The sequence below is a fragment of the Flavobacterium sp. genome, from assembly GCF_035195345.1.
Classification (GTDB): Bacteria; Bacteroidota; Bacteroidia; order Flavobacteriales; family Flavobacteriaceae; genus Flavobacterium.
In genome coordinates this window covers 1,783,455-1,898,797 of record NZ_CP136574.1, presented here as the reverse complement: position 1 = coordinate 1,898,797, position 115,343 = coordinate 1,783,455, and the positions used below count along the sequence as shown (strand labels likewise).

The following is a 115,343-nucleotide window of genomic DNA, read 5'->3' as shown; positions in this document are numbered from 1 at the left end:
ACCACATATTGATGCTAGAACAATGGAAATTCACCATTCTAAGCACCATAATGCTTACGTTACGAATCTAAACGCAGCAATCGCTGGAACAGATTTAGAAGGAAAATCTATCGAAGATTTGATGAAAAATATAGACATGAACAATATGGCAGTTCGTAACAATGGTGGTGGACATTATAATCACACTATGTTCTGGGAAATCATGTCGCCAAATGGTGGTGGTTTACCAACAGGTGAATTAGCTACTGCTATTGACGTTGCATTTGGTTCATTTGACGCTTTTAAAGCAGAATTTTCAAAAGCGGGTGCTACACGTTTTGGTTCAGGATGGGCTTGGTTATGTGTGAAAGACGGAAAATTAGAAGTTTGTTCTACTCCAAACCAAGACAACCCAATAATGCCAGGTGTTGCTTGTGGCGGACAACCAATTTTAGGAATGGATGTATGGGAACATGCTTACTATTTACATTATCAAAACAGACGTCCTGATTATATGGAAGCATTTTTTAATGTAATTAACTGGACAGAAGTAGCAAAACGCTTTGCTGCAGCAAAATAATTAAAAAACAGTTTAATAAAAAAGCCGAAGAGTATGGCGACTCTTCGGCTTTTTCTATTTTCCCAAATTTATTAAAATTAAAAAGGCAAACTAATTAACCTTTTTTAACTTAAATACACCATAAAATTAAACCTACTAAATTTTTGGTAATGCTAATGTATAACGACCTATCAAAAAATTGCAAAAAAATTGATGAAGTACATAAAAATTCGATGAAAGTCGTTATTTGTGTTGTTTTAACTAAAAATCAATAAATTTAAAACAAAAAAAGGGTGAAATTTCTTTCACCCTTTTTGCCCCAAATCTACCATAAAACTTAACCTACTAATTTTTTGGTAATACTAAAGTATTATAAAAAAAATTTACATTATAAAATAATTGTTGAAGTACATAAAAACCCGATGAAAGTCGTTTTGAGATGACTTTTAGTAAAAATTTGAAATAAAAAAAGGCGAAATTTCTTTCACCCTTTTTGCCCCAAATTTACCATAAAACTTAACCTACTAATTTTTTGGTAACACTAAAGTAAAGCTACATTATTTAAAACCACAATAAAATTGTTGAACAACCCAAATTATCGATAAAATGCACTTTTTCAGAACAATACAGTTTATTTTATGCAATTTTTAAAAAGGTTTTAATATGTTTTATTAAAACTTAACCTACTAATATTTACATATAGAATTTTGTAATTCTTTAAAAAATTGCCATATGGAATAAAAACCGATGAAATACTTATTTTTAATAAGCACGAGCATCTTTCCCTTCGTAAAAATTCATAAAAGCACGGTTTACAACTCGATTTCCACCATTTGTTGGATAATCTCCTGTAAAATACCAATCGCCTAAATTCTTCGGACAAGCAATGTGTAAATCAGCTACCGTTTGATAGATAATTTTTACTTCAGCCTTAGTATTGTCTGGTGTTAGCATTTCAGCGATTTTATCTGAAATCTCTTGATCCGTGAATGGTGCATAAATTTCTTTTACAAAATTCACTACATCAGCATCGATAAAATCTTCTTGTGCCTTTGATTTTTGATATACTTCCTCTACTATATGGTATAAATTGCGTTCTTTTAGCAACTCTAAAGCTGCTCTAAAAGCTACTAATCCTTCTAGTTTTGCCATGTCAATCCCGTAACAATCTGGATAACGAATTTGCGGTGCTGATGAAACCACTACAATTTTCTTAGGATTTAAACGATCCATCATTTTAATGATACTTTGTTTCAAAGTGGTTCCTCTTACAATACTATCGTCAATAATTACTAAATTATCTGTAGGTTTTACCACACCATAAGTCACATCATAAACGTGTGCTACCAAATCATCTCTACTGCTGTCTTCAGTAATAAAAGTTCTTAATTTGGCATCTTTTATCGCGATTTTCTCCGTTCTAATTTTAACCGAAAGCAATTCTTTCAACATATCTTCCGTCAACGTATCCTTTTGTTCAATAATTGCTTTTGCTTTTCGGTGATTTAAGAAGTCTTGAGCAGCTTCTGACATACCATAAAAAGAAGTTTCTGCCGTATTTGGAATAAAAGAGAAAACCGTGTTATCGATATCGTTATCGATGGCTTTTAAAACACTTGGAAAGATTAATTTTCCTAATTCTTTACGCTCTGTATAGATTTCGGCATCACTTCCACGAGAAAAATAAATTCGCTCAAACGAACATGCTTTTTTGATTAAAGGTGTTCTTACTTCCTGAACGGTAACATTTCCGTTTTTCTTGATAATAATAGCACTTCCCGGATCTAATTCTTGTACTTTTTCGAAAGGCACATTGAACACTGTTTGAATCACTGGACGTTCTGAAGCTACTACTACAATTTCATCATCTTCATAGAAATACGCAGGACGAATTCCAGCAGGATCACGCAATACAAACGAATCACCATGACCAAAAAGCCCAGCCATTGCATAACCTCCGTCAAAATTACGAGAAGCACGTTCTAAAATGCGTTGTACATTTAAACGTTCTCCGATAATTGGAGAAGCTTCTTGTTTGGAATATCCTTCTACTTTACATTGTTTGTATAATTCGGTAACCTCATCATCTAAAAAATGTCCGATTTTCTCCATTACAGTAACAGTATCGGCCATTTGTTTTGGATGTTGTCCTAAATCAATTAAGTTTTGGAATAACTCTTTTACATTAGTCATATTGAAATTTCCCGCCACAATTAAATTACGGTGCATCCAATTGTTTTGACGTAAAAACGGGTGAACACTTTCGATGCTGTTTTTACCGAAAGTTCCATAACGAACGTGACCTAAAAACACTTCTCCAATGTAAGGAATATTTTGTTTTTGAAGTGACACATTGTTTTGATATTCTGGATGTTCTTCTAAATCGCGACTAATTCTGTCGTTAATTTGAGCAAAGATATCCTTAATAGGTTGCGGGTCGTTTGAACGAATACGACTGATGTATCTTTCTCCTGGATTTACATCTAATTTAATACTTGCTAATCCAGCTCCATCTTGACCTCGGTTGTGTTGCTTTTCCATTAGTAAATACATTTTTTGTACTCCATAAAAAGCGGTTCCGTATTTTTGTTTATAGAATTCTAACGGTTTTTTTAATCTTAGTAATGCAATTCCACATTCGTGTTGTATAGCGTCACTCATAAGTTGTTGTGTTGTTGTAGGTTGTTGTAATTCTTATTTATTTTCAAACAAAAAATGCCCCGAAATTTCGAGGCACGTTTTTATTCTTCTAATTCTACTTCAAATTGCGTTAAAGCTTTGAATTGTTTCAAACGCGCATTAACTTCTTTTTTATCAAGGCCAACCAATCTTTCTGTTCCAAATTTTTCTACACAGAATGAAGCTAAGTTTGAACCATGAATGATTCCGTTTTTCATGTTGTTAAACGAAATGTTTTCAGATTGCGCAATATATCCTGCGAAACCTCCTGCGAATGTATCACCAGCACCTGTTGGATCAAATACTTCTTCTAATGGTAATGCTGGAGCAAAGAATACGTCTTTGTTGTGGAACAATAATGCACCGTGTTCTCCTTTTTTGATTACCACATATTTTGGTCCCATTGTATGGATTTTAGCTGCTGCTTTTACCAAAGAATATTCGCCTGATAACTGACGTGCTTCTTCATCGTTGATTGTGATTACATCAACACGTTTAATCACGTCTAATAATTCTGGCAAGGCACAATCCATCCAAAAGTTCATGGTATCTAAAACAATTAATTTTGGTTGTTCAGTCATTTGGTTTAAAACGCCTGATTGTACGATTGGGTGTAAGTTTCCTAATAAAACCACCTCCGAATTTTTATACGCTTGAGGCACCACTGGGTTAAAATCGGCCAACACATTTAATTCGGTCACTAAAGTGTCGCGCGAATTTAAATCGTTGTGGTATTTTCCACTCCAGAAGAAGGTTTTTCCGCCTTTTACAATTTCGATCCCTTCTATATTTACTCCTTTATTTTCTAATAAATCTAAATATTCTTTTGGAAAATCTTCTCCTACTACAGAAACTATGGCTGCATCAACATTGAAAAATGAAGATGATAAACCTATGTAAGTTGCTGCTCCGCCTAAAATTTTATTTGTTTTTCCGAAAGGTGTTTCAATAGCATCAAAAGCTACTGTCCCTACTATTAATAGTTTGTTCATTAAATTGAATTTGAAATAAGGCGCAAAGATAAGTTTTTGTTTAGAAGTTTAAAAGTTTATGTTCCGAAACTTCGGGATAAAAGTTTAAAAGGTTTTGAACGTTAGAGTTTTGTATACATTTATGATTAAAAACCTTATTCATAAAATAATTTTATGATCATCATAATTTAATACTTTCTAATTTTTTAACAATTTTAACTACTAAAGAATATTTTTGAGAAATTTTAATAAATAAAAAATTAAAAAACTTATGAAAAAAATTAAATTATTTATGCTTTTTGGACTGTTTACAGTTTCTGTCAGTGCGCAAGACTATGTTGATATTTTTAAATTGTCTTTAAATAATGCAACATTAGGAAATTTAGACAATGACTACGAAACGAGTGTAAACAATCTAAATATGGAAGTTTACTATCCCAAAAAATTATCTGAAAAAACAGTATTATTAACTGGTTTTACAGTTGAAAACACCAGGTTAAATTTTTCAGAAGGTGCTGAAAGAACTAGTTTAACAATGACACGCTTGAACTTAGGAATGAAATATCAACATTCCGAAAAATGGTCGGGAACGTATGTATTTCTTCCAAAAATTGCCTCAGATTTTGATAACATTGGGTCAAATGATTTTCAATTTGGTGGATTAGCAGTTTTAGATTATCAGTACAATGAAACTTCAAAAGTTAAATTTGGATTATATGCTTCGTCAGAAAACCATGGCTCTACTATTACCCCATTAATTGGTATTTGGCATCGTTCTAAAGACAGTAAGTTTTATATCAATGCAACTTTACCAATTCGTATGGACGCTAACTATTCTTTGTCAGATAAATTTAGTGTAGGTGCAGATTTACTTACTTCTATAAAATCATATGATTTAGACGGTATTAATTCGGATTTATATACTCAAGAAGAATCGATTCGTTTTGCGCTTTATGCTGCTTTAGGATTAATGGATAATTCGATTATTTTAAGAGGAAAAGTGGGATTTGACACTACAGATTATGGCGTTTACAATAGTAATGAAAAGGTAGGTGCACAAGTTTTAACTTTCCCACTGAGTACCGATAAAAGAAATCGACTAAACTCGGAATTTGATTCTTCATTATACGTTGGATTTGATGCGATTTACCGATTTGATTTAACAAAAGAAACTAAATAATAGAAGGAGCTTTTCAGCTCCTTTTTTATTACAACAACTTCCCTTCTTCTCGCTCATAAAATTCATCAATGGATAATTTTTCTTGTTGCGATGCCATAACGGCTAATGCATCGCAGCGTTCGTTTTGTTGATGACTGTTATGCCCTTTCACCCATTGAAAATCAACTTGATGTTGGCGATATATTTTTAAGAATCGTAGCCATAAATCAGGATTTTTCTTAGCTTTGAAGTTGATTTTTTCCCACTGAAATACCCAGCGCTTTTCTACCGAATCCACCACATACTTCGAATCAGAAACAACTAGTACTTTAGTTTTTGGGGTTTTAAGTTTTTCTAACCCTACAATTACCGCTAATAATTCCATTCTATTATTAGTAGACAATCGAAAACCTTCGTAAAATTCTTTTTTATAGTGTGTTCCTACCATTTCCATCACCACGCCATAGCCAGCCGGACCAGGATTTCCCTTGGCAGCGCCGTCTGTGTATATGTGGACTTCGTGTGACATAGTTGCGAGTTGAAAGTTATGAGTTACGAGTTAATATACCTGCGATAACTTCTGGAAAATACTGATGTTCCAATTCATGGATTTTATGTGCAATTTCTTCAGCGATATTGCAATCTTCTATATTTACTGATTTTTGAAAAATAAATTCACCTTCATCATAGTGTTCATTTACATAATGAATGGTGATTCCTGTTTCTTTTTCTTTATTTTTCAGAACCGCTTGATGTACATTCATTCCGTACATGCCTTTTCCTCCATATTTTGGCAATAAAGCAGGATGAATATTAATTACTTTTGGATACACTTTTAATATTGACTCTGGAAATTTTAATAGAAATCCAGCTAAAACAATTAAATCGGGTTGAAATTGATGCAATTGCTCTAACACAAAACCATCATTTAATTGTGTCTTAGAAAAAACCACAGAAGGGATGTTATGATTTTTTGCTCTTTCTAATACTTTAGCATCCGCCTTGTTAGAAAAAATAGCAACTACAACTCCTTCATTATTATTTTTAAAATACCTGATTATTTCTTCGGCATTTGAACCGTTTCCGGAAGCAAAAAGCACAATATTTTTCATTTTATTTAGATTTCTTAGCACAAAAAAAAGAATAATAATTGGTAAAAAATAAAAAAAAGAGGCCTTTGTGAATTATTTTTTTTAAATTCGTGGTCATATTTAGTAACAAAAAGGTTGTTTTAAAATAAAGTTTTTTATTTTTGCCAACAAATTAAATTAAAAATTAAAAGATTATGTCAGACATTGCATCAAGAGTAAAAGCGATTATCGTAGACAAATTAGGTGTTGACGAAAACGAAGTTGTAACAGAAGCTAGCTTCACTAACGATTTAGGGGCTGATTCATTAGACACTGTTGAGCTTATTATGGAGTTCGAGAAAGAATTTGATATTCAAATTCCAGACGACCAAGCTGAAAACATTGCTACTGTAGGTCAAGCTATTTCTTACATCGAAGAAGCTAAAAAATAATAAATAAAACGCCCGCGTGCATTTATTTGCATGCGGGTTTTTATTATTTTAAAAAAATTAGACTATTTTTGATTGAATTTCAATCACAATATATTGAAATACCCTTGTCTCTTTACTATAATAAATTAAAGAAAACACGGGTATTATTTGTTTAAACGATTTTTAAAAATAAGAATATGCAATTAAAGCGTGTTGTTGTAACTGGCCTTGGAGCATTGACCCCAATTGGTAATTCCATTCAAGAATATTGGGGTGGATTAATTAATGGAAAAAGCGGTGCTGCACCCATAACGTATTACGATACTGAAAAACATAAAACCAAATTTGCGTGTGAAGTAAAAAACTTCAACATCGAAGATTATATGGATCGTAAGGAATCGCGCCGATTGGATAAATTTGCTCAATATGCTATTGCAGCTAGTGACGAAGCGATTAAAGACGCTGGAATTACGCCAGAGAATGTAAACAAACATAGAGTAGGTGTAATTTGGGGTGCTGGTATTGGAGGTTTAGAAACTTTCCAAGATGAAGTCATGTATTATGCAAAAGGAGATGGAACACCAAAGTTCAATCCTTTCTTTATTCCTAAAATGATTGCCGATATTGCTCCAGCTCATATTTCTATGAGAAATGGCTATATGGGTCCAAATTATACTACCGTTTCTGCTTGTGCTTCTTCTGCCAATGCCTTAATTGATGCATTTAACTACATCCGTTTAGGAATGTGTGATGTAATTATTTCAGGTGGTTCTGAAGCAGCTGTAACTATTGCAGGAATGGGTGGATTTAATTCTATGCACGCCTTATCAACTAGAAATGATAGCCCAGAAACAGCTTCAAGACCTTTTGATGCTACTCGTGATGGTTTTGTTTTAGGGGAAGGTGCTGGTGCTTTAGTTTTAGAAGAATACGAACATGCTAAAGCGCGTGGTGCTAAGATTTATTGTGAAGTTGGTGGTGGTGGAATGTCTTCTGATGCATACCATTTAACAGCTCCACATCCAGAAGGAATTGGCGTTATTGCTGTTATGGAAAACACGCTACGTGATGCTGGAATGACTCCTGATCAAGTAGACCACATTAATACGCACGGAACTTCTACACCTCTTGGCGATGTTGCTGAATTAAAAGCTATAAGTCATGTTTTTGGTGATCATGCTAAAAACATTAATATTAACTCTACAAAATCAATGACAGGACACTTACTTGGTGCTGCTGGTGCTATCGAAGCAATTGCTTCTATTTTAGCTATGCAACACAGTATTGTTCCTCCAACGATTAACCATACAGTAGTTGACGAAAACATTAATCCTGAATTAAATTTAACTTTAAATAAAGCGCAAAAACGCGAAATTAAAGTAGCAATGAGTAATACCTTCGGTTTTGGAGGTCACAATGCTTGTGTATTATTTAAAAAATTGGAAAACTAACTACATGCGTCGATTATTTAATAAAATAATAAAAAACTCCCGTTCTCCAGAAGACGGGATTTTTTTTGAAAAAATTACCAAAATACTAGGTTTCGAACCTAAAGAATTAAGATATTACAAAAAAGCATTTACACACCGTTCTACCAATAAAGTAGACGAAAAAGGAAATCCGTTCAATTATGAACGCTTAGAATTTTTAGGTGACGCAATGTTGGGTAGTGTAATTGCAGCACATTTATACAATGAAGTACCATCGGGAGACGAAGGTTATTTAACAAAAATGCGCTCTAAAATTGTTAGTAGAGAACACCTAAACGAATTAGGCCGCGATTTTAATTTGGTGAGCTTTGTAGAAAGCAAAGTCAATTCGAGTCAATTTGGCGAAAATATTCATGGTAATTTATTTGAGGCCTTTATTGGTGCAATTTATTTAGATAGAGGTTTTGAATTTTGCGAAAAATTTATTCGTACAAAAATCATTAAACAATATGTTGATATTGCTAAATTAGAAGGTAAAGTTATCAGCTATAAAAGTTTAATTATTGAATGGTGTCAGAAAGAAAAAATTTCATTCTTTTTTGATTTTGTAGAAGATAATGGAATCGAAGGGCAAAAATATTTTGGGATAAAACTACTTATTGACCAAAAAATTGTTGCGCGTGCTCGAGCTACATCAAAGAAAAAAGCAGAAGAAAAAGCATCTCAAAGAGCTTATTTTGCTTTACAAGAAAAAATTTCAAAAAAATAACCCAGTACTAAAACGTTTTCGTTACTAAATTAACGTTAAGAACTTAAAAACGGGTGTTTTTTAATCGATTTTAGTCTTATATTTACAACTTAAATGAGGGTAATGGCAATCCATAAAATTCAAATAACCGATTTTATTTCAGATGATTATGAATTAATTGCCATCCATTCATCTTTAGAGGATTACAAATTGGCTTATTCCCTAAATGTGGTTTTAAGCATTCAATTGAGTAAAAACCTTTCTTATGTGGAAATTGCTATTCCTGAAGGAAAAAGTGCTTTTAGTAACTACATATTTGATGATAAAAAAAACGATATTGTTTGGACCTTAATCGAAAATAAAGCTACGATTATCAATTCTAACAAACAAACAAGTTCTTTATTTGAACAAATTGACATTACCGTTTTTTTACTACCTGAATTTAAAAAAGCCGATTACCTTTTAAAAATTGAAAATATTGATTATGGATTTGAATCGGAATCTATCATTGAAAAAATTCAAGAAATTAAAAATGTAACTACAGCTTACACCATTGATATAACAAACTTAAAATCTAAAAATAATTTAATTTTTTAATTAAGATGCCAACAAACAAAAAAACTAAAATTGTTGCTACACTAGGTCCAGCCTGTAGTACAAAAGAAGTGATTAAAAACATGATAGATGCAGGAGTGAATGTTTTTAGAATTAACTTTTCTCACGCTGATTATACTGATGTTTCAGAACGAATCAAAATCATTAGAGAATTAAATGATGAATATGGTTACACAACTTCAATTTTAGGAGATTTACAAGGTCCTAAATTACGTGTAGGCGTTATGAAAGAGGATGTAGTAGTAAGCAAAGGTGATAAAATAACTTTCACAACAGCTGAAGATATTTTAGGAACTGCCTCTCGTGTTTATATGAATTATAAAGAATTTCCAAAAGATGTAAATCCTGGGGAAAGAATTTTACTTGACGACGGAAAGTTAATTTTTGAAGTTACAAAAACAGACAAAAACACAGAAGTTGAAGCTGTAGTGGTTCAAGGTGGTCCTTTGAAATCTAAAAAAGGAGTTAACTTACCAAATACAAAAGTATCATTACCAGCTTTAACAGAAAAGGATATTCGCGATGCTAAGTTTGCTATTGAAAATAAAGTAGATTGGATTGCATTATCTTTTGTTAGAACACCACAAGATTTAGAAGATTTACAAGATTTGATAACTGAACATTCAGAACATAAAATTCCAATTATTGCTAAAATTGAAAAACCGGAAGCGGTTGAAAATATCGATAAAATTGTAGCTTTTTGTGATGGATTAATGGTTGCTCGTGGCGATTTAGGTGTGGAAGTTCCTGCGGAAGAAGTTCCGTTGATTCAGAAAAAATTGATTCATAGAGCTAAAACGGCTCGTATTCCTGTAATTGTGGCAACACAAATGATGGAAACCATGATAACTTCATTAACTCCTACAAGAGCAGAAGTAAATGACGTTGCAAACTCTGTAATGGACGGAGCAGATGCAGTAATGTTATCTGGAGAAACATCAGTAGGGAATTATCCAGTAGAGGTAATTGAAACCATGACTCGTATTATTGAAAGTGTTGAAGATTCGCCACTTATTAAAGTGCCAATTTCGCAACCACAAATAAAAAACCAACGTTTTATTACTAAATCAATTTGTTATCATGCTTCTTTAATGGCCGATTCCATTAATGCAAAAGCGATTACAACTTTAACTAATTCAGGTTATACGGCATTTCAAATTTCAGCATGGCGACCAAAATCACATATTTTAGTATTTACTTCTAACCATAGAATTTTAACACAATTGAATCTTTTATGGGGAGTAAGAGCTTACTTCTACGATAAATTAGTAAGTACAGATGATACTATTGATGACATCAACACCATTTGTAAAGAAAGAAAATATGTAAAAAAAGGTGATATGGTAGTAAACCTAGCAGCAATGCCAATTGTAGCTAAAGGAATGGTGAACACCATGCGAGTTTCAGAAATAGAATAACAGAATTTTAATACTAAAAAATGAGTGCTAAATTACTTTAGCACTCGTTTTTGTTTTATTTAAGTTCTGGTTAGTGTTTTTAATTAATTTTAAGCAGCTATTTTTTCAAACGCAATAAAATTTGTCACTTCTCCTTTGTTATTGAAAATTGGAAAGCCTTTAATGTGACATTTGTATAACGAACCATCTTTGCAATAATTGATTACGTTTTTCTCAAACGGTACTTTGTTTAAAATGGCTTGTCTAATTTCATTACTAACTTGTAAATCTGTTTTAGCCCCTTGAAACATTTTTGGCGAGTTTCCAATCACTTCATTTGCTTCATAGCCGTTCATTTTGTGTATGTTTTTACTAGCGAAAACAATTTTTAACTGCGCATCGGTAACCACAATAACGGTTTCATCTTGAAGACTTTCTTTATAATCCCACACCGTATTCCATTGATTTTTGTTAGCAATTTGATGTAACGATCGCACATCATGAAGCACTACATTGGTTTGCAACAAATACTGAGAAAAAATATCCCAAGATACTAGCGGCATTGCTTTCATAGCAACTTTTTCATACTGTTTTGCAAACGCAGCATCATACACTTTGAACTCCATATCCGATGTTATTTTTGTCAAAACTAAAAAGAAAAATGAATCAACAAGTTAGAAAACACAACTTTAACGCTTGTTTAAGTAACTAAAACTCAAACTTCAATTGCACCGAAACACTTTTTTGAGGCAATACAATATTCGTTTTTTCTTCATTGTTTAAGTTGTGGATGGAAATTCCTAGCAATCGCACAGAGTTTCTTAACCGCTCTTGGTAAAGTAAATCTTTGGCTACGTCTACAATAATGTGTTTGTCGTTTACAAAATACGGTAAGGTTTTGCTTCGGGTTTGTAACGTGAAGTCGGAGTATTTTATTTTTAAAGTAATGGTTTTTCCTGAGATTTTGCTTTTTTGTAGGCGTTTTTCTAATTCATTAGCGATACTTTTCAAACGTTCTTCCATGAAAATTTCGGAAGATAAATTCTCGTTGAAAGTGCGCTCAGCTCCTACCGATTTAATTTTTCGGTTGGGTTTTACTGAACTGTTGTGAATACCTCGCACAATTTGAAAATAATGAAACCCGCTGTTTCCAAAATGTTTTTCCAAGTATTCCATAGGCTTTTGTTTTAAATCGAACCCAGTAAAAATGCCCAATTGATACATTTTTTCGGCCGTGACTTTACCTACACCATAGAATTTTTTTATGTCTAATTTTTCTAAAAACACTTCTACCTCATCTGGATTTACCGTTTTTTGTCCGTTAGGTTTGTTGTAATCTGAAGCAATTTTTGCTACAAATTTATTGACGGAAATTCCTGCCGAAGCCGTAAGACCAACTTCATCAAAAATGCGTTTTCTGATTTCTTGAGCAATTAATGTGGCACTTGGATTGCCTTTTTTATTCTCAGTAACATCTAAATAGGCTTCATCAAGCGATAACGGTTCAACTAAATCAGTATAATCGAGGAAAATCTTTCTAATTTGTTTAGAAATTTCTTTATATCGATCAAATCGGGGTGGTACAAAAATTAAATCAGGGCATAATTTTTTAGCTTGAATACCGCTAATAGCACTTCGTACTCCAAATTTTCTAGCTTCGTAACTTGCTGCACTAACAACGCCTCTAATTTCACTTCCGCCTACCGCCAATGGTTTTCCTTTCAACTCAGGATTATCCATTTGCTCTACCGATGCATAAAACGCATCCATATCCACATGAATTATTTTGCGGTAATGCTCACTCATAAACTATTCGGTAGGAAAAAAGAAACTCAACGGTTTTCTAAAAAAATGTTGTTTTATGGAAGTGATTATAGGTCTTAATTCAGTTAATGGAATATTTCGCGAACGAAATGCCAATCCAAGCGACAAGCTAAAACTAACTAAAAAATTCACGAAACCAATAATTCCTATCCCTAAAATGCCCCAAAACAACATGACATTATTCACCATATAATCAGCTCCATATACTGCTAATGCAAGATTTCCACTGGCAAAAGTAATGTGCCGTATGTCTAAATTTAATCCTAAAAATAACCCGATTGAAGCCGTGCTTCCAAGGAAAATTCCAAACCAAAAATTAGAAACAATCCCTGCCCAATAATGTTCATACCATTTTGAAATTTTATCAGCCTTAGCTTTTCCAAAGTTTAACTTTAACAACGGATGTTCTTGAATTCGGTAATACACATTAAAATGTTTATCGCGGTTCGCAATACTTCCTGAAATAATTCCCGATAAAAACAAGAAAAAACCAGCTATAGCGGCATGAAAAATCGCTAAAGAATGCACTGGGCTTAAATCAGTAACTAATTTTTCCCATTTGGTTTCGGCAATGTTGTAGTTGAAACCCAAATCGATTAACCAAATTCCCAATAGCGCCACTGGAAAAGCCATCAGCACATTTCCTACAAACGCAATAAACTGGGAACGAAACAAACGAGCAAATAAAACAGCAAAACTGTTGTGTTTTTCTCCATCTCCATTGGCTTGTTTTTTTAAACCGTCTTCTAAAGCGCTAATTAAAGCTGCCGCCGTCATGGCAGGTTGTTTGGTTGCTAAAGTAAAACCTAAAATATAAATTGCAATGAAACCAAACGAATAATTCATACTGTAAAAAAAGGCATGACCAAAATCTGAAGTTTCTAATTTTGACAATAATAATTTTATGATACACAAAATCCCAACAATTAAACCACCACCAATTGCCGCATATAACATTTTGAAATATTCGGTTTTCGATTCAGTAATGTAATGTTCGCCTGTTTTTGCGGTGTGCTGTGTAATTTCGTATGACAACAATTGCGTGCTTTCGGCAAACAATTTTCTAACGTTGGTTTTTAAACAGTTGTATTTAACTAACTTAATGGCTAATTCTATTGACTTTGATTTCTTTTCTTCGGGTTTATCGATTACTAAAAGTGGTAATAAAACGCCAATACGGTACAAGTGCTGTTTTATACTGAGTAAGTTTTGGTTCACGCGTAACGAAATACCGAATTTAGAGGAGTTTTGAAAGGCTTTCTCAACAAAATCATTACATTGACCATACAGTATAAGTAATTGCTTAAAATTTATATCTAATGATGTAGTATAAAATTCAGATTCTTTACTTCTAATAGTATGTTCAATGGCGTATAATTCCTTTTCAAAAGCCGCAAACGGACTTTCTAAACCAGAATATTCGGGAACCATTTTCATTACATCTGTTTCCAATGCTTTTCCACTTGTTCGTTGTGCTAACAAATTAATAGCTTGCATTACTTCATACATTGGGGAACTAGCATCAACCGATTCATAAATGGTTTCAAATTGAAACAAATCGAAAAGTGTTTCTAACTCTACTTTCGGAATTTTATTAATCCAAACAGGATCAGAATCTGCATAAAAAATCTGATTTAAAACGTATTGTAAAGTGTCTTTTGGCGCTTGATATGGTAGGATTTTGGCAAACAATCGCTTTTTAACTTCGTAAAAGAAATCGATGTCTTGTAAAATTCCTGCATCGGTTAAAATGGCATCGAAGTTTTTATTTTCCAAAACGTTTTTTAAATACGCTACAAAGTTTTCTCTTTCTGTTGCATTATTCGTAAAGAACTCTATTATAGGAAAAACACTGAATTTTTCAAGTTTTTTTGGACTTTTCGGACGAATAACATTGACCAATTGAACCAATACATCAATATCGTTCTCTTCGTTTTTCCAAAGTTGCAATTCATTAAAATACTTTTTAATGATGACATCGGGTGTGGTATTCGTTTTTCTTCGTAGCATATTTCTTAATTTGCTCTAATATGTGTAAAGATACAAATTGAAAGGATTTTTTCGTAATTTAGATGCCTAAATAAAAAATGAATTTTGGTAGAAATAGAACGCAAATACCTCGTTACCAATTGCGATTTCATCACGGAAAGCAATGAAAACTTTAGAATTGTTCAAGGTTATTTGAATTCAAATCCAGAGAGAACGGTTCGAGTTAGAATTAAAGGAGACAAAGGATTTTTAACCATAAAAGGATTAGGAAACGAATCAGGCATGACGCGTTTTGAATGGGAAAAAGAAATTTCAATTACCGAAGCAGAAGCGTTGTTACAATTATGCGAACATGGCGTAATTGATAAAACCAGGCATCATGTATTTTATGAAAACCATCTATTTGAAGTGGATGTTTTTTATGGTGAAAACGAAGGTTTAATCGTAGCTGAAATTGAACTAAAATCGGAAAACGAAACTTTTTTTAAACCTAATTGGCTGGGAAATGAAGTTACTTCTGACGAACGGTATTACAATTCGTTTTTAAGCAATCATCCGTTTAAATCTTGGAAATAAGTTATTCTACAATTTCTAAACTTACGCGTAATGGAGAGCGACCATTGTTATGAGAAATGTCTAAAAAAGGTCTTTTAGCCATATCAACTTCTCTTTTTCGAGTATGAGGTCCTCTGTCGTTTATAGTTACAACAACACTTTTTTTATTGGCTAAATTGGTCACTTTTACTTTAGTGCCAAATTTTAGTGTTTTATGAGCTGCGGTATATTTTTTATTACTAAAAACTTGCCCACTTGCTGTTCTCCTTCCGTTTAATTTATCGGAATAATGAGAAGCTTCTACATTTTTCTTGTATAATTTGGTTTTAAGATTAGCCAAAGAGTCGGTAACTTTTAGAGAATCCGATTTTTTTATCGAATCTAAAATACGAAGCGAATCTTTTTTCTTAACCGTATCATATAAAGAAGCTTTTCTAACAAATCCTGGTTTGGATTCATTAGAAAAGCCTACTAATATTGTAATAAGCAACACAAACGCTACAATTATGATGTTTTTCTTCATTCTATTTTGTTTTTGTTATACCTATTACGAATGAGTTATAAATACTAATTGAACCAGTTAGCCCAAGGAAGTCTTGATAAGATTAATAATAAACCTAAAGTATAGAAAACGGCAATCTTTTTGAACTTACCATTGTTACTTTCTTCTTTTTTATGTTTCGACCAACCTATTGTAATAAGAGCCAAAGCTATAATATTAATCAATGGATGTTCTAACGAAGTTAATCGCATAGCCGCATCTTTCATGTTTCCTAATTGGTCAGCACCAAGAGGAGAAACAAAATACAAAATCAAACCAATTAACAATTGAATATGACAAATAATCAGGGTAAATAAAGACAAACGTAAATCTTTGTCTTTAAATATTTTTTTAGAAGTTAATCCAAAAATGGCATTGAATGAAGCCAGCAACAATAATCCCAAAGCTGCATAAGCTAAAATAGAGTGAACATTTTTAATAGTTTCGTACATACCTAAATATTTTATTGTGAGTTACAAATATAAGAAATTAAAAAACCTCTCACTCAAAAAAATGAGTAAGAGGTTTTATAAAACTATTTTTTAAAATAAATTAGAAGTTATAACGGATTGAGAAATTCCAAGTTCTTCCTAAACCAAAGAAACCTTGGTTACCATCTGCAATTCCTTTATATACTCTACCAGCAGATTGATATGTAGGACCAGAAGTTCCACTAATAAATGCATCAGTTTTAATATTTGACGTTAATTCAGATAAATAAACCTCATCAAAAACATTGTTCATATTAAATCTAAAGTTAACAGAATTTTGTTTGTCTTTTCCAACTAACATTTTATAAGAAATTCCAGCATCTACTAAATCATAGCTAGGTAATTCTAAATTATCTTTAGCAACTACATTTGCATACAAATTATCATAATTTCTCCAATCTGCATCAATTGAAAAACGTTCAAAAATTTCATATTTAGCACCTAATCCCCATGTAGTTTGAGCAGCATCACCTACTTTTCCTCCATCTAAATCTGCTTCTGTTTCAACTAATAAATTAAGATTTTCGTCAAATTTTCTACTAATTGCTTTTCCTTCATATTCCCAATTTCCAAAAGATGCAAAACCTTTAATATCTAATTTATCAACAGGTTTTACTACAAAATCTAATTCAATACCAGAATGAACTTGTTTTACACCTTGATTAGATGTAAAAATTACATCTCCAGCTAAAACTGGTGTTGAACCAATAACGGCATTAGCAGCTTGAACATTAGATGTTGTAACAACTCTGTCTTCCCAAGTAGTTCTGTATCCATTTAAACTAGCAGTAAATATTTTAGATTTAAATGTATAACCTGCTTCTAAACCTAATACTTTTTCGTTTTCAGTCAATGGATTAACTTGATTTGTAAAGTTTAAATAAATGTTATCGTGATATGGCTGACGAGAGTAATACCCTGCATTTGCATATACTGAATGATTTTCAGTTATCATATAACCACCACCTGCTTTTACATTAAATCCAATATTAGATACTTTTTCTGAATCTTGATATGCGTCTTGATAATCGTAATAGTCAAATCTTTGGTGTGTTTGATTAGAAACAGCTCCTTGGAAGAATGCAGATAAGTTTTCATTAGAATATTCTAATTGACCAAAAACTCCTCCATAAGATATAGTTTCGCTGTAATCATAATCAATTTTTTGGTCATCAGAAGCAGTATTAAAAAATGCATGCCAAGGATTGATATTATAGGATTGATTTACTGTATTTGTTGCACTTGGTAAAGTATTTGGATTAGGAATAACATGATTGTTATCTCTTAAAAATCTACTTTCTGTCCATCCGTTTAATCCCATAAAATTTGAAATTTGACGGTAGTGATCACCATTATAAGTTCTTAAATCTAAACCAAAATTTAAATTCAAATTTTTGTTTAATTCTTTTTTCAAGTTAGATACTACACCATACCAAGCATGGTTATTCATAGATGCTCTAATTGCATAATTAGAACCCGAACCAATACCATCCGCATCGGCTAAATTATTTGCGTATATCTGATCAAAATTGATGTATGTGCTTTGAGAACTTCCCGTGTAAGGATTAATTTCTGAGATACTTCTTCTTCCACCACCATAATTACCAGTTCCACCACCACGACCCCATGATGCATATAATACTGTTGATAATGAAGTCGTACTATTAATATTGAAATCCCAGTTTAAATTAGCTACTGGTTTGTGGTAGAAATTAGTTCTCTCCGAAATATATTGTCCGTTCAAATAACCGAAATTGTTATTATATTTTCTACCAAAACCTAAATAATCAGAAATTCTTTTAGTAAAGTTTTGGTCATGTGATTGAGGTGCTCCTGTAATTAAGAAGTTGAAATTGTGTTTGTCGTTTGGCTTATACCCAAAAGAAATGAAATAGTTTTGACCTTCACCTCTGGTTCCTTGGTTGTAACCATCACCTTGCCAATGTGAAAGCATTACACTTGCACCAAAACCATTTTTCATCATTCCAGTATTATAAGTTGCAGTTGATTTAAAATAATCACTATTTGCAACACCCATAGAAACATTACCACCTTCACTTTTTTCAGTAGCTTTCGTAACAAAGTTAACAGTTCCTCCAACGGAAGAAATTGCTAATTTTGAAGAACCTAATCCTCTTTGAATTTGAATAAAATTAGCGATATCTGACATACCCGACCAATTAGACCAATACATCTTTCCGTCTTCCATACCATTAATTGGTTGCCCGTTTAATAAGAAAGCCGTATTATCTTGTTGAAAACCACGAACTGTAATTCTTGAATCACCGTATCCTCCAGATTGACCTGCAACATAAACTGAAGGTGTGTTAACCATTGCTTGTGTAACATCCGCAGTACCCACTTTTGCTTGAATTTCAGCAGCTTTAATTGTAGAAACTGCAATAGGAGTTTTACGTTCTTTGGCAACGTCGATAATACCTTTACCTATTACAACTACTTCTTCTAACTGGCCTGCATCTGGCGTTACTACAATGCTTCCTACATTCACCGAATTACCAGTAATTGTAAAAGAAACCGATTTTGTTTCAAATCCTAAATAAGAAATTACGATAACTCCAGATTTTTCTGAAGTTGAAATTTCAAATTTTCCATCAAAATCTGTAGCTGTTCCTGTTTTTGTGCCCTTAATAGTCACACTTGCTCCGGCTAATGGCTGATTGAACTCACCATCAACAACCGTTCCAGTAACTTTTGATTGAGAAAATACTGTTAGGGTTGATAAAAACATAAACCCAATTAGTAATGCATTTTTAAAAATTTTCATTTGCTGTGTTTTTTAAAATATTTTTTGCAAATTTCTTACAAGAATTTATTTTTAATGTTAAGATAATGTTAACAAACAAATTCAATCTATTAAAAAACAATCACATAACTTTTTAACGTTTTTTTTTGTTTTTTATCGACAAAAATGTTGTTGAAAAAGAAAATCCTCAACTTTTCAATCGAGGATTTTTATCTTTTGTAGATAATTTTATTTATTTCAGATAATTTTTCAATAAAAATGAAGTAGAACTATCATGTGTTTTCACTTCTTTTGACAATATTTCATCTAATATTGAGTTTGCTAATTGCTTACCGAGTTCAACACCCCATTGATCATAACTAAAAATGTTCCAAATAATTCCTTGAACAAAAATTTTGTGTTCATACATTGCCACCAATGCACCTAAAGTTTCTGGAGTTAATTTATTGATAAGAATGGTATTGGTTGGTTTATTTCCTGTAAACACTTTAAATGGCAATAGAAAATCAGCTTTTTCCCCTGAAATTCCTTGCTTTTCGAATTCTGCTTTTACTTGTGCTTCGGTTTTACCCATTAATAAGGCTTCGGTTTGAGCGAAAAAATTCGACATTAATTTATCGTGATGGTCTTTGTTTCCGTATAACGAATTTTTAAACCCGATAAAATCGGTTGGTATTAATTTTGTTCCTTGATGAATTAATTGAAAAAAAGCATGTTGGGAATTGGTTCCTGGTTCGCCCCAAATAATTGTTCCCGTTTGGTAATTTACAGATTTTCCATCTCTTCCAATACTTTTTCCGTTGCTTTCCATAATACCTTGTTGTAAGTAGGGTGCTAACTTTTGTAAATATTGCGTGTAAGGAATTAAAGCTTCACTTTCAGCTCCAAAAAAGTTATTGTACCAAATGCTCAATAAAGCTAAAATAACAGGAATATTTTTGTCAAATGACTCGTTTTTGAAATGTTCATCCATTTCATTGGCGCCTTTCAACAACTTATCAAAGTTATCAAATCCTACAGCTAAACTAACGGATAAACCTACAGCACTCCATAACGAAAAACGACCTCCAACCCAATCCCACATTGGAAAAACGTTGTCTGGATTAATTCCAAACTCAGTCACTTTTTGCAGGTTAGTTGAAACCGCCACAAAATGTTTGGCTACATCTTCTTGAGTTGCTGATTGTAAAAACCAACTTCTTATAGTTTCCGCATTTGATAAGGTTTCTTGCGTTGTGAAGGTTTTAGAAACTACTACAAATAAAGTGGTTTCTGGATTTAATTTTTTGATGATTTCATTTACATGATCGCCATCTACGTTTGAAACAAAGTGAACGTTTAAATGATTTTTATAAAATTGTAAAGCCTCAACAATCATCGCTGGACCTAAATCTGAACCACCAATACCAATGTTTACAATATCTGTAAATGATTTTCCAGTAAAACCTTTTTTATTCCCAGAAATAACTTCGTTAGAAAAGTTTTTAATTTTATTTTTTACCGAATATATTTCAGGCATCACGTTAACTCCATCAACCATTACCTTAGCTGATTCTTTAGCGCGTAAAGCTGTATGTAAAACTGCTCTATTTTCGGTTTGATTAATTATATCACCTTCAAAATAGCTTGCAATGGCTTGTTTTAATTGAACTTCATTTGCTAATTGTAGTAACAAATCTAGTGTTTCTTGATTGGCAATGTTTTTAGAATAATCCACTAAAAAATCATTCCATTGGATGTGAAATTTTGATGCTCTTTCAGAATCAGAAGCAAACAAATCTTTCATAGATGTTTGATTCATTTTTTCAAAATGATCTTGAATTTTTTGCCAAGTAGCTGTTTGAGAAGGATTTATTTTTGGTAATGCCATTATTCTTTAAATTTTATTGCGGTTATACTATCTAATTCTTTTTTCAAAGGAGCTATATGTGCTAAATATTTTTGCTTGTGTGAATTGCTCATGGGTTCAGCATTTGGTAATTTTAAACGCAATGGGTCTACTTGCACACCATTTTTCCAAAAACGATAACAAACATGGGGGCCTGTTGCCAAACCCGTACTTCCAACTTTTCCAATAACTTGACCTTGTGAAACACGTTGCCCGTTTCTTACTGAAATTTTAGACATGTGAAGATATTGGGTAGCATACGTTGAACTATGGCGAACTTTAACAAAATTTCCATTACCTGCAGTATATCCTGTACGCTCTACTACTCCAGATGCTGTTGTTTTAATTGGTGTTCCGTGAGGTGCTGCATAATCTGTTCCGTTATGTGCTTTAAAACGCATTTGAACAGGGTGAAAACGTCTTCCCGAAAAACGCGAGGAGATTCTAAAATAATCTAAAGGTGCTTTTAAGAACATGCTTTTTAAACCCTTACCATTTTCGTCATAATAATCTTCATACTTTTGTTTTTCAGACAATTTGTATGGAAAAGCAAATATTTTTTTTCCTTTATTTTCAAAATAGGATGCTTCAATGCTTTCAACCCCAACATAAATTGAATCGTCAATATAACGTTCGTTTATAGTGATGGCAAATTTATCCCCTTTCTGAATTTTAAAGAAATCGACGGTATATGCATAAATATTTGCTAATCTATTCGCTAAACCAGCACTAACTCCAGCATTACTTAAAGTTTCAGATAAAGAACCTTCTATTTCTGCTGCCACTACTCTTCTTCGTAAAGTGGTTGGTTTTTGTTTATTTGATACTACAATTGAATCTCTAAAATCAACTACGGTATAATTAATTCTATCTTCAATATACACCAAAGCTTGTAGGGTGTTTGGCTTTTTCTTGTCTAAAAATAAAATATAAGGTTTCCCTGCTTTTATTCTTCTTACATTGAAAGAATCTTTTACTTTTTCAGTAACATCGTGGATACGTAAACTATCTTTTAATGGAAATTTTTCTAATATTTTTCCAAAAGTATCTCCTGAACGAATAGTATCTTGCACCACTTTATAATCGTTAAAAGTAAACCCATACTCTTTAATTATTGGTTCTTTTTTAACTAATGCTTTTTTGGCTTTCTCACTATCATCTTTTGAATTACAAGCTGTGAAAAGACTAATAAATAAAATGGCAAATACTAAATATCTCAATGTTTTGTGTTTTGTGCTATAAGCGATTATTCTCCCCAGTTATCTAATTCTTCTTTCGTCCATAACTCAGGAAAGAATATTCTTTTTTGGTATTTTGGTAACATATATTTTTTCCAATCACTTCCACCTGTAGCTTCGTGATTTCCTGGCACACTTTCTATATATTTTTTGGCTGCATTAAAGTGTCCCATAACCCAAGTAATATTTACGGTTACATCATAATGACGCATTGCAGCAACTAATTCTGGATTTTTTTGGTCTGCTTCTGGAAGTTGTTTAAACTTTCGCCACAAATTTATTGTGTTGTATTCTTCCATAAATTCTAAGAAAGTTTTTTTGTATTTTCTTTCGAATTCTAAAATTAGATACGATTTTTCACCTGTATGATAATCTTTTCCTGCGGCTTGCCAGTATAAATGTTCAAAAGCGTGATCATAAGGTGTATTTCTATCAATAGTAGCTCTAAAACGATTATCGATTAAGTTAATTAAGTCGGTTGAACTGAATTCAATTAAACGGTATTGAGCCGATTGAAAACCACTTGCTGGCGTAAGTGTATTTCTAAATTTTAGATATTGTTCTGGCTCCATTCCATCTTTCATAATATCAAAAGAAGTAGTAAGCATATCAAAATAACGACTAATTCTGCCTAATTTTTCAGTAAAATAATCAGCTGATGGTTTTTCAGTATGGCACAATTGATCCATTTCCCAAAGAATCATTTTGAACACCAATTCGTTTAATTGGTGATACATTACAAAAACCATTTCGTCTGGCAATGTAGTTCTTTGTGTTTGAAGACTTAAAAGCGCATCAGTTTGAATATAATCCCAATAAGTAATGGGTTTAGCCCAAAGTAAACCTTCTAAATGAGTTGATGTGTTTTGATTAATTGCTTCAAATTTATCCTGAAGTTGGTTTAATTGTTCTTGAATTTTTGGAGTTACTTCCATTATTTATCTACTTTTACTTTAAATGAATTTTTTAGCCCTTTAAACGCATCTAAATCTGCTTTTATAGAACCTATTGCTAAACTTGCCTTAACACGTATTGGAATTTTATTGTCATCGTCTGAAATCCAAACAGTTAGACTCTCTTCCTCTTTGAATACCCTTCCTGCCTGAACATAGGGTCTGAATATCATACAAGAAACTTTTCCAAATTTAGTACTAATATCTTCTCGCCCTAAAAATTTTAACTTAAACTTTGTGGTTTCATCATCAAAAAACATATCTATTGCAATTGACTCATTAATTTTTAACTTATCTATTGAAGGATGATTTCTTAAGTAATAAAATGAAGATACAATATCTTGAATTTGTTCTGGTGTGGAAAATGTTTTTTCTGTTTTCTTTTTGTAATCTTTAACTACAACTTGGTTTTTATCTTGATTAAAAAAACCTTCTTGGTTTTTAGTATACCCTCCTTCATCAATTTTTCTAACAAATTGAAACGGTTTGCCGGTTTCTTTATCAAAATAACTTTCATAATTATCTTCTACTTTAAAAAAGAATTTAGTCATACCCGTTGTCCATCCTTTTCCAATTACATGATGTACTTTTCTGTTATTTTTTACGGCGTCTTTTATTTCTAGAGTAGCGTATCCAGCATTAACCATACCATAATGAATTCTAAGCCTCAACCATTCACCAGTAGTAAAAGCGTTTTCTCTTTGCACAAATGAATTTGTAAAAACAAAAAGAACTATAAGTAAGATATATTTTTTCATATGTTTATAATTTATTTTTTAGCTGCAACATATGATATCGCTTTTAAAATTTAGGTTTGTTTTTTACAAAGTTTCAAAAATTGCGATTTCATAATTGTTTATTTTATATGAAAATGCAAATTCTGTTCCAAAAATAGTAAAACAAAAAAACCCAGTCAAAAATATGACTGAGTTTTTATGCTATTAACCAACCAAAAACTATAAATTATGAAAATTTATTACAAATCAAGGCAAACTACCTCCTTGTTTTGCGAGTGCAAAGGTATATATGTTTTTGAATTATTCTTAGCTAAATTTCAACTTTAACATATTTTTATCGAAAACATTATTGTTTTGCAGTATTTAAATGGTTAATTGTTAATAATTTCGTTATTTTATAGCGTTCCTCGCAAAGCTTGCTCACGTTCAATAGACTCAAAAAGGGCTTTAAAGTTACCTGCACCAAAGCCTCTAGCGCCCATTCTTTGAATAATTTCGAAGAAAAGTGTTGGACGATCTTCCACTGGTTTGGTAAAAATTTGCAATAAATATCCTTCTTCGTCTGCATCAATCATGATACCTAATTTTTGAAGTTCGTTAATATCTTCTTTAAATTTAGACATATGATCTTTTAATCTTTCTGGAATTGCATCATAATATGCTTGAGGAGGTGTGCTTAAAAACTCAATTCCTCTTGCACGCATTTCGGCAACTGTAGTTAAAATATCATCTGTTGCAACTGCAATGTGTTGAACCCCTGGCCCTTCATAAAAATCTAAATATTCTTCAATTTGAGATTTTTTCTTTCCTTCTGCAGGCTCGTTGATAGGAAATTTAATTCTTCCGTTACCATTACTCATTACTTTAGACATTAAGGCAGAATATTCTGTAGTAATTTGTTTGTCATCAAACGATAAGAAATTCACAAATCCCATCACATCCTCATACCATTTTACCCAAGTATTCATTTCATTCCATCCCACATTTCCTACCATGTGGTCAATGTATTTTAAACCAACCGGTGCTGGGTTGTAATCTGATTTATATTCAACAAATCCTGGTAAAAATGAACCTGTATAGTTTTTACGCTCTACAAACATATGCACAGTTTCACCGTAAGTGTAAATTCCTGCACGAACTACTTCACCAAACTCATCTGTTTCTACTGTTGGCTCCATAAAAACTTTTGCGCCACGTTTAGTAGTCTCTTCAAAAGATTTTCTAGCATCTTCAACCCAAAGCGCTACGATTTTTACACCATCGCCATGCTTTTTTACATGTTCTCCAACTGGAGAGTTACTTGTTAAAGCTGTAGTTAAAACTAATCTGATTTTGTCTTGTTTTAACACATAACTTACAGCGTCTTTAGACCCTGTTTCTAATCCTTTGTATGCGTGGGATTGAAAACCAAAAGCTGTTTTGTAAAAATGAGCTGCTTGTTTAGCATTACCAACGTAAAATTCTACGTAATCTGTTCCTAATAAAGGTAAGAAATCTTGCGCTCCTTCAAATATTTTTTCTAAGCCGTACTCGACTGATTTTAATTCTTGTGACATAATTTATATTTTTAATTTAGGTTTTAAAAACCCTGAGTTGTTGTTGTTTTTATTTATTCTTCTAACCAAGATTGATAATACGTATCATCAGCAATATTCATAGCCTCTTCTGTAACCATTAAAGGTTTGAAAGTATCTACCATTACTGCTAATTCTAACGTTTCTTTTTTACCAATACTTCTTTCTGCTGCTCCTGGGTGTGGTCCGTGTGGAATTCCGGCAGGATGTAAGGAAATATTTCCTGGTTTTACATCGTTTCTGCTCATAAAATCTCCATCCACATAATACAATACCTCATCGGCATCAATATTACTATGATTATATGGAGCTGGAATAGACAATGGGTGGTAATCATATAATCTTGGAACAAACGAACAAATTACAAATGCGTTTGTTTCAAAAGTTTGATGAATTGGTGGTGGTAAATGGATTCTTCCTGTAATTGGTTCAAAATCGTGAATTGAAAAGGCATATGGATAATTAAATCCATCATAACCAATTACATCAAATGGATGTGAAGCATAAACCATTTCGAAAATTTCGTCTTTTTTCTTTACTTTGATTACAAAATCCCCTTTTTCATTATACGTTTCTAATTCTTCTGGACGACGAATATCTCTTTCGCAAAAAGGAGAATGTTCTAATAATTGTCCGAACCAGTTTCTATATTGTTTTGGTGTATAAACTGGTGAATGTGATTCAACAATAAACAAACGATTGTCTTCGGTATCAAAATCCATTTTATAAATCATCCCACGAGGAATTACTAAGTAATCACCATATTTGAAATCTAAATTTCCTAACATGGTTCTTAATTTTCCTGTTCCTTGATGAATAAAAATTACCTCATCTGAATCCGTGTTTTTATAAAAATAATCGGTTGTAGATTTTCTAGGCGCTGCAAGAACAATATGACAATCTGAATTTGTCAATACAATTTTTCTACTTTCTAAAAAATCGTCTTGAGGCGCAACATCAAATCCTCTTAACTTATAAGATTGAATGTTGTTTGCTTTTGCAATTTTTGGCGCAACACTGTATTGTCTTCTGATTTCTTTAACCTGTGTAGGTCTTTGTTCGTGGTATGAATTAGTTGACATGCCGTCAAAACCTACCGTACCGAACAATTGCTCATAATACAAATCTCCGTTTGGTTTACGGAACTGTATATGTCTTTTATGAGGGATATTCCCTAATTTGTGATATATTGGCATTTTCTTTAATTTAAAGTTATTAAATAGCTTTTGCAAGATTGTAAAACCCTGCTAATTAAATTAAAAAATTACTCACTCAGGATTTCTCTTGATGAGGAACTTTAAATACGAAAGTAAGCCTGCCCAATTTTTCATCATTACAAATGTCGTAAAAAATAATTAAAACCAAAAACCAACTGAAAACCAAGTGTAATGATCTCTTGTTTCAGGCGACCATGAATGCTTAATTTCTACTGGTCCAATTACTGTTTCCATCCCATATCCAAAGGAATATCCTGAATAATTTGGATTAGCGAACCACGTCTCTAATGTATCAAAAATATTATTTCCAATATTGGCAAAATTAGCAATAAAATTAAAATGATGTTTCTTATAAAACTCATAATCTGCTGTAAGTGATAATTTTAAATAACTTTCTCCTGTTAGACTTAAATAATCATATCCAAAAAAAGGCTTAATATTATTCACTTGTTGAAAACCATATCCTCCTAAAATAAAATCAAAATAAGGAATACTACGTTCTCCAATAGAAAATCCGCCTTCCGATTGAAATTTAAACGTTATATTCTTAAAAATAGGTTGTGCAAAAGCAAAATCGGCTTTTGCAATGGAAAATCGTTCAAAACTATTATTATAATCAGAAGAATAAACATAAGAACGCAGCTCTGAATTAAAGTTCCAGCCTGATTTTGGAAAGTACTTTTTATCAAACGAGTCGTATTTTATAAAACCAAAAAGTGATAAATAATTACTGCTTTCAAAAACTGAATTTCCATTCTGTAATGTTTCTGAACGTAATCTTAAATATTTGAATTCTAAACCGCTACCAATAGAGAATTTTTGAGCAAAAATAGTTTGCAAATAGGCTTGATTACTTAAATCAAAAAAATCAACATTTATCGTGCTGATATCTGGATCAATTGCTAAATCTCTTGTTATATTACTGGTTATATTACGATTAAACGTTGTTAATTTTGAATTAAAACCAAAACTCCAGTAAAATCCATTATCAATATAATAATCAAAATTATAGCGAATGTTATCTCCTAAAATCAAATCTAAAGAAGCTACATCATTCTTAACTAAGAATTTTTTCTTTGTGTAATTCAACAAAATTCCACTTTTAAACAAATCATCATAATGCAATCCAAACTTTAAAAAGGTATTGTTTTCATTTTCCTTTAATTGCAATATTAAATTTTGACCATCTTGCGCTTTTTCAAAATAATAATTTATGGCACTAAAGTTTTGTGTCGCATTTAAATTGGATATTCCTTTTTGTAGTTGTGAATTGGATATTTTAATACTCCTTTTAAATTTTAATTTACCCAAGATATAAGCTCTAGTAAAATTATCAAGTTTATTAAAATCAACCTCTTTAATATAAATAGAATCTTGAACTACAATTTCATTTCGATTCTCTGATGTTAAATTTCTGTAAGGCGCTAGTTCTTTAACAAACTCTAATGCTTTTTCTTTCCCTTTTTCAATTATTTCATTACCTTTTTCAAAATCTACAACTGAATAACCTTTGATATCTGGTTTTATATAAATATTAGTGGCTTTTTGTTTTCCTTCCATTTTTTCAATCATGGAAAAATTATTAATTTGTGCTAAAAGTGATGTTACACCTTTTAACTCATTTCTTGTTTTTAAACCATCTTGAACATCTACTCCAATTACAATATCTACTCCTTTTGCTAATAATTCTTCTATAGGGTAATTATCTATTACGCCGCCATCAATTAGCAATCTACCGTTAATTTCTACTGGACTATAGAGTGTTGGAAGAGCGCCACTTGCGACCATGCATTGGGCTAATATTCCTTTGTCGAGAACCATTTTTTCTCCAGTTTCTGCATCTGTAGCTATACATAAAAATGGAATTGGTAATTGATTAAAATCCCTTACATTACTCACATGTTGTGTTAATAATGAAATTAAATTAAAATTATAAAGTCCCTTTGATAATCCAGAAGGCAATCCTAATTTAAATTTATTAAATGGTAATGTTAAAGCATAAATTTCATCATTTCTTTTTTCATAAAATGATTTAGCTTCGCGCGGAGTATAATCTTGTAATAGGGCGTCTACATCAATATTTGAAAAAATTGAGTCCAATTGATTTGCGTTATATCCAGAGGCATACAAACCCCCAACAATTGCACCCATGCTGGTTCCAGCAATATAATCTATTTTAATGTTTAGCGAATCAATAACTTTAAGCACCCCAATATGAGCCAAACCTTTTGCACCACCACCACTTAATACTAAGCCAACTTTTGGGCGCTTATTTTGTGTATTATTGTCTTGTCCCAAGCTAATTTGAGTAAAAATTAGAAGACTTACCAACAAGAGTAGTTTTTTCATCACTTCTTTAAGATTGAATTGTCTTGTAAAAGTCGGAAATTTTTTTGGCTTTTGAAAGACCTACAACCTCAGAAATTGCTTTTTCATCAGCTGCTTGCAATCTTTTAACACTTTTGAAATGTTTCATTAAAGTAATCATAGTTTTTTCACCAATTCCAGGAATACTTTCTAAACTATTGGCTAATGCTGATTTACTTCTTTTATCGCGATGATGTGTAATTCCAAATCGATGCGCTTCGTTTCGTAAAAACTGAATTACTTTTAAAGTTTCCGATTTTTTATCCAAATATAAAGGAACTGAATCACCAGGATAAAACAATTCTTCCAAACGCTTAGCAATTCCGATTATCGCAATTTTTCCTCGCAATCCTAAATCATCAATGCTTTTTAATGCGGATGATAATTGTCCTTTTCCACCGTCAATAATAATTAATTGTGGGAGCGGCTGATTTTCATCTAACATACGTTTATATCTTCGGTACACCACTTCTTCCATAGATGCGAAATCATTAGGCCCTTCAACTGTTTTGATATTGAAATGACGATAATCTTTCTTACTTGGTTTTCCATCTTTAAATACCACACAAGCCGAAACAGGATTCGTTCCTTGAATATTCGAATTATCAAAACATTCAATATGTCTTGGCTCTACTGATAAACGTAAATCTTTTTGCATTTGTGCCATGATACGATTCGTGTGTCGCTCAGGGTCAACAATTTGAATTTGCTTTAATTGATCTAAGCGATAATATTTGGCATTACGTTCGGATAATTCTAAAATTTGCTTTTTATCTCCTAATTGTGGAACTGTTACTTTGATATTTTCGCCCAAATCAATAGCAAAAGGAACCACTATTTCTCTAGAATTCAAATGAAAACGTTCGCGCAATTCTACTACCGCTAATTCTAACAATTCTTCGTTTGTTTCGTCTAGTTTTTTCTTTAGTTCTAACGTATGCGAACGAACAATTGCTCCATGCGAAATTTGCAAAAAGTTCACATATGCCATCGTTTCATCGGAAATAATGGAAAACACATCTAAATTGGATATTTTCGGATTCAAAATAGTGGAACGCGATTGATAATTTTCTAAAACTTCGATTTTTTCTTTGATTTTTTGCGCTTCTTCAAATTGCATTTCCATCGCCAAATCGGTCATCAATTTCTTGAAATCTTTCAAACTCTCTTTGAAATTTCCCTTTAAAATTTGACGGATTTTCTCCACTTGGTTTTGGTAGTTTTCTAACGATTCATAACCTTCGCAAGGACCTTTGCAATTGCCAATATGATATTCCAAACACACTTTAAATTTCCCTGAATCGATATTGGGTTTAGACAAATCGTAAGTACAAGTTCGCAATGGATATAATTCTTTGATTAAATCTAAAATCGTATGAACGGTTTTAAAACTTGTGTATGGTCCAAAATATTCTGAACCATCTTTAATCATTTTTCGGGTAGAGAATATTCTAGAAAATCGTTCATTTTTGATGCAAATCCAAGGATACGTTTTATCATCGCGAAGCAAGACATTATATCGTGGTTGTAGCTTTTTAATCAGATTATTTTCCAACAATAACGCATCGGTTTCCGTTGGAACAACAATATGTTTAATTGTAACTATTTTCTTTACTAAAACCGAAGTTTTATAATTATCGTGATTCTTGGTGAAATACGATTGAACGCGTTTTTTTAAGTTTTTTGCTTTTCCAACATATAGAATTTTTCCATCTTTATCATAATACTGATACACACCTGGATTATCAGGCAAAGTTTGGATTTGAAGTTCTAATGGTGTTTGCATTTTTTTTAGAAAAGAGTAAAGAACAAAGATAATAGAATTGTTTTAATTGGCACGCGGATAGGGCGGATGCTTTACAAATCTGATTTGAGTTTTTTTACACAGAGATTCACGGAACTTTTTTTGATTTTGATGCTGTTGAAAAGAGATACACAGAGACGTTTTACTTTTAAACTTTTCATTTCTTCAATTTATATTCCAATAAAAAATTGATTTTTTAACTTGAACTTGCCCTTCTTCTTGAACTTTTCGTATTTTTAACACCTAAGAATCAACCAAATGACAGCCTCAAAACCCTTAACCATTCTTAAAGAAACCATTTTAGCAGGTGAAAGCAAAACCATTAATATGGAAATTGCTAAGTTGCACACCATGAATAAATTGAAAATTCCCATTATTGTAGAACGTTCAAAACTTGATGGTCCAACGGTTTTATTCACTGCCTGTTTGCATGGCGACGAAATCAACGGAACCGAAATTGTGCGTCAGTTAATCATTCAAAAAATAAATAAGCCGAAACGGGGAACCGTTATTTGTATTCCCATCATCAATATTTTCGGATTCATTAATAAGACCCGGGAATTTCCTGATGGTCGCGATTTAAATCGTGTGTTTCCAGGTAGTAAAACAGGTTCACTAGCCAGTCGATTTGCCTTTTATATTTTAAAAGAAATTATGCCGCATGTAGATTACGCCATCGATTTTCATGCTGGTGGTGCGAGTCGATTTAATGCCCCTCAAATTAGAATTGTTCCAGAAAACTCAGAATTAAAAGAACTTTCCGATGTCTTTAACGCTCCTTTTACCTTGTATTCGAAGAATATTTCGGGTACGTTTCGAAATTCTTGCGATAAATTGGACGTAAAAATGTTACTTTTTGAAGGCGGAAAATCATTAGACTTAAATGATAACGTTACACAAGAAGCTTTGGAAGGAACCAAACGCTTTTTAGATCATTTAGGCATGCTAAATCCAAGAAAAAAAGTTACAATTCCAACCCACAAAACCATATATATTGAAAAATCGAGTTGGGTTAGAGCCAAATATTCAGGTATGTTTCATGGAACAGCAATTATTGGCAGTTTTGTTAAAAAAGGCGATTTATTAGCCACTATTTCTGACCCCTATGGAAAAGTTGAACATAAAGTCAAAGCGCCGCATGAAGGATATATTATTAATGTAAATGATGCGCCAATTATTTATCAAGGGGATGCAGTTTTTCATATTTCTACCCATTTGGAATTGAAAAGCTAACAATTATCATGTTTTATTGATTTGGCTTACTGTATTTTCGTGAAAATTTTTAGACATGAATTTTTGGAAAAAACTTACACACGAAGAAAGAAAGGTAAGAATTGATAAAGCCTTACACGATAATGTTAACTTCTCAAAAGATGCTTCATTAGGCTATCCTGCTTCTAAGTTAGATAGTCGTGTTTTTTATGATGATGCGCCATTTTTAAAAGACGCACCAACACTTCAAACCTATGTAGCAAATCCAAATAACATTGGATGTCACACTTTTGGCACTTCCGAAAAAGCGTTTTATGGCACTCAAGAAATTGAACGCGAAGTATTAAATGTAATTGCCGTTGATATTTTTAAAGCTAAAGAAAATGAGTTTGATGGTTACATTGCTCCAGGTGGAACCGAAGCGAATATTCAAGCTATTTGGGTTTTTAGAAATGAATTCCTACATAATTTTGATGCAAAATTAGACGAAATTGCCATTTTAGCTTCGGAAGACACGCATTATTCAATTCCAAAGGCTTCGAATTTATTGCAAATTGATTGGTTAAAAATTCCGGTTGGATTTGAAAATCGCGAAATAGATGTGAATGCATTGGATAACATCATTTCAGAAGCAAAAAATAAAGGCAAAAAATATTTCATCGCTGTTTCTAATATGGGAACTACCATGTTTGGTTCCGTTGATAATCCTGATGATTATACTTCGATTTTAGAAAAACACAACGTTACTTATCGCTTACATATTGATGGTGCTTATGGCGGATTTGTGTATCCGTTTAGCAATCAAAAAACAAATATCAACTTTAGCAATCCAAAAATTAGTTCGATTACGATTGATGCGCACAAAATGTTGCAAGCGCCTTATGGAACAGGTATTTTTGTTTGCCGAAAAGGATTAATCGAAAACGTACTTACCAAAGAAGCCGAATACGTAGAAGGAATGGATTTAACCCTTTGCGGAAGTCGTTCTGGTGCGAATGCGGTGGCAGTTTGGATGATTTTATTTACCTATGGTGCTTTTGGCTGGTTTGAAAAAGTAAGTATTTTACAAATGCGTACTCAATTTTTATGTCACGAATTAGACCTATTGAATATCCAATATTTCCGCGAACCTTTTATGAATATCGTAACCATTCATTCGGAATCCATTCCAGAAAAAATTGCTGAAAAGTATGATTTGGTACCTCAACAACACAATGAAAACAACAAATGGTATAAAATTGTGGTGATGGATCACGTAGAAATAGAACATTTAACTACTTTTATAGACGAATTAAAAGCGTCTGTAAATGGATAAAAAGGCATTAAGAAGTAAGTACAAAGTATTAAGACAATCGTTAACTGAAGAAGAAATCGAAGACAAAAGTTTGGCGATTGCGAACCAATTGTTGCGAATGGATGCTGAGCCTAGCGGCAGGCTGGTTTGGGACAAATTGTATTATCATTTGTTTTTAACGATTGAAGAGCAAAAAGAAATCAATACCGAATATATACTGCAAATTTTAGCGGGAAAAGATAAAGAAATCGTCATTTCGAAGTGCGACTTTGCCACTTTAGGAATGACGCCTTTTTTATTAACCGATAATACCAAAATCAAAAAAAACAGTTACAACGTACCAGAACCGGTTGATGGTTTAGAAGTTCCTGATGCAAAAATTGATGTGGTTTTTGTGCCTCTTTTAGCTTACGACAAGCACGGAAATCGTGTTGGTTACGGAAAAGGTTTTTACGATAACTTTCTAAGTAAATGCAAGCCTGAAACGATTAAAATTGGGTTGTCGTTCTTTCCTCCAGAAGATAAAATTGACGATGTTTCAGAAAATGATGTAAATTTGGATTTTTGTGTGACACCTGAGGGGATTATTTCTTTCTAAAACTCGTAATCAATTCAATTACTCCATAAATAATAATGTGAGTTACCACAAAAATCCCGCCATAAAATAAAACCGCTAAAGAATTTCCACCTTTAAAATTATCTTCATCTAAAAAAATGTAAAACATATATAAAAAATAGACCATAAAAATGGTCAAATTCACTTTATATATAGTTCTTTTAGTAAAAATTAAACCCAAAAGAAAATAAGCAAATACCGAAAAATACACAAAGTATAAAAGTGTAAATTCAGAATCTGTCGGAAACATTATTCTTGAGTTTGAATAGTTTCTTCCTCTTTATCCGTATGAGCAAAAGCTCTTTTGTTGAAAACGATTAAAATCCCAACACCAGTAGAAATTGCAACATCGGCTACATTGAAAATAGCGTTGAAGAAAGTAAAGTGTTTGCCGCCCCAAATTGGCAACCAAGAAGGTAAGTTTCCTTCCCACATTGGAAAATAGAACATATCTACCACTTCTCCATGGAACCAAGTACCGTAAGGTTGGTCAGCAAAAGCAGTTGCTACTTGATGGTAACTATCGTTAAAAATTACGCCGTAAAAAACTGAATCGATAATATTTCCTAATGCGCCTGTAAAAATCAAAGCAATAGCTACTATTAAGTAATTTGACGCATTTTTTCTTACTGAATCCCACAACCACCAAGCGATTCCACCTACGGCTACGATACGGAATAAAGTTAAGATTAGTTTTCCGTAATCTCCGGGGATTTCAGCACCCCAAGCCATGCCTTCGTTCTCTATAAAATGAATTTGAAACCATTCTAAACCCATTACTTTTATGGATTCTCCAATAAAAAAATGCGTTTTAATGTAGATTTTAGAAATCTGATCAATTAATAAAATAGCAAGGATTAAAATATAGGCTTTCTTTAACGACATGTTCATTTTTTTTGCAAAAGTAGTAGTTTTTATCAAATAAAAAACGCCCCAAACGGAGCGTTAGTAAAATTTTGTAAAAAGATTAACGTTGCAAGTTTTTCGCTTCGATACTCATAGTTGCATGAGGGACGATTTTTAATCTTTCTTTATTGATTAATTTGCCTGTAACTTTACACAAACCATAGGTTTTGTTTTCAATACGAATTAAGGCATTTTTTAAATCTCTAATAAACTTTTCTTGACGAATAGCTAGTTGTGAATTGGCTTCTTTACTCATTGTTTCACTGCCTTCTTCAAATGCTTTAAACGTTGGTGATGTATCATCAGTTCCGTTATTTAAATCATTCATATAGGCACTCTTAATAAGCTCTAAATCACCTTTAGCTTTTTCTAATTTCGCTTGAATTAATGCTTTGAATTCAGCCAAATCAGCGTCTGAAAATCTAATTTGCTCCTCTATCATAATTTCAATATTTTTATAGTTATACTTTAAATAAAAGCTTTTGGCTTTTATTTTGAAATTAATATACTTGTTTTTATATCATCAAACTCAATTTCCGTACCATTTTCAAGGGTATCCACAAAAATTAACGATTCGGTTAAGGTTTCTGACTTAATATACGATTCGTTTGCTAAAACAGCTTCTTCTACTTGCGTATTTTTTTCCATTTTAACAGTAATCTTATCTGTTACTTCAAAACCTGAGTCTTTTCTGATATTTTGAATTCTGTTAATCAATTCTCTCGCAATACCTTCTTTTCTTAATTCGTCGGAAATCGTAATATCTAATGCTACCGTAATTCCGTTTGAATTGGCTACTAACCAACCTTCAATATCTTGCGAAGAAATCTCAACATCTTCTAGTGATAAAGTTATACTTTTTCCTGAAATATCCATAACTAATTCACCTTGACGCTCTAATGTTGCAATTTCATCTTGTCCAAAACCTTGTATCTCTTTGGAAATCAATCCCATATACTTTCCAAAACGAGGTCCTAATGTTTTAAAATTAGGCTTAATTTGCTTCACTAAAACACCCGAAGCATCGTCTAATAATTCAATTTCTTTCACGTTTACCTCTGCCATAATTAAGTCAGAAACTGCCTCAATTTCAGCACGCTGATTCTCATCAAGTACTGGAATCATTACCTTTTGCAACGGTTGACGCACTTTAATCATTTCCTTCTTACGCAGCGATAAAACCAACGAAGAAACCGTTTGTGCTTTTAACATTTTGCTCTCTAACGACTTATCAACAAAGTTTTCAACCGAAACTGGAAACTGCGCCAAATGTACACTGTCATAATTTTCTGAGGATGTTGCTAACGTTAAATCTCTGTATAGTTTATCCATGAAAAACGGTGCAATTGGTGCTCCAAGTTTAGAAATTGTCAACAGACAAGTGTAAAGCGTTTGATAAGCCGCAATTTTATCTTGTGCATATTCACCTTTCCAAAATCTTCTTCTACACAAACGAACATACCAATTACTTAGGTTTTCCTGAACGAAATCAGAAATTGCTCTTGCTGCTTTTGTTGGTTCGTAATCTGCATAGGCTTCATCCACAACTTGAATTAAAGTATGTAATTCAGATAAAATCCAACGATCAATTTCCGGTCTTTCTTCTAATGGAACTTCCGCTTCATCATAAGTAAATCCATCAATATTAGCATATAACGAAAAGAACGAATACGTATTATATAACGTTCCAAAGAATTTTCTACGAACCTCAGCAACACCTTCGATATCAAATTTTAAGTTATCCCAAGGATTAGCATTCGAAATCATGTACCAACGTGTAGCATCTGGACCATATTCAGCCAAAGTAGTGAATGGATCCACGGCATTTCCTAAACGTTTCGACATTTTCTGTCCGTTTTTGTCTAAAACTAATCCATTTGAAACTACGTTTTTGTAGGCAATTTTATCGAAAACTAATGTTCCAATCGCATGTAATGTATAGAACCAACCACGTGTTTGATCTACTCCTTCCGCAATAAAATCAGCTTGGAAAGCTTTGTTTTCGTCGATTAATTCTTTGTTTTCGAATGGATAATGCCATTGTGCATAAGGCATCGCACCTGAATCGAACCAAACGTCAATTAAATCGGTTTCGCGTTTCATTGGTTTTCCAGATGGAGAAACTAAAACAATTCCGTCTACTACATTTTTATGTAAATCCACTAAATCGTAGTTGGCTTCGCTCATGTCGCCAATTTTGAATCCTTTGTACGGATTTTCTGTTTGGAAACCAGCCGCGATTGATTTTTCGATTTCGTTATACAATTCTTCAACTGAACCAACCAACATTTCTTCGGTTCCATCTTCACTTCTCCAAATTGGCAAAGGAATTCCCCAATATCTTGAACGTGATAAATTCCAATCGTTAGCATTTTTCAACCAATTCCCGAAACGACCTTCGCCTGTAGCTTTTGGTTTCCAGTTGATGGTTTCGTTCAAATCGAACATTCTATCTTTGATTTCGGTTACCTTAATGAACCAAGAATCTAATGGATAATATAAAATTGGTTTATCTGTTCTCCAACAATGTGGATAACTGTGTACGTATTTTTCGACTTTGAAAGCCTTATTTTCTTCTTTTAATTGAATAGCAATTTCTACATCAGCTGAACGTTCTGGTGCTTCACCATCGTTGTAATATTCGTTTTTAACGTATTTACCTGAAAAATCCCCTAAACCTTGGATAAATCTACCTTGTAAATCTACCAATGGCACTGGATTTCCGTTTTCATCTAAAACCAACATTGGTGGCACTTCTGGCGTTGCTTCTTTAGCAACTTTAGCGTCATCTGCTCCAAAAGTTGGAGCGGTGTGTACAATTCCAGTTCCATCTTCCGTTGTAACGAAATCTCCTGAAATTACTCTAAAAGCATTTTCTGGATTTTGATAAGGTAATGCTAATGGTAGTAATTGTTCATAACGAATTCCTACTAAATCAGAGCCTTTAAATTCAGATAAAACTCTATATGGAAATTTAGATTTTATCTCTTTATTGAAATTAATTGCTTCAATAACACCATCAATTTCTTTTTGAGACATTATGTCTTTTAAGACTTGAATGTTAACAGATTCAGCATCAATTTTTTTTGGTATACTTAAAAAATCGAACAAATCATTGCTTTCAAAACACTTTCCTCCAAATTGTTTTCCAACTAAATTTTTAGCTAAAATTACATTTACTGGTTCAAAAGTATATTGGTTATAAGTTTGAACTAAAACATAATCAATTTTTGGACCAACTGTCAATGCTGTATTTGATGGCAACGTCCAAGGAGTGGTCGTCCAAGCTAAGAAATGAATCGTTCCAAATCCTTGTAAAAAGCTTGGTAAGGTTTCGTCTTTTGCTTTGAATTGCGCTACAATCGTTGTATCCGTAACATCACGATATGAACCTGGCTGATTAACTTCATGCGAAGACAAACCCGTTCCTGCTTTTGGAGAATAGGGCTGAATTGTGTAGCCCTTGTATAGTAAATCCTTGTTGTAAATTTGTTTTAGCAACCACCAAACGGTTTCCATGTATTTGGATTTGTACGTCACATACGGATCTTCCATATCTACCCAATACCCCATTTTTTCAGTCAAGTCGTTCCATACGTCAGTGTAACGCATAACGGTTCTTTTACATGCTTCGTTGTATTCGGTAACTGAAATGGTTTTTCCGATGTCTTCTTTGGTGATGCCTAATTCTTTTTCGGTACCTAATTCTACTGGTAAACCGTGCGTATCCCAGCCTGCTTTTCGCTTAACTTGGTAGCCTTTTTGAGTTTTATAACGACAAAAAATATCTTTAATCGCACGCGCCATTACGTGGTGAATTCCAGGCAAACCATTTGCAGATGGTGGCCCTTCAAAAAACACGTAAGGTGTAGCTCCTTCTCGAGAAGTTACGGATTGTTCAAAGATGTTGTTTTTCTTCCAAAAATCAAGAACTTCTGATGCTACTGTTGGCAAGTCAAGTCCTTTGTATTCAGTAAATTTTGTACTCATTTTGTCGCTTTCTTAAATCAATTTGCGAAAGTAATGATTTAAAGGTAAAAGGCAAAAGGTAAAAGGCAAAAGTTAAGCGTTAGGAAAAAACTTCTTTTAAAACGTCTAACGATTTTGGTTTTTTGAAACCATCGAGATGTAAAGTGTAGAAATCTAGAAGGATTTTTAATAATATTTGGCGTTCAATTCCAGCAAATACTTTTTGGTCGGCATCAAATTTTAATTCTAATAGTTTTTTAAACAAATGCGTTTCGTGTTCGGTTAACGAATGTACACTTTGAAAAGGGGTGAAATAACCTTCTTTCGTGTCAAAAAAAGCGAACTCTTTTTCAGTTACATCGGGATAAAATCCTAAATATTTAGTAACTTCCATCATTAAAATGAGATGAAAATTAGCCATTTCATCGTGTGTGTCTAACCAAAGAAGCGCCGTTTCTAAAAAAGAGAATAAGTTTTGGTTTTTTTCTTCTTCTTTGATGGCGTGATGCAAAATTTCGGAAAGAAAAATTACGATAGTGCTTTTGACAACATCAGTGTTTATGGAATAATAGCTGTGAGCTAATCGGATTTCTTTAAAATGTTCGAGTGTGCCTTTATTCTTATGATTAGCTTCGATTTCAATCATGGTTAATGGCTGAAAGTACGCGATTTTTTGATTGGCTTTTTTGTTGGAATAGACGCTTTGGACAAAATAACTTTTTAAACCATCTGATTCGGTAAAGCATTTGACTATCAAGCTTTTTTCTTGAAACTTTATGGAAGAAAGAACGATGGCTTTAGTTTTGACGAGCATTATCTGACAATCATTACCTTTTTAACTGTAGAATCTAATCCGTCTTCAGAAGCTACAAAAATCATGTAAACTCCAGAAGCCACTTTGTATTTTCCAAATGCTGTGGTATCCCATTCAATTGTACCTCCAGAAGAAGTAGTTTCATATACTAAATTTCCTTCTATGTCGGTAATTTTTATATTTGCCTTATCGGTTAATCCGCTTATTTTGACCGTTCCTACAAAGTTAGGACGAACTGGATTTGGATACACATAAACATCTCCAAGACCATCACTTGGTTTGGTTGAAGTTCCTAAAAACGACACCATTCCTTTATCAGTTACAAAAAATACTTCTCCTGAAACTCCATCAATTTCAATATCTAAAATGTTATTACTTGGCAAGGGCGAATTACTTTTATCGAATCTATAAAGAGTTTGTTGTCCATTAGATGATACTAAAAACACTCCTCCATCGGCAATAGAAACCCATTTTCTATTAGCACCATCAACTGCAATATCTAAAATAGGTTGCTGATAAAATAATTCTTGTGCTAAATCTCCTTCTTGAATAATAATAGGAAAAACATCAAGTTCTGTTTCAGTAATAAAACGATCTATACTTGATAATACTCGTAAACCCGCCATAGTTCCAATCCATAATTGATTACGGTTGTCAATAGCCAAACAATTTACAACTGGAGCAGGAATATCAGCATTTTCTTGATTGATGACAATGAACTTATTGCTGTAATTTTCATTAAAAGCTACAACACCATCATTATAGGCGGCAATCCATTTGGTACTGTTTTTATCAATAGCCATAGAATTATATCTTCCCGTAGCTAAGTTTGCTGTTATTCCTGTTAAATCAAATGATTGCCATTGACCGTTAGCTCGCAACACTTTTATGCCTCTGTCAACAAGACCATTAGTAACCCATAAATTTCCTTCTTTATCAAAAGCAGGACTATTGATTCGAATATCAATATATGATGGATTTCCCGACAAAACTAATGACTCTAAACCATTTGGCCCTGTATTGGTGTTATTTAACAACTCTACCTCTTCCCCTTGAAATTTTAACATCCCTGAAAAATAAGAAGTAACAAAAACTTCATTTGGTCTTGATGGATTTATAGCAATATCCGAAAGTGATTTGGCTCCTAATAAATCTTGATACGGCAATACTTGCCAACTATTATCAGTAGTATAAGTACTTATGCCTAACTCGTCTAGAGGATACGGATTAAATTGTTGTGAATAATCGCCATGCACCATCCAAAGTTTATTTTTACCTTTTTTTACTCTAAAAGCATAATTTTGAAGGGGTCCATTTGGAGACATGGCAGTAAAAACGGCTGGGTTTGTTAAAGTGGTAGAAAACAAGCCATTCTTTTCAGTTCCAATATATATAAACTCATCCACAACGGTAGCAGCTGTAAACTTTACATTTAAATCTGGGATTTGAGTTATATGAGCCATAATGTTAAAGGATTGTCCTAAAACATAAATGTTGTTTTGCGTGGTAATAATAAGTTCATTACCATTCGTTTTTAGTTTTAACCCTATTTGATTGTGATTCAAAATTTCCTGAAACGAAGCTCCATTATAGCTGTAGGTCCTTGCATTAGTATTGGTAGCAACCAATTGATTATTAAATGTTACAATTCCAGACCAAAAGTTTGTATCAAAAGTTTGCCATTGGCTAAAATCGAACAAATTTGGGTTATTTATATTAGCTTTTCTTATGCCAAAACTTCTTGTAACAGCATAGATTTCATTATTTAAGACCGTAGTTTGTAATACTTCCGTTTCTTCTCCTGCGGTTCCAATAAAATAAGTGGTTATAAATTCTGACGTTGCTACATCAATAACAGAAATACCATAATCCGTTGCTACATATAATCGACCATTGAACTCATAAAAATCATTGATCTTCTTTTTGTTTGGCGGCACAGGAACTTCTTCAATTACATCCACTTTAGTGGTTACTGAGCCATCAGGATTTTGTATCAGAATTAATCCATTTTTATTTCCAACAAACGTTTTATTAAAACTCTCTGAATGATGAATTGTAGAAATAACATCAGGTTTTAATCCAGTAATTGAATTGTAAATATTCAAGTTAGAAGACGCAATAACTTGTGAAAAAAGTGCATTTTGAGTTGAAGCAAATACTGCATTTGATGCTGATTCAACGTCAACAATTTCATTATATGAAAAATAACCTTTCCACATCTGATTACTCTGTTGCCCTATAGAGAATTGAGTAACAAATAATATATATATGAGTGTTTTTATCTTCATTACGAGAATTTAATACAAATATACTACAAACGCATTAATTTTAGTTTTTGATATAATCAGATAATAAAAAAGCTCTTTTAGTAAACCAAAAGAGCTTTTAAATTATAAAAAATGCTTTTTACACAACTCCTTGTGCTAACATCGCATCTGCAACTTTAACAAAACCAGCAATATTGGCTCCTTTAACATAGTTAACATAACCATCTTCTTCAGTTCCGTATTTTTTACATTGACTGTGAATTCCAGTCATAATGTCTTTTAATCGAGCATCTACTTCTTCACTCGTCCAATTTAAACGAATAGAGTTTTGTGTCATTTCTAAACCAGATGCTGCAACACCTCCAGCATTAGCTGCTTTTCCAGGGGCGAATAATACTTTTGCATCTAAAAATTGTTTAATAGCGTCTAAAGTACATGGCATGTTAGCTGCTTCTGTAACACATAAAACACCATTTGCAATTAATTTCATTGCATCTGCTTCAGTTAATTCATTTTGAGTCGCACATGGTATTGCGATATCTACCTTAGCTTCCCATGGACTTTTTCCTTTATGGAAAACAGCACTTGGGAATTTATCTGCATAACTTTCCGCTCTGTTATTTCCGCTTGCTCTCATTTCTAACATGAAATCGATTTTTTCACCAGAAATTCCATCCGCATCATAAATATATCCATCAGGACCAGAAATTGTAACTAATTTTCCGCCTAATTCATTCACTTTTAAAGCTACACCCCAAGCTACATTTCCAAAACCAGAAATAGCTACCGTTTTACCTTCAATAGTTTGTCCAACTGTTTTTAACATTTGTTGTGTAAAATAAACAACTCCGTAACCTGTAGCTTCTGGACGAATCAACGAACCCCCGTAAGCCAATCCTTTACCTGTTAAAACACCTGTAAATTCGTTTCTAATTCTTTTATATTGACCAAACATGTAACCAATTTCTCTAGCACCAACGCCAATATCTCCAGCAGGAACGTCTAAATCTGGACCAATATGACGACATAATTCTGTCATAAATGATTGGCAAAAACGCATAACTTCAGCGTCTGATTTTCCCTGTGGATCAAAATCAGAACCTCCTTTACCACCTCCCATTGGAAGCGTTGTTAAACTATTTTTAAATACTTGTTCAAAAGCTAAAAACTTAAGCACCGATAAATTTACCGTTTGGTGGAAGCGAATACCTCCTTTATAAGGTCCAATTGCAGAATTCATTTGAATACGAAATCCTCTATTAACTTGAATTTCGCCTTGATCATCTACCCAAGGCACTCTAAAAATAACTGAACGCTCTGGCTCAGCCATTCTTAACAATACATTTTTTCCATCATACTTTTTTTCATTGGCAATAAAAGGCATTACGGTTTCAGCAAATTCTCTTACTGCTTGTAAAAATTCAGGCTCATTTGGATTTTTGGCTTCAATTAGAGCCATAAAATCATTGATTTTTTGTTCCATTATTCTATAAAACTTGTAAATAAACTAATTCAATAAATATGTTATTTTTCTTAAATTATAATTTTCTAAAATTTAAGTCGACAAATATACATTATAAAAGTTACTTGTTATATTTTTAATAAAAAATTATAATTTTTGTTATAAAAAAATTAAAAGGCTTTAATAAAAGTGCCTTTTGTTTTTATATATTTGTCCTATAATGGAAAATTTTTAGTAATGACTAAAAAAAATAAATATCTCTTGATATTGCTTTTTGGAGTAAACTTGTCCGTGAATGCACAATTTGGTTTCTCTCACGAAGTTGGAGCATTTATTGGTGAAGTTGCTTTGCAATCTGATTTTGGAGTAAGGCATGATTTTGAAACAAATGCAGGCAATACAGGAATAGGAATTGGATTAGTACACTACATGAATTTTGCTTATCGAGCAAAATGTAACTGTTATGCCCCAAAAACCTATTTTAACGACCATTTCAAAGTTCGTTCTGAATTATCTTACAATAGTACAAAATTGAAACATTTTGGAAAATGGGTAAACAAAAATTCTTCTACTGCTGCTCAATTAAGAGCTATGAAAGGTGAAGCTAAAGTAACTGATATTGGAATGCAATTAGAATATTTTCCTTTTAGTATTAGAGAATTTACGGCAAGTAAAGGTCGCTGGGCTCCTTTTATTGCTTTAGGAGCTCATTATTCTTTTTTCCAAAACGGAACATATTCAGAGCTTGGTCCTATGGACACTCCTATATCAACTCCTGTAAAATATTATGGAGCATGGTCAAAAGAAGGAGGAAGTACTTGGTCGGTAGTATCGAGTATTGGAACACGATATAAATTAACAGAATTATCGGATTTATTTGCAGAAGTAAGATGGCAATACTATTATTCTGACTGGGTTGATGGTTTAAACCCTGATCCAAAAATTTATACCGAAAACAAAGCTAATGACTGGAACTTATGGTTTCATGTAGGCTATATTTATTATTTAAATTAATAGTATATTGCAACATAAAAAAATCCCAATTCTCACGAATCGGGATTTTTATTTATAACTATTTCCATTACTTGAAAGCTTGTTCCAAATCGGCTAACAAATCTTCGATATCTTCAACTCCAACACTCAAACGAACTAAATCATCTGAAATGCCAACTTCTTTTCTTTTGTCTTCAGGAATTGAAGCATGTGTCATCAAAGCTGGATGATTTGCTAACGATTCTACGCCACCTAATGATTCTGCTAAAGTGAATACTTTTAAATTTTCTAAGAATTTAATCGCATCTTCTTTTTTACCAGATTTAAAAGTAAACGTTACCATTCCTCCAAAACCACTCATTTGCTTTTTAGCAATTTCATGAAATGGATGCGATGTTAATCCAGGATAAAAAACTCTTTCTACTAAAGGATGATTATCTAAATATGCAGCTACTTTTTCTCCATTTTCACAATGACGTTGTACACGTAAATGCAATGTTTTGATTCCTCTTAAAACCAAGAAAGAATCCATTGGTCCTAAGGTAGCTCCTGTTGCGAATTGTTTAAAATGTAATTCTTCGCCTAACGCTTTATCTTTAATAATTAAAGCTCCCGCAATTACATCTGAGTGACCTCCTAAATATTTTGTCGCCGAATGCATTACAATATCAGCACCTAAATCCAATGGTTTTTGTAAATAGGGAGTTGCGAAAGTATTATCAACTGCAAACAGAATATTATGCTTTTTAGTGATTTGAGCAATCGCAGCAATATCTGCTAATTTCATTAATGGATTTGTTGGTGTTTCTACCCAAACCAATTTTGTGTTTTCATTGATTAATGATTGGAATTTCTCCAAATCATTCATATCCACAAAATGAAATTTGATACCGCTGTCTTTGTATAATCTTGTAAATAATCTGTATGTTCCACCGTATAAATCGTCCATTGCAATGATTTCGTCACCTGCTTTGAACATACGTAACAAACAATCGGTTGCTGCTAAACCAGAAGAAAAAGCCAAACCTCTTGCTCCGTTTTCGATACTTGCTAAAGCATCTTCTAAAGCGGTTCTTGTTGGGTTTGCTGCTCTACTGTATTCGTAATCGCCGACTGGTTTTCCAGGACTTGATTGCACATAAGTCGATGTTTGAAATACCGGTGGCATTACCGCTCCCGTTACTTTTTCATGATGTTGTCCACCATGTATCGTTTTGGTATTAAATTTCATTTGTATTAATTTTTTACAAAGGTAATAAGATTAAAGGAATTTTTTGATTTGCAACATAATTCCCAAATGAATTCCTTCATGATAATTGTTAAACTCCATCGCTTCTTTCCAAGTTCCTAAATGAAATCCTGTTTTCGTTTGATACGGATTAAATTCTTTGAAAACGCCTGATTCAAAATCGGATTTGGTTTTTTCTACCATTTCTGAAAGCAATTTTTTAATTTCATCTACTTCAGCTTGCGTAGTTTTTCCATCTGGACGCGAACCATTTTGGTATTTCTCAAAAAGGGAATCCGAAATATGCATTGGCAATCCTGATAACGCGTATACCAATTTTTGCTGTGAAACAATAGCATGTGCAATGTTCCAAATCAAATTGTTACTCATGCCTGCCGGAATGGTATTGAGTTGTTCTAACGAATAGTTGTCTAAAAAATTTTGATACAATCCTCGGCTGGTTTGCCAAATTCTAAAAGTTGCTTCCATTATTTATTTTTTTATAAAATTACTGATTTTTAGAATTCAAAAGACTGTATTTTTGTGGCTGAAATTGAAAAACATCAAAATGAATAAAATATATTACTTGGCTTCGTGCGATACGTGCCGAAAAATCATCAAATCGTTACCTAATTCTGATAAATTGACCTTTATTGACATTCGTCAAAATCCAATTTCAGAAAGCGATTTGGAAGAAATGTACCAACTTTCGGGAAGTTACGAAGCGCTTTTTAGCAAAAAAGCGCAATTGTATAAATCGTTAGGTTTAAAAGATAAAAATCTAACTGAAGCCGATTTTAAAAAATATCTTTTAGAACATTACACGTTTTTGAGTCGTCCTGTTATTCTTTTTAATAATGAAATTTTTATCGGGAACACGCAACCCAATGTCCTTAAATTAACGAAAGCTCTTCAAAGTGTCTAAAAGAAGTTGGGCTTTATTTGCCGCTACCTTAGTTTCCATCATTTACGGCGTAACCTTTACGATTGCTAAAGATGTTATGCCTAAATACGTTGATGCTTTCGGATTTATTGTCATGCGTGTTGGTGGTTCGGTGATTTTATTTTGGTTGATATCCTTTTTCGGACCCAAAGAAAAAATCGCCAAAGAAGATTTTCCTCGCATTGTTGCTGCTGCGTTTTTCGGAGTAGCTTTCAATATGCTAACTTTTTTCAAAGGATTGAGTTATACTTCGCCTATTATGGGAGCCGTATTAATGGTAACCACACCTATGATTGTACTCGTTTTATCAGCATTCATCATGAAAGAACGGATGGAAAATCGAAAAATTTTAGGAATCATTCTAGGCTTAGCTGTTACCGTAACTTTAATTTTGTACGGAAAATCATTAGTCAATGCCAGGAATGCGAGTTTAGGCAATTTATTGGTTTTTGTTAACGCTGTTTCCTATGCATTTTACCTCATCATCGTAAAGAAATTAATGGATAAATACAATGCTTTTACCTTCGTAAAATGGATTTATACTTTTGGCTTTTTGATGGTATTACCTTTTGGTTGGGGCGAATTTCATGCGATAGATTTTGCTAATTTACCAATCGATATTATCTGGAAAATTGGTTTTGTTGTGATATTTTCAACGTTCTTAACGTATTTGCTAAATTTAATTTCAATGCGAGAACTAAAACCCACAACCGTAGCGGTTTTTATCTATTTACAACCTCTTTTTGCTACCATTTTCGCAGTAAGTTTAGGAAAAGACGATTTGAGTTTGGTAAAATTAATTTCGGCGGTGTTGATATTTATTGGGGTTTATTTAGTAACCCAGAAAAAGTAGGCAGTCTCAGTTGACAGTCTCAGTATAGGACTGAAAACTGAGACTGTGACTGAAAACTTTTTCATATCTTTGAAGACATTTTTATAACAATATGATACAATCCATGACGGGTTTTGGGAAAGCTTCTTTGCAATTACCAACCAAAAAAATTACAGTAGAAATCAAATCGCTAAACAGTAAAGGTTTAGACTTAAATACACGTATGCCTTCTGTTTTTCGTGAAATGGAATTGGGTATACGCAATCAAATTTCGCAACGTTTAGAGCGTGGAAAAGTTGATTTTTCACTTTATGTGGAAGTTACTGGCGAAGAAACGACTTCAAAAATCAATGTGCCAATTATAAAAGGGTACATCAACCAGATGAAAGCCGTGATTCCAAATGCAGATGAAACGGAATTAATGAAAATGGCTGTTCGCATGCCCGATGCTTTAAAAACAGAGCGCGACGAAATTGATGAAAACGAATGGAAACAAATCCAAACTGTAATTAATGAAGCGTTAGAAAACATCGCTAATTTTAGAAAAGACGAAGGTGCTTCTTTGGAAAAAGAATTCCAATTGCGCATTTCAAACATCAATAACTTAATGAACGAAGCGGTTTCTTACGATGCTGAACGCGTTGAAACCGTAAAAACTCGTTTAAGAACTGCTTTAGACGAATTAAAAGTGAATGTTGATGAAAATCGTTTCGAACAAGAATTAATTTTTTATTTAGAAAAATACGACATTACCGAAGAAAAAGTGCGTTTGGGCAACCATTTGAACTATTTCTTAGAAACCTTAAACGGAACAGAAGCAAACGGAAGAAAATTAGGTTTCATCACGCAAGAAATGGGAAGAGAAATCAATACCATGGGATCCAAATCCAACCATACCGAAATGCAAAAATTGGTGGTAATGATGAAAGATGAATTGGAAAAGATTAAAGAGCAAGTATTAAACGTTTTATAGTTTAAGCCCCACAGATTAGAAGAATTTTCACGGATTAAAATCGTTATAATCCTATAATCCGTGGCAAAAATAACAACACAATGACTAAAGGAAAATTATTAGTATTCTCTGCACCATCAGGTTCAGGAAAAACCACTATAGTAAGACATTTATTAGCACAACCCGATTTGAATTTAGAATTTTCAATTTCGTGTACAACGCGCCAACCACGTGGCGAAGAAGTACATGGAAAAGATTATTATTTTATCTCTTGGGACGAATTCAAAAAGCATATTAAAGCAGAAGATTTTGTGGAATGGGAAGAAGTATATACCGATAATTTCTACGGCACTTTAAAAGCCGAAGTAGAACGTATCTGGTCGTTAGGAAAACACGTAATTTTTGATATTGACGTTGCGGGTGGTTTACGTATAAAAAGCAAATTTCCAAACGAAACATTAGCTGTTTTTGTAAAACCACCAAGCGTTGACGAATTAAAACGTCGTCTAAAACAACGTTCTACAGAAAGCGAAGACAAAATTAACATGCGTATCGCAAAAGCATCAGTAGAATTAGCAACCGCTCCACAATTTGACACCATCATCAAAAATTATGATTTAGATGTGGCCAAAGAAGATGCGTATCAATTGGTAAAAGATTTTATTAATAAATAAACCGTAGAGTAGAGACGCGATTAATCGCGTCTTTACAACAAATAATTATGAAAATCGGATTGTATTTCGGAACGTTTAATCCCATTCATATTGGGCATTTAATTATTGCCAATCACATGGCAGAGCATTCTGATTTGGATCAAATTTGGATGGTCGTTACGCCACATAATCCGCACAAGCAGAAAAGTACTTTGTTAGATGATTACCATCGTTTACACATGGTGCATTTAGCAACGGAAGATTACCCAAAAATCCAACCTTCGGATATTGAATTCAAATTACCGCAGCCGAATTATACCGTTAATACCTTAGCGCATTTACAAGAAAAATTTCCAAAACACGAATTTTCCTTAATCATGGGTGAAGACAATTTGAACTCACTCCACAAGTGGAAAAACTACGAAGTCATTTTGCAAAACCACGATATTTTTGTGTATCCAAGATTCAATTCTGGTGAAATCGACGAGCAATTTGTCAATCATTCAAAAATTCATCGTGTAGGCGCCCCTGTAATTGAATTATCCTCCACCTTCATTCGCGAAAGCATTAAAAAAGGTAAAAATGTAGTTCCGATGTTACCGAATAAAGTATGGGAATATGTAGAACATAATAATTTTTATAAAAAATGAAATTTGACGAAATAATTGAAATAGGGATTGATGATTTGGAAAGATTGTATATCAAACCCAAAAAAGAAAAATTCACTTTAATCTATAGAACTGCCACAGAAGTTCATTGGGATAATGAAAAACAGTTTTTATATTCGCCAAAACCAAAAGATTGGACATATTTAGATTGGTATAAACACATTGTAAAAGTTGCAAGAAAAGAATGCAATTGTGAATTATTAATAAACGAATATACAATTTTTAGTAATATTAGCAATCAATTAAAAATCGCAATTAAGGAGTTATAACTTAACATTCCTTTACCATTCGTTCCCAATCTCATTGCGTAACTTTGCGGGGATGCTGAACTAAATCCAGCAAGACAATTATTATGCTAAACTTCGAATTATACAATCCTGTAAACTATGTCTTTGGAAAAGGACAAATTAAAAAACTAACTGATTTAGTTCCGACAAATACTAAAATTCTTATCGCTTATGGCTGTGGAAGTATCTTTAAAAATGGCGTTTATGATCAAGTAAAAGCGGCTTTACCCAACCATGATATTGTAGAATTTGGCGGAATTGAACCGAATCCTCGTTTTGAAACCTTGATGAAAGCCGTTGAAATTATTCGTGCTGAAAAAATCGGTTTCATCTTAACTGTTGGTGGTGGAAGCGTGATTGATGGTGTGAAATTTATTTCTGCAGCCGTTAATTTTGAAGGCGATGCAGCGGATATTTTGAAAAAACGTATTTTATTCAAAGATGTTTCCAAAGTAATTCCTTTTGGAACCGTTTTAACCTTGCCGGCAACAGGTTCGGAAATGAATTCAGGCGCTGTAGTTACAATTGAAGCTACACAAGAAAAACTAACCTTAGGCGGAAGTGCTTTATTCCCAGTATTCTCAATTGTAGATCCAACAGTAATTACTTCGTTACCAAAAAGACAATTGCAAAACGGAGTTGTGGATGCGTTCACACACGTGATGGAGCAATATCTAACTTACACACACGATGCTTTATTACAAGACCGAATTTCAGAAAGTATTTTACAAACGTTAATTGAAATTGGTCCCGATGTAGTTGAAAATCCGAGCGATTATAAATTAGCTTCTAACTTTGTTTGGAGTGCTACCATGGCATTGAATGGATTGATTCAAAAAGGTGTTCCTTCGGATTGGGCAACACACATGATTGGTCATGAATTAACGGCTTTATACGAAATTGATCATGCGAGAACATTGGCAATCATTGGACCAAACTTATACCGCGTAATGTTCGACACGAAAAAAGACAAATTAGCACAATACGGCCAACGTGTTTGGAACATCCAAGGCAATTCAACCGAAGAAATTGCAGAAAAAGCAATCGAAAAAACAGTTGAATTCTTCCACAAAATGGGAATGAAAACCAAATTATCGGAAAACGCAGAAAATTACGAAAATACCGCTGATTTCATTGCCAATCGATTTGAAGAAAGAGGTTGGAAAGTGTTGGGCGAAAAGCAAAATATCACCATCGAAAAGGTAAAAGCAATCGTAGAAATGAGTTATTAAAATCGCTTCACGCAAACGTTTTTTGTAAATCCTTTTAAAATGATTATTTTTGATTTTCTAAATCGAAACACATAATGGAAAAAAAGCCAAAATTTGCAGTCATTGGAGGAGGAAGTTGGGCTACTGCAATTGCTAAAATGCTTTGTGAAAATCAAGACGAAATTGCTTGGTACATGCGAAGCACGTATGCTATTGAACATTTAAAACATCAAAAACACAACCCAAATTACTTGAGTTCGGTTGCGTTTGATACTAATAAATTAAAACTTACAAACGACATAAACGAAGCAGTTGCTTACGCTGATTATGTGATTTTTGTGGTTCCTTCTGCTTTTTTAAGCAAAGAATTAGAAAGTTTAACCGAAAGCTTAGAAGGAAAAATCATTTTCTCTGCGATTAAAGGAATTGTTCCAGAATCGAGTTTAATTGTTGGTGAACATTTTCATACCAAATACGATATTCCTTTTGAAAATATTGGGGTTATTACAGGTCCTTGTCACGCAGAAGAAGTGGCTATGGAACGTTTATCGTACTTAACTATTGCTTGTAGCGATCGAAAAAAAGCCAAATATGTAGCTAAAAATCTGAGCTCACACTACATCAAAGCAAAAACTACAGATGATATCATTGGAACAGAATATGCTGCCGTTTTAAAGAACATTTATGCTATTGCAGCGGGAATGGCACATGGTTTAGGCTATGGTGATAACTTTCAAGCCGTTTTAATGAGTAATGGGATTCGCGAAATGAAAAAATTCATTCGTAAAGTACACAAAATGAAACGAAACATTAATAATTCGGCTTATTTGGGCGATTTATTGGTGACAGGATATTCGGTTTTTTCAAGAAATAGAATGTTTGGAAACATGATTGGGAAAGGCTACACTGTGAAATCAGCACAAATGGAAATGAGTATGGTTGCCGAAGGATATTACGCCGTAAAAAGTGCTTATAAATTAAACCAAGAATATGGTGCAGACACGCCAATTATTGATGCCGTTTATAAAATTTTATACGAAAATAAAGACGCAAAAGCTGTTTTCAAAGAATTAACAGACAAATTAAATTAATACATGCTATCATTAAAAACAGGTTCAATCGATCATTTAATTGATCATCCTGGTATTATTACGGCTTTCACAATTACCATCATTGCTATGTTGGTATTAGATTTAGGAGTTTTAAACAAAAAAGGACATGTAGTTTCCAATAGAGAAGCGGCGATTTGGTCGGTAATTTGGATTTCACTTTCAATGGGATTTAGTGGAATCATCTACCACTACATGGGTGCCGAAAAATTCATGCAATTTCAAGGCGCGTATTGGATTGAAAAAGCGCTTTCGGTTGATAATTTATTCGTTTTCATCTTAGTTTTTGGCTATTTCAATGTGGCAAAAGAAGCTCAACATAAAGTCTTATTTTGGGGTGTAATTGGTGCTTTGGTTTTTAGAGCCATCTTTATTTTTACTGGAGTTTGGTTGCTGAATTACACGTATTTACCCGAAATGGAATTGTTTGGTCAAGCAGTAAAAATCAATTATTTGCTAACCATTTTCGGAATTATTCTAATTGTTGCGGGAATAAAATCGGGCTTTAGTAATGAAGAAGATGATGGAAGTAAAGATTTTAGTAAAAGTGCTGGTTCAAAATTTGTACATAAGTTTTTTAAAGTAAGTCCAAATTTTGATGGTGATAAATTTTTCACTGTTCAAAACGGAATCAGAATGGCAACCCCTTTATTTGTGGTGGTTACTATTGTTGAATTTACCGATTTATTGTTTGCAGTAGACAGTATTCCAGCCATTTTTGCAATAGCACCAGATGACCCATTTATTTTATATACGTCTAACATTTTTGCTATTTTAGGATTGCGTTCGTTGTATTTCTTGTTGGCGAACTTTATGTACATGTTCAGTAAATTAAAATACGGGTTGGCGCTTATCTTAGCTTTTATCGGAGTAAAAATGATTGTAGCGCCGTTTTACCACATCGAAACCTCTTATTCTTTAATGGTTGTTGGAAGTGTGTTAATCTTGTCTGTAATCGCTTCTTTGTTGTTTCCTGATAAAGATTAATTTGTGATTTCATGAAGAAACTATTCCTGCTGGTTGTTTTGTTTTTAACTAATATATGTTTTAGTCAATCTGAAAAAGGTTCAAAGCAATTTTGGGAAAAACTAAAAATGCATTGCGGTAAATCTTTCGAAGGACAAATTACAGCAGGAGCTTCGGCTAATGACCCTTTTTCAGGTAAAAAACTAGTAATGCATGTGAAAAGCTGTGAAGAAAATCGCATAAGAATTCCGTTTTTTGTTGGAGATGATAAATCTAGAACTTGGGTTTTAACATTTGAAAATGAAATCATAACACTCAAACACGATCACCGCCATGAAGATGGAACTCCTGATAAAGTAACACAATATGGTGGAAGCTCAACTAATACAGGATTACCAAATATTCAATTTTTTCCAGCCGATCAAGAAACATGCGATTTAATTTCTTATGCTTCAACTAATGTTTGGTGGATTACTATAGACGAAAAAGTGTTCACTTATAATTTGAAACGCATTGGCTCTGAACGAGTTTTTTCGGTAAGTTTTGATTTGTCTAAACCCATTGAAACTCCGTCAGCGCCTTGGGGTTGGAAAGAATAATTATTATTTAACCAAAATCTCATCCACAAAAATAAACGCATCGCCACCAGCACCTTGATGCCATTCTGGTAATTTACCGAAGTTTTTGGCGATAACTTTTACGTAACGTGCTTTTTTGTCTTTGGTTTCGTTTGAAGTGAAATTTAGAATCGTATTTTCTTCTAATTTTGGATCTAACGTATTGTTTACTAAACCGAAATACGTGAAATTCACATTATCTTCCGAAATATAATAGTCCACTTTCGTTGGCATTAAAATCCATGAACGTTGGTCTTGTAAAAAGCGTGCTGAAATTTCATTGATGTTTTTCACTTCTTTTAAATCAACAACTGCTTCAAAATCCTGACTTTGGTAGCCTTGCCAATCGCCTTTTCTCCAGTTCTCCGTTCCTAAAATACCATCTAACAACCCTTCTGGTCCACCTGCATGATATTGCGGATTGTAAACCGATTTAATATTGATGCTGTAATTGTTTGGTTTTTTGAAGAAGGTTGCGGAAATGGTGTTGCTTTGTCCTTCATTTGTTTTTACATACGCTTCAATAGTTGAAGTTTCTTGTATTTCGAAAGGTTTTGTGTAAGGAACAAATAGTTTCTTTGCCAAATGATCATCTTTATCATTAATCATGAAATAAATCACATCATTTGAATTTTGATATTTCAATTCAATCTTCAAATTGTCTTTAAACGATTTACTTTCCGCTTGAATTACTGGAACTGGAATAATTAATTGATGCGCTGGTTTGTCAACGTTTTCTATTCCGAATTGTGGCAAAATACCTCTAGCATTAGGTAAGTGAAGATAGTTTGGTTTATTATCATCAATACTAACTTTTGCATCTAAAAAAGGTTCATTAATATCCCATGTGGGCTGTCCCGGCGTAACCGCATAAATCCCCATCGCACTCAACACGTACCAAGCACTCATTTGCCCGCAATCTTCGTTTCCAATTAAACCATCTGGTGTATTGGTGTAAAAATTCTCTAAAATATACTTGACTTTTTCATACGTTTTTTCTGGTTTTCCTAAATAATTATACAAATATGCAATGTGATGACTGGGTTCGTTTCCGTGAGCATATTGTCCGATTAAACCCGTAACATCGACTTGTTCTCTTCCAGTAGTTTTGCTTTCGCTGTTGAACATTTCGTCTAACTTGGCTTCAAATTTTTCAGGTCCGCCGTAGGCTTGAATCATGCCTTCAATATCTTGTGGCACGAAAAACGAGTATTGCCACGAATTACCTTCGGTAAAATTATTGTTGACTTCTCTTGGATCAAAAGGTTTGTCCCAACCTCCGTTTTTCTTCGGACGCATGAAACCGGTTTCCCAATCGAAAATGTTTTTCCAGTTTTGAGAACGTTTCATGAAATATTGATACTCTTCTTGCTTGTTTAAAAGTTGCGCCATTTGGGCAATACACCAATCATCATAAGCGTATTCCAAAGTTTTAGAAACGCTTTCGTGTTCGTCATCAATCGAAATAAATCCGTTTTTCTTATAAGCATCCAAACCTAAAACATCACGCATCGCAGAAGCTTTACTCGCTTCAAAAGCCTTTTCGTAATCGAAACCTTTTATTCCTTTTGCCATCGCATCGGCAATTACGGAAACCGAATGATAACCAATCATACAATCGGTTTCATTGGATGCCAATTCCCAAACAGGCAATCTGCCACCTTGTTCGTATTGTTTAATGAAGGTATTGATGTAATCGGCAGTTCGCTTTTTATCGATTAAGGTGTATAATGGATGCGCACCTCTAAAGGTATCCCAAAGTGAAAAAACCGTATAATAATCAAAGCCTTCTGCTTGATGAATTTGGTTGTCTCTACCGCGGTATTTTCCGTCTAAATCTTGTGCAATGTTTGGTTGCATCATCGTGTGATACAAAGCCGTGTAGAAAATCGTTAACTTGTCTTTATCATTAGAAGTGACTTCAATTTTTGATAATTCTTTGTTCCAAGCCGCAATAGCATCTTTATGAACTTTATCGAAATCCCAATGTTTGATTTCGGAACTGTTTAATTTAGCTCCTTCATAACTTGTTGGTGAAAGCGACACTTTTACGAGAATTTTTTCGCCTTTTTTTACGTTCCCTTTTTTAGGATGTATAATAAATCCATTTTGCATTGAGTTATTATAATATTCAAAAAACATTGGTTGATTAAATTCTATCCTAGCCCAAATTTGTTGGTTTCTTGCCCAAGCTTCACTTTGACGATAAATTTCAATAGTTTTATCATTTATTATTTTATAATCTTTCCCTATTAATTTATCCCTATGATTCAAATCTAACATTATATGTGGTCGACATTCATCATTAAAAGTATATTCATGAAAACCAACACGTGTTGAAGTGGTTAACCTAACATCAATATTATATTTATCTAAATGTACTGAATAAAATCCTGCAGAAGCTTTTTCATTTTTATGTTGGAATTTTGAAGAATACAATTTTGAATCTAGAGTATTAATTCCAACCGTTGGCATCAACATGATATCGCCATAATCCGAAACACCGGTTCCATTCAAATGCGTGTGCGAAAATCCGTAAATTACATTATCAGAATAATGATATCCACCACAGCCATCCCAACTGCCATCAATACGTGTGTCAGGAGACAATTGCACCATTCCGTAAGGCACAGTAGCGCCAGGAAATGTATGTCCGTGACCACCAGTTCCAATAAATGGATTGACGTGTTTGGCGAAATCTTGTGCTTGGGAAATAGTAGTCGTTAAAAAGGCTAAAGCAATAAGAAATGGTTTCATGTTGTTGGGATGAAAAATTTCTTAAAGGTAAAAATATTTTCTAATTGTTGTAAGGGTAAAGCTATTTTTGAGTTTTACCACATAGAAACATAGGTTTTTCTTGTTTTGCTTTTAGGCATTACACTTTTTTGAGGTAACAATAGAATTGTGTTGATTTTAAACATATAAGTCAAATAAGAAAGCATGAAAAGTCTTTGTTTATATGAGTTCATATAAGTTTTCCTATGTTGACTATGTAAAATGAAATACCTTAAATTTATAAAGTTAATCTATGTTTCTATGTGGTGTAAACAAAAAACCACAAAGACATTTCTGAATTCGTGGTTTAGTTATTTTGAAACCTCGCAGGGAAAATGTTAATTCGCGAAAACGCCTCTTTTGTTGATAATTGGTAAATCAGCAGTAGCTTTATCATTGATGGAATTGGTTCTGAAAACGAAGGTTTTATCGAATAATTGACCGTTTGAAAAATACGACAACATGAATTCGTTATTCAATTGTAAAACGTTGTTTTCTAACAATTCAACTTTAACGGCGGTTCTTGGTTCTACTTTGGCAAACGCATGACGAAAAGTTCCCGTTTTGCGTTCTTCACCATTGATTAAACCATAAGCGCTTGAAACTACCATAGCCATTTCTAGCAAATCATCGGTATCGTTTATTAAATAAGCGTACCAAGAATTCTCCATGAAATCGTCGTTCCATTCTTGAAAAGCTACAATGTGAACGTTTGCTACTTTTGGGATGATAATGTCTCTTTTCATATTTTGAAGAATCCTGACAGGTTTTTGAAGCCTGTCAGGATTTAAATGTTATATACTTGATTTGAATTGCTCTAAGAAACGAACGTCGTTTTCATAAAACATACGGATATCACCAATTTGGTACAACAACATGGCAATACGCTCTACTCCCATTCCGAAAGCAAAACCAGTGTGTTCGTCTGGATTGATGCCGCAGTTTTTCAATACGTTAGGGTCAACCATGCCGCAACCACCAATTTCTAACCAACCGGTTCCTTTGGTAATTCTGTAATCGGTTTCGGTTTTTAATCCCCAATAAATATCGATTTCAGCACTTGGTTCTGTAAATGGGAAATACGATGGACGTAATCTGATTTTCGATTTTCCGAACATTTCTTTCGTAAAATACAACAAAGTCTGTTTTAAATCGGCAAACGAAACGTCTTTGTCAATATACAAACCTTCCACTTGATGGAAAATACAGTGCGAACGCGAGGAAACAGCCTCGTTACGGAACACTCTTCCTGGAGAAATCGTACGGATTGGCGGTTTATTGTTTTCCATATAACGCACTTGCACTGATGAAGTGTGTGTACGCAATAAAACATCAGGATTGGTTTGAATGAAAAACGTATCCTGCATATCTCTTGCCGGATGGTATTCTGGTAAATTTAATGCGGTAAAATTGTGCCAATCGTCTTCGATTTCTGGACCTTCAGACACGTTAAAACCAATGGTTGAAAAAATATCAATCATTTGGTTTTTTACAATAGAAATTGGGTGGCGAGAACCAATGTTCATCGCTTCTCCCGGGCGCGTTGTATCGCCGTAAATTCCTTTTGCTTCTTCTTTATTTTCTAAAGCGTCTTGAATGCTTTTTACTTTTTCTTCTGCCGAAGTTTTCAATTCGTTGATGACTTGACCAAATTCTTTCTTTTGTTCGTTTGGAACATTTTTGAATTCGGCAAAAAAGTCTTTCAACAAGCCTTTACTTCCTAAATACTTAATTCGGAAGGCTTCTAATTGTTCTTTATTATCGGTTTGAAAAGATTTTACTTCTTCAATATGGGCTTTAATCGTTTCTGTCATCGCTCGTTTTGTAAAATGCAAATTTATGGATTTTTTTTGAGAGACAAGTCATTGACTTGTCTGTACTATAAATTAATTAGTCAATTAATTCTTTCTCTAAAAAGTAGCTTACAATTGCTTCTTTCATTAGTACGGCTTGTTCACCTGCTTTTAGTGGTGGCAATTCTTCTTTTACTTTGTAATGCGGCCAACCTTCGTTATCAAAATACTCAAATTCGTAGTAACCGTAAGGCTCTAACAAACGACAAATAGCAATGTGCATCAGATTTACTTTTTCATCTTTTTTGAAAGCAGCATGGATTTTTCCTAATTCTTGTACACCAATTAAGTAGATAATTCCTTCTAAATCAAGGTCTTCTCCGCTTGAAAATTTTTCTGATAATATATTGACAACGCTTTCCCAACGCTGTTTTAATTGTTCGTCTCTTGACATTTTTTACAGATGAAAGAAAAAAGAGAAAAGAAAAAAGACTATTCCCAACTTTCTATATTAGTTTTGCAAAGATAATCGATGGTTTTGTTTTTTAAGCAATCTATCGTCTTTGTTCTTTATTCTATTTTCTTTCAAATGAGTTTTATTGATATTGTTTTTGCGGTTTTATTGGGTTTTGCGGTTTATAAAGGTTTGAAAAACGGGCTTTTTGTAGAAGTTGCTTCGTTTGTGGCTTTGATTTTAGGAATTTACTTAGCGATTAAATTTTCGAATTTAGTAGGTGCTATTTTTACTGGAATTTTCCCGAGTTGGAATCCGAAATATATTGAAATTACGGCTTTTATCATCACGTTTTTGTTGGTGGTGATTGCAATTCACTTGAGTGCAAAAATTTTAACCAAATTAGTCGATTTTGCTTTTCTAGGTTGGATTAATAAATTGGCAGGTGTAATTTTTAGCGTATTGAAAACGATTTTAGCGTTGAGTGTGGCACTTTTTATTTTTGAGAAAATCAACATCAATAACATAGTGCTTTCTAAAGAAACGCAAGAGCACTCGCTTTTTTATAACCCAATTCAGAATATTTCAAAAGCGATTTATCCTACGATTGAAGGTTGGTATGGTAGTTTGAAGTCGGGAGTTGAGAGTGAGAATTAATAGTTATTCTGTAACTCCGATTATTACACCAAAATTTCCATCGATTTGATTCCAATTCTTTTCTGGAAGATAGGTTCTTGACACAAATCCGTCTAAGTATAAGGCGTTTTTGCATCCAAGTTTTTTAAAATATTCGGCAAAATCATAAAAATTGATTTCCTTTTTTGAAATAGCAAATATGATTTGATTGTTTGGTAAAATCCCAACGCCATTACGAATATTTAAATTGGTAGAATTCTTTTTAAATGCAGTATGAATTTCGCCATCAATTACCAACATTGGACCCGATTGAGTTGCATATTTTATCTTTTCATTACTCAAAAAATTTTCCGTTTTGCAAATCATTGGATTTTTATCCGTTGTAAGATAAAAAACACCATTTGGCTTTAAATAAAAATTGCCTTTCCCATTTGAAGTTTCAATTTCTGATTTAGTAATTGTGTTTTCAACATACAATCCTTGGGGTGAATTGTCTTTTTTATACATTCCGCCATTAGTTGAAAACAGCAGTTTTTTGTTTTTACTTTTAAGCCATGAAATTAAATTTTCAGCATTTTTAAAATGCTCTTCTTTTTTGTTTTTCCAAAAAAATTCTAAATTCTGCTTTTTTGGATTCACAATATAACTTACAAATCTGTCATCTTCATTAGCTGGCTTACCAAATTGATAAAAACCAACTGAAATTGTTGCTATGATTAATAAAATTATAAATGTGCCTTTTTTTGACATGATGAAATTATTCCTTCACTTCCTTAATCGCTTCTTTGTCAATCCACGCTTTGGTTTTGTCGGTGAGTTCTACTTGTTTCCAGTTGCCTAATTCTTCTAAAACGAAGACTTTTGTTCCTTCATGAAGCGTTACAACATCTTCAGAACTATTTTTTGGTTCGGCTTTCAAAGTCGTTGATTCTGCAAAAACGATGGCTGGATTGTAATTTGCATCGAAATTCTTTTGTAAAAAAGCGGAGAAAACGGTTACGCCAATTCCAACTAAAAACAGCAGGAATAAACTGAAAAAAGTACGTTTTAGTAATACGGTATTTCCGAAATAATAGCCTAAAAATGAAAGCAAACTCAGGAAAGCAATAAAAACGGCAATCCAAGCCCAAGTGTCATAATGAAATATGCTGGTGAACTCTTTTACCATTTTTTTGAAACCGACTTCTGGAAGGATTTTAATGTCGTCTATAGCCATCTTTTGCGCAAAAGACAAATTGGTTTGAATGGCTTCGTCATCTGGGTTTAAAAGTAATGCTTTTTCGTAGTTGTAAATTGATGGCGCCACTTTTCCTAATTTGTAATAGCAATTGGCAATATTAAAATACAAATCGGCCGATTCGCTGCCCTGATTTACAATGCTTTCGAAAGATCTTACTGCTTGTTCGTAATCGCCTTTGTTGTACAAATCGTTTGCTTTTTTGAAAGTAGCGTCGATTGATTCGTTTGCTAAAGCGAATTGAAATGTTAGTATGAAAAGGAGAATGTATTTTTTCATGATTTTTTTGTTAAACCAGACTTATATCTTAATCAATCATTTGAGAAGCTGAAACGAGTTCTGCATGACAAACTAGTGTTTAGTGGTTAAATTTGTTTTTCAAGTTCGGTAATTATTTCGATAGCTCTGTCAAAATCGTTGTGCATTGCGGTGTCAGTTGCTGGTGCATATCTTGCGAATTCACAATCATTCATTAATTCCATAAACTGATTGACACTACTTTCAGATGCGTTTTTATTTTGCAATATTTCAATAATATTTTCTTTACTCATTTCAACCGTTTCGATGTGTAATTTGGCTTTTAAGAAATTGTGTAACGCTTTTTCCATTGCCATATAAAACGGTACTTTGTCGCCCATTTGTTTTTTGGCTTCCGATAAATATTTCTTCACTAATCGGTTATTATTTCTAACTCGATTACCCACAACATCGGCATCTTTTGCTTCTTTTTGTTTTCTAGCAATCATCACAATCGGAATCAATAATAATGGCGCCAATAACAAACTATAAAACAATCCAGAACCCAAGAAATCTTCTCTAGATGCTGAAACAAATTCTGTTTTTAATTTATTATATTGAAATACTTCCTTTTTCTGAATGGCTTGCTTATTTGCATTTTCTTTGTTAGAAACTACTGTTCCGTCACCTTCTGCTACATCAATAGTAATTTCTTTTGATGTAATGGTTTTGTATGAATTACTTGCCAAATCATAGTACGAAAACTCAATAGGTTTAATTGTGTATTTTCCTTTGAACTGAGGAATAATCGTATATTTATCTGATACTTTTCCAACAATTCCTGTAACAGGCGTTTGCACATTTTCAATATGTGCTGGATCGTACATTTCTAGCGCACTTGGCACAATTGGTTTTGGTAAGTTAAACAATTTTAAATTCCCTTTTCCCGAAACACTGACTTCTAAATCTAACGATTCTCCAGCTTTTAACGTGGTTTTTGATGGCACTACTTTGAAATCAAAATTTCCAACAGCTCCTGTAAAACTTGATGGTTTATTGTTTTCTGGCAAAGCTTTTACGTTAATTGTTTGAACACCTGTTGAAAGTGATTTTTGAATCAATCTCATTTCATATTCTCCAAACCAATCACGACGGCCTGTTGGTACTTCGGCATCTAATTCGATTTTGAAAGGTTCTATTTTTTTAGCACCCGCTTCTAAAGGATATAAAATCACTTTTCGAAGCACCACCATGCTATAATCTTTTCCGTTGAATTTTCCTCTTTCGGCACGAAGTTGTTTCATATCGATATATTGACTCCAAAAATCTTCGTATTTAGGTGCTTTAAAATTTCTGAAATTTCCAACGGTTGATCTTGGCTCAAAATACAATTTGTATATTACAGTAACGGGTTGGTTGACATAAGGATTCTTTGTTGACATTTCAGCCACCAAATGAATTCCTTCCCCATAATTCATGTTGTTAGGTTGTCCAGGATAAGACGGTATTTCTATTGGATCGGTAATCGTAATTCTAATTGGCGCCGATTTATACGTAGTTTCATTAAATTGAATGGAAGCAGAACCTATAGTAAAAACACCTTTTTTTACTGGGGTTAAATAATAGATAACTTGCGTAGAAATTTCTCTTTTTTGGGTTACTTTTCCATTTACAATAGTTATAGAAGTTTGATTCCCTTTATTAATAAAAGGGCCTTCTGTTTTAAAACCTGAAAATTTTGGTGGTTCAAAATTATCTCCTTCATTATTTATAGTGAAAACTAATTGAATTCGTTCATTTAAACCATAAGAACTCCTCTCTGTTTGCGCTTCAAATTTTACTTGAGCGGAAACAGAAAAATAGAATAATGATGTTAATAAAATTAAAAATGTCTTTTTCATGAATTACCAATCTTTTTCATTTGAAGCTGGACGTCCTTTTACTTTTTTTGCATTTACTTTGTCCTGCACTTTCTTTTCTGCATTATTTACGGCATCTAAGATATTATTGATTCGCTGTTTATCAGCACCACTTGGTTTTGGATTTTCTTTTTCATCTTCTTTTTTCTCACCATCCCCTTTGTTTTTGTCTTTATCACCTTCTTTATTAGGATCGTTTTTGTTTTCCTTATCGTTTTTGTTATTTTCTGGTTGTGGTTTTTTGTCTTGACCACCTTTTCCTTTATTATCTTTCTTGTCGTTTTTTGGTGGTGGATTCTCTTTTTTCTTCTTTTTAGCTAAAGCGTAATTATAGCGTGTTTCTTCATCAAACGGGTTATTACGTAACGCATTTTTATACGCTTCAGCAGCCGCTTCATAATTTTTGTCCAACATAAAAGTATTTCCTAAATTATGATAAATTCGATGTTTTTCGACTTTGGTTTTTGCCGTTTCTAAAGCCTGAATATATTTTATTTGTGCTTCACCATGTTGATTTTGTCTGTAAATACTATTACCTAAATTATATCCTGCAACTGCTTTTTTGGGCGATTTTTTTGATTCGGTTACCCTATAATCTGCTTCGGCATTGGTATAACTTTTTTGAGCAAAAGATTGATTTCCATTGTACAGGTTTTTATCTTTCTCTTGACTAAAAAGCATGCCACTAAGCAACAAAACTAGTATATAAACTATCTTATTCATGTTTTTTCTCGTTAAATAAATTCAACTTTTGCACCCAATTTGTTTTTTTCTCCAACAGAAAAATATCTGCCAAAAGCAACAAGAATCCCAATCCTAGAAACCATTGATATTGTGATTCAAAATCGGCAATTTGTTGTGATTCGAATTCTGATTTTTCAATTTTATCTAATGATTTTTTCACCTCTTCTACCACTTCCTTTGTAGATGCGCCTATAATATATTTTGCTTTAGTTTTATTGGCAATATTTTGCAACACTTCTGGATATAATTTTGTAATCACATTTTCTCCGTTTTGGTCTTTTTTATACGAAGAAATGTTGCCTCTATTATCTTTTAAAGGAATTAAACCACCTTTTTCTGTGCCCACACCAATCGTTAAAATACGAACGCCTTTTTCTCGAGCCATTTCAATTGCTTCTTCAGCTCCATCACCATGATCTTCGCCGTCTGAAACCAAAATAATTAGTTTACTAGTATCTTTTATGTCAAAATAATCTACCGAAAGCTTAATGGCGTCATTAAAAGCAGTTCCTTGCGAAGAAACCATATTGGTATTCATGCTTTGCAGATACATCTTAGCAATACTATAATCGGTCGTCATGGGTAAAACAGGATATGCACTTCCGGCATAACCTACAATTCCAACTCTATCATTTCCAAATTGATTGATGATTTGCGACACCAATTGCTTAGTTTTTTCTAAACGGTTTGGCGCCACGTCTTCGGCTAACATACTTTTTGAAATATCTATAGCAAAAACAACATCAATCCCTTGGCGTTTTACGGTTTCCATTTTGGTTCCCATTTTTGGGTTTACCAAAGCAATTATTACGCAAACAATAGCCAATAGCAGAAGTACTACTTTTAAAACAGGTTTAAAAGTTGATTTTTCAGGGCTTAATTTTTCAAACAATTCCAAATCGGCAAAAGCGGCTTGTTTTTTTCTTTTCCAAAACAAATTGAATAGAAAAAGTGCCACTACAATTGGAATGAGTGCTATTAAATAAAAATATATTGGGCTTTCTAATTCAAACATTTTTTCTCTTTCTAAACGATTCCTCTAAAAACTGAATTTCTCAACAACACTTCAATTCCTAATAAAACAAAAGCTATTAGTGCAAATGACTTATACTTTTCGTCGTAATTATAAAATTTCTTTTCGTCAATTTCTGTGGTTTCTAACTTATTAATTTCGTCGTAAATGGCTTGTAATTTTTGATTTGATGTGGCTCTAAAATATTTAGCATCCGTTGATTTTGCAATTTCTTGCATTAATTTTTGGTCAATTTCTACAGGCATCATTCTAAAAACTAACTTTCCATTCGCATCTTTTGCCACAGGAAACATTGCTTTTCCATTGGTTCCAATTCCGATAGTATAAACTTTTATACCATATTCTTTTGCAATTTCCGCTGCGGTTCTTGGGTCAATTGTTCCTGAGTTATTTACACCATCTGTTAATAAAATAATAATTCTGCTTTTTGCTTTGCTATCTTTTATTCGATTAATTGCTGTGGCTAACCCAACACCTATTCCTGTTCCGTCTTCAATAATAGAATCATCATATTCTACGGTTTTTAATGATTGCAAAATAATGGCTTTATCAGAGGTTACAGGAGTTCTAGTGTAACTTTCACCGGCATAAACTACTAAACCTATTCTGTCATTTACTCTATCTTGTATAAATGTGGACGCAACTTTTTTTAGTGCTTCTAAACGGTTTGGTTTTAAATCATTGGCCAACATACTACTCGAAACATCGATTGCCATTACAATATCAATTCCTTTAGTGGTTTTTGATTTTGAAGTAACATCCACGCTTCTTGGTCGGGCTAAAGCAATAATGATTAAACATAATGCTAAAATTCGCAATACATGTAGAAACGGTTTTGCTTTGGCTAAAAAAGTTCTATTGTGTTTAAATGGTGTTACCGAACTCATCTTTAGTGTAGCCGAAAGTTGGTTTCGTTTATAAAACAACCATGCAATAGCTACTGGCAAAAGCAGAAATAGCCATAAAAATTCTGGATTTAAAAAAGTTACTTTTCCCATTATTTTTTTGCTTTTCTTAGTTCAATCGAATTCTGAATCTTCTCCATAATTTGTTTCGCATGTTCATCATCTTCCTTGTAAATTAAGAAAAATTCTTGTGCACCACCTGGTTGAGCAAAAACCAAAATTTCGTAGCTCATTTTTTGGTCTTCTTTTGTAATCTCGTTGAAAGCGGTAAAACTACCATATGATTTTTTACCAGAAAGTCCCTTTACATTTTCAAAATCAGCGGTTTTTACAATGATATTTTTGGCACCAAAACGTTCCAATTCTTTCAAATCCGTTTCTAGTGCTACTTCTAAATCCAACTTGGTTGTGTCTTTAAAAGCTGTAGTTACCAAAATAATTGAAAAATCATCAATAATACTACCATACATAAATCTGTTCGTTGATTTTACATTTTCAGGAAGGTTATTTTGAATTTTTTCGTCGTTATTTCGTTTCAAAACCTTTGGCGTTTCAATCACAATTGCAGGTTCTCCGTATTCAGAAGTAATCCATTCTTTTTCTAATAATTCTTCGGTGGTGTACCCAATGTGATGCTCTTTTAAATAATCTAAACCAAAAGTGTAAGCAAAAATTCCAACTGAAATCACAAATAAAACAACTGCAATTCCGACTGAGATAGCGGTTCGCATGAATTTTTGTTTCTTTAATTCTTTACGACGTACTTCTTCTGCAAAAAGTGCTTCGGACTGTTCTTCCGTTCTTGGTAGTGCTTTGTCAACGATTAATAAAAATTTATCAACGATGCTTTTATCTTTTTCAATTTCAAATTGCAATGGTTTTGATTTGGCAAATTTTACTAAATCAGCATTTTCTAAAACCTGACGAAATTTATCCAATTCTTCACGATTCACAAACATTTTCGTCTCTGAAATTGCTTTTTTTAATGCATCCATCAACTCGCTTGAAGTACTTTCCATAGCTGGAACATGCACTGATTCTTCAATATACGTTCGAGCAATATCGGTCATTTCAGAATAATATTCTTTAACATCGCCTTTTTGAACCAATTGTTTTTTATCTAAATTTTGAAGATAAGCAATTGCTTTTTCAATAGGTGAAGCGAAAAATTCTTCTTCTTTTACTTTTCCGTTTTGTAATTTTTTAATGATGAAATACGAACCAAAACCTGAAGCAATTATTAAAGCTAATAATACCAGTAATTTCCACCATTCACTGCTAGGTTCTTCTTCGGTAGCGATGATGTTTTTAATATCATACATTTGCTGCTTAGTGGTATCTACTTTTACATTGTTTACTACAATGGAAAGCGAATCGGTTTGAAAATTTTTTTGATTAATTTTCACCACTAGTTTCGGAATTAAATACCTTCCCGAATCAAATTGAGTTAATCCATACTTTTTGATTAATTCGTATTGTGAATTGTTTTTTACAGTATCAATTGGATACGATTCTAAAACTTCTAAAGCGCCAAAATTTTTCGCATTTGGAAAAACTACTTTATCCTTTGCATTTACCGAAGCTTTAATCGTTAAATTGAATTGCGATCCTATTTTAATTTGTGAAGAATCAATAGCTGTTGTGATTTTTTGAGCTGATCCCAAAAATCCAAACAATAAAGCAATATAAAAGTAAATTGTCTTTTTCATTTTTCTTAATTACGCGCTTTAAAATAACCCAGTAATTTGGTTACATAGCTTTCATCTACTCTTGAACTTATGGTTCCGGCGCCACATTTTGAAAATATATCTCTAAAATACGCTACATTTTCGCTATAATATTTTTCGTAATCTTGTCGAACAGATTTTGAATTGGTATCTACTACTAAAGTTTCACCTGTTTCGGCATCTAACATATTGATAATTCCGATGTTTGGAATACTTTCTTCTCTTTGATCAAAAACACGAATTCCGGTTACATCATGTCGTTTTGAAGCTATTTTTAAGGTGTGTTCGTAGTCTTTCGTCATAAAATCTGAAATTAAAAACACAATGGCTTTCTTTTTCAAAACGCTTGATAAATATTTCAAAGCTTGCGATAAATCGGTTTTTTTACTTTTTGGTTGAAACTCAATTAACTCGCGAATAATTCGTAAAACGTGCGATTTTCCTTTTTTAGGCGGAATAAACAACTCGATTTGGTCCGAAAACAAAAGCAATCCAATTTTATCATTGTTTTGCGTTGCCGAAAAAGCCAAGGTTGCCGCGATTTCTGTAACCATATCACGTTTTTGTTGGTTTTTTGTACCAAAACTTTCCGAACCCGAAATATCAACAATTAACATCATGGTTAATTCACGCTCTTCTTCAAATACTTTTACAAAGGGTTCGTTATAACGTGCGGTAACATTCCAATCAATCGCTCTTACGTCGTCACCATATTGGTATTGGCGCACTTCTGAAAACGTCATTCCGCGTCCTTTAAAAGACGTATGGTATTCTCCCGAAAAGATGTGATCACTCAATCTTCGGGTTTTGATTTCAATTTTTCGAACTTTTTTTAGAATTTCTTTGGTATCCATTTTTATTAGTTGGCAGTCGCAGTTGACAGTCGCAGTATTAAATCAGTAGTTTCTGAAAACTGAGACTGAACACTGATAACTAAATTAAGGCACTTCGATTTCGTTTACAATTTTGCTAATGATATCTTCTGTGGTTACGTTTTCAGCTTCGGCTTCATATGTGATTCCAATTCTGTGACGTAATACGTCATAAACCACTGCACGAACGTCTTCTGGGATTACATATCCTCTACGTTTGATAAAAGCGTAACATTTTGCAGCAGTAGCTAAGTTGATACTTCCACGTGGCGAAGCTCCAAAACTGATTAATGGTTTTAGACTTTCTAATTTATATTTTTCAGGATAACGCGTTGCGAAAATAATATCTAAAATATATTTTTCGATTTTTTCGTCCATATATACTTCACGAACGGCTTGTTGCGCTTTTAGAATTTGCTCTAACGAAACCACCTCATTCACTTTTTCGTAAGCACCTTTTAAATTTTGACGAATTACCAAACGCTCATCTTCCATTTTAGGATAATCGATAACCACTTTTAACATGAAACGGTCAACCTGTGCTTCTGGTAACGGATAGGTTCCTTCTTGGTCAACAGGATTTTGAGTAGCCATTACTAAGAACGGTTTGTCTAGTTTGAAGGTTTCATCGCCAATTGTAACTTGTTTTTCCTGCATAGCTTCTAATAAAGCGGATTGTACTTTTGCAGGAGCACGGTTAATTTCATCGGCTAAAACGAAATTTGCAAAAATTGGTCCTTTACGAATGGTAAAGTCGTTTTGTTTAATGTTATAAATCATAGTTCCCACCACATCGGCTGGTAATAAATCAGGTGTAAACTGAATTCTACTAAATGAACCATGAACGGCTTGTGATAGCGTATTAATTGCTAATGTTTTTGCTAATCCAGGAACACCTTCTAGTAAAATGTGTCCTTGTCCTAATAATCCAATCAGTAATCGTTCTACCATGTGTTTTTGACCAACAATTACTTTGTTCATTTCCATGGTAAGTAAGTCGATAAAAGCACTTTCTCTTTCTATCTTTTCATTAATTGCTCTAATGTCTAAAGTCGATGTATTTTCTTCCATTTTAGTTTTAATTTGGCGCTGTGAAATTAACAACATTTTTTAACGCTGCAAATTGTAATTTTTTTTAGATTTTAGTTGTTAACATTGCGTTAAAAAACAATAAAAAAAGTAGCTTTTGTGAGTGTTTTATGATTCAATTTTATAATTTTAAGAAATATTTAGAAATTACACACATTATGTCAGTAAAATTATCACCTATAATTGCTGGAGTTATGAATTGGGGGGTTTGGGATAAAAACCTCAACACAAAGGAAATGAACCATTTAATTCATCTTTTTTTTGAAAACGGAATTAGTACTTTTGATCATGCCGATATTTATGGCGGTTACACCACCGAAGCTGCTTTTGGAAAAGCTTTAACTGAAAGTAAAATTGAGCGAAAAAACATTCAATTAATTACTAAATGTGGTATAGAGCACATTTCTGAAAATCGTCCAAAAAATCTAATCAAACACTATAATTATTCCAAAGACTACATCATTTGGTCCGCAGAAAATTCGCTAAAAAATCTACAAACCGATTATTTAGATGTTTTTTTATTACACAGACCAAGTCCATTACTACAAGCTGATGAAGTTGCTGAAGCGGTTGAAAAACTTAAATCTGATGGAAAAATTCTATCTTTTGGTGTTTCTAACTTTACCCCTTCGCAAACCGAATTATTGCGTCAAAAAACGGAAATTTCTTTTAATCAAATTCAGTTTTCGGCAACCAACCACGAAGCTATGTTAGATGGAAGTTTAGATTATATGCAATTGCACAAAATAACTCCGATGGCTTGGAATCCGTTAGGGGTGGTTTTTAGAGAAAACACGGAGCAAACACAACGCTTGAAATTACTTTTTTCTAAATTAGTCGATAAATATCATGTGGGTTCTGACTTGATTTTATTGGCTTGGATTTTACAACATCCTGCAAACATTTTACCGGTAGCTGGAACCATTAATGTGAGTCGCATTCAACAACTAATGAAGGCAAAATCACTGGTTTTAGACACACAAGATTGGTTTGCTATTTGGACCGAAAGTATGGGAAATAAAGTGCCTTAATTTAGTTTTCAGTCGCAGAACAGCACTGTAAACTGAGACTGAGACTGCAAACCAAAACAATGATAAACAAGCGTCTTCTTATTAAAAATTTATTAGCTCACAACGATGAGAATAGTTTTTATGATAAAAAACGCCAGTTAAATTTACATACCAAAGAAGGAAAAGCAAAGTTTTTAAAACACATTTGTGCGCTTTCGAATTCTAATCCTAGCAACAATTCATACATTGTGGTTGGTGTGGAAGATGAAACCAATGAAATTGTGGGTGATGATTTTTTTGACGATAGTCGCATTCAAAATTTAGTCAATGCTTTTTTGGAAAATCCGCCCAAAATTCAATATGAAAACGTGCCATTTCCAAATCTTCCAAAAGATAAAGTAGTAGGATTAGTTACCATTAAACCTAAATCAAAAACATCCTATTTTAAAAAAGGAATTCACACCATAGTTGCCAATAGCGTTTATGAACGAAAAGGCAGTAACACTTCTCCTGCAACGGAAAAAATTCCGTATTCAAAACAAAATGTTGAAACGGTTATTAGCTTAGAAAACAACTCCCGAAATAGTATTTCTTATACGTTGGAAAGTGTTTTGGATTTTATAAATACTAGACACAAAGATTTAGAATCAAATTACAAGGTTTTTAAAGAACTTTTTGTGGTGTGCTGGGCAGGAAATAAGAAAAAAGTAAGAGATACTATCTATTATTCTAGAGTAGATATTGAGTTAGTGAATGAGCAAGTCAAATTGTTTTATTCGGCATTTGATGAAGTGAGTATTGCATTTGATGAAGAATCTTTTTCTATTACCGAATACGTTTGTTTGGGATTAAACGACAAAACCAGTTTTTATCCGCTAGAAAAAGTATCCATCCGTTTTTTTGATAATGGTTATTATAAAATAGACACCCAATTATTGTTTGAACCACCACAATACAATAAAAAAATGTTGCATCACATTTATAATTCAAATATTACCTTACTCAACAAACTTCAAAAAGGGACTTTTTTACATGTAACTGAAAAAAAAGATTTGCTCAATGTGCCACATACCTTAATGATATGTTATTTGAATGGATTTGAAGAAGCGAAACAAAAACTAATTGAAGCTAAAACGTTTTTGAAAACATTTGACAATCCATTGGTATATTTGTCCTTTAAAGAAGTGATGCGAATTTTACGAAAAATGAAATACAATACAAAAAATGACTAGAAAATTAGTAGTTGGCGATATACACGGTGGCTTAAAAGCATTGGTTCAGGTTTTAGAAAGAGCGAATGTTTCAAAAAATGACACGTTGATTTTTTTAGGTGATTTCGTAGATGGTTGGAGCGATTCGCCAGCCGTTTTAGATTTTTTAATTTCGCTTCAACTTGAACAAAAATGTGTTTTTATAAGAGGAAATCATGATGATTTATTACTAAAATGGTTGCGAAATGATTCGGAAGGGTTTGATGAAAAAATGTGGTTTTTACATGGTGGTGAAGCCTCGGCTTTGTCGTACCAAAACATTGATAATACTACTAAAGAAAAACACATTCGCTTTTTACAGTCGTTACAAGATTATTATTTAGATGATGAAAACCGGTTGTTTATTCATGCCGGATTTACTAACCTGAGAGGAGTTACACATGAATTTTTTACCCCATTATTTTATTGGGATAGAACTTTATGGGAAATGGTTTTGGCTATGGACAACGAACTTTCGGAAGACGCTCTTACGTATCCAAATCGATTAAAGCTTTATAAAGAAATCTATATTGGCCACACGCCGGTTACTAAAATTGAGGAATCTACACCAGTAAATAAAGCTTGTGTTTGGAATATAGATACAGGCGCTGCTTTCAAAGGAAAATTATCTATTATGGATGTAGATACCAAAGAATTTTGGCAAAGTGATGCCTTACCTGATTTATACCCAAATGAAAAAGGAAGAAATTAATTGCTTTTTTTTATGTCATCTTAATACTATTTATACCTTTGCTCCAAATTATTTATTTACGTAAAATCCATTCAAAATGAGTGTAATAGAAAGAAAACTGAAAGACCGTAGTGGTTCAGTTTGCGAAATTAGTGGTACGGAACATGACTTAGTTGTATATGTATTGCCACCAACCAATGAAAGAACGGTTGAAAATAGTGTGTTAATTGCAAAACACCTAAAAGACCAAATTGAGAACCCAGAAACTACCGATGAAAAAGACTGGAGAGGTTTATCGGAAAGTATGTGGAGTGAGCATTTACCTGTTCAAATTGTATCATGGAGAATGTTAGCGCGTTTAAAAAATACCGATTTATTAGAGATGATGTATCTTGATGAAGAAGCGTTAGAATGGGCAAAAGCAACGGGTGAAGGTGAAGAAGAAGACGAAAATAAAATTGTACATAAAGACAGCAACGGTGTAACCTTATTAGATGGGGACTCAGTTGTACTAATTAAAGATTTAGATGTAAAAGGCGCTACTTTTACCGCAAAACGTGGAGCTGCCGTACATAACATTAAATTAGTTTGGGACGATGCGAACTTGATTGAAGGTAGAGTAGAAAACCAAAGTATTTATATTTTGACGCAATACGTGAAGAAAACGAAGTAATTTTCAATGTGCCGATGTGGCAATATCACAATACAAAACCCCTCAAATTTGATTTGTGGGGTTTTTCTATTTCCTGCAAGGTCTTTTTGACCTTGTAAGTATTATTTGTATACTACTTAAAAATAGATAAAATTATTTCAGTAGCTTTGTTTTGAAGTAGCTTGTAGGCACGGAATGCAATTCCTTATTATCGAGTATCTGGTTTTAAAACATAAAAAAAAGTAAAACCGTTGAACAAATAAATTTATTATTACATTTGAAAAACTCTAAAATTAAAAACTATTATGAAAAAATTATTATTAAAATTGACATTTGTTTTAACATTAATCTGTACAGGTTGTAGTAATGATGACGACAATAATTCAACTACATCTATTGTTGGTAAGTGGAGAACAGAAAAATTTGATTATTATACAGATAATCAATTTGATAATACAGAAATAACTGTAGAGGAAAATTCAACTTGTCCAGATTATATAGAATTCAAAACTAATGGAAATTATGAATCAATAGACAAAGACGTAGATTGTGTTACTTCTGTTGATGAAAGCGGCACTTATACTTTTAATGGCACTACACTTACTAATAATTCTAATGGTTCTATAACTACTGGTACAGTAACATATCTAACAACAACAGATTTGAAAATTGAATTTATAGAAACATCCTTGGGAGGAACAATTTTTAAAAATGTTGGTTACTTTAAAAAAATTAACTAATCAAAATAAGTATTATAGCCCGAACTCGCGGATTTATTACCACATCGATTGCGTAAATTATTCCGTGAACATAAAAAAACAAAACCCCGCAAATTTGATTTGTGGGGTTTTTGGTTTTACTATTTTGGTATATTTGTTATAGAAAAGATTTCCATAAGAACCTGAGATTTAATATATACAAAATGCCAAGGAAAAAAACATTGGATGAATTTATTATTGAAGCATCAACTATTCACAACTGTAAATACGATTACTCAAAAGTAGTTTATAATAATAGTAGTGAAAATGTAATAATTACATGTAAAATACATGGAGATTTTCTTAAATCACCTCAAAAACACTTGGCTGGTCAAGGATGTAGAATATGCAATGGTTATATTGCTCTAAATCAAAATTCATTTTTAGAGCGTTCAAATAAAAAACATGGTGGACTTTATGACTATTCAAAGGCTGAAATAAAATCTAAAAAAGATAAGGTTGTCATTATTTGTAGAATACATGGTGAATTCGAACAACTACCAGGAAATCACATTAAAGGTCAAGGTTGTCCTAATTGTGCTCAGATATTAAAAACTCAATCTCAAAGATACTCAACTGAAGAATTTGTTAATAGTGTTAGTTTAATTCATGGTAAAAAATATGATTATACCAAGGTTAACTATATTAATAGTCAAACTAAGGTTGAAATAATTTGTCCCATTCATAGTTCTTTTTATATGAAGCCTAATAGTCATTATAACGGACAAGGCTGTCCTAAATGTGGAAGAATTGAAGCAATTAAGAATATTATTCTAGACTATTCTGTTTTTTTAGAAAGAGCAGAAAAAATTCACAACAATCTTTACGCTTATAAAGAAGATACTTACATTAATTATACCTCAAAGATGAGTGTTTTTTGTTATGAGCATGGTTTCTTCGAACAAACACCTCATTCACACATATCTATGAAAACAGGATGTCCAAAATGTGGTATTGAGAGGACAGCTAAAAAAAATCAAATAGGTTGGGATGCTGTTCATGATTTATTTTTAGTTACTCATGGGAATAAATATGAATATAATCAAAATTCATTTGTTGATGTTTCGACTAAAATAAAAATAAAATGTAAAAAACATGGTTGGTTTGATCAAAAACCTTTCCTTCATTATTCAGGCTCAGGTTGTAAAAAATGTGGACAATCTGAAAATGGTGAAAAAAAACAAATTAACTTCAATGAATTTGTTAATCGTTCCATTTTAATACATGGTAATAAATATAAATATTCTGAATTAAATTATATAAACATCTTTAAACCAATTGAAATTGAATGTTCTAAACATGGAATATTTACTCAATCTCCTAGAAACCATTATAGAGGTAGTGGATGTCCAAAATGTATAAGTAGTAGAGGTGAAACATTAGTTAGACTTATTTTAGAAAAATATAATATTGTTTATGAGGAGCAGAAAAAGTTTGAAGATTTAATTCATAAAAATAATTTACGTTGTGATTTTTATTTACCTGAATATGGCACAGTAATTGAATATAATGGATTACAACATTATGAACCAATTGCTGTATTTGGTGGAATAAATGGTTTAATTCAAACTCAAAAAAGAGACTTAATAAAATATGGTTATCTTGAATCAAATAAAATTAAACTAATAATAGTAAGGTATGATAATAATAACGTTGAAGACTACTTATTAGAAAAATTAAAAAATAATGATTTAAACTAATCATAAGGAATAGAATTCTACCCACAAGAACTAAAAAACCCTGCAATTGCAGGGTTTTTCTATATCCAAAAAGTAACTAATCACTAATTACTTTTCACTAATCACTAATTTTACAAATCAAACTTAATCCCTTGCGCTAATGGTAACGCTGTTCCGTAGTTAATGGTATTCGTTTGTCTTCTCATGTAGGCTTTCCAAGCATCAGAACCTGATTCACGGCCACCACCTGTTTCTTTTTCACCACCAAAAGCACCACCAATTTCAGCACCAGAAGTTCCAATGTTTACGTTAGCAATACCACAATCAGAACCTGCTGCCGAAAGGAATAATTCCATTTCTCTCATGTTGTTGGTAAAGATAGAAGAAGATAATCCTTGAGGAACTGCATTTTGCATTGCAATCGCTTCTTCAATGGTACTGTATTTCATTACGTATAAAACAGGTGCAAATGTTTCGTGTTGCACGATTTCGAACTCGTTTTTAGCTTCAATAATACATGGTTTTACATAACATCCACTTTCGTATCCTTTTCCTTCTAAAACACCACCTTCTACAATTACTCTTCCGCCTTCTGCTTTTGCTTTTTCAATCGCGTTTAAGTAATCTTGCACCGCACCTTTATCGATAAGTGGCCCCACGTGATTGTTAGCATCTAATGGATTTCCAATTTTTAACTGTGCATACGCTTTTGCTAAAACGTCTAAAGTTTTATCGTAAACACTTTCGTGAACAATTAATCTACGCGTTGATGTACAACGTTGACCTGCTGTTCCTACTGCTCCAAAAACTGCTCCTACCAATACCATTGATAAATCAGCTTCTTTAGAAACGATAATTGCGTTGTTTCCACCTAATTCTAAGATAGTGTTTCCAAAACGCTCAGCTACCGTTTTTGATACATGACGACCAATTCTTGTAGAACCTGTAAACGATACTAATGGAATACGTTTGTCGTTATTGATTAAATCACCCGATTCGTTACCCACCACTAAACAGCTGATTCCTTCTGGTAAATTGTTTCTTTCTAATACCGTTTGAATGATGTTTTGACACGCAACACCACATAAAGGCGTTTTTGAACTTGGTTTCCAAATACAAACGTCACCACAAATCCAAGCTAACATCGTGTTCCAAGACCAAACCGCTACTGGGAAATTGAAAGCCGAAATGATTCCAACAATTCCAAACGGATGCCATTGCTCATACATTCTGTGCATTGGACGTTCTGAATGCATAGTTAATCCGTGTAATTGACGTGATAAACCTACTGCGAAATCACAGATATCAATCATTTCCTGAACTTCTCCAAGACCTTCTTGATACGATTTACCCATTTCAAAAGACACTAATTTTCCTAATGCTTCTTTGTGTTTACGTAATTCTTCTCCCATTTGACGAACGATTTCCCCTCTTTTTGGAGCCGGAACCAAACGCCATGTTTTGAACGCTTCTTCTGCAGCACTCATAGCTGTTTCGTAATCTTCTTTTGTTGAAGATTTTACTTTTCCAATCAAATCTCCTGTTGCTGGTGAATAGGATTCGATGATTTTTCCATTTGAAAACCACTTAGAACCTGTTGAAGTTCCTTCGTTAATTTCTTTAATGCCTAATTGTTGCAAAGCGTCTTGCATACCAAATTGAATTGCTGCTTCAGATATCATTTTATAACTTTTTATTCGGTTTTTGTTAAATTTTTATCAAAGATAAAAAATATATTGTAACTCCGTAAATGTAATTGTGTTTTAAAATTTTAACCACATAGAATCATAGGTTACTATACTCAGATAAAGTCGTTTCACTTAACATGAGAAATCATAGACCTCTATCTAACCAGAATGGTCTATCTCGTTCTCTTTTTTATATGTTTCTATGTGGTTAGAGATTTATTTCTTAATTGTAAATTTAGGATTGGTTTCCATTACGGTGCCACATTTTTTGCAGGTTCTTTTTTCTTCTGAATTGTAGAACGTACTGAAATGCGGTAGAAAATCCTTTTCTATATCGTGTAATTCGAAATATACTTCGTGTAATTTATGATTGCAATTATCGCAAAACCACAATAAACCATCATTGAATCCTTTGCCAACACGTTTTCTTTCGATTACCAATCCGATAGAACCTTCCGTTCTTGCTGGTGAATGTGGTACTTTAGCAGGATGTAAATACATATCGCCTGCTGAAAGTTTCATAGCTTTCTTTTCGCCATCTTCTTGAATGTAAACGGTGATTTCACCTTCTAACTGATAGAATAATTCTTCGGTTTCATTGTAGTGATAGTCTTTTCGTGCATTGGGTCCACCCACAACCATTACAATGTAATCATCAGATTCCACATATAAATTCTTATTACTCACAGGTGGTTTTAACAATGCTTTGTTGTCCTCAATCCACTTTTGTAAATTAAACGGTTTTCCTATTGCCATCATTTTTAATTTAAAACGTAAAGTTACTAAAAAGAAAAAAGGTTAGCTGTACTTTTTGTTACAAACTAACCTTATTAAATTATTAACTTTGGAATTACTTCACTTCTTTCACTAAATAAATATAAACTGGGAAGTGATCCGAGAATCCAGGAACTCCGTTTTGATTACGAAGTGGATATCCTTTGTACTGACCCGTTTTCTGAATTAAGAAAGGTTTGTTGTAAATACCCGCCTTCCAATATTTGAACGAACTATAATCGTTATTATCCGCAGGAATTAATTGTTGGCTTACCATAATTTGGTCAAAAATATCACCTGAATCTCTGTAAAATAAAGAAGCGTGTCCGTCTTTAGCCATTTGCTCAAATGGATTGTAAACGTCTCTTGGTTCTTTTAATTCTGTTTTCTTAAGTTTAGCGCCAATACCTTGTTTCACACTTTTATTATATGCACCATCATTTAAATCTCCCATGGTAATGAATTTAGCCTTTGGGTTAATTTTTATGATTGAATCCATTATTTTTCGGTTTAATCTACCCGCCGCTTCTCTGTAAGGACTACTTTTTTTCTCTCCACCAGAACGTGATGGCCAGTGGTTTACAATAACATTAATTTCTTCACCGTCTAACAAACCAGTAACTAAGAGTTGGTCACGAGTATAAATTCTTTTTGTCTTTTTATCGTAGTTAACGTTTTCTTCAACCTCTTCATCTTCTTTTTTGTCTTTTTTATCAGTCGCAGATTCTGACTCATATACATACAGAGGAACATTGATGTAGCTTGTTGGTTGGAAATACTTTTCTTGGTATAAAAAACCAACATCAATTCCACGTTTATCTGGCGAATCAAAGTGTACTACTTTATATCCTTTATTAATTAAGGCAGGATGTTTTACTAAATCTTCTAACACTCTTCTGTTTTCAATTTCACAAGCACCAATAATAACTGGTGAATTTTTTTGGTTTTCGCTTGTACCTAATTCAATTAGAACTCTACTTAAATTATCTAATTTCTTTTTATATTTCTTTTTTGTCCAACCGTTCACAGGAGTATATTCTTCATCATATGTATCGGGATCGTTAATTGTATCAAACAAATTTTCAAAATTGTAAAATGCAACCGTATGCACCTTAAATTTTTTATCCTGAGAAAAAGCACTATTGATAGACAAAATCACGGTAAATACAGCCAAAAGGTGTTTAATTTTCATAAATTAAATGTTATATTAATATCAAGCTTATTACAAATTGGGAGCCAAAGGTAAATAATATTATTAAATGTTATACATTTGTAGGCTGTTAAGTTTTTAACCACTTAACGTTAAATAAGTATTAATTATAATTTTCTCTATGAAAAAACTTGTATTAAGCACTTTACTAGTGCTACAAGCCGTTTTTGTTTTTGCACAGCAAAGTCCAGCCTTAAAAGGTAAGGTTATCGATGCTAAAAGTCAAAAACCTTTACAAAATGTTGTTGCAACCATTCAAAGCACCAATCAATCTGCTTTGACTGATTTTGACGGAAATTTTGTTTTTCAATCACTTCCTGCTGGGGAACAAGTATTAGTAGTTAAGTCTACAGGATACAACCAACAGACGTTTGTATTAGAACCTAACAATGGGGAACCATTGGATTTAGGGGTTGTGGTCTTAGAAGAAGATGTAACTTCTGAACAACAGTTGAGTTTAGTTACTATCACTGAAAATGACTTAGGAGATGATAACAGTGGGTCGGAAAGTACTTCAGGTTTATTACAAGCCACGAGAGATACATACCAACAAGCTGCTGCATTTAACTGGGGGCAATCTCGTTTTAGAATTAGAGGTTTAGATAATGAATATGGAGTAACCATGATTAATGGTATTTCAATGAATAAACTGTATGATGGAAGACCACAATGGAGTAACTGGGGTGGTTTAAATGATGCCACAAGAAATCAAGAATTTACAATGGGTTCTGCGCCTTCAGATTATACATTTGGTAGTGCATTGGGAACACAAGAAATCAACACAAGAGCTTCATTCTACCGTCCTGGATCTAGAATCTCTATGTCGGGAACGAATACCAATTATAGTTGGAGAACCATGGGTACTTATGCCTCTGGGATGAACAAAGAAGGATGGGCGTTTGTTGTTTCTGCATCAAGAAGATGGGCTCAAGAAGGCTATTTTGAAGGAACTGACTATGCTGCCAATTCATTGTTTGCAAGTGTTGAGAAAAAAATAAACGACAAACACAGCATTAACTTAACTGCAATTTATGCTCAAAATAGTAGAGGAAAAAACTCTCCAAACACAAAAGAAGTGAACGATTTAATGGGAATTAAATACAACTCTTATTGGGGATGGCAAGATGGCGAAAAACGTAACTCTAGAGAGAAAAACGTTGAAGAGCCTATTGCAATGTTATCACACTACTGGAAAATTACAGAAAGAACAACTTTAAATACAAATGTTGCCTTTCAAACAGGAGCAATTGGAAATTCTAGATTAGATTTCCAAATAGGAAACAATCCAGACCCAACCTACTACAAAAATTTACCAAGTTATTATAGTAATTTAGGAGATGCCGCAGGTGCTGCTTCTGCTGAAACATTTTTCTTGAATAATAGTCAAATAAATTGGAATGCAATGTACATTGCCAACCAAAATAGTGCATTTCCAGGAAGAAGTGTTTATGCTTTGTATGAAGACAGAACAGATGACAATCAATTAAGCGCAAATAGTATTTTAAATTCAAGTATTTCTGAAAATGTAAGCTTAACTGCTAGTGCAAATTTCAGAAAACTTCGCTCACACAATCATCAAAACTTAATTGATTTATTGGGTGGTCAATATTTCTTAGATATCGATCCTTTTTATTCTGGAGATGCTGGTCAGTCTGACTTAAATAACCCAAACAGACAAATTGGTGAAAATGATTCTTATGGTTATAACTATTTATTACATGCATTAACATTTGATGGATTTACACAATTTAAATTTACTTATGATAAAGCTGATTTCTATTTAGCACAATCATTCTCTAGAACAGAATATCAAAGAGAAGGTTTGTACAGAAATGGAATCTATGCTGATAATTCTTTTGGAAAAGGAGAAAGCATCACATTTGAAAACTTCGGCTTCAAAGGAGGTTTAACTTATAAATTAAACGGAAGAAATTACTTAGATTTCAACGGTTTATACCAAACTAAAGCACCCAGTTTAAGAAACTCTTTTTCTAATGCTAGAATGAACAATGTAATTACTCCAGACTTAGAAAGTGAGAACATTACAAGTGCTGATGGAAGTTATATCTTAAGAGCTCCAAAATTCAAAGCGCGTATAACAGGTTTCTATTCTAAAATTCAAAATGCTACTGAAATTGCTTTCTTCTATGGAGAAGGAATTGGTGGTGATGATGGTGGCGATGAAGACACTTTTGTAAGTGAGATTGTTACTGGAATTGAAAAACAAAATATGGGTGCTGAACTTGGTTTAGAATTCCAAATTACTTCAACTATCAAAGCAACTGCTGCTGCTTCTTATGGTCAGTATATTTATTCAGACAATGCTAAGTTAAAAACAAACGATGATGCATTAGCTGCTGCAGGAAATAACTCTTTAACAGACTTTGGTACGGTTTATATGAAAAACTATCACCAACCAGGTATGCCACAAACAGCGGCTTCATTTGGTTTAGAATACAGAGATCCTAATTTCTGGTGGATTGGAGCTAACGTTAACTATTTAGCTAATAGTTATGTTGATTTTGCAAATATTTTAAGAACAGATAATTTCAGTATTGATGGAGCTACAGGTGATAATTATTCTGGAGCTACACCTGAAACGGTTAGGGATATCCTTAAACAAGAAAAATTTAATAGTTTTACATTAGTTAATTTAACGGGTGGAAAATCTTGGAGAATAAGCAAAGCCAATCGTAACACAGTAGGATTCTTTGCGTCAGTAAATAACGTTTTTGATATCACCTACAAAACAGGTGGATTTGAACAATCAAGAAAAGCAACTTTCCCAGATTTACAAGCTGACCAAGCTAACGGAACACCTTCTTTTGGATCTAAATATTTTTACGGATACGGAAGAACATTCTTTGTTAACTTCTACATAAACTTCTAAAAAAATATACTATGAAAATAAAATTTTTAAAAACAATTTTCTTGTTGGCACTTAGTATAAGTGCTTTAACAAGTTGTGTAGGAGATGATGATTATGTTATTCCTACTGTGTATACTTATGCATTTAACGAAGGTTTTGAAACTTCTACAACTGGAAGTGGTTCAGTTGAGGTGCCAATTACTTTAGAAGGATGGATAAACTATAATGGATCAACATCAAGTCCAGCATCAGCTCGCTTATGGCATGCTAGAACATTTAGCAATAATATTTACGCGGAATTTTCTTCGTTTTATTCTGCAACAGGTACAAATGATGTCGCTTGGTTAATTACTCCAGAACTAGATTTAACAGCTACAACAGGTGAGGTTTTATCTTTTGTAACAAAAACAAGATTTGCTAATGGTTATCCATTAACTGTATTTATTTCAACTGATTATGATGGAACAACTAGTGGAATTGCTACTGCAACATGGACTCCGCTAGCGTTTACTGCACCAACTACAAATGATGTTTTTGTAAGTAGTGGAAATATTGACCTTAGTTCTTATGAAAGCGATAATGTAAGAATTGCGTTCAAATATACCGGAAGTAAAGCTGGTGTAACTACTACTTTACAATTAGACAATGTTAAGATCACTAAAAACTAAATAGCTATGAAAAATATAAAATTAGTAGTAACAACAGCTGTTTTTGCGAGTTTATTGAGTTGCGTTAATGGCGATGATTATGGTACACCTGATTTATCAAATGATTGTGTAACCATCGCTAAAACGAAAGAAGTTTCTGATATTACAAATATTGCGACTGCAACTACTGTTCAATATACAACAGGAGAAAATATAGATTATATTGAGGCTTATGTTACTTCAAGTGATGAAGGCGGAAACTTTTATAAATCAATTTCAATGATGTCATTAGATGGATTGAAAGGATTTAGTATGCCTGTAGATAATTACAACTTGTATACAGAATTTGAACCAGGAAGAAAAGTTACCATTAAACTAGATAAAAACAGATACTATAACAAACAACATGGTAGTACTGTTTTAGGTTCTTCATACAACGGTGGAGTTGGAAGAATTTCTGGTGTTGAATATAAAGATGTGATTTTAAGATCATGTGAAAATGTTAATGAAAATGATATTGTTAAAGACTTAACAATAACTGCTGCAAAAAACGACCAATATTTAAATATGTTGATGGAGTTTGATGGCGTTCAATTTACAGATGCATCTTTAGGAAAAAAATATTACGATGCTACGCTTAATAGCATTGGTGGTGCAACTAATCATGAAATTACAGATCAATTTGGAAACAAAGTAATCGTAAGAGTTAGCGAATTTGCAACATTTGCTTCAAATGCTGTTCCTTCGCTTAATGGTAAAATAAGAGGTGTAATGACTAAATACAATAGTGATTACCAATTTATGATAAGAACTATTAATGACGTTAATTTAACTGACACTAGATTAGCTATTGATTTGAACCCCCCAATTGGAGGTTCTGCAATTGTTTATGATGCAACTCTAAACGAGCCTTTTACATCCTACACTACAACAAATCAACAAATTTTTCCAAAATACATCAATGATGCTGCTGTAGGAAGTAGATATTGGCAAAGAAAAACGTTTGGAACTCCAACTAATACCTATATACAAATGTCTTCTTTTGGAGGAACTCCAGAAGCAAACAGATCATTGTTTATTGTTCCTGTTAACATGACAGCAGCAAATACGCTTTCATTTGAAACAAAAGCTGGTTTCCACAATGGTAATGTATTAAAAGTATATTACACTACAAATTATACTCCTGGGTCACAAATTACTTCCGCAACATTAACAGATATTACTTCTAGTTTTACGATTTCTCCTGGCTTACCAAGTGGATATCCTACAAACTTTACGGCAAGTGGTATTTATAATATTCCTGTCGGAGTTACTGGAAATGGGTTTTTTGTGTTTGAATATATTGGAAATGGTTCTGGTGGACCAACAACTACAATGCAAATAGATAATATTGTAATTAACTAATTACAATATTAAATTATATCTAAAGCGACTCAAACGAGTCGCTTTTTTTATTCTTGCTATTTTGTACCTTTGTAATCTATAAAGAACGAATATGTTAGAGAAAGAAGTTATTGACTTTGAAAAATCAATTGTAGTTGGAATAGTAACGCAAAACCAAAGCGAAGATAAACTAAACGAATATCTTGACGAATTGGAATTCTTGACCTTTACTGCTGGTGGAACTGTTGTAAAACGTTTTTCACAAAAAATGGACAAACCCAATCCGAAGACTTTTGTAGGGACAGGGAAATTAGAAGAAATCAAATATTATATCAAAGATAACGATATTAAAACCGTAATTTTTGACGATGAATTAACGCCTTCACAATCCAAAAACATTACCAAAGAATTAGACTGTAAAGTATTAGACAGAACCAATCTTATTTTGGATATTTTTGCCCAAAGAGCCGAAACTTCTTATGCAAGAACGCAAGTTGAATTAGCACAATGCCAATACTTATTACCTCGTTTAACCGGAATGTGGACACACTTAGAACGTCAAAAAGGAGGAATTGGTATGCGTGGTCCTGGGGAAACCGAAATTGAAACCGACCGTCGTATTGTACGTGACAGGATTTCGTTACTAAAAGAAAAAATCAAGGTAATTGATAAACAAATGGCAACCCAACGAAGCAATCGTGGCGCCATGGTTCGTGTTGCCTTAGTAGGTTATACCAATGTTGGAAAATCAACTTTGATGAACGCTATTGGAAAAAGTGATGTGTTTGTAGAAAACAAGTTATTTGCCACATTAGATACAACCGTTCGTAAAACCGTTATAAAGAATTTACCGTTTCTTTTAAGTGATACCGTAGGATTTATTAGAAAACTTCCAACACAATTAGTTGAATCATTTAAAAGTACGTTAGATGAGGTTAGAGAAGCTGATTTATTGCTTCATGTAGTAGATATTTCGCATCCTGACTTTGAAGATCATATTTCCTCGGTGAATCAAATTTTACAAGATATTAAAAGTGCCGATAAACCAACTATCATGGTTTTCAATAAAATTGATGCTTATCAATCGGTTTATTTCGATGAAAATGATTTAAGTATTGAAAAAACAACCAAACATTACACATTAGAAGATTGGAAACAAACTTGGATGAGTAAATTAGGTGAAAATAATACCCTTTTTATCTCTGCCACAGAAAAAGCCAATTTTGAAGAATTCAGAGAAAAAGTGTACGAAGCTGTAAGAGAAATTCATATCACACGATTTCCTTACAATAAATTTTTATATCCCGATTATAAAGACGCCGTTGAAAACGAATAAAAAAAGACTTTAAATCGGTTATTTCTTCTTGTATAAAGGCACTGCCGAACACGCTTCGCCAAACATCACGCTTTTCGCAACTTTTAGTAGTTTTTGAATCGCTAAAGTATACACCTGATTGGGTACTGATTTTTTAGAACATCCCTTTAAAATTACTGGCTTTTGAAAATAATCGGTATAATCGAGTTTATTTAAAATATCTTGATACCATTCAATAACGGCCAATTCTTTAGTTCCATGAATAACTTTTAAAGCATAGGGTGCTAAATTCACAGTAACTAAAGCAAAAGTCCAGGCAGGCAAAATAGCATCTGTTGAACAATAGATAGCCACGTATTTATCTTGAAAAGACGAGAAATCGTTGCTTTTTAATTGTGCTCTAAAATCGGACTCTTTTAAGATAAATCCTTCCAACAACCATTGCGAAATATCTAAATCCACTACATTATTATCTGGATAGTAATCTTCTAAATCGAATACCATCAAAGAACTTTGTGCTACTTTGTTTACTATTTCATCCATTTTTATAGTCTTCAGTGTTCAGTAATTAGTGTTCAGCAAACTACCAACTAAAAACTGAACACTGCTTACTTATTTTAAAGCATTCCTAATTCTAATTTTGCTTCTTCACTCATTAAATCTTTGCTCCAAGGCGGATCAAAAGTTATTTCTACTTCACATGATTTAACAGTATCGATAGATTTTACTTTTTCTTCCACTTCCATTGGTAACGTCTCAGCTACTGGGCAATTTGGTGAAGTTAACGTCATTAAGATTTTTACATCGTTATCTTCATTAATCATCACATCGTAAATTAACCCTAATTCGTAAATATCTACTGGGATTTCAGGGTCAAAAATTCCTTTTAAAACTTTGACTACATCTTCGCCTAAGTTGATTGTGTCGTTAAATTCTTCCATTTTTTAAATTTTTAAACATATAAGCCATATAAGTTAATCCCATAATGTCTTATATATTTCGTTTACATATGTTTGTTGTCCTTCGTAATAAATGTTCTTGACATTAAAATTAATTAATAATCCTATTGGCATTTGCAATAAGTTCATGTAAGTTAAAAGTTGAGCTTCATAAATTGGATTCATTTCCGCCACTGCTTTCAATTCAACTACTAAAATGTTTTCAACTAAAATATCACATCTTAGTATTGATTCCAATTCAAATCCTTTGTAATTGATTGGAATATTGCATTCTGAAATTGAATTTATATTACGTAATTCTAATTCCTTAATCAGACACTGGTGATAAACTGCTTCTAACAATCCTGGTCCTAATCTTTTATGAACTTCTATTGCGGCTCCGTTAACTTGATAAACTAAATCTTTTAATTTTGTTTTTGTTACATTCTTCATGGCTTGTATTAATTTTAGTGGTGTATATCATATTGTAAAAACTTATATGGCTTATATGTTTGATTTTTTGGTTTATTGCTTCGATTGAAAAGCTAACGCATACATTTTTATTTGTTTTATCATCGAAACCAAACCATTGGCTCTAGTGGGCGACAAATGTTCTTTTAATCCTATTTCGTCAATAAAATCGGTGTTAGCTTCTAAAATATCTTTAGGAGATTGATTAGAAAAAGCACGAATAAGAATAGCAATAATGCCTTTCGTTAAAATGGCATCGCTATCTGCTGTGAAAACTATTTTTCCACCTTGTTCTTCTCCATGAACCCAAACTTTGGATTGACAACCCTTGATGATGTTTTCGTCTATTTTGTATTGTTCATCAATTAATGGAAGTGTTTTTCCTAACTCGATGATGTATTCGTAGCGTTGCATCCAGTCGTCAAACATAGAAAACTCGTCTACAATATCGTTTTGTATCTCTTTAATCGTCATTAAAAAATTATTTTTTAGTTGCTTTTAAAATCAACTTGTTTTCATTATCGTATAATAAAATGGTTTTGTTTTCAATTTTAAAATAGGTAACTTCAGTGGAAACTTTAAACCATAATGTTTCGTTTTCCATTGCATTTTCACAATATTTTCTGGTTGACATCATAGGACCGAAAGAAATTGATTCATCTTGTAATTTGTATATGCCTGAATACATATTACAACCCATAAAACCCGATACTTTCTCCGCATCAAAACTAATAAAATATTCCTTTTTACTGACATCATTTGACAACAACTCTTCTACAGAATAACTACCTAAAACTGGATTTTTTACAACAGAATCATCTGCTAATTTATTAATGTAATCTACAAATTCTTTAATTTTAGCTGGCGGAATTGTATGGTCAAAACCTTTTGTGGTGTACGTTTTATCTTTTACAATAATTGACATATCGGCATGTGCTTTCCCATCATAAGCACGTTCCATGGTAGGACCTTCTAAATCGTTAAAAGTTTTTAAATCGATTTTAGAATATAATTTCCCAAGTTGATTCCATTGTTCATCAGATAATTCAACAACTTCTGGCTTACCATCTCTTGTGTTAATAACTGAAAAGGTTTTATTTTCAATTTGAATGGTTCTGTGAAAACCTCTTGAATTCGCACCATATGAAATTTTTACATCCGATATAAACTGCTCTTGCGAACAACCTTTCGATAAAAAAAACACTAAAAAAATAGAAAATAATGATTTCATAATATTTATTTTTAAGACAACATCATTTGTGCTTTTTTAACCGCTTCTACAAAGATATCAATTTCTTCCTTGGTATTGTAAAAAGCAAAACTTGCTCTAATGGTTCCTGGAATATTGAAAAAATTCATAATAGGTTGGGCGCAATGATGCCCGGTTCTAACCGCTATACCTAACTTATCGATAATTGTGCCAATGTCATAAGGATGAATGCCTTCGATATTAAATGAAATTACTGAAGCTTTGTTTTCACTCGTTCCAAAAATCGTTAAACCTTCTATTTCCTGTAATCTTTTAGTTCCATACTCTAATAATTCTTGTTCGTAGACCGCAATGTTATCAAAACCGATTGCATTCATGTAATCAATCGCCGTTCCTAAAACAATTCCGCCTTCGATGTTTGGTGTACCGGCTTCAAATTTATGCGGTAAATCGGCGTAAATTGTTTTTTCGAACGTAACCTCAGCAATCATTTCGCCTCCACCTTGATAGGGCGGTAATTTGCGTAACCATTCTTCTTTTCCATATAAAATTCCAACGCCTGTTGGACCACACACTTTATGACCTGAAAAAACATAAAAATCACAATCCAGAGCTTGCACATCTGGTCGTAAATGAGGAGTTGCTTGTGCTCCGTCTATTAAAACGGCTGCTCCTACTCCATGTGCTTTTTTGATGATGTATTCAATTGGGTTAACAGTTCCTAACGCATTTGAAATGTGATTTACCGTTACGATTTTCGTTTTTTCGGAAAGTAATTTGTCAAATTCTGAAAGAATTAATTCTCCTTTTTGATTCATTGGAATAACCACCAACTTCGCTCCAGTTCTTTCACATAAAAATTGCCAAGGCACAATGTTACTATGGTGTTCCAAAGCGGATACCATCACCTCATCACCTGCTTTTAGTAAACTTGCAAAACCATTCGCCACCAAGTTGATTCCGAACGTAGTTCCTGAAGTAAAAATGATTTCGTGATTATGCTTTGCGTTTAAGTGATTTTGAATCGTATTTCTTGACACTTCATACGCATCCGTAGCCAATTGACTCAGCGTATGCACACCACGGTGAATATTAGCATTGATTTCGCTGTAATATTTCGAAATAGCATCAATAACCACTTGCGGTTTTTGCGAAGTGGCACCGTTATCAAAATACACCAAGGGTTTTCCATTTACTTTTTGCGATAAAATGGGAAAATCAGCTCTTACTTTTTGAACATCAAACATATTGATATTTTTTATTTTTTATAAAACAAAACCGCAATGAAGCGGTCTTATATATTACAAATCAAATCCCATATTCACGCCTAATTTATCAGCGATAATACGAGCAATCTTTGCTTTTAATTCTGGAATTTTTACACTGTTTGTTACTTCGCTTGTAAACGCATACATCAACAAAGCTTTGGCTTCTTTTTTAGGAATGCCTCGTTGTTGCATGTAGAACATCGCGCTTTCGTCTAATTGTCCAATCGTACAACCGTGAGAACATTTTACATCGTCAGCAAAAATTTCCAATTGTGGTTTTGCGTTGATGGTAGCTTTATCGCCAATTAAAATGTTATTATTTTGTTGGAAAGCATCTGTTTTTTGAGCTTCTTTTTCTACGAAGATTTTTCCGTTGAAAACTCCGGTTGAACTATCGTGTAAAATCGTTTTATAGTTTTGGTGGCTTTCGCAATTTGGTGTGGCGTGTTGGACTAACGTATAATGATCTACGTGTTGTTTATCACCAATAATGGTAATTCCTTTCAAAGTTGAATCGATTCTTTCACCTTGGTGATAGAAATTCAAGTTGTTTCTCGTAATGTTTCCACCAAACGAAAACGTATGCACCGCTACTCTACTCTCTTGCTTTTGTGCAATGTATGTATTGTCAATCAAATTCGCAGTTTGCACATCGTTTTGCACTTTGTAATAATCAACAATCGCACGTTTTTGAGCAAAAATTTCGGTAACCGAATTCGTTAAAACGGGATTCGAATTCAAACTCTGATGACGCTCTACAATTTGCACATGAGCGTTCTCTCCAATAATTACTAAATTTCTAGGTTGTACAATCAAAGCTGCTTCATTTCCTGTAGAGAAATAAATAATCTCGATTGGCTTTTCAACCACTTTACTTTTCGGGATGTTGATATATGCTCCTTCCAATGAAAATGCTGTGTTTAAAGACGTTAAACTATCTTCTTTATTTGCAATTTGATTGAAATAAGTATCAACAATCATTTTATATTTAGGTTTTGTCAATGCCGAAGACATCAAACAAACATCTAAACCATCATGTGTAGTTGAAGACAAAAACGAACTGAAAATTCCGTCGATGAAAACTACTTTATATGTGTCAATTTCGTGTAAGAAATACTTTTTTACGTCTTTAAATTCAATCGCATTTTCTTTCTTCGGGAAAACCGAAAAATCATTCTTTAAAATTGCATTTAAGGATGTGTATTTCCAAGCTTCCTCTTTTTTAGTAGGGAAACCTTTGTTTTCGAAATTTTTTATGGCATGACTTCTTAACTCGTGAAGTTCAGAATGTGTATCAATCTTTTCTTCAAAAGCCATGAAAGAAGCTAATAATTTATCTTTCAACTCCATGTTATACTACTTGTCCGTTTTTAATCCAGTCGTATCCTTTTTCTTCTAACTCTAAAGCCAAATCTGCTCCACCTGTTTTTACGATTTTTCCATCCATTAAAACGTGAACAAAATCAGGAACGATATAATCTAATAAACGTTGGTAATGCGTAATCACTAAAACGGCGTTGTTTTCGTTTTTCAATTTATTCACTCCGTTAGCAACAATTCGTAATGCATCGATGTCTAAACCTGAATCGGTTTCGTCCAAAATTGCGATTTTTGGTTCCAACATTGCCATTTGGAAAATTTCATTACGTTTCTTTTCACCACCCGAAAAACCTTCGTTTAGAGAACGCGACAAGAATTTTCTGTCCATTTCCAATAATTCTGATTTTTCACGAATTAACTTCAGCATTTCATTCGCCGGCATTTCGTCTTGATTGTTTGCCTTACGTTTTTCGTTAATTGCGGTTTTAATGAAATTCGTTACCGAAACTCCAGGAATTTCTACAGGATATTGAAACGATAAGAAAACACCTTTGTGTGCTCTTTCTTCAGGTGCTAATTCTGAAATTTCTTCACCGTCTAAAAAGATTTCTCCTTCAGAAACTTCATAATTTTCATTTCCAGCAATAATAGAAGATAATGTTGATTTTCCGGCACCATTTGGTCCCATAATCGCATGTACTTCTCCTGCTTTAATTTCTAGGTTGATTCCTTTTAATATTTCTTTGTCTTCTACCGAAGCGTGTAAGTTTTTTATCTGTAACATTTTAGTTTCAGGTTTAAAGTTTCAAGTTTATGAAATGTTGTTCTTGAAACGTTTATATTAAATTAATTTTAAATTCTATTCTAATTGTTTTTACGTTCAGGTATAACGTGAAACCTGAAACTTGAAACAAAACTATCCTACTGAACCTTCTAACGAAATTTCCAACAATTTCTGCGCTTCCACAGCAAATTCCATTGGCAATTTATTCAATACTTCCTTACTGAAACCGTTTACGATTAAGGCAATTGCTTTTTCGGTAGGAATTCCGCGTTGGTTGCAATAAAACACTTGGTCCTCACCAATTTTTGAAGTCGTAGCTTCGTGTTCAATTTTTGCCGAAGCATTTTTACTTTCGATATATGGGAATGTGTGTGCACCACAATTATTCCCCATTAACAACGAATCACATTGTGAGAAATTTCGAGCATTTTCAGCTCTTGCTCCTATTTGCACTAATCCTCTATAACTATTTTGTGATTTACCTGCTGAAATTCCTTTAGAGATAATCGTCGATTTGGTATTTTTACCCAAGTGAATCATCTTCGTTCCGGTATCGGCTTGTTGATAATTGTTGGTTACTGCAATGGAGTAAAATTCTCCAATTGAATTATCGCCTTTCAACACAACTGATGGATATTTCCAAGTTACCGCCGAACCTGTTTCTACTTGTGTCCAAGAAATTTTAGCGTTTTTCTCACAGAAACCTCTTTTGGTAACGAAGTTATAAACTCCTCCTTTGCCTTCTTTGTTTCCTGGATACCAGTTTTGAACAGTTGAATATTTGATTTCGGCATCGTCCATCGCAATTAATTCTACAACAGCAGCGTGCAATTGGTTTTCATCACGACTTGGCGCCGTACAACCTTCTAAATAAGAAACATAACTTCCTTCATCAGCAATTAGTAACGTTCTTTCAAACTGACCTGTTCCTCCTTGATTGATACGGAAATAGGTTGATAATTCCATTGGACAACGAACACCTTTTGGAATATAACAGAAACTTCCGTCCGAGAAAACCGCCGAATTTAAAGCCGCATAAAAATTATCTTTCTGCGGAACGATGGTTCCTAAATATTTACGAACTAATTCTGGATGTTCTTTAATCGCTTCCGAAATCGAACAAAAAATAATCCCTTTTTCGTTTAATGTTTTCTTGAAAGTCGTGGCTACAGAAACCGAATCTACCACGATATCAATCGCTACATTGTTCATTTTCTTTTGTTCATCAACCGAAATTCCTAACTTTTTGTACATCGCCAAAAGTTCAGGATCCACATCTTCTAATTTTTTATTAGGATCGGCTTTTTTAGGTGCTGAATAATACGAAATTGCTTGAAAATCTGGTTTTTCGTAATGCACATTTGCCCATTCAGGCTCAATCATTTCTTGCCAAGCTCTGAAGGCTTCTAAACGCCATTCGGTCATCCATTCAGGCTCTTCTTTTTTCTTTGAAATCGCACGAACAATGTCTTCATTTAGCCCAACAGGAAACGTTTCCGAGTCCAATTCGGTATAAAATCCGTATTCGTATTCTTTATTTTCTAATTCGACTTTTAAGTCGTCCTCAGTATATTTACTCATAATTTTTGATTTATAGAGAGAAACTCTCTCCACATCCACACGTTCTTTGTGCATTTGGATTGTTAAAAACAAATCCTTTTCCGTTTAAACCACCTGAAAATTCTAATATTGTTCCTGCCAAATAAAGAAAACTCTTTTTCTCAACGGCAATTTTTACATTATTATCTTCAAATATTTTATCGTTTTCACATATTTGGTTGTCAAATTTCAATTCATAAGACAAACCGGAACAACCACCACTTTTTACGCCTACTCGCACGTAATCTTTGGCTGCGTCAAAACCATCTTCTTGCATCATGCTGATGATTTTTTTACTTGCTGTATCAGATACTTTAATCATTTCTTATTTTGATTTTGTCTAAATTAACGGCAAAGATAAGTTATAAATTACTTTTTACAAGAATTGCTAACATTTTTATAACTTATTAAAGTATAAATTTTATTTATAAAGCATGTTGGAAAAATGTATTATCAATTTTTGTAAATTGCAGGAAATTTATATAAAAATGAAACTATATCCAATAGAAGCCGGAAATTTTAAATTAGACGGTGGTGCTATGTTTGGCGTAGTTCCAAAAACCATTTGGAATAAAACCAATCCGGCCGATGAAAACAACTTAATTGACATCGCTGCAAGATGTTTACTAATTGAAGACGGAAATCGTTTGACACTAATTGATACTGGAATGGGCAACAAACAATCGGATAAATTTTTTGGCTATTATTCGCTTTGGGGTGACCATTCATTAGATAAGTCGCTAGAAAAAGCTGGTTTTCACCGCGATGATATTACCGATGTGTTTATGACGCATTTGCATTTTGATCATTGTGGAGGAAGCGTGAATTGGAACAAAGACAAAACGGGTTACGAAGTAGCTTTTAAAAACGCAAAATTCTGGACCAACGAAAACCATTGGGAATGGTCAACAAAACCTAATTCAAGAGAAAAAGCATCATTTCTTCATGAAAACATCATTCCGATGCAAGAAAGTGGTCAATTGAATTTTATTAAAAGGCCAGATGGTGATTTTTTATCTGAATCGGAACTTGGTTTTGGAATTTTCTTTGCGGACGGGCATACCGAAAAACAAATGTTACCACATATCAATTACAACGCAAAAACCATCGTTTTTTGTGGTGATTTATTAGCAACTGCCGGACATATTCCGATTCCTTACGTTATGGGTTACGACACAAGACCTTTATTAACATTGGACGAAAAAGCAAAATTCATGAATGCTGCTGCAGAAAATAATTATTATTTGTTTTTAGAGCACGATGCACACAATGAAATTATTACGGTAGAAAAAACAGAAAAAGGGGTTCGATTAAAAGAAGTTTTTAAAAGTGAAGACATTTTAAAATAAAAAAGTTATTTAATTGTAACAATTACACAACATATCAGTCCAATAACTGAAATTTAATTAATTAAAAAATGAAGAGAAATTTTAGACCTCTATACTTAAGTTTAGCTTTTGCCTTTGCTTTAGCAAGTTGCGGAACACAAAAAATGGTTTCAACTCCAGTTGAAAATATTAATAATTTACCTTTAAAAACTACTCCAGTTGCAGAAAATGATTTAAAACGTTGGAGTCATTTAGATTTAGTAAAAGACACGATTCCTGGAATGAGTGTTGACAAAGCTTATAAAGAATTAATCAAAGGAAAAAAGGGTAAAAAAGTTATCGTTGGAATTGTAGATTCAGGCGTTGATATCAATCACGAAGATTTGAAAGCGGTGATTTGGACCAATCCAAAAGAGATTACTGGAAATGGCATTGACGATGACAAAAACGGATACATTGATGATATACATGGGTGGAATTTCTTAGGGGATGCTGTTCATGAACAATTAGAAATGACGCGTATTGTTAAAAAAGGGCCTGGAACTCCAGATTATGATAAAGCGAAAGCGGAATTAGAGGAAGAGCTAAAAGGAATTCAGCCACAAAAACAACAATTAGATTTTATATTAAATACTGAGAAAACAGTAGCAACTTTCCTTAAAAAAAGTGATTTTACGCTAGAAGAAGTAAAAGCAATTCAATCGGATGAAACTGGGGTTAAACAAGCAAAAGCTATGTTTACGCAAATTTTAAGCAAATCTACCAAGGCTGAATTTGATGCTCAAATTGAAGAATTTAAAGACTATGTTTATGGACAAATAAACTATAATTTAAATGTTGAGTTTGATGGTAGAAAAATTGTGGGTGATAATCCAAACGATTTGAACGACACGAAATACGGAAACAATAATGTAGTTGGTCCTGAGCCAAAAGAAGCAAAACACGGAACACACGTTGCTGGAATTGTAGCTCAAGTTAGAGGAAATAATCTTGGTGGTGATGGTGTAACTAATAATGCTCAAATATTAACGGTAAGAGCAGTTCCTAATGGTGATGAATATGATAAAGATATCGCTTTAGGAATTCGTTATGCGGTGGATAATGGTGCTAAAGTAATCAACGGTTCATTCGGAAAATACTATTCACAACAAAAAGAATGGGTAATCGATGCTATTAAATACGCAGAATCAAAAGATGTTTTAGTAGTAATTGCTGCTGGAAATGAATCATTTGATTTAGATGTTACGAACAAATATCCAAATGACACTTACGATGGAAGTCCAGAATTTGCTAAAAACGTATTAATTATTGGTGCTCTTTCTCCAGCTTATGGAAGTAAAATGATTGCTGATTTTTCTAATTACGGAAAAAACAATGTAGATATTTATGCTCCAGGAGATGAGATATATGCAACAACACCTTTAAACACGTATGAATATTTACAAGGAACATCAATGGCTTCTCCAAATGTGGCGGGTGTTGCAACATTAATTCGTTCGTACTATCCTAGTTTAACTGCTGTTCAAGTAAAACAAATCATTATGGAAAGTGGAACTCCTTTAAAAAACACTGTAACTATTGGTGAAGACAAACATAAAGCTAATTTTGCTGATGCATCAAAATCGGGCAGAATTGTAAATGCTTATAATGCCTTAGTTTTAGCGGCAAAAATGGCTAAATAACAGTCGTAAAGAATTACATAACTATTTCAAAATCCTACAAGATATAAGCTGTCTTGTAGGTTTTCTTTTAAAAAACGAATATGAAAAAATTATTGTTTTTAAGTTTAGTTCCCTTCTTATCGTTTGGGCAAAACAATCCAAATCCAGGCTATTGGCAACAACACGTTGACTATAAAATGGATGTGAAAATGGATGTGAAAAAATTCCAATATACCGGAAAACAAGAAATTGTGTACACCAATAATTCAAATGATACCTTACATAAAGTGTATTATCATTTGTATAATAACGCTTTTCAACCTGGAAGCGAAATGGATGCACGTTTACAATCGATTTCCGACCCAGATAAACGCATGGTGCGAACCTTTAAGAAAGAAGGAAAAGACATAAAAGAAAGTAAAATCAGCACCTTACAACCAAACGAAATTGGCTATTTAAACATCGCTAATTTCAAACAAGATGGGGTTGCAGCAACCACAAAAGTAGTAGGAACTATTTTAGAAGTTACATTGGCAAAAGCTATTTTACCAAAACAAAAAACAACACTTTCCTTAGATTTTCAAGGACAAGTACCATTACAAATTCGACGTTCTGGAAGGATTTCAGAAGAAAGCGTTGCTTTATCAATGACCCAATGGTATCCAAAATTATGTGAATATGATTTCGAAGGATGGCACGCTAACCCATACATTGCAAGAGAATTTCATGGTGTTTGGGGAAATTTTGATGTAAAAATCACCATTGACAAAGCCTACACTATTGGTGGAACAGGTTATTTACAAAACAAAAACGAAATTGGTCACGGCTATCAAGATGCGGGTGTACAAGTGGTTTATCCTAAAAAAAACAAAAATTTAACTTGGCATTTTTATGCGCCTAACGTGCATGATTTTGCTTGGGGAGCGGATAACGAATTTATTCACGATATGATTTTAGGTCCAAATAATGTTGAATTGCATTTCTTATACAAAAACAAGAAAGAAAATTTAGAAAATTGGAAAAAAATGCAACCTAAAACAGCAGAATTGTTAGCGTATTTTAACGAAAACGTAGGACAATATCCATACAAACAATACTCCGTAATTCAAGGTGGCGATGGTGGAATGGAATATGGCATGTGTACCTTAATCACCGGAAATAGAGCTTTCGGAAGTTTGGTTGGCGTAACCGCACACGAAATGGCGCATTCATGGTTCCAATTTGTTCTAGCTACTAACGAAACCAAACACGAATGGATGGACGAAGGATTTACTTCCTACATTTCTAATTTAGCGATGAACAAAGTATTGCCTCCAAAAAAACCTGAAAACCCGTTTGAAGATTCGTATAAAAACTACATTTATTTAGCAAAATCAGGAAAGGAACAACCACTTTCTACGCACGCTGATCGATATGATTTAAACATGGCGTATGGGATTTCGGCTTATAGCAAAGGAGAAGTGTTTTTAGTACAATTGGGTTATTTAATTGGGCAAGAAAACCTCAACAAAACGATCAAACGTTACTACAACGAATATAAATTTACGCACCCAACTCCAAACGATATTAAACGGGTGGCGGAAAAAGTTTCGGGCGCAAATTTAGATTGGTATTTATTAGATTGGACTTTAACTACCAATACCATTGATTATAGCATTAAAGAAGTTTCTGAAGCCAATGCGGCGAATACAAAAGTGATTATTGAAAGAAAAGGAAGAATGCCAATGCCTTTAGACGTAATGGTTGAATATACCGACGGAACCAAAGAATTTTTCTACATTCCAAATACCTTAATGCGTTGGGAAAAACCTAATCCATACACTAGAATAAAAGGAAATGTGTTAAAAGGTTGGGATTGGGCTTATCCAACTTTTACTTTTGAAATTGCAAAACCGAAAGAAAAAATAAAATCCATCACCATAGACCCAGAAAATGTAATGGCAGATGTGAACAAAGAAGACAATGTTTTTAATCAAAAATAACGAAAAGCGACTTTAGGGTCGCTTTTTTTGTGAGATGATTCTGAACTGATATATATCATAATTCACTTTTTTACAATGTCGTAATTTTAAGGTGCTTAAAACGCAACTAAAAAATTAGTACACATTTTTAAAATACAATATTATGAGCATTGCAACCAAAGACATTAGAAACGTGGTATTTCTTGGGCATTCAGGTTCGGGAAAAACCACATTCATCGAGACTATGTTGTTTGAAAGCGGTATCATTCCGCGTCGTGGTTCGGTAGAAGCACACAATACCATTTCTGATTTCACCGATTTAGAACACGAAAGAGAAAACACTATTTACAGTCATTTAATGCACGCCAAATGGCACAACAATAAAATAAACATCATTGACACCCCGGGTTTTGAGGATTTTATTGGCGAAGTGGTTTCTTCGTTAAAAGTTTCAGACACGGCTTTAATTCTTTTAAACGCAGCTTCTGGTGTGGAAGTTGGTGCTGGAATTGTTTGGGAATACGTGCAAAATTACCAAACTCCTGTCCTATTTGTCATCAATCAAATGGATCATCCAAAAGCAGATTATGAGACTACTTTAGAACAAGCCAAAAATCGTTTTGGTAGTAAAGTAATTCCGATTCAATATCCGTACAATTCGGGCGAAAAATTCAATAGCATTATCGATGTACTTCGCATGACGATGTATGTTTTCCCAGAAAATGGTGGAAAACCTGAAAAAATACCTATTCCAAATTCAGAACTATTAAAAGCTAATGATTTACATAATGCTTTAGTGGAAGCGGCAGCTGAAAACGAAGAAGGCTTAATAGAAAAATACTTTGAAAAAGGAAATTTAGACGAAGAAGAATTGGCAAAAGGATTAACCATTGCTTTGGCACATCAACAAATTTATCCTGTTTTTTGTGCTTCGGGATTGAAAGATATGGGAAGCGGAAGAATCATGGGATTTATTGATGATATTGCGCCTTCTCCTGCCGATAGACCCGCTAAAAAATTAGAAAATGGTGCTGAATTAAAATGCGATGCTTCTGATAAAACCACTCTTTTTATTTACAAAACACTATCTGAACCTCAGGTAGGATTGGTTTCTTACTTCAAAGTGCTTTCGGGTGAATTGAACGCTGGAGACGAATTAGTGAATGCCGATAATGGTGAAATCGAACGACTAACTCAAATTTTTGTAACCGAAGGGAAACAACGTACTGCGGTAGAAAAATTAGTCGCTGGCGATTTAGGAGCAACGGTTCGCTTGAAATATGGTCATTCAAATAACACGCTTAATGCAAAAGGAGTCGACAGAAAAGTTAGAAAAATGCAATTCCCAACTAGTCGCATTAGAAAAGCCGTTTCTACTGCTAATCTTGCCGATATGGAAAAAATGATTAAAGCTTTGCATCAAATTCAGGAAGAAGATTTAACTTTAAAAGTAGAACAATCTGCCGAATTAAAACAAACCATTATTCAAGGGCAAGGACAATTGCATTTAGACTTAATTAAATACCGTATCGAAAACGAAATCAACATCGAAATGGTATTTAATGAACCCAAAGTGCCTTATCGTGAAACCATCACAAAATCGGCAAAAGCTGAATATCGTCATAAAAAACAAAGTGGTGGTTCGGGGCAATTTGGAGAAGTGCACATTACCATTGAACCATATTTTGATGATATGCCCGAACCACAAGGCGTAAACATCCGTAACAAAGAAATTGAAGAATTACCTTGGGGCGGAAAATTTGCATTCTATTGGTGCATAGTTGGTGGTGCTATTGATAATCGTTATGCAACTGCCATCAAAAAAGGTATTATGCACGAAATGACCGAAGGTCCGTTAACCGGTTCAAATTGCCAAAACATTAGAGTTTGTATATACGATGGAAAAATGCATGCAGTTGACAGTAACGATATTTCGTTTCAATTAGCGGCTTCACATGCATTTAAAATAGCGTTTAACGAAGCCAAACCTCAACTTTTAGAACCTTATTATCATTTAGAAGTGTTGTGTGAAGATAGTCATACAGGTGATGTGATGGGCGATTTACAAACCCGAAGAGCCATCATTCAAGGCATGGATACGGAAGGGCATTATCAAAAAATCATAGCGGAAGTGCCTTTGGCAGAACTAAAAGACTACGGTTCTTCTCTTCGTTCATTAACACAAGGAAAAGCGAAATTCAAAGTGGAATTTAGTAATTATCAATTAGTTTCTTTACATATTCAGGAAAATTTAGTTATAAGCAATGCGTTACTTTCTGAAGTGTAAATCAAATTTTGTTATTGAAAAAGCTTCTTCATTATTTGAAGAGGCTTTTTTTATACCTTTGCGCTATGCAATTCACTTATCCCAAAAAAGAAAAATTAAAAAGCAAAACTACTATTGATTTGCTTTTTTCAGAAGGAAATTCGGTTTCGAAATTCCCGCTGCGCTTGGTATATGTTGAAAACAAAGAAGAAAATGCCGAACTGGTGAAAATGGGTGTTTCGGTTTCAAAAAAATATTTCAAAAAAGCGGTAGACAGAAATTATTTTAAACGGGTTTTACGCGAAACTTATCGTTTAAACAAGCATATTTTGATTGATAATTTAGAAAAACCATATGCTTTTATGTTTTTCTATCAAACCAAAGAACGACTTTCGTATCAAGAAATTGAGGAAAAGACCATCCAACTTTTTCAAAAATTCAACGAAAGTCAGAAGTAAATCTATCTTTTGGTTTAATTTTTGGACAATATTATTTACTTTCGTAAAAATGTATCAATACTTTTATTCATGAAACGATATTTCAGTAGAAAAATAATTATTCCTATTGTTGCGGCAATATTTCTTTTTGTAGGTGTTAGTTTTAAAAACGATTTCTTTGAAATTGCCAAACAAATTGAAATCTTCACGGGGCTCTTCAAAACCGTAAATCAAAATTATGTGGATGAAACCAATCCGGGAGAAATGATGGATAATGCCATAAAAAACATGTTGAAAGAATTGGATCCATATACCGTTTTCTTTAATGAACAGGATGTTTTAAAATTCAAAATCAACAATACGGGCGAGTATACAGGTATTGGCGCCATGGTACAACGAAGAGAAGGAAAAGTTTTATTGAAAGAAATTTACAAAGGATTTCCCGCAGATAAAGCAGGTTTAAAAGCAGGTGATGAAGTAATTCAAATTGGTGATATTAATTTGAAAGAATATAAAGAAGACGCTTCGCAATTGTTTCGTGGTGCTAAAAACACAAAAATTGAGATTCAATACATTCGTCAAGGAAAAACGCAAAATGCAACGATTGTTTTAGATGATGTTGAAATAAAAGCAGTTCCCTTTTTCGCGCTGTTAAAAGATAATGTAGGATATATTGTACTTACTAAATTTACTGAAAAAGCAAGTGCAGAAACTAAAGCAGCATTGTTAGAATTAAAAAAACAAGGAGCCACCAAGATCATTTTAGATTTAAGAGGAAATCCAGGAGGATTACTTCATGAAGCAGTAAACATTTGTAATCTTTTCGTGGCTAAAAATGAATTAATTGTTACCACAAAATCAAAAAACACTAAATACAATTTAGAATATCGAACTAAAAATGAACCTATCGATTTAGAAATTCCGTTGGCGGTTATTGTTGATGGAAAAAGCGCATCAGCTTCAGAAATTGTAGCCGGCGCCATTCAAGATTTGGATAGAGGTGTTGTTTTAGGTTCGAGAAGTTTTGGAAAAGGGTTGGTACAACGTCCATTAGATTTGTCATACGGCACGCAAGTTAAAGTAACCATTTCTAGATATTATACCCCATCGGGAAGATGTATTCAAGCGTTAGATTATTCAAAAAAAGACGAAAACGGAAAAGTAATTAAAAAATCACAAAACGAATTCAATGCGTTTAAAACTAAAGCAGGTAGAACGGTTTATGATGGTGGAGGTGTTTTACCTGATGTAGAAATTGAAGAAACAAAAACCGCCAGTATAACAGAGGCTGTAATAAAAACAGATGCCATTTTTAACTTCGCCACACAATGGTATTTTAAAAATACAACCCTTGCGGGAATTCCCACTATTACTGATGTCGATTTTAATGCCTTTAAAGCCTATTTGAAGCAGGAAAAAATTAGTTTAGACACAGAAACGTATAAAGCAATGAAAAATGTTTTAGAAACTGCTAAAAACGAAAAAATAGAGGCACAAATTGCAACTGAATACAAGCAATTAGAACAAGCCATTGAAAAAAACCAAGAAGTAGAGTTAGACAAAAACAAAAATCAAATCAAGAAACTAATTCAGGAAGATTTGATAACCCGCTACCAATATAGAGAAGGCCTATATCAATTTTATGTAAAAGAAAATTTAGAAATTGAAAAGGCAATTTTACTTCTAAACAATCAAACCCAATACAAATCGATATTAAAAAAATAAGATGACACGTTTATTTTTCCTTTTCTTTTTACTTTTTTCTGTGGTTTCTTTTGCTCAAGAAGAAGAAGAAGTACATTCAATATTTTTTGAATTTGATAAATTTAATTTAAAAACAGAACAAGCCGATGCGGTAGTTGCCTTTGTAAGTAAAATTGACACTGCTCGTATTGAATCGGTTCAAATTTTTGGTTATTGTGATGACCGCGGAAAAGATCAATATAATTACACTTTATCTACCAACAGAGCAAATACCGTAAAAGACAAACTAATAGAAAAAGGCATCAAGAGTAAAATCATTATTACACTAGAAGGAAAAGGAAGAATCATGCTGGATGAAGATATGCAAACTAATATTCCTGAAGCACGTTCAAAAAACCGACGAGTAGATGTGGTGGTAAATTTTAAACCTATTGTAATTGAAGATTTAAAGATTCCAGGGGTTTATAGTACAATCAAAAAAGATAGAATTGTGGGCGATAGAATTTATCTCGACCACGTTTTATTTGAAAGAGGAAGCAGCCAATTGACCTATAAAGCAAAAAAAGAATTGGACAGAATAGCTCTAGAGCTTCACAAATACAAAAATATTCACTTCGAAATTCAAGGGCATGTTTGTTGCACGCCAACCTTCCAAAAAGAAGCAGTAGACCGCGACACTAAAAAACGCGAATTATCTATCAATCGTGCAAAACGAGTATATAATTATTTCTTGATGAAACGCATCAGTAAAACCCGCATGACTTTTAAGGGTTATGGCAACACCCAATCGTTAAAAAAAGGCAGCACTTTAGACCGTAGGGTTGAACTTTTGATTACTAAAAATGATGTGGTTCCTGTGGAAGCTAAGAAGTAGTTATTTTTTCTTCATCTGAATATGCGGAATATCATCTTCTAAATACATTTCACTTGTTTGTACAAATCCATGTGATTCATAGAATTTTTTAAGATATTCTTGCGCAGAAATGGTAATAGCAGTCTCGTTGAAATTTTCTTTTATGGCTTCAATGGAAACACTCATTAAATCATTACCGAATTTTTTATCGCGGTATTTTGGGCTTACCACAACTCTTCCTATTGATGTTTCTTCAAAATAATAACCTTTGTTGAACAAACGAGAATACGCAGCTAAATCGCCATTGCAATAGCCTAAAACATGAAGTGCTTTCTCATCTTTGCTGTCAATGTCTTGATAAACGCAATTTTGCTCCACAACAAACACTTCTGAACGAAGTTGTAGCAAAGAATATAGTTCGGTTATAGAAAGTTCGTTAAATCGCTTTATTTTGAATGTTACTTCCATGATAAAAAAGAAGTTCCCAATAATGGGAACTTGATATTATTTTAAAAATTTAACCGACTGAATAATGGCTTCCAATTCGAAAACCAAATCACGCTTCGATTTGGATGGATTATAAGTGAATCCTTCTAAAATTAAATAACGATTATTTTTAGTGTCTTTGATGGCATAATTAACAAAAGGTCCTGCCATAAAATCGTTTTTCAATTCCCAAGTTCCTTTGGTTAAATAGGTTTTTTTGTTGGCAACATTAACTTCAAAAAGGTATGGAGCATAAGCAGCTTCAGTAATCATCCAAGTATTTGGTAACGTTCCGTGAATATTTGCCTTTCCAATTTCATCACGCATTGCAGTAATATTCGCAATAATATTGGTGTCTTTTTCAACTTTTTCAATTGGAACCTGATAAATTAAAATGCTGTTATAACCCGAAGTAAATTCTTTTCGAAGCCAAATAAAATTCTCTTTTACCATATCGTATTTGAATCCAAATCCGATTTGTAAACTTACACCAAACTTCTTTTGAATCTGTTCATCAGAAACCAATGATTTTTTCATTCGAATTTGATTTTCAATAATTTCAGAAGCTTTGATGGTTTTTATTATTTCAGCCGATTTTTCTTCTATAACATTTAAAACATCTTCCGTATCTGTTCCAGAAATGAAAAATATATTTTGTGGCTTGGCAAATTTATTTGTGTTTGAAGCATAACCTGCTTCTTTACCTTTTTTGACAACAATGATGTTGCGACTTTTACGAACAAATCCTTCAAACACTTTTGTTGGGTATTGATTTAAAGTAAACAAAGGCTCTTCTTGTGGCAAACCATCTACTGGAGCAGCAAACTTTTTACGGATACTGTCTCCAATTTCACCATTCCATAAATTATCGTCTATAATGATAGAAACATTATTGATTTTACCATTAGATTCTGATAATATAGCTTGAACATCTTCTTTGGAAGATTCTTTACAAGAAAAAAGTGATACGACTAAAAGAGTTAAAATTGCAATTTTTTTCATAATGAAAACGATTAATTATCCGTTTATTTTTAATTTCATTCCGGGTTGAATATTGTCCCCGCTAATATCGTTCCATTTTTTTATGTCGTCTATAGAAACCCCGGGGAATTGTTTAGAAATTGAAAAAAGTGAATCCCCAGTTTTTACCTCGTATGTATTGTTTTTATTGGCACTAGACTCGTTTTGTACAATTATCTTTTTATCAGAATAAATTTTTAATTTTTTTCCAGCTTGGATGGTATTTCCTTTGATATGGTTCCAAGATTTCAGATTTGCAATAGAAACATTGTATTTATCTGCAATCTTTCCTAAACTTTCTCCACTTTTAATGGTGTGATATTGTGTTTTACGTTCAAACTTAGGTTTACTTACAAAAGTAGAATCAGGACTAGAACCTATTGAATCTTTTGGAGATAATGCAACATATTCACTCTTTGTCTTCTCTTTATGCGTGTCGGTATGTTCTAGATAAGCATAAATTTTTTCTTCGTTAGAAACAAAAAGACCCATTTTATTTTTTGGTAAACGCAAATAATGAGGTTTATCGGCTTCAAAAGGAATTACCTTTAATTTGTATATTGGATTTAAAAACTCTAATTGTTCCACTGGAATATCTAATAAATCCGAAATTTGTTTAAAAGACATTTGTTTTTTCACCATAATTGTATCTGTTTCAAAATACGTTACAGGTGCTTTTTTAGGTTGAATTCCGTGTTCTTTCTTAAATTCGTAAATGTAAAAAGTGGCTAAAAATGCCGGTACATAATTAGCAGTTTCTTTGGGTAAGTTTTTTCTAATATTCCAATAATTTTGACTACCTCCTGAACGACGAATGGCTTTTGAAACATTCCCAGGTCCACAATTATAAGCAGCCAAAACCATACTCCAATCACCAAAAATTCCGAACAAACTTGATAAATATTGACACGCAGCTTCGGTAGCTTTTAATGGATCGTAACGTTCATCAACATAAGAAGTAACTTCTAAATTATATTGTTTTCCGGTTGGGTACATAAATTGCCATAAACCAGACGCTCCAACTCTTGATTTTGCTTTCGGATTTAAAGCCGATTCAACAATTGCTAAATATTTCAATTCTAACGGAATATTATATTTTGCTAAATGCTCTTCAAACATTGGGAAATAATATTCTGAAACCGCCATCAAGCGCTCAAAAGCTTTCGGTCTGTTTTTTAAAAACGCTTTAATAGTGTTTTCTAATGCAGGATTATACTCAATATTAAAAGGCGATTTAGCATCCATTTTTGCTAACCTTTTTTTCAATATTTCTGTAGATAAATCATAATTTACTTCAGAATCTATGTTGATGTCCGAAATATCAGAAAACATATTTTCAGATAATTCAGCACTTGCTAGTTCAGAAATCCAACGTTCATCAATACAATTACTTGTGCTGTGATTTACAAAAGTTGTTTTCAACGAATCCAAATAGGACATTTTTGGCAACGTCAACAAACTTTCCTTTTCTGCATTCTCTTGCCCGAAACCAGCAACCGAGAGTAAAAGTGATGCAACCAGTATAAATTTTTTCATTTTGTTTTATATATTTTGAGCTTGGTAACTAATTATAACTTAATTACTAAGCTTTTATTGTATTTAATCTAATATAGCAGCAATCCCTGGTAAAGTTCTGCCTTCTAGCATTTCCAACATTGCTCCACCACCAGTAGAAACGTAACTCATTTTAGGTTCTAATCCAAATTGCTTAACCGCAGCAACACTGTCGCCGCCACCTACCAATGAAAATGCTCCATTGGCAGTAGATTCTGCAATATATTCTCCCAATGATATTGTTCCATTAGCAAAATTTTCCATTTCAAAAACTCCTAATGGACCGTTCCATAATATGGTTTTTGAATCTAAAATAATGCGTTTGATAATTTCTAAAGTTTTAGGACCTGCGTCTAAACCTTGCCAACCATCAGGGATTTGATTTACATCCACAATTTGGGTATTTGCATCATTAGAAAATGAATCTGCAGCTACAACATCCACCGGAATGTGGATTTGAACTCCTTTTTCTTTAGCTTGTTTTAAAATTTCAATAGCTAATTCTAATTTATCATCTTCACAAATCGAATTTCCAATTTTTCCGCCTAGCGCTTTCACAAAAGTAAACGTCATTCCACCACCAATAATCATGTGGTTCACTTTGTCTAAAATATTTTCAATTACTGTGATTTTTGAAGAAACTTTACTTCCACCTAATATAGCAACCACAGGTTTTTCAGAATTTTTAAGTACTTTTTCAATACTTTCAATTTCTTTAGCTAACAAATATCCAAAGCATTTTGCCTCTTTAAAAAATTGGGCAATAATTGTGGTTGAAGCATGAGCTCTGTGCGCTGTTCCAAAAGCATCATTTACATAAATATCACCTAAAGCGGCTAATTTTTTAGAGAATTCTACATCTCCTTTTTCTTCTTCAGCATAAAAACGTAAGTTTTCTAATAATAAAATTTCGCCTGGTTGTAAATTTTTCGCGGCATTTTCAGCAATCTCTCCTATACAATCTGAAGCAAAATGCACTTTTTGACCTAAAATTTTTTCCGTTTTTGAAACAATGTGTTGTAACGAATATTTTGCTTCAACTCCTTTTGGCCTACCTAAGTGACTCATTAAAATAACACTTCCTCCGTCTTTCAAAATTTTATCAATTGTTGGCTTAGCTGCCTCAATTCTAGTAGCATCTGTCACTTTAAAATTTTCATCTAAAGGCACATTGAAATCTACTCTAATAATTGCTTTTTTATTGTTGAAATTGAAGTCGTTAAGTGTTTTCATTTGTAACTAATTTTAATTTAAGTAAATGCAAATATAAATTATTGTATCTTAAATCTTTATAATAATTATCATATTTAGTAAATTTTTAAAACTATACGGTATTGATTTTTTACTTTCTTTTCTATCAATTTTGGTATTTTTTGATTAGGTTTGTTGCATGCTTTTTAAAGATATTTTAGGACAGGAACATATTAAAAATCACTTAACTAAGAGTGCCGAAGCCGGAAGAATTCCGCATGCTCAGTTGTTTGTGGGTTCTGAAGGTTGTGGAACACTTCCTATGGCAATTGCCTATGCACAATATATTTTGTGTGGCAATGTGGGTGGAGAAAATATGGGTGAAAACACAACATGTAACCTAAAATTTGAGCATTTTTCCCATCCCGATTTACATTTTGTTTTTCCTGTTGCCGGAACTGACACCGTTAAAAGTCATGCGGTTAGTGATAATTTCATGGTAGAATGGCGTCAATTTTTAATTGAAAGTCCTTACGGAAGTTTGTTTGATTGGCTGAAAAATTTAGGAATTCAAAACAAACAAGGAATAATTGGGGTAGATGAGGCTACTGATATCAATAAAAAATTAGCATTAAAAGCATACGAAGGTGGTTATAAGGTTATGATTATTTGGATGGCCGATAAAATGAATGGCCCTTCCGCAAATAAATTATTGAAATTATTAGAAGAACCACCAGCTAAAACCGTTTTTATTTTAATTACTGAAAGCACCAGCGATATGTTGCAAACCATTTTATCGCGTTGTCAAGTGATTGATTTTATTGGTTTGAGTGAAAGTGTGATTGCGGAAGCTTTGGTTTCACGTGAAAATTGCGATCCAACTGTTGCTAAAAAAATTGCACATCAAAGCGAAGGAAATTACAATAAAGCATTACATATTTTACGAAAAGAAGAAGATGAATTTCCGTTTGACGAATGGTTTGTAGAATGGGTAAGAAGTGCTTTCAGAGCAAAAGGAAATGCGGCTGCCATTAACGATTTAATTGCTTGGAGCGAAAACATTGCGTCCACTGGAAGAGAAACGCAAAAACAATTTTTACATTATTGCATTCATTTCTTTAGACAGGCTTTATTGTTAAATTATCAGGCGAAAGAACTTGTTTTCTTAGAAACAAAAGTGCCAAAATTTGAATTGGAAAAATTTGCTCCGTTTGTAAATGGAGCCAATATTTCTGATATTTACAAAGAATTAGAAGACGCTATTTACCATATAGAACGTAATGGAAATAGTAAAATTATCTTAACTGATTTATCTATAAAATTAACTCGATTAATCCATAAAAACGCATAATTATGATACAAGTTGCTCCTCTTTTGGTCTTAGCATTATTAGCAATAACTTTTTTACAATCTGGATATGACAAAATTAAAGATTGGAAAGGCAATATAGAATGGTTAACTGGGCATTTTGCCAGTACTATTCTAGCAAAACAAGTTCCTTTTGCTTTAATGACTGTTTTAGTCTTAGAAATTATTGCAGGTGTTTTGTGTGTTTCAGGAATTATTCAATTAATTGCTGAACCTGCAGTTACTCGTGGATTGGGCTTTTATGGAGCTATTGTTTCTTGTATTACTTTACTAATGTTGCTTTTTGGTCAACGTTTAGCCAAAGATTATGATGGTGCTAGAACGATTGTAATTTATTTCATACCAGCTGTTTTAGTGGTTTTTTGGTTGAATTAATTTAAACTCGCTTTATACAATCGCAACTCATCCCAAGAGAATTTATCGCCGTGGATTTCTTTTAATTCACCTAAACTTTCGCCTTTAAAATCTTTGAAAGCGGCTTTTAAATCGAAAATTTTATCTTCTGGTAAAATGTCTGAAAGTTGCACGATTTCCATTTGAATCAGCTTGGTAAAATGGTTGTAGATAGTTTGTGGTGTGAGTTTTCGCTGTTTCGCAATTTCGTAAATGGATAAGTTTTGTTTCCACAATTCCAATGTATCTTCGATGGTAGATTTCTTTGGTTCTTTTGTTTTTTTCTTTTTCGAATCGGTGTAATAGGAAACGTCTTCGTCGTCTTCAACCAGAGCAGCGTGCGAAGTTCTAAAGCGCTCTGCAACAACCACTAACTTATTGATTTTGTAGGCACTAATATCTTCCGAAATTAGATTTTTCTTTGAAATTTCTTTTCCTTCGACAATGATATTGGTCAATAATTTCGCCTTTTTAAGTTGTAAAATCGCTTTGATTTGAAGTTCTTCTAAAACCAATAATTCATCATAAAAAGCTTTAACTTTTTTGATGCGTTTTACTTCTTCAATTTTCAACAACAATTCTTCTGCAACTGCATCTAACGTTTTGAAAAAGTACTGATAAGCCGCATCACATCGCTCTTTTGCGAAATTGACATCCAGATTTTCATCGGAAAAAATTTTATGTAATTGCGATAGAAATTTCCCCGAAGGTTCTAAAATTTCGACGATTTTATCGTGTTGGGTTTTTGCCCAGTCGTTATGCTTCGTTTTTGGCGATTTTGGTGCTTCGGAATTATAACTGAACAAATGATTGCGCCATTCTTGACCTAATTCTTTGAAATCAAATGAGTTAAGCAACGTATTTAACCAGAAAACCAATGTTTCTTTGGCTAATGAATGTTGCAAGATTTCTTCGGATGCTTTGTTTTCGGCATAATTAAGCACTTCTTCATCACTAGAAATACCATTCATTCGCAAAGGAGAAAGCAAAATAAGCCCTTTTAACGAACGCAAACGCGATAAAGCCACATACGCTTGTCCAGGGGCAAAAACTTGCGATACATCAAGCGCTGCTTTGTCAAAAGTTAAGCCTTGACTTTTGTGAACCGTAATCGCCCAAGCCAATTTGATAGGGTAGTGGACAAACGTTCCAATAACTTCTTCTTCGATTTCTTTTGTGTTTTCGTTGACTTTGTAGCGAATATTTTGCCATTCGTAGCGTTCCACTTCAATCGTTTTGCTTTCTTCGGGAAAGTGAACAAAAATTTCCTTTTCGGTTAACGAACTGATGACGCCCATTTTCCCATTAAAAAATTGCTTTTCAAAATTGAGATCGTTTTTAATAAACATGACTTGTGCTCCAACTTTGAGTTGCAATTTTTCTTCTAACGGATAAATTTTTTCTGGAAAATCAGCTGTGATTTCCGGTAAATAGGTAAACTGTTTTCCTTCTAAATCTGCTAAAGATTTTGCATTGATTGTATCTGCTTTGGAATTATGCGTGGTTAAAATGATGAAACCTTTATTTTTCTTGAGATCAAAATCAGGTTGCACGAATTGATTAAGAAGTTGCACATCTTCCGACGTGATTTTATTATGACGTAAATTGTTTAAAACATCAATAAATTCAGCATCTGTTTGACGGAAAATCTTATCTAATTCGATGTATAAAGGCGGATATTGCTGAATGATGTGTGAATGAAAAAAGAACATGCCACGGTAATAATTTTTCAGCATTTCCCATTCTTCGTTTTTCACAACGGGTGGTAATTGTAATAAATCTCCTATAAAAAGAACTTGAGTTCCACCAAAAGGGCGTTCGTTTCTGCGTACTTTTCGCATCATAAAATCCATTGCATCTAACACATCAGCGCGAAGCATAGAAACTTCATCAATAACTAACAATTCCATATTTCGAATTACAGAACGTTTCACGTTATTCATCTTAAAATGGCGCCCTAGTGAATCGCGATTTTCGAATTTTACGGTGTCTGAAAAGTGTGGAAGTTGTTTATTATCAGGTATAAAGGCTGCAAAAGGTAATTGAAACATCGAATGAATGGTTACCCCATTTGCGTTCAAAGCGGCAATTCCAGTTGGTGCTACAACAACCGTATTTTTATGTGTTGTGGCAATGATTTCTTTTAAAAGGGTGGTTTTTCCGGTTCCTGCTTTTCCGGTAAGGAAGATTGATTTATTGGTTTGATTAATAAATCGAAGTGTGTAAATAGCTGCGGCTGATACTGATTCCATTTGGCATATAAATTTGAAATACAAATATATAGAAACAATTAGAAATAAAAAAGTCCTGATTTCTCAGGACTTTAAATTATTTTTTCTCTTCTTCTTTAGTGGCTGCTTTATCGTCTTTTTTGGTAGCTTTATAAGTTTCGTTAAGTTCTTTTAAAACTTCTTTAGTTATATCATAGTTGTCTTTAGCATACAAAATTGTAGCCGCATCACCTGTGCCATAAATGTAATCATAACCTTTCTTTTTACCGTAATCTTTAATGAATTTTTTAACTTCACTAATTAAAGTATCTTTTAAAACAGCACCTTCTTGTTGTAATTGTTGGAGTAAAGCGTTTTGTTCAATTCCTAATTGTTGCTCTCTTTGAGATAGCTCAGCACCTTTTTGTTGTGCCCATTGTGGTCCTTTTGCTTGTGCACTTTGTTGAAAATTTTGTGCTTCTGCTTGAAAAGCACGAACTTTTGCTTCTAAAGGACGACCTAATTCTTCGGATTTTACTTTGAATTTATCATCTTCATCTTTGAATTTTTCGTATTTCTCGATAATTTCAGCTGTGTTGATATATGCGGTTTTGAATTCTTTTGAATTTGTCTCTGTTTTGTTACAAGCTAAAATGCTAAGTGCAACTCCTAAAATCAATACAATTTTTTTCATGGTTCTAAATTGGTAATTAATAATTTTTCGTAAAAGTAATAATAAGTTATAAAGTAGCAAATTTGTTGCTTTTTTATTTATTTTCTAACTATAAGAAATGTTTATGTGTTTTTAAAAAACCTATAGGTTCAATTTATAAAAATCAACTTTAATGAATTGTTTGAGATGAATTTTTAAAAAAAGACAATAAATCACATCAAAACAAGTAAAAAAGTGTCTAAAATCGCTTTAAAATAATTTTTACTTGTTTTTTAGCACATAAATATGTGAAGAAAACTCATTTTTAAAGCATCCAGATACATTTGATATCAAACCAATAAAAAATCCTGAAATGAAATTCATTTTACCAGATTTATATTTTTCTGATAAAAGCGACACATAAAAACTATCAAACCACATTGGTTTAACATCTTCCAAATTCATATTTTGTTTGTCGAATAATTTTTCAATAGCGGTTTTTGAAAAATGCCATAAATGTCTTGGCACATCATAAGCGGCCCAAAACTCTTTATAATGATTTGCATCATAAGATTTAAAATTTGGAACAGCAATTATAATTGTTCCTGAAGGTTTTAATAAGCGTTTCAATTCGGCCACTTGATGTTCAACATCGGGAACGTGTTCTAAAACATGCCACATCGTTATTACATCAAATGAGTTACTTTCTAATTTTTCGATCGTATCTCCAAATTTAATTCCTTTTCCTAGAGCAATTCCTTTTGCTTTATCGTTTGGTTCAATCCCTAAGATATCCCAATTCTGATTTTTACATTCCAAAAGAAAATCTCCAGTACCAGCTCCAATATCTAAAATTCTTCCTTTTACCGGTTGGTACGAATTAATTAATTTCACTTTATCGCGAATAGCTTTTCTTTTGATGAAATGATACATTTTTTCAAATAGGGTACGTTTTCCATCGGTGTGCGAAATATAATCTTCGAATTCGTAATACGAACCTAATTTATCTAAAGAAGGTTGTGGATGTGTTTTTAAGATTTGGTATTCTTCATTTAACAACAAAAAAAACGATTCTCCAGAAACTGAAAAATCTTTAACGGTAATAAAACTTTTATCTTCTAAAAAATTCATTTATTTTATTTTTATGCGAAAGGCTTATTTTAATAGGGTTGGCGACGTTGTTTCACGTGAAACATATTCAGTTGACAGTCGCAGTGTTCAGTCGCAGTTAAATAAAAAACTGAAAACTGAGACTGAAAACTGAGACTATCTTCCCATGTATATTAACAACACAGAAATATCACTTGGCGAAACACCGCTAATACGTGATGCTTGTGCAATAGTTCTTGGTCGTATTTTATTTAATTTTTGTTTTGCTTCAATTGAAATGGATTGGATTTTATCGAAATTGAAATTATCTGGAATAACCATGTCTTCTAAACGTGTTAATTTATCGGCATTGTTTTTTTCCTTTTCAATATAACCTGAATACTTCACTTGGATTTCAGCTTGCTCAACTACTTCTTGATCTAAATCGTGCTCTTCAATATAAGCCGCTACTTTTTTAAACTTTCTAAAATCTTCCAAATCCAATTGGGGACGTGAAAAAACTTTAAACATTTTATCCGGTTGACTCATCGGAGCAGAACCTTTAGCTTCTAAAATCGGGTTTGCTTCTTCGGGTTTTAAACTTGTTTCTCTAAAGAAATTCACCATAGCATCCGATTGAGAAAATTTTTGTTCCATACGAATCAAACGATCTTCTTTCGCTAAACCAATTTCAAATGCTTTAGGTGTTAATCTAAAATCAGCATTGTCTTGACGCAGTAATGTTCTATACTCAGCACGAGAAGTAAACATACGATAGGGTTCTTCTGTTCCTTTTGTAATTAAGTCGTCAATTAAAACACCAATATACGCTTCATCTCTTTTTAAGATAAACGGTTCTCTGTTCTGAACTTTTAATGCAGCATTAATTCCTGCCATTAAACCTTGAGAAGCCGCTTCTTCGTAGCCTGTTGTTCCATTAATTTGCCCTGCAAAATACAAACCTTCCACTAATTTAGTTTCTAAAGTGTGTTGCAATTGTGTAGGAGGGAAGTAATCATATTCAATAGCATAACCTGGTCTGAAAAATTTCACATTTTCAAAACCAGCGACTGAACGTAATGCTTTGAATTGAATATCTTCTGGTAACGAAGTTGAAAATCCGTTGATATAATATTCGCAAGTTGTCCAACCTTCTGGTTCTACAAAAAGCTGATGTCTTTCTTTATCTGCAAAACGATTAATCTTATCTTCAATAGACGGACAATATCTCGGACCTAAACTTTTTATTCTTCCGTTGAACATTGGACTTCTGTCAAAACCTTCACGTAAAATATCGTGCACTTCTAATGAAGTATACGACATCCAACAAGAACGTTGTGTTTTTAATGGAGCGGTTAAATTAGAATAGGAAAACTTTTCTGGAACATCATCACCTGGTTGTTCTGTCATTTTAGAAAAATCTAAAGAACGACCATCAACTCGTGGAGGTGTTCCTGTTTTCATTCTTCCTGATTCGAAACCTAATTTCACTAAATCTTCTGTGATTCCAAAAGAAGCACTTTCTCCGGCGCGACCACCACCAAATTGTTTGTCACCAATATGAATCAAACCATTCAAAAAAGTTCCGTTTGTCAACACAACAGACTTTGCTTTGATTTCCACGCCAAGTGAAGTTTTCACTCCAAGAATCTTTCCATTCTCAGATAATAGACCAGCCACCATTTCTTGGTAAAAATCCAGGTTAAACGTATTCTCCAACATTGTTCTCCACTCGTCTGAAAAACGCATTCTGTCCGATTGTACTCTTGGCGACCACATCGCAGGACCTTTTGATTTATTCAACATCTTGAATTGGATTGAGGTCTTGTCTGAAACAATTCCAGAGTATCCACCCAAGGCATCAATCTCACGCACAATTTGTCCTTTTGCAATTCCACCCATAGCAGGATTACACGACATCTGTGCAATGTTTTGAAGATTCATTGTCACCAAAAGCGTAGAACACCCCATGTTGGCAGCAGCAGCAGCAGCTTCACAACCGGCGTGACCAGCACCCACAACAATTACATCATATTGATTTAAAAACATCTTTTATAAATATTATGTTCCACGTGAAACATTTAAAAAAATTCTAGTTTGTACGCTTAATGTTCCACGTGAAACATTTGCATTTTTTCATCTTCTTTCGAACGCATTAAGGCTTCGTCATTTGGAGATTTATCTTTGTAACCACAGTAGTGTAAAACACCATGAGATAATACACGCTTTAATTCTTCTTCAAAAGAAACATTGA

General features: G+C 33.1%; 104 protein-coding genes (2 of these 104 cut by a window edge). 42 read left to right on the top strand and 62 right to left on the bottom strand.

Annotated elements, in window-relative coordinates; translation table 11 throughout:
- Window positions 1-559 carry the 3' portion of a superoxide dismutase gene (locus RSE15_RS09170; RefSeq protein WP_324067855.1) on the top strand. 47 nt of this gene lie to the left of the window's left edge, so only the last 559 of its 606 coding nucleotides appear in the window; the start codon falls outside the window, past its left edge; its stop codon occupies window positions 557-559.
- A gap of 741 nt (window positions 560-1,300) precedes the next feature.
- Here RSE15_RS09170 and RSE15_RS09165 read toward each other — a convergent pair.
- Both RSE15_RS09165 and RSE15_RS09160 read right to left on the bottom strand, forming a co-directional pair.
- Window positions 1,301-3,199 (bottom strand): amidophosphoribosyltransferase, encoded by a 1,899-nt coding sequence (locus RSE15_RS09165; protein WP_324067853.1) that lies wholly within the window; start codon window positions 3,197-3,199, stop codon window positions 1,301-1,303.
- 80 nt (window positions 3,200-3,279) lie between these two features.
- Window positions 3,280-4,209 carry a PfkB family carbohydrate kinase gene (locus RSE15_RS09160; protein WP_324067850.1) on the bottom strand — a complete coding sequence of 310 codons (930 nt, stop codon included), beginning with the start codon at window positions 4,207-4,209 and terminating at the stop codon, window positions 3,280-3,282.
- Between the two features lie 250 nt (window positions 4,210-4,459).
- Here RSE15_RS09160 and RSE15_RS09155 point away from each other — a divergent pair, with 250 nt between their 5' ends.
- A complete protein-coding gene (locus RSE15_RS09155) occupies window positions 4,460-5,368 on the top strand; it encodes a DUF6268 family outer membrane beta-barrel protein (protein ID WP_324067848.1) in 909 nt (302 codons plus the stop codon).
- A 28-nt stretch (window positions 5,369-5,396) separates the two neighbouring features.
- Here the strand turns inward: RSE15_RS09155 and rnhA are convergent, their stop codons facing one another.
- On the bottom strand, window positions 5,397-5,876 hold the full coding sequence (gene rnhA / locus RSE15_RS09150; RefSeq protein ID WP_324067846.1) for a ribonuclease HI: 480 nt from the start codon (window positions 5,874-5,876) through the stop codon (window positions 5,397-5,399).
- 16 nt (window positions 5,877-5,892) lie between these two features.
- Entirely contained in the window at window positions 5,893-6,459 is a 567-nt protein-coding gene (locus RSE15_RS09145) for a phosphoribosylglycinamide formyltransferase (RefSeq protein ID WP_324067844.1), read from the bottom strand.
- 173 nt (window positions 6,460-6,632) lie between these two features.
- On the opposite strand from RSE15_RS09145, the gene RSE15_RS09140 reads away from it, so the two are divergent.
- The 5 genes from RSE15_RS09140 (at window position 6,633) to pyk (ending at window position 11,059) form a co-directional block, all read left to right on the top strand.
- Window positions 6,633-6,869, top strand: a complete 237-nt coding sequence (locus RSE15_RS09140; RefSeq protein ID WP_007137004.1) for an acyl carrier protein — start codon at window positions 6,633-6,635, stop codon at window positions 6,867-6,869.
- 176 nt (window positions 6,870-7,045) lie between these two features.
- Entirely contained in the window at window positions 7,046-8,299 is a 1,254-nt protein-coding gene (fabF, locus tag RSE15_RS09135; protein ID WP_324067758.1) for a beta-ketoacyl-ACP synthase II, read from the top strand.
- 4 nt (window positions 8,300-8,303) lie between these two features.
- Window positions 8,304-9,047, top strand: a complete 744-nt coding sequence (gene rnc / locus RSE15_RS09130) for a ribonuclease III (protein WP_324067756.1) — start codon at window positions 8,304-8,306, stop codon at window positions 9,045-9,047.
- A gap of 102 nt (window positions 9,048-9,149) precedes the next feature.
- Window positions 9,150-9,623 (top strand): IPExxxVDY family protein, encoded by a 474-nt coding sequence (locus RSE15_RS09125; protein ID WP_324067754.1) that lies wholly within the window; start codon window positions 9,150-9,152, stop codon window positions 9,621-9,623.
- Between the two features lie 5 nt (window positions 9,624-9,628).
- Complete coding sequence (pyk, locus tag RSE15_RS09120) at window positions 9,629-11,059, top strand: pyruvate kinase (RefSeq protein WP_324067752.1); 1,431 nt, start codon at window positions 9,629-9,631, stop codon at window positions 11,057-11,059.
- 89 nt (window positions 11,060-11,148) lie between these two features.
- Here the strand turns inward: pyk and RSE15_RS09115 are convergent, their stop codons facing one another.
- From RSE15_RS09115 to RSE15_RS09105, 3 genes are all read right to left on the bottom strand, one after another.
- Window positions 11,149-11,664, bottom strand: coding sequence for a PAS domain-containing protein (locus RSE15_RS09115; RefSeq protein WP_324067750.1), 516 nt, complete (start codon window positions 11,662-11,664; stop codon window positions 11,149-11,151).
- 82 nt (window positions 11,665-11,746) lie between these two features.
- On the bottom strand, window positions 11,747-12,844 hold the full coding sequence (dinB, locus tag RSE15_RS09110; protein WP_324067748.1) for a DNA polymerase IV: 1,098 nt from the start codon (window positions 12,842-12,844) through the stop codon (window positions 11,747-11,749).
- Window positions 12,845-12,847: 3 nt separating this feature from the next.
- Window positions 12,848-14,872, bottom strand: a complete 2,025-nt coding sequence (locus RSE15_RS09105) for a transporter-like protein (protein WP_324067746.1) — start codon at window positions 14,870-14,872, stop codon at window positions 12,848-12,850.
- Window positions 14,873-14,956: 84 nt separating this feature from the next.
- Here RSE15_RS09105 and RSE15_RS09100 point away from each other — a divergent pair, with 84 nt between their 5' ends.
- Window positions 14,957-15,427 (top strand): CYTH domain-containing protein, encoded by a 471-nt coding sequence (locus RSE15_RS09100; RefSeq protein ID WP_324067744.1) that lies wholly within the window; start codon window positions 14,957-14,959, stop codon window positions 15,425-15,427.
- Window position 15,428: 1 nt separating this feature from the next.
- Here the strand turns inward: RSE15_RS09100 and RSE15_RS09095 are convergent, their stop codons facing one another.
- From RSE15_RS09095 to uvrC, 11 genes are all read right to left on the bottom strand, one after another.
- Window positions 15,429-15,929, bottom strand: coding sequence for a septal ring lytic transglycosylase RlpA family protein (locus tag RSE15_RS09095; protein ID WP_324067742.1), 501 nt, complete (start codon window positions 15,927-15,929; stop codon window positions 15,429-15,431).
- Window positions 15,930-15,973: 44 nt separating this feature from the next.
- Window positions 15,974-16,399, bottom strand: a complete 426-nt coding sequence (locus RSE15_RS09090; protein ID WP_324067740.1) for a hypothetical protein — start codon at window positions 16,397-16,399, stop codon at window positions 15,974-15,976.
- A 100-nt stretch (window positions 16,400-16,499) separates the two neighbouring features.
- On the bottom strand, window positions 16,500-19,223 hold the full coding sequence (locus tag RSE15_RS09085) for a TonB-dependent receptor (protein ID WP_324067738.1): 2,724 nt from the start codon (window positions 19,221-19,223) through the stop codon (window positions 16,500-16,502).
- Window positions 19,224-19,434: 211 nt separating this feature from the next.
- Window positions 19,435-21,072 carry a glucose-6-phosphate isomerase gene (gene pgi, locus RSE15_RS09080; protein WP_324067736.1) on the bottom strand — a complete coding sequence of 546 codons (1,638 nt, stop codon included), beginning with the start codon at window positions 21,070-21,072 and terminating at the stop codon, window positions 19,435-19,437.
- The gene (locus RSE15_RS09075; protein WP_324067734.1) at window positions 21,072-22,310 is read right to left on the bottom strand and encodes a M23 family metallopeptidase; all 1,239 of its coding nucleotides are present in this window, start codon (window positions 22,308-22,310) and stop codon (window positions 21,072-21,074) included. The genes pgi and RSE15_RS09075 overlap by 1 nt, the downstream gene beginning before the upstream one ends.
- A gap of 26 nt (window positions 22,311-22,336) precedes the next feature.
- On the bottom strand, window positions 22,337-23,263 hold the full coding sequence (locus RSE15_RS09070; protein ID WP_324067732.1) for a tryptophan 2,3-dioxygenase family protein: 927 nt from the start codon (window positions 23,261-23,263) through the stop codon (window positions 22,337-22,339).
- The gene (locus tag RSE15_RS09065) at window positions 23,263-24,039 is read right to left on the bottom strand and encodes a DUF3108 domain-containing protein (RefSeq protein ID WP_324067730.1); all 777 of its coding nucleotides are present in this window, start codon (window positions 24,037-24,039) and stop codon (window positions 23,263-23,265) included. Before RSE15_RS09065 ends, RSE15_RS09070 begins: the two co-directional genes overlap by 1 nt.
- 374 nt (window positions 24,040-24,413) lie before the next feature.
- Window positions 24,414-25,574: a 4-hydroxyphenylpyruvate dioxygenase gene (gene hppD / locus RSE15_RS09060; RefSeq protein WP_324067727.1), complete on the bottom strand. Its 1,161-nt coding sequence runs from the start codon at window positions 25,572-25,574 to the stop codon at window positions 24,414-24,416.
- A 53-nt stretch (window positions 25,575-25,627) separates the two neighbouring features.
- Entirely contained in the window at window positions 25,628-26,788 is a 1,161-nt protein-coding gene (locus tag RSE15_RS09055; RefSeq protein WP_324067725.1) for a homogentisate 1,2-dioxygenase, read from the bottom strand.
- A gap of 159 nt (window positions 26,789-26,947) precedes the next feature.
- Window positions 26,948-29,158, bottom strand: a complete 2,211-nt coding sequence (locus RSE15_RS09050) for a patatin-like phospholipase family protein (protein ID WP_324067723.1) — start codon at window positions 29,156-29,158, stop codon at window positions 26,948-26,950.
- A gap of 7 nt (window positions 29,159-29,165) precedes the next feature.
- Entirely contained in the window at window positions 29,166-30,962 is a 1,797-nt protein-coding gene (gene uvrC / locus RSE15_RS09045; protein WP_324067721.1) for an excinuclease ABC subunit UvrC, read from the bottom strand.
- 276 nt (window positions 30,963-31,238) lie between these two features.
- Here uvrC and RSE15_RS09040 point away from each other — a divergent pair, with 276 nt between their 5' ends.
- Genes RSE15_RS09040 through RSE15_RS09030 form a run of 3 tightly spaced genes read left to right on the top strand, consistent with a single transcriptional unit; the run spans window position 31,239 to window position 34,084 of the window.
- Complete coding sequence (locus RSE15_RS09040; protein WP_324067719.1) at window positions 31,239-32,213, top strand: succinylglutamate desuccinylase/aspartoacylase family protein; 975 nt, start codon at window positions 31,239-31,241, stop codon at window positions 32,211-32,213.
- 55 nt (window positions 32,214-32,268) lie between these two features.
- The gene (locus tag RSE15_RS09035) at window positions 32,269-33,507 is read left to right on the top strand and encodes an aminotransferase class I/II-fold pyridoxal phosphate-dependent enzyme (RefSeq protein WP_324067716.1); all 1,239 of its coding nucleotides are present in this window, start codon (window positions 32,269-32,271) and stop codon (window positions 33,505-33,507) included.
- A complete protein-coding gene (locus RSE15_RS09030; protein WP_324067714.1) occupies window positions 33,500-34,084 on the top strand; it encodes a 5-formyltetrahydrofolate cyclo-ligase in 585 nt (194 codons plus the stop codon). The genes RSE15_RS09035 and RSE15_RS09030 overlap by 8 nt, the downstream gene beginning before the upstream one ends.
- On the opposite strand, the gene RSE15_RS09025 is transcribed toward RSE15_RS09030, so the two are convergent.
- The 7 genes from RSE15_RS09025 to gdhA all read right to left on the bottom strand — a co-directional run bounded on the left by RSE15_RS09025 (window position 34,071) and on the right by gdhA (window position 43,541).
- On the bottom strand, window positions 34,071-34,352 hold the full coding sequence (locus tag RSE15_RS09025; protein WP_324067711.1) for a hypothetical protein: 282 nt from the start codon (window positions 34,350-34,352) through the stop codon (window positions 34,071-34,073). The two genes, RSE15_RS09030 and RSE15_RS09025, sit on opposite strands and share 14 nt — an antisense overlap.
- Window positions 34,352-34,987 carry a lipoprotein signal peptidase gene (locus tag RSE15_RS09020; RefSeq protein WP_324067709.1) on the bottom strand — a complete coding sequence of 212 codons (636 nt, stop codon included), beginning with the start codon at window positions 34,985-34,987 and terminating at the stop codon, window positions 34,352-34,354. The genes RSE15_RS09025 and RSE15_RS09020 overlap by 1 nt, the downstream gene beginning before the upstream one ends.
- A gap of 82 nt (window positions 34,988-35,069) precedes the next feature.
- On the bottom strand, window positions 35,070-35,450 hold the full coding sequence (locus tag RSE15_RS09015; RefSeq protein ID WP_324067707.1) for a TraR/DksA family transcriptional regulator: 381 nt from the start codon (window positions 35,448-35,450) through the stop codon (window positions 35,070-35,072).
- Window positions 35,451-35,497: 47 nt separating this feature from the next.
- A complete protein-coding gene (gene ileS, locus RSE15_RS09010; protein WP_324067705.1) occupies window positions 35,498-38,998 on the bottom strand; it encodes an isoleucine--tRNA ligase in 3,501 nt (1,166 codons plus the stop codon).
- A 79-nt stretch (window positions 38,999-39,077) separates the two neighbouring features.
- Window positions 39,078-39,791 carry a DNA repair protein RecO gene (gene recO, locus RSE15_RS09005; RefSeq protein WP_324067703.1) on the bottom strand — a complete coding sequence of 238 codons (714 nt, stop codon included), beginning with the start codon at window positions 39,789-39,791 and terminating at the stop codon, window positions 39,078-39,080.
- Window positions 39,791-42,079 carry a type IX secretion system anionic LPS delivery protein PorZ gene (locus tag RSE15_RS09000; RefSeq protein ID WP_324067701.1) on the bottom strand — a complete coding sequence of 763 codons (2,289 nt, stop codon included), beginning with the start codon at window positions 42,077-42,079 and terminating at the stop codon, window positions 39,791-39,793. Before RSE15_RS09000 ends, recO begins: the two co-directional genes overlap by 1 nt.
- Window positions 42,080-42,197: 118 nt before the next feature.
- Window positions 42,198-43,541, bottom strand: coding sequence for an NADP-specific glutamate dehydrogenase (gene gdhA, locus RSE15_RS08995; protein WP_324067699.1), 1,344 nt, complete (start codon window positions 43,539-43,541; stop codon window positions 42,198-42,200).
- Between the two features lie 216 nt (window positions 43,542-43,757).
- Here gdhA and RSE15_RS08990 point away from each other — a divergent pair, with 216 nt between their 5' ends.
- Window positions 43,758-44,534, top strand: coding sequence for a THC0290_0291 family protein (locus RSE15_RS08990; RefSeq protein WP_324067697.1), 777 nt, complete (start codon window positions 43,758-43,760; stop codon window positions 44,532-44,534).
- Between the two features lie 67 nt (window positions 44,535-44,601).
- Here the strand turns inward: RSE15_RS08990 and RSE15_RS08985 are convergent, their stop codons facing one another.
- Window positions 44,602-45,744: a cystathionine gamma-synthase gene (locus RSE15_RS08985; RefSeq protein WP_324067695.1), complete on the bottom strand. Its 1,143-nt coding sequence runs from the start codon at window positions 45,742-45,744 to the stop codon at window positions 44,602-44,604.
- Window positions 45,745-45,774: 30 nt separating this feature from the next.
- On the bottom strand, window positions 45,775-46,230 hold the full coding sequence (locus RSE15_RS08980; RefSeq protein ID WP_324067693.1) for a DinB family protein: 456 nt from the start codon (window positions 46,228-46,230) through the stop codon (window positions 45,775-45,777).
- Window positions 46,231-46,309: 79 nt separating this feature from the next.
- On the opposite strand from RSE15_RS08980, the gene RSE15_RS08975 reads away from it, so the two are divergent.
- From RSE15_RS08975 to RSE15_RS08930, 10 genes are all read left to right on the top strand, one after another.
- Window positions 46,310-46,666, top strand: a complete 357-nt coding sequence (locus tag RSE15_RS08975) for an arsenate reductase family protein (RefSeq protein ID WP_324067691.1) — start codon at window positions 46,310-46,312, stop codon at window positions 46,664-46,666.
- Window positions 46,659-47,537 (top strand): DMT family transporter, encoded by an 879-nt coding sequence (locus tag RSE15_RS08970; protein WP_324067689.1) that lies wholly within the window; start codon window positions 46,659-46,661, stop codon window positions 47,535-47,537. Before RSE15_RS08975 ends, RSE15_RS08970 begins: the two co-directional genes overlap by 8 nt.
- A 91-nt stretch (window positions 47,538-47,628) precedes the next feature.
- On the top strand, window positions 47,629-48,489 hold the full coding sequence (locus tag RSE15_RS08965) for a YicC/YloC family endoribonuclease (protein ID WP_324067687.1): 861 nt from the start codon (window positions 47,629-47,631) through the stop codon (window positions 48,487-48,489).
- Window positions 48,490-48,569: 80 nt separating this feature from the next.
- Complete coding sequence (gene gmk / locus RSE15_RS08960; RefSeq protein ID WP_324067685.1) at window positions 48,570-49,142, top strand: guanylate kinase; 573 nt, start codon at window positions 48,570-48,572, stop codon at window positions 49,140-49,142.
- 47 nt (window positions 49,143-49,189) lie between these two features.
- On the top strand, window positions 49,190-49,771 hold the full coding sequence (nadD, locus tag RSE15_RS08955) for a nicotinate (nicotinamide) nucleotide adenylyltransferase (protein WP_324067683.1): 582 nt from the start codon (window positions 49,190-49,192) through the stop codon (window positions 49,769-49,771).
- Window positions 49,768-50,058 carry a hypothetical protein gene (locus RSE15_RS08950; protein ID WP_324067681.1) on the top strand — a complete coding sequence of 97 codons (291 nt, stop codon included), beginning with the start codon at window positions 49,768-49,770 and terminating at the stop codon, window positions 50,056-50,058. Before nadD ends, RSE15_RS08950 begins: the two co-directional genes overlap by 4 nt.
- 83 nt (window positions 50,059-50,141) lie before the next feature.
- On the top strand, window positions 50,142-51,308 hold the full coding sequence (locus tag RSE15_RS08945) for an iron-containing alcohol dehydrogenase (RefSeq protein WP_324067679.1): 1,167 nt from the start codon (window positions 50,142-50,144) through the stop codon (window positions 51,306-51,308).
- A gap of 74 nt (window positions 51,309-51,382) precedes the next feature.
- On the top strand, window positions 51,383-52,378 hold the full coding sequence (locus tag RSE15_RS08940) for an NAD(P)H-dependent glycerol-3-phosphate dehydrogenase (RefSeq protein WP_324067677.1): 996 nt from the start codon (window positions 51,383-51,385) through the stop codon (window positions 52,376-52,378).
- Between the two features lie 27 nt (window positions 52,379-52,405).
- Window positions 52,406-53,383: a TerC/Alx family metal homeostasis membrane protein gene (locus RSE15_RS08935; protein WP_324070444.1), complete on the top strand. Its 978-nt coding sequence runs from the start codon at window positions 52,406-52,408 to the stop codon at window positions 53,381-53,383.
- A gap of 11 nt (window positions 53,384-53,394) precedes the next feature.
- Window positions 53,395-53,961, top strand: a complete 567-nt coding sequence (locus RSE15_RS08930) for a hypothetical protein (protein WP_324067675.1) — start codon at window positions 53,395-53,397, stop codon at window positions 53,959-53,961.
- Window positions 53,962-53,964: 3 nt separating this feature from the next.
- Here RSE15_RS08930 and RSE15_RS08925 read toward each other — a convergent pair whose 3' ends face one another.
- From RSE15_RS08925 to RSE15_RS08910, 4 genes are all read right to left on the bottom strand, one after another.
- Window positions 53,965-56,736, bottom strand: coding sequence for a GH92 family glycosyl hydrolase (locus RSE15_RS08925; protein WP_324067673.1), 2,772 nt, complete (start codon window positions 56,734-56,736; stop codon window positions 53,965-53,967).
- Window positions 56,737-57,092: 356 nt separating this feature from the next.
- The gene (locus RSE15_RS08920; protein WP_324067671.1) at window positions 57,093-57,500 is read right to left on the bottom strand and encodes a hypothetical protein; all 408 of its coding nucleotides are present in this window, start codon (window positions 57,498-57,500) and stop codon (window positions 57,093-57,095) included.
- Window positions 57,501-57,548: 48 nt separating this feature from the next.
- Window positions 57,549-58,568: a phenylalanine--tRNA ligase subunit alpha gene (gene pheS / locus RSE15_RS08915; RefSeq protein WP_290820345.1), complete on the bottom strand. Its 1,020-nt coding sequence runs from the start codon at window positions 58,566-58,568 to the stop codon at window positions 57,549-57,551.
- Between the two features lie 76 nt (window positions 58,569-58,644).
- Window positions 58,645-59,001, bottom strand: coding sequence for a hypothetical protein (locus RSE15_RS08910; RefSeq protein ID WP_133610266.1), 357 nt, complete (start codon window positions 58,999-59,001; stop codon window positions 58,645-58,647).
- Between the two features lie 135 nt (window positions 59,002-59,136).
- Here RSE15_RS08910 and RSE15_RS08905 point away from each other — a divergent pair, with 135 nt between their 5' ends.
- Window positions 59,137-59,658 (top strand): CvpA family protein, encoded by a 522-nt coding sequence (locus tag RSE15_RS08905; RefSeq protein WP_324067668.1) that lies wholly within the window; start codon window positions 59,137-59,139, stop codon window positions 59,656-59,658.
- A gap of 3 nt (window positions 59,659-59,661) precedes the next feature.
- Here the strand turns inward: RSE15_RS08905 and RSE15_RS08900 are convergent, their stop codons facing one another.
- The 9 genes from RSE15_RS08900 to RSE15_RS08860 form a co-directional block, all read right to left on the bottom strand.
- A complete protein-coding gene (locus RSE15_RS08900) occupies window positions 59,662-60,387 on the bottom strand; it encodes a phosphodiester glycosidase family protein (RefSeq protein ID WP_324067666.1) in 726 nt (241 codons plus the stop codon).
- A 7-nt stretch (window positions 60,388-60,394) separates the two neighbouring features.
- Entirely contained in the window at window positions 60,395-61,153 is a 759-nt protein-coding gene (locus RSE15_RS08895) for a tetratricopeptide repeat protein (RefSeq protein WP_324067664.1), read from the bottom strand.
- An 86-nt stretch (window positions 61,154-61,239) separates the two neighbouring features.
- Window positions 61,240-63,012 (bottom strand): aerotolerance protein BatD, encoded by a 1,773-nt coding sequence (locus tag RSE15_RS08890; RefSeq protein ID WP_324067662.1) that lies wholly within the window; start codon window positions 63,010-63,012, stop codon window positions 61,240-61,242.
- A gap of 3 nt (window positions 63,013-63,015) precedes the next feature.
- A complete protein-coding gene (locus RSE15_RS08885) occupies window positions 63,016-63,753 on the bottom strand; it encodes a TPR repeat aerotolerance protein BatC (protein WP_324067660.1) in 738 nt (245 codons plus the stop codon).
- Window positions 63,746-64,789, bottom strand: a complete 1,044-nt coding sequence (locus RSE15_RS08880; RefSeq protein ID WP_324067658.1) for a VWA domain-containing protein — start codon at window positions 64,787-64,789, stop codon at window positions 63,746-63,748. Before RSE15_RS08880 ends, RSE15_RS08885 begins: the two co-directional genes overlap by 8 nt.
- An 11-nt stretch (window positions 64,790-64,800) precedes the next feature.
- Window positions 64,801-65,805: a vWA domain-containing protein gene (locus RSE15_RS08875; RefSeq protein WP_324067656.1), complete on the bottom strand. Its 1,005-nt coding sequence runs from the start codon at window positions 65,803-65,805 to the stop codon at window positions 64,801-64,803.
- Window positions 65,805-67,421: a BatD family protein gene (locus RSE15_RS08870; RefSeq protein WP_324067654.1), complete on the bottom strand. Its 1,617-nt coding sequence runs from the start codon at window positions 67,419-67,421 to the stop codon at window positions 65,805-65,807. Before RSE15_RS08870 ends, RSE15_RS08875 begins: the two co-directional genes overlap by 1 nt.
- A gap of 5 nt (window positions 67,422-67,426) precedes the next feature.
- Window positions 67,427-68,293 (bottom strand): DUF58 domain-containing protein, encoded by an 867-nt coding sequence (locus tag RSE15_RS08865; RefSeq protein WP_324067652.1) that lies wholly within the window; start codon window positions 68,291-68,293, stop codon window positions 67,427-67,429.
- An 84-nt stretch (window positions 68,294-68,377) separates the two neighbouring features.
- Window positions 68,378-69,382, bottom strand: coding sequence for an AAA family ATPase (locus tag RSE15_RS08860; RefSeq protein WP_324067650.1), 1,005 nt, complete (start codon window positions 69,380-69,382; stop codon window positions 68,378-68,380).
- Window positions 69,383-69,558: 176 nt separating this feature from the next.
- Here RSE15_RS08860 and RSE15_RS08855 point away from each other — a divergent pair, with 176 nt between their 5' ends.
- The 6 genes from RSE15_RS08855 (at window position 69,559) to RSE15_RS08830 (ending at window position 75,461) form a co-directional block, all read left to right on the top strand.
- Window positions 69,559-70,431 carry an aldo/keto reductase gene (locus RSE15_RS08855; protein WP_324067649.1) on the top strand — a complete coding sequence of 291 codons (873 nt, stop codon included), beginning with the start codon at window positions 69,559-69,561 and terminating at the stop codon, window positions 70,429-70,431.
- 59 nt (window positions 70,432-70,490) lie between these two features.
- Window positions 70,491-71,642, top strand: coding sequence for an ATP-binding protein (locus tag RSE15_RS08850; protein ID WP_324067647.1), 1,152 nt, complete (start codon window positions 70,491-70,493; stop codon window positions 71,640-71,642).
- Window positions 71,635-72,372 (top strand): metallophosphoesterase family protein, encoded by a 738-nt coding sequence (locus RSE15_RS08845; protein ID WP_324067645.1) that lies wholly within the window; start codon window positions 71,635-71,637, stop codon window positions 72,370-72,372. The genes RSE15_RS08850 and RSE15_RS08845 overlap by 8 nt, the downstream gene beginning before the upstream one ends.
- Before the next feature lie 76 nt (window positions 72,373-72,448).
- Window positions 72,449-73,024: a PhnA domain-containing protein gene (locus RSE15_RS08840; RefSeq protein ID WP_324067644.1), complete on the top strand. Its 576-nt coding sequence runs from the start codon at window positions 72,449-72,451 to the stop codon at window positions 73,022-73,024.
- Between the two features lie 284 nt (window positions 73,025-73,308).
- Window positions 73,309-73,743: a lipocalin family protein gene (locus RSE15_RS08835; RefSeq protein WP_324067642.1), complete on the top strand. Its 435-nt coding sequence runs from the start codon at window positions 73,309-73,311 to the stop codon at window positions 73,741-73,743.
- Window positions 73,744-73,925: 182 nt separating this feature from the next.
- Window positions 73,926-75,461: a DUF723 domain-containing protein gene (locus RSE15_RS08830; protein WP_324067640.1), complete on the top strand. Its 1,536-nt coding sequence runs from the start codon at window positions 73,926-73,928 to the stop codon at window positions 75,459-75,461.
- A 110-nt stretch (window positions 75,462-75,571) separates the two neighbouring features.
- Here RSE15_RS08830 and RSE15_RS08825 read toward each other — a convergent pair whose 3' ends face one another.
- The 3 genes from RSE15_RS08825 to RSE15_RS08815 form a co-directional block, all read right to left on the bottom strand.
- Window positions 75,572-77,092 (bottom strand): L-piperidine-6-carboxylate dehydrogenase, encoded by a 1,521-nt coding sequence (locus RSE15_RS08825; RefSeq protein ID WP_416380770.1) that lies wholly within the window; start codon window positions 77,090-77,092, stop codon window positions 75,572-75,574.
- Window positions 77,093-77,344: 252 nt separating this feature from the next.
- On the bottom strand, window positions 77,345-77,884 hold the full coding sequence (locus RSE15_RS08820) for a 3-hydroxyanthranilate 3,4-dioxygenase (protein ID WP_324070442.1): 540 nt from the start codon (window positions 77,882-77,884) through the stop codon (window positions 77,345-77,347).
- A gap of 94 nt (window positions 77,885-77,978) precedes the next feature.
- Window positions 77,979-79,094, bottom strand: a complete 1,116-nt coding sequence (locus RSE15_RS08815) for an endonuclease/exonuclease/phosphatase family protein (protein WP_324067638.1) — start codon at window positions 79,092-79,094, stop codon at window positions 77,979-77,981.
- Between the two features lie 139 nt (window positions 79,095-79,233).
- Between RSE15_RS08815 and RSE15_RS08810 the strand changes: the two genes are divergently transcribed.
- The 4 genes from RSE15_RS08810 (at window position 79,234) to hflX (ending at window position 85,347) form a co-directional block, all read left to right on the top strand.
- Window positions 79,234-82,002: a carboxypeptidase-like regulatory domain-containing protein gene (locus tag RSE15_RS08810; protein WP_324067636.1), complete on the top strand. Its 2,769-nt coding sequence runs from the start codon at window positions 79,234-79,236 to the stop codon at window positions 82,000-82,002.
- A gap of 11 nt (window positions 82,003-82,013) precedes the next feature.
- Window positions 82,014-82,649: a choice-of-anchor J domain-containing protein gene (locus tag RSE15_RS08805; RefSeq protein ID WP_324067635.1), complete on the top strand. Its 636-nt coding sequence runs from the start codon at window positions 82,014-82,016 to the stop codon at window positions 82,647-82,649.
- 6 nt (window positions 82,650-82,655) lie between these two features.
- A complete protein-coding gene (locus tag RSE15_RS08800; RefSeq protein WP_324067633.1) occupies window positions 82,656-84,032 on the top strand; it encodes a DUF5689 domain-containing protein in 1,377 nt (458 codons plus the stop codon).
- A gap of 91 nt (window positions 84,033-84,123) precedes the next feature.
- The gene (hflX, locus tag RSE15_RS08795; protein ID WP_324067632.1) at window positions 84,124-85,347 is read left to right on the top strand and encodes a GTPase HflX; all 1,224 of its coding nucleotides are present in this window, start codon (window positions 84,124-84,126) and stop codon (window positions 85,345-85,347) included.
- Window positions 85,348-85,365: 18 nt separating this feature from the next.
- On the opposite strand, the gene RSE15_RS08790 is transcribed toward hflX, so the two are convergent.
- The 10 genes from RSE15_RS08790 to RSE15_RS08745 all read right to left on the bottom strand — a co-directional run bounded on the left by RSE15_RS08790 (window position 85,366) and on the right by RSE15_RS08745 (window position 93,238).
- Window positions 85,366-85,869, bottom strand: a complete 504-nt coding sequence (locus tag RSE15_RS08790; protein WP_324067630.1) for a DUF2480 family protein — start codon at window positions 85,867-85,869, stop codon at window positions 85,366-85,368.
- 74 nt (window positions 85,870-85,943) lie between these two features.
- Window positions 85,944-86,267, bottom strand: a complete 324-nt coding sequence (locus RSE15_RS08785; protein ID WP_324067628.1) for an SUF system Fe-S cluster assembly protein — start codon at window positions 86,265-86,267, stop codon at window positions 85,944-85,946.
- A 33-nt stretch (window positions 86,268-86,300) separates the two neighbouring features.
- Window positions 86,301-86,717: a GxxExxY protein gene (locus tag RSE15_RS08780; RefSeq protein WP_324067626.1), complete on the bottom strand. Its 417-nt coding sequence runs from the start codon at window positions 86,715-86,717 to the stop codon at window positions 86,301-86,303.
- 72 nt (window positions 86,718-86,789) lie between these two features.
- Window positions 86,790-87,209 carry a SufE family protein gene (locus RSE15_RS08775; protein WP_324067625.1) on the bottom strand — a complete coding sequence of 140 codons (420 nt, stop codon included), beginning with the start codon at window positions 87,207-87,209 and terminating at the stop codon, window positions 86,790-86,792.
- Between the two features lie 7 nt (window positions 87,210-87,216).
- Window positions 87,217-87,966 (bottom strand): META domain-containing protein, encoded by a 750-nt coding sequence (locus tag RSE15_RS08770; protein ID WP_324067622.1) that lies wholly within the window; start codon window positions 87,964-87,966, stop codon window positions 87,217-87,219.
- A gap of 11 nt (window positions 87,967-87,977) precedes the next feature.
- On the bottom strand, window positions 87,978-89,192 hold the full coding sequence (locus RSE15_RS08765; RefSeq protein WP_324067620.1) for an aminotransferase class V-fold PLP-dependent enzyme: 1,215 nt from the start codon (window positions 89,190-89,192) through the stop codon (window positions 87,978-87,980).
- Window positions 89,193-89,246: 54 nt separating this feature from the next.
- On the bottom strand, window positions 89,247-90,563 hold the full coding sequence (gene sufD, locus RSE15_RS08760) for a Fe-S cluster assembly protein SufD (RefSeq protein WP_324067618.1): 1,317 nt from the start codon (window positions 90,561-90,563) through the stop codon (window positions 89,247-89,249).
- 1 nt (window position 90,564) lies between these two features.
- Window positions 90,565-91,317, bottom strand: a complete 753-nt coding sequence (sufC, locus tag RSE15_RS08755; RefSeq protein ID WP_324067616.1) for a Fe-S cluster assembly ATPase SufC — start codon at window positions 91,315-91,317, stop codon at window positions 90,565-90,567.
- Window positions 91,318-91,449: 132 nt separating this feature from the next.
- A complete protein-coding gene (sufB, locus tag RSE15_RS08750) occupies window positions 91,450-92,898 on the bottom strand; it encodes a Fe-S cluster assembly protein SufB (RefSeq protein WP_324067614.1) in 1,449 nt (482 codons plus the stop codon).
- 10 nt (window positions 92,899-92,908) lie between these two features.
- Complete coding sequence (locus tag RSE15_RS08745; protein ID WP_324067612.1) at window positions 92,909-93,238, bottom strand: HesB/IscA family protein; 330 nt, start codon at window positions 93,236-93,238, stop codon at window positions 92,909-92,911.
- A gap of 166 nt (window positions 93,239-93,404) precedes the next feature.
- Between RSE15_RS08745 and RSE15_RS08740 the strand changes: the two genes are divergently transcribed.
- From RSE15_RS08740 to RSE15_RS08710, 7 genes are all read left to right on the top strand, one after another.
- Window positions 93,405-94,265 (top strand): MBL fold metallo-hydrolase, encoded by an 861-nt coding sequence (locus RSE15_RS08740; protein ID WP_324067610.1) that lies wholly within the window; start codon window positions 93,405-93,407, stop codon window positions 94,263-94,265.
- Window positions 94,266-94,333: 68 nt separating this feature from the next.
- On the top strand, window positions 94,334-95,926 hold the full coding sequence (locus RSE15_RS08735) for a S8 family peptidase (RefSeq protein ID WP_324067608.1): 1,593 nt from the start codon (window positions 94,334-94,336) through the stop codon (window positions 95,924-95,926).
- An 80-nt stretch (window positions 95,927-96,006) separates the two neighbouring features.
- Window positions 96,007-97,887: a M1 family metallopeptidase gene (locus RSE15_RS08730; RefSeq protein WP_324067606.1), complete on the top strand. Its 1,881-nt coding sequence runs from the start codon at window positions 96,007-96,009 to the stop codon at window positions 97,885-97,887.
- A gap of 142 nt (window positions 97,888-98,029) precedes the next feature.
- Window positions 98,030-100,153 carry an elongation factor G gene (locus RSE15_RS08725; protein ID WP_324067604.1) on the top strand — a complete coding sequence of 708 codons (2,124 nt, stop codon included), beginning with the start codon at window positions 98,030-98,032 and terminating at the stop codon, window positions 100,151-100,153.
- 65 nt (window positions 100,154-100,218) lie between these two features.
- The gene (gene rnpA, locus RSE15_RS08720; RefSeq protein ID WP_324067602.1) at window positions 100,219-100,590 is read left to right on the top strand and encodes a ribonuclease P protein component; all 372 of its coding nucleotides are present in this window, start codon (window positions 100,219-100,221) and stop codon (window positions 100,588-100,590) included.
- Window positions 100,591-100,659: 69 nt separating this feature from the next.
- Window positions 100,660-102,294, top strand: coding sequence for a S41 family peptidase (locus tag RSE15_RS08715; RefSeq protein WP_324067600.1), 1,635 nt, complete (start codon window positions 100,660-100,662; stop codon window positions 102,292-102,294).
- A 1-nt stretch (window position 102,295) separates the two neighbouring features.
- Window positions 102,296-103,147: an OmpA family protein gene (locus tag RSE15_RS08710; protein WP_324067598.1), complete on the top strand. Its 852-nt coding sequence runs from the start codon at window positions 102,296-102,298 to the stop codon at window positions 103,145-103,147.
- On the opposite strand, the gene RSE15_RS08705 is transcribed toward RSE15_RS08710, so the two are convergent.
- The 4 genes from RSE15_RS08705 to RSE15_RS08690 all read right to left on the bottom strand — a co-directional run bounded on the left by RSE15_RS08705 (window position 103,148) and on the right by RSE15_RS08690 (window position 107,419).
- Window positions 103,148-103,594: a GNAT family N-acetyltransferase gene (locus RSE15_RS08705; protein WP_324067596.1), complete on the bottom strand. Its 447-nt coding sequence runs from the start codon at window positions 103,592-103,594 to the stop codon at window positions 103,148-103,150. It abuts the gene before it with no gap.
- Between the two features lie 36 nt (window positions 103,595-103,630).
- Window positions 103,631-104,614 carry a DUF4837 family protein gene (locus RSE15_RS08700; protein WP_324067594.1) on the bottom strand — a complete coding sequence of 328 codons (984 nt, stop codon included), beginning with the start codon at window positions 104,612-104,614 and terminating at the stop codon, window positions 103,631-103,633.
- Between the two features lie 15 nt (window positions 104,615-104,629).
- Entirely contained in the window at window positions 104,630-106,168 is a 1,539-nt protein-coding gene (locus RSE15_RS08695; RefSeq protein WP_324067592.1) for a lytic transglycosylase domain-containing protein, read from the bottom strand.
- Between the two features lie 63 nt (window positions 106,169-106,231).
- Window positions 106,232-107,419 (bottom strand): phosphoglycerate kinase, encoded by a 1,188-nt coding sequence (locus tag RSE15_RS08690; protein ID WP_324067590.1) that lies wholly within the window; start codon window positions 107,417-107,419, stop codon window positions 106,232-106,234.
- A 157-nt stretch (window positions 107,420-107,576) separates the two neighbouring features.
- Between RSE15_RS08690 and RSE15_RS08685 the strand changes: the two genes are divergently transcribed.
- The gene (locus RSE15_RS08685; RefSeq protein WP_324067588.1) at window positions 107,577-108,728 is read left to right on the top strand and encodes a DNA polymerase III subunit; all 1,152 of its coding nucleotides are present in this window, start codon (window positions 107,577-107,579) and stop codon (window positions 108,726-108,728) included.
- A gap of 2 nt (window positions 108,729-108,730) precedes the next feature.
- Complete coding sequence (locus tag RSE15_RS08680; RefSeq protein ID WP_324067586.1) at window positions 108,731-109,120, top strand: DoxX family membrane protein; 390 nt, start codon at window positions 108,731-108,733, stop codon at window positions 109,118-109,120.
- Here the strand turns inward: RSE15_RS08680 and RSE15_RS08675 are convergent.
- From RSE15_RS08675 to ybeY, 5 genes are all read right to left on the bottom strand, one after another.
- A complete protein-coding gene (locus tag RSE15_RS08675) occupies window positions 109,117-111,390 on the bottom strand; it encodes a helix-turn-helix domain-containing protein (RefSeq protein WP_324067584.1) in 2,274 nt (757 codons plus the stop codon). The genes RSE15_RS08680 and RSE15_RS08675 overlap by 4 nt on opposite strands.
- A gap of 76 nt (window positions 111,391-111,466) precedes the next feature.
- Complete coding sequence (locus tag RSE15_RS08670; RefSeq protein ID WP_324067582.1) at window positions 111,467-112,042, bottom strand: OmpH/Skp family outer membrane protein; 576 nt, start codon at window positions 112,040-112,042, stop codon at window positions 111,467-111,469.
- 240 nt (window positions 112,043-112,282) lie between these two features.
- On the bottom strand, window positions 112,283-113,131 hold the full coding sequence (locus RSE15_RS08665) for a class I SAM-dependent methyltransferase (protein ID WP_324067580.1): 849 nt from the start codon (window positions 113,129-113,131) through the stop codon (window positions 112,283-112,285).
- A 135-nt stretch (window positions 113,132-113,266) separates the two neighbouring features.
- Window positions 113,267-115,138: a tRNA uridine-5-carboxymethylaminomethyl(34) synthesis enzyme MnmG gene (gene mnmG / locus RSE15_RS08660; protein ID WP_324067578.1), complete on the bottom strand. Its 1,872-nt coding sequence runs from the start codon at window positions 115,136-115,138 to the stop codon at window positions 113,267-113,269.
- Window positions 115,139-115,194: 56 nt separating this feature from the next.
- On the bottom strand, window positions 115,195-115,343 hold the final stretch of the coding sequence (gene ybeY / locus RSE15_RS08655) for an rRNA maturation RNase YbeY (RefSeq protein WP_324067577.1). The gene runs 271 nt beyond the window's last position; 149 of the gene's 420 nt are visible here — the last part of the coding sequence; its start codon lies beyond the right edge, outside the window — the gene reads right to left on this strand; its stop codon occupies window positions 115,195-115,197.

Coding starts and splice junctions, on each gene's coding strand:
- RSE15_RS08800 (WP_324067633.1), top strand. CDS start 82,656: ATGAAAAATATAAAATTAGTAGTAACAACAGCTGTTTTTGCGAGTTTA.
- RSE15_RS08875 (WP_324067656.1), bottom strand. CDS start 65,805: ATGGGAAAAGTAACTTTTTTAAATCCAGAATTTTTATGGCTATTTCTG.
- RSE15_RS09015 (WP_324067707.1), bottom strand. CDS start 35,450: ATGATAGAGGAGCAAATTAGATTTTCAGACGCTGATTTGGCTGAATTC.
- dinB (WP_324067748.1), bottom strand. CDS start 12,844: ATGAGTGAGCATTACCGCAAAATAATTCATGTGGATATGGATGCGTTT.
- RSE15_RS08730 (WP_324067606.1), top strand. CDS start 96,007: ATGAAAAAATTATTGTTTTTAAGTTTAGTTCCCTTCTTATCGTTTGGG.
- RSE15_RS09090 (WP_324067740.1), bottom strand. CDS start 16,399: ATGTACGAAACTATTAAAAATGTTCACTCTATTTTAGCTTATGCAGCT.
- sufD (WP_324067618.1), bottom strand. CDS start 90,563: ATGGAGTTGAAAGATAAATTATTAGCTTCTTTCATGGCTTTTGAAGAA.
- RSE15_RS09115 (WP_324067750.1), bottom strand. CDS start 11,664: ATGGAGTTCAAAGTGTATGATGCTGCGTTTGCAAAACAGTATGAAAAA.
- RSE15_RS09025 (WP_324067711.1), bottom strand. CDS start 34,352: ATGTTTCCGACAGATTCTGAATTTACACTTTTATACTTTGTGTATTTT.
- RSE15_RS08920 (WP_324067671.1), bottom strand. CDS start 57,500: ATGAAAAGAGACATTATCATCCCAAAAGTAGCAAACGTTCACATTGTA.
- gdhA (WP_324067699.1), bottom strand. CDS start 43,541: ATGGAACAAAAAATCAATGATTTTATGGCTCTAATTGAAGCCAAAAAT.
- RSE15_RS08975 (WP_324067691.1), top strand. CDS start 46,310: ATGAATAAAATATATTACTTGGCTTCGTGCGATACGTGCCGAAAAATC.
- RSE15_RS08765 (WP_324067620.1), bottom strand. CDS start 89,192: ATGTTTGATGTTCAAAAAGTAAGAGCTGATTTTCCCATTTTATCGCAA.
- RSE15_RS08690 (WP_324067590.1), bottom strand. CDS start 107,419: ATGAAAACACTTAACGACTTCAATTTCAACAATAAAAAAGCAATTATT.
- RSE15_RS09125 (WP_324067754.1), top strand. CDS start 9,150: ATGGCAATCCATAAAATTCAAATAACCGATTTTATTTCAGATGATTAT.
- RSE15_RS08705 (WP_324067596.1), bottom strand. CDS start 103,594: ATGGAAGTAACATTCAAAATAAAGCGATTTAACGAACTTTCTATAACC.
- RSE15_RS09145 (WP_324067844.1), bottom strand. CDS start 6,459: ATGAAAAATATTGTGCTTTTTGCTTCCGGAAACGGTTCAAATGCCGAA.
- hflX (WP_324067632.1), top strand. CDS start 84,124: ATGTTAGAGAAAGAAGTTATTGACTTTGAAAAATCAATTGTAGTTGGA.
- RSE15_RS09070 (WP_324067732.1), bottom strand. CDS start 23,263: ATGGAAGTAACTCCAAAAATTCAAGAACAATTAAACCAACTTCAGGAT.
- rnpA (WP_324067602.1), top strand. CDS start 100,219: ATGCAATTCACTTATCCCAAAAAAGAAAAATTAAAAAGCAAAACTACT.
- RSE15_RS08910 (WP_133610266.1), bottom strand. CDS start 59,001: ATGTCAAGAGACGAACAATTAAAACAGCGTTGGGAAAGCGTTGTCAAT.
- RSE15_RS08825 (WP_416380770.1), bottom strand. CDS start 77,092: ATGCAAGACGCTTTGCAACAATTAGGCATTAAAGAAATTAACGAAGGA.
- RSE15_RS09020 (WP_324067709.1), bottom strand. CDS start 34,987: ATGTCGTTAAAGAAAGCCTATATTTTAATCCTTGCTATTTTATTAATT.
- RSE15_RS08930 (WP_324067675.1), top strand. CDS start 53,395: ATGAAGAAACTATTCCTGCTGGTTGTTTTGTTTTTAACTAATATATGT.
- RSE15_RS08685 (WP_324067588.1), top strand. CDS start 107,577: ATGCTTTTTAAAGATATTTTAGGACAGGAACATATTAAAAATCACTTA.
- RSE15_RS09095 (WP_324067742.1), bottom strand. CDS start 15,929: ATGAAGAAAAACATCATAATTGTAGCGTTTGTGTTGCTTATTACAATA.
- RSE15_RS08990 (WP_324067697.1), top strand. CDS start 43,758: ATGACTAAAAAAAATAAATATCTCTTGATATTGCTTTTTGGAGTAAAC.
- rnhA (WP_324067846.1), bottom strand. CDS start 5,876: ATGTCACACGAAGTCCACATATACACAGACGGCGCTGCCAAGGGAAAT.
- RSE15_RS09105 (WP_324067746.1), bottom strand. CDS start 14,872: ATGCTACGAAGAAAAACGAATACCACACCCGATGTCATCATTAAAAAG.
- RSE15_RS08855 (WP_324067649.1), top strand. CDS start 69,559: ATGTCAGTAAAATTATCACCTATAATTGCTGGAGTTATGAATTGGGGG.
- RSE15_RS09050 (WP_324067723.1), bottom strand. CDS start 29,158: ATGAAAAAACTACTCTTGTTGGTAAGTCTTCTAATTTTTACTCAAATT.
- RSE15_RS08980 (WP_324067693.1), bottom strand. CDS start 46,230: ATGGAAGCAACTTTTAGAATTTGGCAAACCAGCCGAGGATTGTATCAA.
- pyk (WP_324067752.1), top strand. CDS start 9,629: ATGCCAACAAACAAAAAAACTAAAATTGTTGCTACACTAGGTCCAGCC.
- sufC (WP_324067616.1), bottom strand. CDS start 91,317: ATGTTACAGATAAAAAACTTACACGCTTCGGTAGAAGACAAAGAAATA.
- RSE15_RS08840 (WP_324067644.1), top strand. CDS start 72,449: ATGAGTGTAATAGAAAGAAAACTGAAAGACCGTAGTGGTTCAGTTTGC.
- RSE15_RS08820 (WP_324070442.1), bottom strand. CDS start 77,884: ATGGCAATAGGAAAACCGTTTAATTTACAAAAGTGGATTGAGGACAAC.
- RSE15_RS09030 (WP_324067714.1), top strand. CDS start 33,500: ATGGATAAAAAGGCATTAAGAAGTAAGTACAAAGTATTAAGACAATCG.
- RSE15_RS08940 (WP_324067677.1), top strand. CDS start 51,383: ATGGAAAAAAAGCCAAAATTTGCAGTCATTGGAGGAGGAAGTTGGGCT.
- RSE15_RS09000 (WP_324067701.1), bottom strand. CDS start 42,079: ATGAAGATAAAAACACTCATATATATATTATTTGTTACTCAATTCTCT.
- hppD (WP_324067727.1), bottom strand. CDS start 25,574: ATGTCACAAGAATTAAAATCAGTCGAGTACGGCTTAGAAAAAATATTT.
- RSE15_RS08695 (WP_324067592.1), bottom strand. CDS start 106,168: ATGAAAAAATTTATACTGGTTGCATCACTTTTACTCTCGGTTGCTGGT.
- RSE15_RS08850 (WP_324067647.1), top strand. CDS start 70,491: ATGATAAACAAGCGTCTTCTTATTAAAAATTTATTAGCTCACAACGAT.
- ileS (WP_324067705.1), bottom strand. CDS start 38,998: ATGAGTACAAAATTTACTGAATACAAAGGACTTGACTTGCCAACAGTA.
- RSE15_RS08700 (WP_324067594.1), bottom strand. CDS start 104,614: ATGAAAAAAATTGCAATTTTAACTCTTTTAGTCGTATCACTTTTTTCT.
- RSE15_RS08715 (WP_324067600.1), top strand. CDS start 100,660: ATGAAACGATATTTCAGTAGAAAAATAATTATTCCTATTGTTGCGGCA.
- RSE15_RS08665 (WP_324067580.1), bottom strand. CDS start 113,131: ATGAATTTTTTAGAAGATAAAAGTTTTATTACCGTTAAAGATTTTTCA.
- RSE15_RS08780 (WP_324067626.1), bottom strand. CDS start 86,717: ATGAAGAATGTAACAAAAACAAAATTAAAAGATTTAGTTTATCAAGTT.
- mnmG (WP_324067578.1), bottom strand. CDS start 115,138: ATGTTTTTAAATCAATATGATGTAATTGTTGTGGGTGCTGGTCACGCC.
- RSE15_RS08675 (WP_324067584.1), bottom strand. CDS start 111,390: ATGGAATCAGTATCAGCCGCAGCTATTTACACACTTCGATTTATTAAT.
- RSE15_RS08865 (WP_324067652.1), bottom strand. CDS start 68,293: ATGGATACCAAAGAAATTCTAAAAAAAGTTCGAAAAATTGAAATCAAA.
- RSE15_RS08845 (WP_324067645.1), top strand. CDS start 71,635: ATGACTAGAAAATTAGTAGTTGGCGATATACACGGTGGCTTAAAAGCA.
- RSE15_RS08965 (WP_324067687.1), top strand. CDS start 47,629: ATGATACAATCCATGACGGGTTTTGGGAAAGCTTCTTTGCAATTACCA.
- RSE15_RS08945 (WP_324067679.1), top strand. CDS start 50,142: ATGCTAAACTTCGAATTATACAATCCTGTAAACTATGTCTTTGGAAAA.
- RSE15_RS08985 (WP_324067695.1), bottom strand. CDS start 45,744: ATGAAATTTAATACCAAAACGATACATGGTGGACAACATCATGAAAAA.
- RSE15_RS08900 (WP_324067666.1), bottom strand. CDS start 60,387: ATGTCAAAAAAAGGCACATTTATAATTTTATTAATCATAGCAACAATT.
- gmk (WP_324067685.1), top strand. CDS start 48,570: ATGACTAAAGGAAAATTATTAGTATTCTCTGCACCATCAGGTTCAGGA.
- RSE15_RS08680 (WP_324067586.1), top strand. CDS start 108,731: ATGATACAAGTTGCTCCTCTTTTGGTCTTAGCATTATTAGCAATAACT.
- RSE15_RS08805 (WP_324067635.1), top strand. CDS start 82,014: ATGAAAATAAAATTTTTAAAAACAATTTTCTTGTTGGCACTTAGTATA.
- RSE15_RS09160 (WP_324067850.1), bottom strand. CDS start 4,209: ATGAACAAACTATTAATAGTAGGGACAGTAGCTTTTGATGCTATTGAA.
- RSE15_RS08950 (WP_324067681.1), top strand. CDS start 49,768: ATGAAATTTGACGAAATAATTGAAATAGGGATTGATGATTTGGAAAGA.
- RSE15_RS09065 (WP_324067730.1), bottom strand. CDS start 24,039: ATGAAAAAATATATCTTACTTATAGTTCTTTTTGTTTTTACAAATTCA.
- RSE15_RS08890 (WP_324067662.1), bottom strand. CDS start 63,012: ATGAAAAAGACATTTTTAATTTTATTAACATCATTATTCTATTTTTCT.
- RSE15_RS08670 (WP_324067582.1), bottom strand. CDS start 112,042: ATGAAAAAAATTGTATTGATTTTAGGAGTTGCACTTAGCATTTTAGCT.
- RSE15_RS09140 (WP_007137004.1), top strand. CDS start 6,633: ATGTCAGACATTGCATCAAGAGTAAAAGCGATTATCGTAGACAAATTA.
- RSE15_RS08870 (WP_324067654.1), bottom strand. CDS start 67,421: ATGAAAAAGACAATTTACTTTTATATTGCTTTATTGTTTGGATTTTTG.
- RSE15_RS09040 (WP_324067719.1), top strand. CDS start 31,239: ATGACAGCCTCAAAACCCTTAACCATTCTTAAAGAAACCATTTTAGCA.
- rnc (WP_324067756.1), top strand. CDS start 8,304: ATGCGTCGATTATTTAATAAAATAATAAAAAACTCCCGTTCTCCAGAA.
- RSE15_RS08905 (WP_324067668.1), top strand. CDS start 59,137: ATGAGTTTTATTGATATTGTTTTTGCGGTTTTATTGGGTTTTGCGGTT.
- RSE15_RS08790 (WP_324067630.1), bottom strand. CDS start 85,869: ATGGATGAAATAGTAAACAAAGTAGCACAAAGTTCTTTGATGGTATTC.
- RSE15_RS08710 (WP_324067598.1), top strand. CDS start 102,296: ATGACACGTTTATTTTTCCTTTTCTTTTTACTTTTTTCTGTGGTTTCT.
- RSE15_RS08835 (WP_324067642.1), top strand. CDS start 73,309: ATGAAAAAATTATTATTAAAATTGACATTTGTTTTAACATTAATCTGT.
- uvrC (WP_324067721.1), bottom strand. CDS start 30,962: ATGCAAACACCATTAGAACTTCAAATCCAAACTTTGCCTGATAATCCA.
- nadD (WP_324067683.1), top strand. CDS start 49,190: ATGAAAATCGGATTGTATTTCGGAACGTTTAATCCCATTCATATTGGG.
- fabF (WP_324067758.1), top strand. CDS start 7,046: ATGCAATTAAAGCGTGTTGTTGTAACTGGCCTTGGAGCATTGACCCCA.
- RSE15_RS08725 (WP_324067604.1), top strand. CDS start 98,030: ATGAGCATTGCAACCAAAGACATTAGAAACGTGGTATTTCTTGGGCAT.
- pgi (WP_324067736.1), bottom strand. CDS start 21,072: ATGGCATTACCAAAAATAAATCCTTCTCAAACAGCTACTTGGCAAAAA.
- pheS (WP_290820345.1), bottom strand. CDS start 58,568: ATGACAGAAACGATTAAAGCCCATATTGAAGAAGTAAAATCTTTTCAA.
- RSE15_RS08770 (WP_324067622.1), bottom strand. CDS start 87,966: ATGAAATCATTATTTTCTATTTTTTTAGTGTTTTTTTTATCGAAAGGT.
- RSE15_RS08775 (WP_324067625.1), bottom strand. CDS start 87,209: ATGACGATTAAAGAGATACAAAACGATATTGTAGACGAGTTTTCTATG.
- RSE15_RS08735 (WP_324067608.1), top strand. CDS start 94,334: ATGAAGAGAAATTTTAGACCTCTATACTTAAGTTTAGCTTTTGCCTTT.
- recO (WP_324067703.1), bottom strand. CDS start 39,791: ATGCTCGTCAAAACTAAAGCCATCGTTCTTTCTTCCATAAAGTTTCAA.
- RSE15_RS09055 (WP_324067725.1), bottom strand. CDS start 26,788: ATGCCAATATATCACAAATTAGGGAATATCCCTCATAAAAGACATATA.
- RSE15_RS09155 (WP_324067848.1), top strand. CDS start 4,460: ATGAAAAAAATTAAATTATTTATGCTTTTTGGACTGTTTACAGTTTCT.
- RSE15_RS09035 (WP_324067716.1), top strand. CDS start 32,269: ATGAATTTTTGGAAAAAACTTACACACGAAGAAAGAAAGGTAAGAATT.
- RSE15_RS08785 (WP_324067628.1), bottom strand. CDS start 86,267: ATGGAAGAATTTAACGACACAATCAACTTAGGCGAAGATGTAGTCAAA.
- RSE15_RS08860 (WP_324067650.1), bottom strand. CDS start 69,382: ATGGAAGAAAATACATCGACTTTAGACATTAGAGCAATTAATGAAAAG.
- RSE15_RS08880 (WP_324067658.1), bottom strand. CDS start 64,789: ATGTTTGAATTAGAAAGCCCAATATATTTTTATTTAATAGCACTCATT.
- RSE15_RS08740 (WP_324067610.1), top strand. CDS start 93,405: ATGAAACTATATCCAATAGAAGCCGGAAATTTTAAATTAGACGGTGGT.
- RSE15_RS09165 (WP_324067853.1), bottom strand. CDS start 3,199: ATGAGTGACGCTATACAACACGAATGTGGAATTGCATTACTAAGATTA.
- RSE15_RS09085 (WP_324067738.1), bottom strand. CDS start 19,223: ATGAAAATTTTTAAAAATGCATTACTAATTGGGTTTATGTTTTTATCA.
- RSE15_RS08925 (WP_324067673.1), bottom strand. CDS start 56,736: ATGAAACCATTTCTTATTGCTTTAGCCTTTTTAACGACTACTATTTCC.
- RSE15_RS08745 (WP_324067612.1), bottom strand. CDS start 93,238: ATGATTAAAGTATCTGATACAGCAAGTAAAAAAATCATCAGCATGATG.
- RSE15_RS08885 (WP_324067660.1), bottom strand. CDS start 63,753: ATGAATAAGATAGTTTATATACTAGTTTTGTTGCTTAGTGGCATGCTT.
- RSE15_RS08810 (WP_324067636.1), top strand. CDS start 79,234: ATGAAAAAACTTGTATTAAGCACTTTACTAGTGCTACAAGCCGTTTTT.
- sufB (WP_324067614.1), bottom strand. CDS start 92,898: ATGAGTAAATATACTGAGGACGACTTAAAAGTCGAATTAGAAAATAAA.
- RSE15_RS08830 (WP_324067640.1), top strand. CDS start 73,926: ATGCCAAGGAAAAAAACATTGGATGAATTTATTATTGAAGCATCAACT.
- RSE15_RS08895 (WP_324067664.1), bottom strand. CDS start 61,153: ATGAAAAAATACATTCTCCTTTTCATACTAACATTTCAATTCGCTTTA.
- RSE15_RS08815 (WP_324067638.1), bottom strand. CDS start 79,094: ATGAAAATTAAACACCTTTTGGCTGTATTTACCGTGATTTTGTCTATC.